The 113,071-nt window shown below is 48.0% G+C and carries 118 protein-coding genes, 2 tRNA genes, 1 other RNA gene and 2 riboswitches (1 of these 123 cut by a window edge); of the genes, 97 read left to right on the top strand and 24 right to left on the bottom strand.

Annotation, left to right across the window (positions count from 1 at the left end):
• The 6 genes from BLV22_RS15205 to BLV22_RS13135 form a co-directional block, all read left to right on the top strand.
• On the top strand, positions 1-100 hold a 100-nt coding region (locus BLV22_RS15205; protein WP_245724111.1), incomplete at its 5' end, for a hypothetical protein.
• Between the two features lie 157 nt (positions 101-257).
• Entirely contained in the window at positions 258-731 is a 474-nt protein-coding gene (locus tag BLV22_RS13115; RefSeq protein WP_091616269.1) for an NUDIX hydrolase, read from the top strand.
• A 16-nt stretch (positions 732-747) separates the two neighbouring features.
• On the top strand, positions 748-1,632 hold the full coding sequence (rapZ, locus tag BLV22_RS13120) for an RNase adapter RapZ (RefSeq protein WP_091616272.1): 885 nt from the start codon (positions 748-750) through the stop codon (positions 1,630-1,632).
• Between the two features lie 2 nt (positions 1,633-1,634).
• The gene (locus BLV22_RS13125) at positions 1,635-2,579 is read left to right on the top strand and encodes a gluconeogenesis factor YvcK family protein (protein WP_281241115.1); all 945 of its coding nucleotides are present in this window, start codon (positions 1,635-1,637) and stop codon (positions 2,577-2,579) included.
• Positions 2,580-2,599: 20 nt separating this feature from the next.
• On the top strand, positions 2,600-3,562 hold the full coding sequence (whiA, locus tag BLV22_RS13130; RefSeq protein WP_091616277.1) for a DNA-binding protein WhiA: 963 nt from the start codon (positions 2,600-2,602) through the stop codon (positions 3,560-3,562).
• A gap of 171 nt (positions 3,563-3,733) precedes the next feature.
• Entirely contained in the window at positions 3,734-3,991 is a 258-nt protein-coding gene (locus tag BLV22_RS13135; protein WP_022793881.1) for an HPr family phosphocarrier protein, read from the top strand.
• A 47-nt stretch (positions 3,992-4,038) separates the two neighbouring features.
• Here BLV22_RS13135 and clpP read toward each other — a convergent pair whose 3' ends face one another.
• Complete coding sequence (gene clpP, locus BLV22_RS13140) at positions 4,039-4,617, bottom strand: ATP-dependent Clp endopeptidase proteolytic subunit ClpP (protein WP_022793882.1); 579 nt, start codon at positions 4,615-4,617, stop codon at positions 4,039-4,041.
• Positions 4,618-4,985: 368 nt separating this feature from the next.
• Here clpP and rpoN point away from each other — a divergent pair, with 368 nt between their 5' ends.
• The 27 genes from rpoN to BLV22_RS13275 all read left to right on the top strand — a co-directional run bounded on the left by rpoN (position 4,986) and on the right by BLV22_RS13275 (position 30,427).
• The gene (rpoN, locus tag BLV22_RS13145) at positions 4,986-6,317 is read left to right on the top strand and encodes an RNA polymerase factor sigma-54 (protein ID WP_091616280.1); all 1,332 of its coding nucleotides are present in this window, start codon (positions 4,986-4,988) and stop codon (positions 6,315-6,317) included.
• A gap of 288 nt (positions 6,318-6,605) precedes the next feature.
• Entirely contained in the window at positions 6,606-7,652 is a 1,047-nt protein-coding gene (locus tag BLV22_RS13150) for a sugar-binding transcriptional regulator (protein WP_091616282.1), read from the top strand.
• A gap of 73 nt (positions 7,653-7,725) precedes the next feature.
• Positions 7,726-8,733 (top strand): type I glyceraldehyde-3-phosphate dehydrogenase, encoded by a 1,008-nt coding sequence (gene gap, locus BLV22_RS13155; protein WP_091616285.1) that lies wholly within the window; start codon positions 7,726-7,728, stop codon positions 8,731-8,733.
• A 219-nt stretch (positions 8,734-8,952) separates the two neighbouring features.
• Positions 8,953-10,143 carry a phosphoglycerate kinase gene (locus BLV22_RS13160; protein WP_091616288.1) on the top strand — a complete coding sequence of 397 codons (1,191 nt, stop codon included), beginning with the start codon at positions 8,953-8,955 and terminating at the stop codon, positions 10,141-10,143.
• Positions 10,144-10,179: 36 nt separating this feature from the next.
• Complete coding sequence (gene tpiA / locus BLV22_RS13165) at positions 10,180-10,938, top strand: triose-phosphate isomerase (RefSeq protein ID WP_091616292.1); 759 nt, start codon at positions 10,180-10,182, stop codon at positions 10,936-10,938.
• Entirely contained in the window at positions 10,935-12,467 is a 1,533-nt protein-coding gene (gene gpmI / locus BLV22_RS13170; RefSeq protein ID WP_091616295.1) for a 2,3-bisphosphoglycerate-independent phosphoglycerate mutase, read from the top strand. The genes tpiA and gpmI overlap by 4 nt, the downstream gene beginning before the upstream one ends.
• A gap of 23 nt (positions 12,468-12,490) precedes the next feature.
• Positions 12,491-13,774: a phosphopyruvate hydratase gene (gene eno / locus BLV22_RS13175; RefSeq protein WP_091616299.1), complete on the top strand. Its 1,284-nt coding sequence runs from the start codon at positions 12,491-12,493 to the stop codon at positions 13,772-13,774.
• 163 nt (positions 13,775-13,937) lie between these two features.
• Positions 13,938-14,168, top strand: coding sequence for a preprotein translocase subunit SecG (gene secG / locus BLV22_RS13180; protein ID WP_022793890.1), 231 nt, complete (start codon positions 13,938-13,940; stop codon positions 14,166-14,168).
• Between the two features lie 169 nt (positions 14,169-14,337).
• Positions 14,338-15,084, top strand: coding sequence for an alpha/beta hydrolase (locus tag BLV22_RS13185; protein WP_091616301.1), 747 nt, complete (start codon positions 14,338-14,340; stop codon positions 15,082-15,084).
• A gap of 30 nt (positions 15,085-15,114) precedes the next feature.
• A complete protein-coding gene (locus BLV22_RS13190) occupies positions 15,115-15,867 on the top strand; it encodes an alpha/beta hydrolase (protein WP_281241117.1) in 753 nt (250 codons plus the stop codon).
• 50 nt (positions 15,868-15,917) lie between these two features.
• Positions 15,918-18,248, top strand: coding sequence for a ribonuclease R (rnr, locus tag BLV22_RS13195; RefSeq protein ID WP_091616305.1), 2,331 nt, complete (start codon positions 15,918-15,920; stop codon positions 18,246-18,248).
• Positions 18,249-18,328: 80 nt separating this feature from the next.
• Positions 18,329-18,808, top strand: a complete 480-nt coding sequence (gene smpB, locus BLV22_RS13200; protein WP_091616658.1) for an SsrA-binding protein SmpB — start codon at positions 18,329-18,331, stop codon at positions 18,806-18,808.
• Positions 18,809-18,885: 77 nt separating this feature from the next.
• Positions 18,886-19,248, top strand: a transfer-messenger RNA (tmRNA) gene (gene ssrA / locus BLV22_RS13205).
• Positions 19,249-19,473: 225 nt separating this feature from the next.
• The gene (gene zupT / locus BLV22_RS13210) at positions 19,474-20,283 is read left to right on the top strand and encodes a zinc transporter ZupT (protein WP_091616308.1); all 810 of its coding nucleotides are present in this window, start codon (positions 19,474-19,476) and stop codon (positions 20,281-20,283) included.
• A gap of 91 nt (positions 20,284-20,374) precedes the next feature.
• Positions 20,375-20,450: transfer RNA gene (locus BLV22_RS13215), tRNA-Thr, on the top strand.
• Positions 20,451-20,620: 170 nt separating this feature from the next.
• Positions 20,621-20,830: a hypothetical protein gene (locus tag BLV22_RS13220; RefSeq protein ID WP_091616311.1), complete on the top strand. Its 210-nt coding sequence runs from the start codon at positions 20,621-20,623 to the stop codon at positions 20,828-20,830.
• Positions 20,827-21,018 (top strand): hypothetical protein, encoded by a 192-nt coding sequence (locus BLV22_RS13225; protein WP_091616313.1) that lies wholly within the window; start codon positions 20,827-20,829, stop codon positions 21,016-21,018. The genes BLV22_RS13220 and BLV22_RS13225 overlap by 4 nt, the downstream gene beginning before the upstream one ends.
• Before the next feature lie 34 nt (positions 21,019-21,052).
• Positions 21,053-21,550, top strand: a complete 498-nt coding sequence (locus BLV22_RS13230) for a DUF1648 domain-containing protein (RefSeq protein WP_091616316.1) — start codon at positions 21,053-21,055, stop codon at positions 21,548-21,550.
• Positions 21,551-21,586: 36 nt separating this feature from the next.
• Positions 21,587-22,297, top strand: coding sequence for a response regulator transcription factor (locus BLV22_RS13235; protein WP_091616319.1), 711 nt, complete (start codon positions 21,587-21,589; stop codon positions 22,295-22,297).
• Positions 22,294-23,646 (top strand): sensor histidine kinase, encoded by a 1,353-nt coding sequence (locus BLV22_RS13240; RefSeq protein ID WP_091616322.1) that lies wholly within the window; start codon positions 22,294-22,296, stop codon positions 23,644-23,646. The genes BLV22_RS13235 and BLV22_RS13240 overlap by 4 nt, the downstream gene beginning before the upstream one ends.
• 70 nt (positions 23,647-23,716) lie before the next feature.
• Positions 23,717-24,418 (top strand): PepSY domain-containing protein, encoded by a 702-nt coding sequence (locus BLV22_RS13245; protein ID WP_091616325.1) that lies wholly within the window; start codon positions 23,717-23,719, stop codon positions 24,416-24,418.
• 162 nt (positions 24,419-24,580) lie between these two features.
• Positions 24,581-25,180: a PepSY domain-containing protein gene (locus BLV22_RS13250; protein ID WP_091616328.1), complete on the top strand. Its 600-nt coding sequence runs from the start codon at positions 24,581-24,583 to the stop codon at positions 25,178-25,180.
• Positions 25,181-25,227: 47 nt separating this feature from the next.
• Positions 25,228-25,845 (top strand): redoxin domain-containing protein, encoded by a 618-nt coding sequence (locus BLV22_RS13255; protein ID WP_091616330.1) that lies wholly within the window; start codon positions 25,228-25,230, stop codon positions 25,843-25,845.
• A gap of 418 nt (positions 25,846-26,263) precedes the next feature.
• Positions 26,264-26,659, top strand: a complete 396-nt coding sequence (gene nrdI, locus BLV22_RS13260; RefSeq protein WP_079475518.1) for a class Ib ribonucleoside-diphosphate reductase assembly flavoprotein NrdI — start codon at positions 26,264-26,266, stop codon at positions 26,657-26,659.
• A gap of 4 nt (positions 26,660-26,663) precedes the next feature.
• Positions 26,664-28,718 (top strand): class 1b ribonucleoside-diphosphate reductase subunit alpha, encoded by a 2,055-nt coding sequence (gene nrdE, locus BLV22_RS13265; RefSeq protein WP_091616660.1) that lies wholly within the window; start codon positions 26,664-26,666, stop codon positions 28,716-28,718.
• Positions 28,719-28,736: 18 nt separating this feature from the next.
• Positions 28,737-29,708: a class 1b ribonucleoside-diphosphate reductase subunit beta gene (gene nrdF / locus BLV22_RS13270; RefSeq protein ID WP_091616332.1), complete on the top strand. Its 972-nt coding sequence runs from the start codon at positions 28,737-28,739 to the stop codon at positions 29,706-29,708.
• A 95-nt stretch (positions 29,709-29,803) separates the two neighbouring features.
• Positions 29,804-30,427, top strand: coding sequence for a hypothetical protein (locus tag BLV22_RS13275; protein ID WP_091616334.1), 624 nt, complete (start codon positions 29,804-29,806; stop codon positions 30,425-30,427).
• A 40-nt stretch (positions 30,428-30,467) separates the two neighbouring features.
• On the opposite strand, the gene BLV22_RS13280 is transcribed toward BLV22_RS13275, so the two are convergent.
• Together BLV22_RS13280 and BLV22_RS13285 are read right to left on the bottom strand one after the other, a co-directional pair.
• Positions 30,468-30,818, bottom strand: a complete 351-nt coding sequence (locus BLV22_RS13280; protein WP_022793909.1) for a carboxymuconolactone decarboxylase family protein — start codon at positions 30,816-30,818, stop codon at positions 30,468-30,470.
• Between the two features lie 113 nt (positions 30,819-30,931).
• Positions 30,932-31,258, bottom strand: coding sequence for a thioredoxin family protein (locus tag BLV22_RS13285; protein WP_091616337.1), 327 nt, complete (start codon positions 31,256-31,258; stop codon positions 30,932-30,934).
• A gap of 162 nt (positions 31,259-31,420) precedes the next feature.
• Between BLV22_RS13285 and BLV22_RS13290 the strand changes: the two genes are divergently transcribed.
• Positions 31,421-31,831 carry a hypothetical protein gene (locus BLV22_RS13290; RefSeq protein WP_091616340.1) on the top strand — a complete coding sequence of 137 codons (411 nt, stop codon included), beginning with the start codon at positions 31,421-31,423 and terminating at the stop codon, positions 31,829-31,831.
• A gap of 284 nt (positions 31,832-32,115) precedes the next feature.
• Here the strand turns inward: BLV22_RS13290 and BLV22_RS13295 are convergent, their stop codons facing one another.
• From BLV22_RS13295 to ilvD, 3 genes are all read right to left on the bottom strand, one after another.
• Positions 32,116-32,520, bottom strand: coding sequence for a disulfide oxidoreductase (locus BLV22_RS13295; protein ID WP_091616343.1), 405 nt, complete (start codon positions 32,518-32,520; stop codon positions 32,116-32,118).
• Between the two features lie 5 nt (positions 32,521-32,525).
• Positions 32,526-33,212 carry a DsbA family protein gene (locus BLV22_RS13300; protein WP_091616345.1) on the bottom strand — a complete coding sequence of 229 codons (687 nt, stop codon included), beginning with the start codon at positions 33,210-33,212 and terminating at the stop codon, positions 32,526-32,528.
• 145 nt (positions 33,213-33,357) lie between these two features.
• Positions 33,358-35,052, bottom strand: a complete 1,695-nt coding sequence (gene ilvD, locus BLV22_RS13305) for a dihydroxy-acid dehydratase (RefSeq protein ID WP_091616348.1) — start codon at positions 35,050-35,052, stop codon at positions 33,358-33,360.
• Between the two features lie 302 nt (positions 35,053-35,354).
• On the opposite strand from ilvD, the gene BLV22_RS13310 reads away from it, so the two are divergent.
• A complete protein-coding gene (locus BLV22_RS13310) occupies positions 35,355-35,555 on the top strand; it encodes a hypothetical protein (RefSeq protein WP_091616351.1) in 201 nt (66 codons plus the stop codon).
• A gap of 62 nt (positions 35,556-35,617) precedes the next feature.
• On the opposite strand, the gene thpD (BLV22_RS13315) is transcribed toward BLV22_RS13310, so the two are convergent.
• Positions 35,618-36,556, bottom strand: a complete 939-nt coding sequence (gene thpD / locus BLV22_RS13315) for an ectoine hydroxylase (protein WP_091616352.1) — start codon at positions 36,554-36,556, stop codon at positions 35,618-35,620.
• A gap of 461 nt (positions 36,557-37,017) precedes the next feature.
• Here thpD (BLV22_RS13315) and BLV22_RS13320 point away from each other — a divergent pair, with 461 nt between their 5' ends.
• The 18 genes from BLV22_RS13320 (at position 37,018) to BLV22_RS13405 (ending at position 53,656) form a co-directional block, all read left to right on the top strand.
• Complete coding sequence (locus BLV22_RS13320) at positions 37,018-37,377, top strand: arsenate reductase family protein (protein WP_091616354.1); 360 nt, start codon at positions 37,018-37,020, stop codon at positions 37,375-37,377.
• Between the two features lie 30 nt (positions 37,378-37,407).
• A complete protein-coding gene (gene gcvH / locus BLV22_RS13325) occupies positions 37,408-37,791 on the top strand; it encodes a glycine cleavage system protein GcvH (RefSeq protein ID WP_079475537.1) in 384 nt (127 codons plus the stop codon).
• A gap of 166 nt (positions 37,792-37,957) precedes the next feature.
• A riboswitch (SAM riboswitch) is annotated at positions 37,958-38,063 on the top strand.
• 154 nt (positions 38,064-38,217) lie between these two features.
• On the top strand, positions 38,218-39,237 hold the full coding sequence (locus BLV22_RS13330) for a methionine ABC transporter ATP-binding protein (RefSeq protein WP_091616356.1): 1,020 nt from the start codon (positions 38,218-38,220) through the stop codon (positions 39,235-39,237).
• Positions 39,238-39,244: 7 nt separating this feature from the next.
• The gene (locus BLV22_RS13335; protein WP_091616662.1) at positions 39,245-39,898 is read left to right on the top strand and encodes a methionine ABC transporter permease; all 654 of its coding nucleotides are present in this window, start codon (positions 39,245-39,247) and stop codon (positions 39,896-39,898) included.
• A 26-nt stretch (positions 39,899-39,924) separates the two neighbouring features.
• The gene (locus tag BLV22_RS13340; protein WP_091616357.1) at positions 39,925-40,758 is read left to right on the top strand and encodes a MetQ/NlpA family ABC transporter substrate-binding protein; all 834 of its coding nucleotides are present in this window, start codon (positions 39,925-39,927) and stop codon (positions 40,756-40,758) included.
• Between the two features lie 403 nt (positions 40,759-41,161).
• Complete coding sequence (gene sufC / locus BLV22_RS13345) at positions 41,162-41,950, top strand: Fe-S cluster assembly ATPase SufC (protein WP_091616359.1); 789 nt, start codon at positions 41,162-41,164, stop codon at positions 41,948-41,950.
• 25 nt (positions 41,951-41,975) lie between these two features.
• Complete coding sequence (gene sufD, locus BLV22_RS13350) at positions 41,976-43,286, top strand: Fe-S cluster assembly protein SufD (protein WP_091616360.1); 1,311 nt, start codon at positions 41,976-41,978, stop codon at positions 43,284-43,286.
• Entirely contained in the window at positions 43,286-44,509 is a 1,224-nt protein-coding gene (locus tag BLV22_RS13355) for a cysteine desulfurase (RefSeq protein ID WP_091616363.1), read from the top strand. The genes sufD and BLV22_RS13355 overlap by 1 nt, the downstream gene beginning before the upstream one ends.
• A complete protein-coding gene (gene sufU / locus BLV22_RS13360) occupies positions 44,496-44,942 on the top strand; it encodes a Fe-S cluster assembly sulfur transfer protein SufU (RefSeq protein ID WP_091616365.1) in 447 nt (148 codons plus the stop codon). The genes BLV22_RS13355 and sufU overlap by 14 nt, the downstream gene beginning before the upstream one ends.
• Before the next feature lie 69 nt (positions 44,943-45,011).
• Complete coding sequence (gene sufB / locus BLV22_RS13365) at positions 45,012-46,412, top strand: Fe-S cluster assembly protein SufB (protein ID WP_091616367.1); 1,401 nt, start codon at positions 45,012-45,014, stop codon at positions 46,410-46,412.
• 122 nt (positions 46,413-46,534) lie between these two features.
• A complete protein-coding gene (locus tag BLV22_RS13370; RefSeq protein WP_091616664.1) occupies positions 46,535-47,404 on the top strand; it encodes a DUF72 domain-containing protein in 870 nt (289 codons plus the stop codon).
• A 75-nt stretch (positions 47,405-47,479) separates the two neighbouring features.
• Positions 47,480-48,883: a bifunctional metallophosphatase/5'-nucleotidase gene (locus BLV22_RS13375; RefSeq protein WP_091616369.1), complete on the top strand. Its 1,404-nt coding sequence runs from the start codon at positions 47,480-47,482 to the stop codon at positions 48,881-48,883.
• 97 nt (positions 48,884-48,980) lie between these two features.
• Positions 48,981-49,775, top strand: coding sequence for a thymidylate synthase (locus BLV22_RS13380; protein WP_091616372.1), 795 nt, complete (start codon positions 48,981-48,983; stop codon positions 49,773-49,775).
• A complete protein-coding gene (locus tag BLV22_RS13385; RefSeq protein ID WP_091616374.1) occupies positions 49,772-50,263 on the top strand; it encodes a dihydrofolate reductase in 492 nt (163 codons plus the stop codon). Before BLV22_RS13380 ends, BLV22_RS13385 begins: the two co-directional genes overlap by 4 nt.
• 224 nt (positions 50,264-50,487) lie before the next feature.
• Complete coding sequence (locus BLV22_RS13390; protein ID WP_091616377.1) at positions 50,488-51,999, top strand: sodium-dependent transporter; 1,512 nt, start codon at positions 50,488-50,490, stop codon at positions 51,997-51,999.
• 1 nt (position 52,000) lies between these two features.
• Positions 52,001-52,105 carry a methionine/alanine import family NSS transporter small subunit gene (locus BLV22_RS13395; protein ID WP_022793941.1) on the top strand — a complete coding sequence of 35 codons (105 nt, stop codon included), beginning with the start codon at positions 52,001-52,003 and terminating at the stop codon, positions 52,103-52,105.
• Positions 52,106-52,320: 215 nt separating this feature from the next.
• Positions 52,321-53,244, top strand: coding sequence for a lipoyl synthase (gene lipA, locus BLV22_RS13400; protein WP_281241118.1), 924 nt, complete (start codon positions 52,321-52,323; stop codon positions 53,242-53,244).
• Between the two features lie 40 nt (positions 53,245-53,284).
• Positions 53,285-53,656: a YutD family protein gene (locus BLV22_RS13405; protein WP_091616383.1), complete on the top strand. Its 372-nt coding sequence runs from the start codon at positions 53,285-53,287 to the stop codon at positions 53,654-53,656.
• A gap of 26 nt (positions 53,657-53,682) precedes the next feature.
• Here BLV22_RS13405 and glpX read toward each other — a convergent pair whose 3' ends face one another.
• Positions 53,683-54,654, bottom strand: coding sequence for a class II fructose-bisphosphatase (gene glpX, locus BLV22_RS13410; protein WP_091616385.1), 972 nt, complete (start codon positions 54,652-54,654; stop codon positions 53,683-53,685).
• 156 nt (positions 54,655-54,810) lie between these two features.
• Here glpX and BLV22_RS13415 point away from each other — a divergent pair, with 156 nt between their 5' ends.
• The 5 genes from BLV22_RS13415 to thrB all read left to right on the top strand — a co-directional run bounded on the left by BLV22_RS13415 (position 54,811) and on the right by thrB (position 59,489).
• Positions 54,811-55,269, top strand: a complete 459-nt coding sequence (locus tag BLV22_RS13415) for a DUF86 domain-containing protein (protein ID WP_091616388.1) — start codon at positions 54,811-54,813, stop codon at positions 55,267-55,269.
• Positions 55,270-55,284: 15 nt separating this feature from the next.
• Complete coding sequence (locus BLV22_RS13420) at positions 55,285-56,055, top strand: TIGR01457 family HAD-type hydrolase (protein ID WP_091616391.1); 771 nt, start codon at positions 55,285-55,287, stop codon at positions 56,053-56,055.
• 142 nt (positions 56,056-56,197) lie between these two features.
• Positions 56,198-57,499, top strand: a complete 1,302-nt coding sequence (locus tag BLV22_RS13425) for a homoserine dehydrogenase (RefSeq protein ID WP_091616394.1) — start codon at positions 56,198-56,200, stop codon at positions 57,497-57,499.
• Entirely contained in the window at positions 57,500-58,567 is a 1,068-nt protein-coding gene (thrC, locus tag BLV22_RS13430) for a threonine synthase (RefSeq protein WP_091616396.1), read from the top strand.
• Positions 58,560-59,489, top strand: a complete 930-nt coding sequence (thrB, locus tag BLV22_RS13435) for a homoserine kinase (protein ID WP_245724105.1) — start codon at positions 58,560-58,562, stop codon at positions 59,487-59,489. The genes thrC and thrB overlap by 8 nt, the downstream gene beginning before the upstream one ends.
• A gap of 70 nt (positions 59,490-59,559) precedes the next feature.
• Here thrB and BLV22_RS13440 read toward each other — a convergent pair whose 3' ends face one another.
• Positions 59,560-59,802, bottom strand: coding sequence for a NifU family protein (locus BLV22_RS13440; RefSeq protein ID WP_022793950.1), 243 nt, complete (start codon positions 59,800-59,802; stop codon positions 59,560-59,562).
• Positions 59,803-59,986: 184 nt separating this feature from the next.
• Between BLV22_RS13440 and BLV22_RS13445 the strand changes: the two genes are divergently transcribed.
• Positions 59,987-60,313, top strand: coding sequence for a DUF1462 family protein (locus BLV22_RS13445; protein WP_091616666.1), 327 nt, complete (start codon positions 59,987-59,989; stop codon positions 60,311-60,313).
• Between the two features lie 66 nt (positions 60,314-60,379).
• Here the strand turns inward: BLV22_RS13445 and BLV22_RS13450 are convergent, their stop codons facing one another.
• Together BLV22_RS13450 and BLV22_RS13455 are read right to left on the bottom strand one after the other, a co-directional pair.
• The gene (locus tag BLV22_RS13450) at positions 60,380-61,849 is read right to left on the bottom strand and encodes an alkaline phosphatase (RefSeq protein WP_245724106.1); all 1,470 of its coding nucleotides are present in this window, start codon (positions 61,847-61,849) and stop codon (positions 60,380-60,382) included.
• A gap of 241 nt (positions 61,850-62,090) precedes the next feature.
• Entirely contained in the window at positions 62,091-63,740 is a 1,650-nt protein-coding gene (locus BLV22_RS13455) for an FAD-dependent oxidoreductase (RefSeq protein WP_091616402.1), read from the bottom strand.
• Positions 63,741-63,989: 249 nt separating this feature from the next.
• On the opposite strand from BLV22_RS13455, the gene BLV22_RS13460 reads away from it, so the two are divergent.
• From BLV22_RS13460 to dapF, 3 genes are all read left to right on the top strand, one after another.
• Positions 63,990-64,226, top strand: a complete 237-nt coding sequence (locus BLV22_RS13460; protein ID WP_022794141.1) for a YuzB family protein — start codon at positions 63,990-63,992, stop codon at positions 64,224-64,226.
• A 66-nt stretch (positions 64,227-64,292) separates the two neighbouring features.
• Positions 64,293-64,547, top strand: a complete 255-nt coding sequence (locus tag BLV22_RS13465; protein WP_091616404.1) for a hypothetical protein — start codon at positions 64,293-64,295, stop codon at positions 64,545-64,547.
• A complete protein-coding gene (dapF, locus tag BLV22_RS13470) occupies positions 64,544-65,401 on the top strand; it encodes a diaminopimelate epimerase (RefSeq protein WP_091616407.1) in 858 nt (285 codons plus the stop codon). The genes BLV22_RS13465 and dapF overlap by 4 nt, the downstream gene beginning before the upstream one ends.
• Before the next feature lie 37 nt (positions 65,402-65,438).
• Here the strand turns inward: dapF and mqnE are convergent, their stop codons facing one another.
• Positions 65,439-66,536, bottom strand: a complete 1,098-nt coding sequence (gene mqnE / locus BLV22_RS13475; protein WP_091616410.1) for an aminofutalosine synthase MqnE — start codon at positions 66,534-66,536, stop codon at positions 65,439-65,441.
• A 223-nt stretch (positions 66,537-66,759) separates the two neighbouring features.
• A complete protein-coding gene (locus BLV22_RS13480; RefSeq protein ID WP_245724112.1) occupies positions 66,760-68,385 on the bottom strand; it encodes an aryl-sulfate sulfotransferase in 1,626 nt (541 codons plus the stop codon).
• Positions 68,386-68,565: 180 nt separating this feature from the next.
• Between BLV22_RS13480 and BLV22_RS13485 the strand changes: the two genes are divergently transcribed.
• Together BLV22_RS13485 and BLV22_RS13490 are read left to right on the top strand one after the other, a co-directional pair.
• On the top strand, positions 68,566-68,919 hold the full coding sequence (locus BLV22_RS13485; protein WP_022794136.1) for a HesB/IscA family protein: 354 nt from the start codon (positions 68,566-68,568) through the stop codon (positions 68,917-68,919).
• Positions 68,920-69,025: 106 nt separating this feature from the next.
• The gene (locus tag BLV22_RS13490; RefSeq protein WP_091616415.1) at positions 69,026-69,496 is read left to right on the top strand and encodes a hypothetical protein; all 471 of its coding nucleotides are present in this window, start codon (positions 69,026-69,028) and stop codon (positions 69,494-69,496) included.
• 36 nt (positions 69,497-69,532) lie between these two features.
• Here the strand turns inward: BLV22_RS13490 and BLV22_RS13495 are convergent, their stop codons facing one another.
• Complete coding sequence (locus BLV22_RS13495) at positions 69,533-70,522, bottom strand: NAD(P)/FAD-dependent oxidoreductase (protein ID WP_091616418.1); 990 nt, start codon at positions 70,520-70,522, stop codon at positions 69,533-69,535.
• A 387-nt stretch (positions 70,523-70,909) separates the two neighbouring features.
• Between BLV22_RS13495 and BLV22_RS13500 the strand changes: the two genes are divergently transcribed.
• Complete coding sequence (locus tag BLV22_RS13500; RefSeq protein ID WP_245724107.1) at positions 70,910-72,112, top strand: NAD(P)/FAD-dependent oxidoreductase; 1,203 nt, start codon at positions 70,910-70,912, stop codon at positions 72,110-72,112.
• 89 nt (positions 72,113-72,201) lie between these two features.
• Here BLV22_RS13500 and BLV22_RS13505 read toward each other — a convergent pair whose 3' ends face one another.
• On the bottom strand, positions 72,202-72,681 hold the full coding sequence (locus tag BLV22_RS13505; protein WP_091616423.1) for a divergent PAP2 family protein: 480 nt from the start codon (positions 72,679-72,681) through the stop codon (positions 72,202-72,204).
• A gap of 451 nt (positions 72,682-73,132) precedes the next feature.
• On the opposite strand from BLV22_RS13505, the gene BLV22_RS13510 reads away from it, so the two are divergent.
• From BLV22_RS13510 to BLV22_RS13525, 4 genes are all read left to right on the top strand, one after another.
• Complete coding sequence (locus BLV22_RS13510; RefSeq protein ID WP_091616425.1) at positions 73,133-73,675, top strand: TRAP transporter small permease; 543 nt, start codon at positions 73,133-73,135, stop codon at positions 73,673-73,675.
• 27 nt (positions 73,676-73,702) lie between these two features.
• A complete protein-coding gene (locus BLV22_RS13515) occupies positions 73,703-74,977 on the top strand; it encodes a TRAP transporter large permease (protein ID WP_091616427.1) in 1,275 nt (424 codons plus the stop codon).
• 89 nt (positions 74,978-75,066) lie between these two features.
• A complete protein-coding gene (gene dctP / locus BLV22_RS13520; RefSeq protein WP_091616670.1) occupies positions 75,067-76,143 on the top strand; it encodes a TRAP transporter substrate-binding protein DctP in 1,077 nt (358 codons plus the stop codon).
• A gap of 125 nt (positions 76,144-76,268) precedes the next feature.
• Positions 76,269-76,745, top strand: coding sequence for an S-ribosylhomocysteine lyase (locus BLV22_RS13525; RefSeq protein WP_091616430.1), 477 nt, complete (start codon positions 76,269-76,271; stop codon positions 76,743-76,745).
• Positions 76,746-76,857: 112 nt separating this feature from the next.
• Here BLV22_RS13525 and BLV22_RS13530 read toward each other — a convergent pair whose 3' ends face one another.
• Positions 76,858-77,481, bottom strand: coding sequence for a cysteine hydrolase family protein (locus BLV22_RS13530; RefSeq protein ID WP_091616432.1), 624 nt, complete (start codon positions 77,479-77,481; stop codon positions 76,858-76,860).
• Positions 77,482-77,759: 278 nt separating this feature from the next.
• Here BLV22_RS13530 and BLV22_RS13535 point away from each other — a divergent pair, with 278 nt between their 5' ends.
• The 3 genes from BLV22_RS13535 (at position 77,760) to BLV22_RS13545 (ending at position 80,957) form a co-directional block, all read left to right on the top strand.
• On the top strand, positions 77,760-78,203 hold the full coding sequence (locus BLV22_RS13535; protein WP_051143862.1) for an Lrp/AsnC family transcriptional regulator: 444 nt from the start codon (positions 77,760-77,762) through the stop codon (positions 78,201-78,203).
• Positions 78,200-79,378: an aminotransferase gene (locus tag BLV22_RS13540; RefSeq protein WP_091616435.1), complete on the top strand. Its 1,179-nt coding sequence runs from the start codon at positions 78,200-78,202 to the stop codon at positions 79,376-79,378. Before BLV22_RS13535 ends, BLV22_RS13540 begins: the two co-directional genes overlap by 4 nt.
• Before the next feature lie 145 nt (positions 79,379-79,523).
• A complete protein-coding gene (locus tag BLV22_RS13545; protein WP_091616438.1) occupies positions 79,524-80,957 on the top strand; it encodes a DUF2254 domain-containing protein in 1,434 nt (477 codons plus the stop codon).
• A 26-nt stretch (positions 80,958-80,983) separates the two neighbouring features.
• Here the strand turns inward: BLV22_RS13545 and BLV22_RS13550 are convergent, their stop codons facing one another.
• Positions 80,984-82,336, bottom strand: a complete 1,353-nt coding sequence (locus tag BLV22_RS13550) for a sodium-dependent transporter (protein WP_091616440.1) — start codon at positions 82,334-82,336, stop codon at positions 80,984-80,986.
• A gap of 150 nt (positions 82,337-82,486) precedes the next feature.
• Here BLV22_RS13550 and yugI point away from each other — a divergent pair, with 150 nt between their 5' ends.
• The 11 genes from yugI to BLV22_RS13610 all read left to right on the top strand — a co-directional run bounded on the left by yugI (position 82,487) and on the right by BLV22_RS13610 (position 91,027).
• Positions 82,487-82,918, top strand: coding sequence for a S1 domain-containing post-transcriptional regulator GSP13 (gene yugI, locus BLV22_RS13555; RefSeq protein WP_079475578.1), 432 nt, complete (start codon positions 82,487-82,489; stop codon positions 82,916-82,918).
• Between the two features lie 167 nt (positions 82,919-83,085).
• Positions 83,086-84,444, top strand: coding sequence for a glucose-6-phosphate isomerase (locus BLV22_RS13560; protein ID WP_091616443.1), 1,359 nt, complete (start codon positions 83,086-83,088; stop codon positions 84,442-84,444).
• A 134-nt stretch (positions 84,445-84,578) separates the two neighbouring features.
• Positions 84,579-84,654: transfer RNA gene (locus tag BLV22_RS13565), tRNA-Ala, on the top strand.
• A 584-nt stretch (positions 84,655-85,238) separates the two neighbouring features.
• On the top strand, positions 85,239-86,051 hold the full coding sequence (locus BLV22_RS13570) for an SGNH/GDSL hydrolase family protein (protein WP_091616445.1): 813 nt from the start codon (positions 85,239-85,241) through the stop codon (positions 86,049-86,051).
• A 751-nt stretch (positions 86,052-86,802) separates the two neighbouring features.
• The gene (locus BLV22_RS13580) at positions 86,803-87,420 is read left to right on the top strand and encodes a hypothetical protein (protein WP_091616451.1); all 618 of its coding nucleotides are present in this window, start codon (positions 86,803-86,805) and stop codon (positions 87,418-87,420) included.
• A gap of 46 nt (positions 87,421-87,466) precedes the next feature.
• Complete coding sequence (locus BLV22_RS13585) at positions 87,467-87,880, top strand: DUF3942 family protein (protein ID WP_091616453.1); 414 nt, start codon at positions 87,467-87,469, stop codon at positions 87,878-87,880.
• 184 nt (positions 87,881-88,064) lie between these two features.
• The gene (gene panB / locus BLV22_RS13590) at positions 88,065-88,907 is read left to right on the top strand and encodes a 3-methyl-2-oxobutanoate hydroxymethyltransferase (protein ID WP_091616456.1); all 843 of its coding nucleotides are present in this window, start codon (positions 88,065-88,067) and stop codon (positions 88,905-88,907) included.
• Positions 88,904-89,773 carry a pantoate--beta-alanine ligase gene (gene panC / locus BLV22_RS13595; protein WP_091616459.1) on the top strand — a complete coding sequence of 290 codons (870 nt, stop codon included), beginning with the start codon at positions 88,904-88,906 and terminating at the stop codon, positions 89,771-89,773. The genes panB and panC overlap by 4 nt, the downstream gene beginning before the upstream one ends.
• Positions 89,773-90,159: an aspartate 1-decarboxylase gene (panD, locus tag BLV22_RS13600; RefSeq protein WP_091616462.1), complete on the top strand. Its 387-nt coding sequence runs from the start codon at positions 89,773-89,775 to the stop codon at positions 90,157-90,159. Before panC ends, panD begins: the two co-directional genes overlap by 1 nt.
• Positions 90,160-90,174: 15 nt before the next feature.
• Positions 90,175-90,405: an aminoglycoside 6-adenylyltransferase gene (locus BLV22_RS13605; protein ID WP_176967781.1), complete on the top strand. Its 231-nt coding sequence runs from the start codon at positions 90,175-90,177 to the stop codon at positions 90,403-90,405.
• The gene (locus tag BLV22_RS13610) at positions 90,371-91,027 is read left to right on the top strand and encodes an aminoglycoside 6-adenylyltransferase (RefSeq protein WP_176967782.1); all 657 of its coding nucleotides are present in this window, start codon (positions 90,371-90,373) and stop codon (positions 91,025-91,027) included. The genes BLV22_RS13605 and BLV22_RS13610 overlap by 35 nt, the downstream gene beginning before the upstream one ends.
• A 167-nt stretch (positions 91,028-91,194) precedes the next feature.
• Here the strand turns inward: BLV22_RS13610 and BLV22_RS13615 are convergent, their stop codons facing one another.
• Entirely contained in the window at positions 91,195-91,737 is a 543-nt protein-coding gene (locus tag BLV22_RS13615; RefSeq protein WP_091616470.1) for a dihydrofolate reductase family protein, read from the bottom strand.
• Between the two features lie 83 nt (positions 91,738-91,820).
• On the opposite strand from BLV22_RS13615, the gene BLV22_RS13620 reads away from it, so the two are divergent.
• The 4 genes from BLV22_RS13620 (at position 91,821) to ytkD (ending at position 94,877) form a co-directional block, all read left to right on the top strand.
• Positions 91,821-92,585 carry a C40 family peptidase gene (locus tag BLV22_RS13620; RefSeq protein WP_091616472.1) on the top strand — a complete coding sequence of 255 codons (765 nt, stop codon included), beginning with the start codon at positions 91,821-91,823 and terminating at the stop codon, positions 92,583-92,585.
• An 89-nt stretch (positions 92,586-92,674) separates the two neighbouring features.
• On the top strand, positions 92,675-93,862 hold the full coding sequence (locus tag BLV22_RS13625; protein WP_245724108.1) for a MalY/PatB family protein: 1,188 nt from the start codon (positions 92,675-92,677) through the stop codon (positions 93,860-93,862).
• On the top strand, positions 93,859-94,329 hold the full coding sequence (locus BLV22_RS13630; protein WP_091616476.1) for a YwpF family protein: 471 nt from the start codon (positions 93,859-93,861) through the stop codon (positions 94,327-94,329). Before BLV22_RS13625 ends, BLV22_RS13630 begins: the two co-directional genes overlap by 4 nt.
• A 56-nt stretch (positions 94,330-94,385) precedes the next feature.
• The gene (ytkD, locus tag BLV22_RS13635) at positions 94,386-94,877 is read left to right on the top strand and encodes an RNA deprotection pyrophosphohydrolase (protein WP_091616478.1); all 492 of its coding nucleotides are present in this window, start codon (positions 94,386-94,388) and stop codon (positions 94,875-94,877) included.
• An 82-nt stretch (positions 94,878-94,959) separates the two neighbouring features.
• Here ytkD and pckA read toward each other — a convergent pair whose 3' ends face one another.
• Positions 94,960-96,543, bottom strand: a complete 1,584-nt coding sequence (gene pckA / locus BLV22_RS13640) for a phosphoenolpyruvate carboxykinase (ATP) (RefSeq protein WP_091616480.1) — start codon at positions 96,541-96,543, stop codon at positions 94,960-94,962.
• Between the two features lie 179 nt (positions 96,544-96,722).
• Between pckA and BLV22_RS13645 the strand changes: the two genes are divergently transcribed.
• Positions 96,723-97,118, top strand: coding sequence for a thiol-disulfide oxidoreductase DCC family protein (locus BLV22_RS13645; protein WP_091616482.1), 396 nt, complete (start codon positions 96,723-96,725; stop codon positions 97,116-97,118).
• Positions 97,119-97,165: 47 nt separating this feature from the next.
• A riboswitch (SAM riboswitch) is annotated at positions 97,166-97,273 on the top strand.
• A 151-nt stretch (positions 97,274-97,424) separates the two neighbouring features.
• Positions 97,425-98,639: a methionine adenosyltransferase gene (gene metK / locus BLV22_RS13650; protein ID WP_091616484.1), complete on the top strand. Its 1,215-nt coding sequence runs from the start codon at positions 97,425-97,427 to the stop codon at positions 98,637-98,639.
• Between the two features lie 54 nt (positions 98,640-98,693).
• Here the strand turns inward: metK and putP are convergent, their stop codons facing one another.
• Positions 98,694-100,175, bottom strand: a complete 1,482-nt coding sequence (gene putP / locus BLV22_RS13655; RefSeq protein WP_425433814.1) for a sodium/proline symporter PutP — start codon at positions 100,173-100,175, stop codon at positions 98,694-98,696.
• A 364-nt stretch (positions 100,176-100,539) separates the two neighbouring features.
• Here putP and BLV22_RS13660 point away from each other — a divergent pair, with 364 nt between their 5' ends.
• The 5 genes from BLV22_RS13660 to BLV22_RS15110 all read left to right on the top strand — a co-directional run bounded on the left by BLV22_RS13660 (position 100,540) and on the right by BLV22_RS15110 (position 106,242).
• Positions 100,540-101,943, top strand: a complete 1,404-nt coding sequence (locus BLV22_RS13660; protein WP_091616486.1) for a sigma-54 interaction domain-containing protein — start codon at positions 100,540-100,542, stop codon at positions 101,941-101,943.
• Positions 101,944-102,092: 149 nt separating this feature from the next.
• Positions 102,093-103,001: a proline dehydrogenase family protein gene (locus tag BLV22_RS13665; RefSeq protein WP_091616489.1), complete on the top strand. Its 909-nt coding sequence runs from the start codon at positions 102,093-102,095 to the stop codon at positions 102,999-103,001.
• Positions 103,002-103,152: 151 nt separating this feature from the next.
• Positions 103,153-104,082, top strand: a complete 930-nt coding sequence (locus BLV22_RS13670; RefSeq protein WP_342706679.1) for a DMT family transporter — start codon at positions 103,153-103,155, stop codon at positions 104,080-104,082.
• Between the two features lie 100 nt (positions 104,083-104,182).
• Positions 104,183-106,003, top strand: a complete 1,821-nt coding sequence (locus BLV22_RS13675; protein ID WP_091616493.1) for a UbiD family decarboxylase — start codon at positions 104,183-104,185, stop codon at positions 106,001-106,003.
• A gap of 86 nt (positions 106,004-106,089) precedes the next feature.
• Positions 106,090-106,242 carry a hypothetical protein gene (locus BLV22_RS15110; RefSeq protein ID WP_176967783.1) on the top strand — a complete coding sequence of 51 codons (153 nt, stop codon included), beginning with the start codon at positions 106,090-106,092 and terminating at the stop codon, positions 106,240-106,242.
• Between the two features lie 60 nt (positions 106,243-106,302).
• Here BLV22_RS15110 and BLV22_RS15310 read toward each other — a convergent pair whose 3' ends face one another.
• Entirely contained in the window at positions 106,303-106,827 is a 525-nt protein-coding gene (locus BLV22_RS15310) for a thiol-disulfide oxidoreductase DCC family protein (RefSeq protein WP_143030988.1), read from the bottom strand.
• Positions 106,828-106,987: 160 nt separating this feature from the next.
• Between BLV22_RS15310 and BLV22_RS13685 the strand changes: the two genes are divergently transcribed.
• Entirely contained in the window at positions 106,988-107,440 is a 453-nt protein-coding gene (locus BLV22_RS13685; RefSeq protein WP_176967785.1) for a universal stress protein, read from the top strand.
• Between the two features lie 187 nt (positions 107,441-107,627).
• The gene (locus tag BLV22_RS13690) at positions 107,628-109,010 is read left to right on the top strand and encodes a DUF2254 domain-containing protein (protein WP_176967786.1); all 1,383 of its coding nucleotides are present in this window, start codon (positions 107,628-107,630) and stop codon (positions 109,008-109,010) included.
• Positions 109,011-109,123: 113 nt separating this feature from the next.
• Here BLV22_RS13690 and thpD (BLV22_RS13695) read toward each other — a convergent pair whose 3' ends face one another.
• Complete coding sequence (gene thpD, locus BLV22_RS13695; protein ID WP_091616501.1) at positions 109,124-110,059, bottom strand: ectoine hydroxylase; 936 nt, start codon at positions 110,057-110,059, stop codon at positions 109,124-109,126.
• Between the two features lie 406 nt (positions 110,060-110,465).
• Positions 110,466-110,900: a universal stress protein gene (locus BLV22_RS13700; protein WP_091616503.1), complete on the bottom strand. Its 435-nt coding sequence runs from the start codon at positions 110,898-110,900 to the stop codon at positions 110,466-110,468.
• A 394-nt stretch (positions 110,901-111,294) separates the two neighbouring features.
• Between BLV22_RS13700 and BLV22_RS13705 the strand changes: the two genes are divergently transcribed.
• Positions 111,295-112,872 carry a BCCT family transporter gene (locus BLV22_RS13705; RefSeq protein WP_091616504.1) on the top strand — a complete coding sequence of 526 codons (1,578 nt, stop codon included), beginning with the start codon at positions 111,295-111,297 and terminating at the stop codon, positions 112,870-112,872.
• 51 nt (positions 112,873-112,923) lie between these two features.
• On the opposite strand, the gene BLV22_RS13710 is transcribed toward BLV22_RS13705, so the two are convergent.
• Positions 112,924-113,071: the end of an MBL fold metallo-hydrolase gene (locus tag BLV22_RS13710; protein WP_091616506.1), read on the bottom strand. It continues 578 nt past the right edge of the window; the window shows 148 of its 726 coding nt (coding positions 579-726); its start codon lies off the right edge, out of view — the gene reads right to left on this strand; its stop codon occupies positions 112,924-112,926.

Consider the following 113,071-nt stretch of genomic DNA (forward strand, 5'->3'; position numbering starts at 1 on the left):
GTTCCTGCGCCAGATCGTGACGGCGACCGGCGACGGCTCGCTCGCGGCGCAGACGGCGCAGCAGTATGTGGAAGAACTGAAAAACGCGGTCGAAGCGTAGGCGCTCCGGCTGAAACGACGAGGCACAGGCGCAGAAAATCATTTCTGCGCCGTTTTTTTAGTGCAGGGAATAGAAAACATAGCATACTTTCTTTTGTAAATTGTCTGAACCATCGAAGGATAGTATACTGGAAAAAGGTATATGTGAGGTGGTACACATGCAACGGGTGACAAATTGTTTTTTACAGCAGAACGATCAACTGCTTATGCTCAAGAAACCAAGCTACGATTGGTGGAATGCCCCGGGCGGAAAAATGGAACCGGGGGAGTCGGTATATGATTCAGTCCGGCGGGAGTTCCGTGAAGAAACGGGCCTTGCGCTTGAACGCCCGCATCTGCGGGGTGTTTTTACATTTATCACGATGGAGGACGGCCTTACGGCGAATGAGTGGATGATGTTTACATTTGAAGCTTTTGGTTCCGAGGGCAGGCTGCTTAATGAGTCTCCGGAAGGCATCCTTGAATGGAAGGAAAAGCAGAAAGTGTCATCTCTTCCTATGGCCGAAGGCGACAAAGCCATTGTAGAGCATATTTTGAGTAATAAAGGAACGGTGTATGGTACGTTCCGCTATACGAAAGACCGCCGGCTTTTAGACAGCCGGTTCGAGCAGTCAACGTCATACTATACGTAAAAGAGGGATGCGGATTATGGAACAAGAGCGGAAATCGATTCAGGTTGAAATCATTACAGGGATGTCGGGGGCCGGAAAGACGGTGGCCATCCAGTGCTTTGAGGATCTGGGCTATTACTGTGTAGACAATCTGCCTCCTTCATTGATCCCGACATTTATCGATTTAATTGAAACGACTGAAAATAAAACCGATAAAGTAGCTTTCGTAGTGGATCTCCGGACAAGGGAGTTTTTTGACCATCTGTTTGCTTCAATAGACCAGTTGGATCAGCGCCGGGAGCTGTCGACACATATTTTGTTTTTGGATGCAGGAGATCAGGTGCTTGTGAGCCGTTATAAAGAAACACGGCGGTCGCATCCGCTTGCAAGCGAGGATACGCCGCTTGAAGGCATTCAGCTTGAACGGGAGATGCTGCAGGAACTAAAAGGCCGGGCACGCCATATTATTGATACAAGCAGCCTGAAACCGAGAGAATTGAGAGAGCGTATATTAACTGATTACGCTGAAAAAAATCAGTCGGTTTTTAATGTGAATGTGATGTCTTTCGGATTTAAGTATGGGATGCCGATCGATGCGGATTTGGTTTTTGACGTTCGTTTTCTGCCCAACCCTCACTACGTGGAACATTTGGAGCCCAAAACCGGTCTCGAAGAAGAAGTGTCTTCGTACGTGTTAAAATGGACGGATACAAAGGAATTTATTAATAAACTGGTGGATATGCTTGAATTTATGCTTCCGCTGTATAAGCAGGAAGGTAAGTCACAGCTTGTGGTTGCGATTGGATGTACAGGAGGCAAGCACCGTTCCGTGACGCTTGCTGAATATATTGCTTCTTACTTTTCAGGGAAATATGAGACGAATGCCAATCACCGGGACATTGAGGAAGGAAGGAAAAAATAGACGTGGAGGACCAGAAGGTTGTAGTGATGGGCGGTGGCACAGGTATAGGCGTTCTGCTCCGGGGGCTGAAGCAGTTCCCGGCAGACATTACGGCAATTGTGACTGTCGCAGACGACGGAGGAAGCTCCGGGCGCTTACGGAAAGAGTTTAATATTCCACCGCCCGGAGACGTAAGAAACGTACTGGTAGCGCTTGCGGAAGTCGAGCCTTTAATTGAAGAATTGTTCCAGCACCGCTTCACGAGCGGGGAGGGGCTGACCGGCCATTCCCTGGGGAATTTGCTGGTGGCAGGCATGACCTCCATAACCGGGGACTTTGCTAAAGGAATTACAGAGCTTAGTACCGTGTTAAACGTACGTGGAAAGGTTCTTCCGGCCTCTAACCGGAGCATTGAGCTGTTTGCAAAAATGAAGGACGGCTCCACGGTCTACGGGGAGTCCCTGATCCCAAAAGCCGGCAAGCAGATTGACCAGGTGTTTATCCACCCGCCGGATGCTGAAGCGCTTCCGGAAACCGTGCGCGCCATTGAACAGGCGGATGTCATTGTCATTGGTCCCGGGAGCCTGTTTACAAGCATCATGCCGAATTTGATCGTTCCCGGCATCCGGGATGCCATCAATCGTTCAGAGGCACGCAAAGTATATATTTGCAATGTGATGACGCAGCCGGGGGAAACAGACGGTTTTACGGCAGCCGACCATCTGCATGCCATTGAAAAGCATACAGGGGGCGCTTTTGTGGATACTGTACTTGTGCATAATGGAGAGATCCCTGCTCCGGTGCTTGCAAACTATGAAAAACAGCAGGCATTTCCCGTGAGATGTGATTATGAAAGATTAGAACAGATTGGGTGCCGGGTAGTAAAAGATACATTTATGCACTATGACGGCCTTGTTCTTCGTCATAATGCCAAAAAAGTATCTGAAGCCCTGCTGGCCCGTGATTGACAGAAAGGCGGTGAAGATGAATGTCTTCATTTGCGGCTATAACAAAAAAAGAATTAACTCAGATTGAAGTGGATGATACAAGCGCCAAAGCGGAACTGGCAGCATTAATCAGGATGAACGGCTCAATTTCATTTGGCAACGGCCAGCTGATTTTAGACGTTTCAACTGAAAATGCTGCCATCGCACGACGTATCTATTCGTTAATCAAGCGTATCTATAAGGATATGGTGATTGAACTGCTTGTGCGAAAAAAGATGCGTTTAAAAAAGAATAATGTCTATGTAGTCCGGATGGCCGAAGAAACGAAAGAGATGCTGAGCGATCTTTCCATTATGGAAAACGGCTACCAGTTTAACCGGTCGATTGCGAGTGATGTGATTCCAAACACGGACAGCCGCCGGGCATACTTGCGCGGAGCTTTTTTAGCCGGGGGATCGGTCAATCATCCGGAAACCTCTTCGTATCATCTCGAAATCTATTCGATGTATGAAGAGCACAATCGGGCGCTCCGGGAGCTGATGGAAACGTTCGGGCTCACATCCAAAAGCCTTGAACGGAAAAAGGGTTACATTCTTTATATTAAAGAAAGCGAAAAAATTACCGAGTTTTTAAACATCATCGGTGCCCACCAGGCTCTGCTTTATTTTGAGGATGTACGGATTATGAAAGACATGCGGAACTCGGTGAACCGCCTGGTGAACTGCGAAACAGCGAATTTAAACAAAACCGTTGGAGCCGCACTGCGGCAGGTGGAAAACATTCAGCTTGTCCAGGCAGAAGTCGGGCTCGAAAACCTTCCCGAAAAAATCAGGGAAATGGCAATTCTGCGTGTCCAGCACCAGGACGTCACGCTGAAGGAGCTCGGGGAAATGGTGCCAAGCGGAAAGGTGAGTAAATCCGGCGTAAACCACCGGCTGCGCAAGATTGATCAGATCGCGGAGCGCATTCAGGCCGGAAAACCGCCGATTCCCGAAAAAATTTAACCGCCGAAAGCAGGCGCCTGTGGCAGCAGAGGCTTCTTCTGTTCCTGCAGGCGCCATATTACAGCAGCCATTAAAGCGCTTGCTTAAAAAACGTTCCAAGTTAAATTACGTTATGTGTACATGAAAAGTGGGTACCGGGTGAAGACAGATAGAGAAAGGAAGATAATAACTATGGTCGAAAAAACAGTGGAAGTAAATTTGCGTACAGGGCTTCAGGCCCGGCCGGCAGCGTTGTTCGTACAGGAGGCGAACCGGTTTCATTCCAATATTTTTCTTGAAAAGGACAATAAAAAGGTGAATGCCAAAAGTATTATGGGTGTGATGAGCCTCGCTGTGCGCACCGGAGCCTCTGTAAAGCTTTTAGCTGAAGGGGCGGATGAAGAGGAAGCCGCCGAATCATTGACAGAGTTTATGAAAAAAGAAATGTGAACATAAAAAAATCAGGGCGGCGCCATGCCGTCCTGATTTTTTGCATTTTACTGTCCCATAACCTGATCTACAAGACCGTATTCTTTTGCCTGTTCCGCACTCATGAAGTTATCACGGTCCGTGTCGCGCTCGATGACTTCAAGCGGCTGACCACTGCGGTCTGCAAGAATCTGATTGAGTTTTTCACGCATTTTGATGATGCGGCGGGCGTGAATTTCAATGTCAGCAGCCTGTCCCTGTGTGCCGCCGAGTGGCTGGTGGATCATTACTTCACTGTTTGGAAGGGCATAACGTTTGCCTTCCTGGCCGGCTGTGAGAAGAAAAGCACCCATTGATGCTGCCATGCCGACGCAGATCGTAGAAACCTGTGGTTTAATGTGCTGCATTGTGTCGTAAATAGCCATGCCGGCTGTAATGGAGCCGCCCGGGCTGTTGATATAAAGAGAAATATCCTTCTCCGGATCGTCGGCTTCAAGGAAAAGAAGCTGTGCTACGATCGAGTTGGCCACATTGTCATCGATGCCTGAGCCAAGCATAATGATGCGGTCCTTCAACAAACGGGAATAAATGTCGTATGCGCGTTCGCCCCGGTTGGTTTGTTCAATAACTGTTGGTATCAAGTTCATGAAAAGCGTCCTCCTTTAATGAAATGTATGCCTACATTCATGGTAGTTGTATGGAAAATATTTTTCCTTCCGCGTTGCTGTTATTATCATAACTCTTTGGTCAATTAAGGTCAAATAAAAAGTCTGACCCGATTCCATATAGCTACACGTCAACTTCCATTCCCTTTATTTTCACAAACATAAACGTTCCGTGCAAATGTTTCACTTCCTTATAAATCTTAATTTAGGTGAAAAATGATCTGACAAACAAATAGAAAGGGCAAGTCTATTTTTATATGATGACAATAACAGAACAAGAAAAAGGGATCGATTCATGGAAGAAAAATATGATATGATGTAAGAAAGCGTTTTCAAAAAAGGAGGTGGGGATGATGGGTTTGGGGCTTGAATTGCAGCAGAAGCAAGAAATGAGTTTAGTGATGACACAGGAACTAAAGCAGGCAATTGCCCTGTTGAAGCTTTCCTCCCAGGAATTATCCGACTATCTGCAGGAAGAAGCAATGGAAAACCCCTTAATGGATTTAACACTCCCTTCTATTACCGATGGGGCGTCGCTTTCTGCCTCCCGTGCTGCTGCTCCTGTCTATAATCCGGCCTCTGCGGTCGAACAGCCGGACTGGCGTGAGCCGGCGGGGGAAACTCTCGAAGAGTCGCTGCGGGAGCAGATTGCCTGCGGCCGTTATAAAGGAAATACCCGGGATATACTCTTGTTTTTAGCCGGAAGCGTTGACGAGCGTGGATACTTAGAGGACATCGAACAGGAGATGGACCAAAAATTCCAGCTGGGCAAAGAAGAAAGCGGGCAGTATATTTCGATGCTACAGCAACTCGAACCGGCAGGAGTCGGGGCCAGGAATTTAAAAGAATGTCTTCTTCTGCAGCTCGAACGCTGCCTGGATACAGATCCATATATTGATCAGGTGGTAGCCGAAGACCTCGAAGCGCTGGGAGCGAAAAAATGGCGCTACCTGCAGCAGAAGTATCAGCTCACTAAAGAGCAGCTGCAGGAAATCTATACATGTCTCCAAAAGCTTTCCCCGCATCCGGGTGATGCATACCAGCAGGAAAAAACAATTTCCGTATCTCCGGATGTCCAAGTAGAGGAGATCGACGGAGAATGGGTTGTTACCATTTTGAATGACCGGCTTCCTGAGCTGCAGATGAATGAAAAATACTGGCGTCTTTTGCAGCAGGATACCGATGAAGAAGCAAGGCAGTATGCCATGGAAAAATATAAGCAGTTTCTATGGATTGTTAAAAGCGTCGAACAGCGCCAGCAGACGCTGCAAAAAGTATCGGAAGTGATCGTCAAAGCGCAGAGCGAATACCTAAAACACGGTGAAGAAAAGCTTCGTCCCCTGACACTCCGGGAAGTGGCTGAACAGGCGGATATGCATGAGTCCACCGTTTCAAGAACGACGAGCCGGAAGTATATGCAGACGCCCCACGGTCTCGTAGAACTGAAGCATTTCTTCTCCTCGAAAATTACCCGGCCGGATGAAGATGCTTCAAGCACCGGAGTGAAAGCCATGATGAAAAAACTGATTAAAGAAGAAAATAAAGAGAAGCCTCTTTCGGACCAAAAGCTTGCTGATCTGCTGCAGCAGGAGCAGCAGTGTACGATTTCAAGGCGGGCGGTGGCAAAATACAGAACAGAGCTTCGAATCCCGTCTTCTTCCCAGCGGAAACAACCGTTGTAGAAAAAATCCTCCTTGCAGCAAAAGGGGGATTTTTTATGCATGAAATAAGTGGAATGCGGGTATTAATAAACCATAAGACAGTATGAAAATCGTAGTGAACATTTGCGTTGATTTTCCAAATATAGATTGCTACAATGTAATTGTGAACAAAGCGTTCATTTTTTTATTAAATGAGCGGGACAAAAAATGTCTCTGCGGGACTTCGAACGTCCCGGTCGGAGCAGTGAAGATCAATGATGAGGAGTGGCTTGAAATAAGCTGCTGCCGCAGGTTCGGTGGTGTAGCCGTATGTTACGTGACGTATTGGAGATGCAGCGGAAACTGCAGCCTGATGTACTCGAAACATTAGGGAAAAGGTACCGCATTTTGCAATACATCCGCCTGATGCAGCCGATTGGAAGAAGAACCCTTGCCACTCAGCTATCCACCTCAGAGCGGGTTCTGCGCAGTGAAACAGATTTTTTGAAGCAGCAGGGACTTATCCTGATTCAAAGTGCAGGGATGCTTTTAACAGAAGAAGGAAATAAACTGCTCGAAGGGCTCGAACATACAGTCAAATATGCTTTCGGGCTCGAGGAATTAGAGCGGAAGCTGTCGGGTTATTTATCCGTTCCGAAGGTTATCGTCGTCTCAGGAGACAGCGATGAGCTTCCGGTAGTGAAAAAAGAACTCGGCCGGGCAACGGTGCAGCAGATGAAAAATCGAGTCAGCCCCGGTGATGTGATTGCGGTAGCCGGAGGCACGACACTTGCTTCAGCTGCTGATATGATGGTGCCTGACGCAAAGTGGAACAATACCATCTTCGTGCCGGCCCGCGGTGGTCTCGGTGAGAAGGTGGAGATCCAGGCCAACACCATCAGCTCTGCGATGGCAATGAAAGCCCAGGCTTCGTACCGGCTGCTTCATGTGCCTGACCAGCTGAGCGAGGATACAAGGCGGTCGCTCATGCAGGAGCCCGGAGTACAGGAAGTGCTTGCTCTGTTAAAGTCGGCATCTCTTGTCGTTCACGGCATAGGGGAAGCAAAAACGATGGCCGGGCGGCGGACAACGAGCGCTTCCCTGCGCAGCAGGCTCGAGGAAGAGTCGGCCGTGGCAGAGTCGTTTGGCTATTATGTGAATCAGGACGGAAAAGTGGTGCACCGGGAAAACACGGTGGGCCTGCAGTGGGACGAGCTCCGGCCGGATCAGACCGTGATCACAGTAGCCGGAGGCTCAAGTAAGGCAAAGGCGATTGACGCTTATATGCGCTACCGCCCGAGCAGCATTTTGATCACCGATGAGGGTGCAGCCAAAGCTATTCTGAATCAAAGCGATGCACCGGAGGCAACTGAGTAACAGGCAGAACACCTGCCGCATTATGCTGCAGTAGCTTTCACAATTATTTATATTCCAAGGAGGAAAAATTATTATGGCAACAAAAATTGGTATTAACGGTTTTGGACGTATTGGACGTAACGTTTATCGTGCAGCTTTAAACAACCCGGATGTTGAAGTAGTAGCAGTAAACGACCTTACAGACACTGATACGCTTGCACATCTTTTAAAATACGACACGGTTCACGGCACGCTTGACGCAGAAATCCAGGCAAGCGGCGACAACCTTACAATCAACGGCCACAAACTGACCGTTTTCTCTGAAAAAGATCCAGCGAAAATCGACTGGAAAGGCGTAGACGCTGAAATCGTTGTTGAATCCACAGGTATCTTTACGCAGCGCGATCAGGCAGCAAAACACCTTGAAGGCGGCGCGAAAAACGTTATCATTTCCGCACCGGCTAAAGGCGTAGACGCAACATTTGTTGTCGGTGTTAACGAAGGCGAATTCAAGCCGGACGAGCACAAAGTCGTTTCCAACGCATCCTGCACAACCAACTGCCTGGCTCCGGTAGCTAAAGTACTGGACGAAAAATTCGGCATCAAACGCGGCCTGATGAACACAGTCCACTCCTACACGAGTGACCAGCAGATCCAGGACGGCCCGCACAAGGACCTTCGCCGTGCGCGCGCTGGTGCTGAAAATATCATCCCGACAACTACAGGCGCCGCTCAGGCAGTAGCCCTCGTGCTTCCACAGCTTGACGGAAAGCTTACCGGCGGTGCGATGCGTGTTCCTACTCCAAACGTTTCCCTTGTGGACTTCGTGGCAGAGCTCGACAAAGATGTAACAGTAGACGAACTGAACAACGCATTGAAAGAAGCTTCTGAGTCTGACGAACTCAAAGGCATTCTTGGATACAGCGAAGAGCCGCTCGTATCGAAGGACTACAACGGAAGCGCCTATTCTTCCACAGTAGACGCCCTTTCAACACTCGTTATGCAGGACAACATGGTTAAAGTAATCGCTTGGTACGACAACGAATTCGGTTATTCCAGCCGTGTTGTGGACCTCGCAGCAAGCTTTGGCAAAAAACTGTAAATCATTTTTAATGCTTGGGAAAGGGAGGAGAATATTATTTCTTCCTCCCTTTTTTGAGTCTGTATGGGCCCGTACCCGGCCCGTCAAAAATCCGGTATTTCCGTTCAGCCTTCGCATTAATAAAAATAGACGTTCCAGTTTTTTCTGCGGCGGGTAAAGAACGGGAGTGCAGATTTTTGTTATGATAGATGAGGAAGATAATTTAAGGGAGGTTTGGCAATGGCGTTAAATAAGAAAACCATCCGCGATTTAGATTTGAAAGGTAAAACCGTTTTCTGCCGCGTTGATTTCAACGTACCAATGAAAGGCGAAAGCATTACGGATGACGCACGGATTCGTGCTGCTGTACCAACAATTCAATACTTATCCGAACAGGGAGCGCGCGTCATTCTCGGCAGCCACCTCGGACGCCCGAAAGGGGAAGCCGTGGAAGAGCTTCGTCTCGGTCCGGCAGCAGCCCGTCTTGGCGAAATTATGAATGTCGATGTAAAAAAGGTCGATGAAGTATACGGTGAAGAAGCCAAGAAGGCAGCGGCATCCCTCCAGGACGGAGAAATCATGCTTCTTGAAAACCTGCGCTTTGAAGCAGGCGAAGAGAAAAATGATGAAACTCTGGCAAAAAACATAGCATCCCTTGCAGACATTTACGTGAACGATGCATTCGGGGCGGCACACCGGGCCCACGCGTCCACCGAAGGAGTGGCGCACCACCTTCCTTCCGCAGCCGGCCTGTTGATGGAAAAAGAGCTCGATGTGCTCGGCCAGGCACTTGAGGATCCGGACCGTCCATTCACGGCAATTGTCGGGGGAGCAAAAGTAAAAGATAAAATCGGCGTTATCGATAACCTCCTCGATATCGTGGATAACCTCATTATCGGCGGAGGCCTTGCCTACACGTTTGTCAAAGCGCAGGGATATGAAATCGGCCAGTCCATGCTTGAAGAAGACAAGCTTGATATGGCGAGAGAGTTCATGCAGAAGGCTAAAGACAAAGGCGTAAACTTTTATATGCCAAAAGATGTTATTGTTTCCGATGACTTCAGCGATGATGCGAACACGCAGACAGTAAACATCGACAGCATTCCATCCGATTGGGAAGCTTTGGATATTGGACCGGAAACGAGAAAAGAATACGCGAACGTCATTAAAGATTCGAAGCTTGTTATCTGGAACGGGCCGGTCGGTGTATTTGAATTTGCTACGTTTGAAAAAGGTACGCGCGCAATTGCTGAGGCAATGGCTGAAGCTCCTGGCACGTACACAGTCATTGGTGGCGGCGACTCTGCAGCAGCAGTGGAAAAATTCGGCCTTGCAGACAAAATGAGCCATATGTCCACCGGAGGCGGGGCATCGCTTGAATTTATCGAAGGAAAAGTTCTGCCGGGCGTGGCAGCACTGGATGATAAATAAGCAGTATATTTACTATAATCTTAGCGGGGTGAAACAATGAGAAAACCAATCATAGCAGGCAACTGGAAGATGAATAAGCTTCACGGCGAGGCAGTAGCTTTTATCGAAGAAGTAGCAGGCAAAGTACCGAACGCAGAAGACGTGGAAACGGTAGTGTGTGCACCGGCTCTGTTTCTGAAGGATATGAATGAGGCGGCAGCATCGAGTGATGTGCAAATCGGTGCCCAGAATATGCACCAGGAAGACAGCGGTGCGTTCACCGGCGAAATCAGCCCGGCAGCGCTCGCAGACCTAAACATTCCTTACGTCATTATCGGCCACTCCGAGCGCCGCGAAATGTTTAACGAAACCGATGAAACGGTCAATCAAAAAGTGAAAGCAGCCCTAAACCACGGATTAACACCGATCATGTGCTGCGGCGAATCACTTGAACAGAAAGAAAACGACTCCACGGAAGCAGTCGTGCGCGAGCAGATTGAAAAAGGCTTTGCCGGACTCAGTGCAGAAGACGCTGCAAAGGTGGTTGTCGCTTACGAGCCGATCTGGGCAATTGGTACAGGCAAATCATCCACTGCAGAGGATGCGGATGAAACATGCGGTTCGGTAAGAAAAGCACTTGCCGATCAGTACGATCAGGACACGGCAGACAAAGTACGCATCCAATACGGCGGCAGTGTAAAACCGGAAAACATTGAAACGTACATGGCGAAAGAACACATCGACGGTGCACTTGTCGGCGGTGCTAGCCTGAAGCCGGATGCCTTCCTGGAGCTTGCAGAGGCGGGAAAAAAATGAGCAGTCAGCCAGTAGCACTTATTATCCTGGACGGGTACGCCTGCCGGGAAGAAACCAAAGGGAACGCGGTAGCGAAGGCAAGCACGCCAAACTTTGACCGCTATTGGAACCAGTATCCCCATGAAACACTGACGGCTTTCGGTGAAGCAGTAGGTCTGCCTGAAGGACAGATGGGCAATTCGGAAGTCGGCCATATGAATATCGGGGCCGGCCGGGTTGTGTATCAAAGCCTTTCCTTAATCAATAAAGGCATCAAAGAGGGAACGTTTAAAAACAATCAGGCGTTTGCTCATGCCGTAGATCACGTGAAAGAAAACGACAGCGCTCTTCATTTATTCGGCCTGCTGTCTGACGGCGGGGTCCACAGCCATATCAATCACTTAAAAGCACTGCTCGACATGGCAAACGAAAAAGAAATCGAGCGTGTGTATGTTCATGCCTTTTTGGATGGCCGTGACGTGGGCCAGCGTTCCGCTAAACAGTACGTATCCGAAGTGGAAGACTATATGAAAGAAATCGGTACCGGCGATATTGCAACGGTTCAGGGCCGGTATTACGCCATGGACCGCGATAACCGCTGGGAACGTGTGGATAAATCCTACCGGGCTATTACGTACGGGGAAGGACCTTCCTACGAAACAGCTGAAGAAGTGGTAGACGCTTCATACGAAGAAGAAGTATGGGATGAATTTGTGCTTCCGTCGGTTATTACTAAAGACGGGGAAGCGGTCGGGCGGCTGCAGGACAACGATGCAGTGATTTTCTTCAACTTCCGTCCGGACCGGGCTATCCAGCTTTCACAGGTATTTACGCAGGATGGTTTCAACGGTTTGGACCGTGGAGACAAATTCCCATCCAATCTGAAATTTGTCAGCATGACGCAGTACAGTGACTCGGTGAACGCTGAAATCGCCTATCCTCCGCAGGACCTGGTCAATACAATGGGAGAAATCGTTTCAGATGCCGGGCTGCACCAGCTTCGCATTGCGGAAACGGAAAAGTACCCGCACGTGACCTTTTTCTTCAGCGGTGGACGTGAGGAAGAGTTTAAGGGTGAAACACGGGTGCTGATCGATTCGCCGAAGGTTGCCACATACGATCTGCAGCCGGAAATGAGCGTATATGAAGTGACCGAGGCGCTTGAAAGCGAGATCCAGTCTGAAAAGCATGATTTCATCGTGCTGAACTTTGCGAATCCGGACATGGTGGGGCACTCCGGTGACCTTGATGCCACGGTTAAAGCAATTGAAGCAGTGGATGAATGTCTCGGACGGGTTGTGGACCTGCTGCACGATAAAGGCGGACGTGCCATCATCACGGCAGACCACGGAAACTCCGATGAAGTAACGACACCGGACGATAAACCGATGACAGCTCATACAACCAACCCGGTACCGGTCATTGTTACAGGCGATGAAAATGCGAAGCTTCGCAAGGGCGGCGTGCTCGCTGATCTGTGTCCGACAGCCGTAGAGTTGCTTCAAATAGAAAAACCAAAAGAAATGACGGGTCAGTCCCTCATTCAATAACCATTCAGAGGAGTGAATCATCAATGAGTTTAATTGCAGATATTTACGCACGCGAAGTACTCGATTCCCGCGGGAATCCGACGGTAGAAGTAGAAGTATTTACAGAAACAGGCGCTTTCGGACGCGCTCTCGTTCCAAGCGGCGCTTCCACCGGTGAATACGAAGCGGTAGAGCTTCGTGACGGCGGCGACCGCTTCATGGGTAAAGGTGTCACTAAAGCAGTCGACAACGTGAATGAAACCATCGCAGAAGAAATCATCGGATTCGACGTCACTGATCAAACAGGCATCGATCAGGCGATGATCGAACTCGACGGCACAGACAACAAAGGCAGCTTCGGCGCCAATGCCATTCTCGGTGTTTCGATGGCGGTAGCGCGCGCAGCAGCTGACGAGCTCGGCATTACGCTGTATGAATACCTCGGCGGCTTTAACGCGAAAACTCTGCCTGTTCCAATGATGAACATCCTGAACGGCGGCGAGCACGCAGACAACAACGTCGACTTCCAGGAATTCATGATTATGCCAGTCGGAGCCAGCAACTTCCTTGAAGCTGTCCGTATGGGTGCAGAAATCTTCCACAATCTGAAAAAGGTACTTGGAAGCAAGGGCTATAACACTGGTGTCGGCGACGAAGGCGGCTTCGCCCCGAACCTCGGCTCGAATGAAGAAGCGCTTCAAACGATCATTGAAGCTATCGAAAAAGCAGGCTACAAGCCGGGCGAAGAAATTATGCTCGCCATGGACTCTGCTGCTTCTGAAATGTACGAAGACGGAAAATATCACCTTAAAGGTGAAGGCGTTGTGAAAACCGCAGACGAAATGATCGAATTTTACCAGGATATGGTGTCGAAATATCCAATCGTATCCATTGAAGATGGTCTGGACGAAAACGACTGGGAAGGCTTCAAAAAGCTTACGGATGCTCTTGGCGACAAAGTCCAGCTCGTGGGCGACGACTTGTTCGTGACAAACACCAACAAGCTGAAAGAAGGCATTGAAAAAGGCATTGGTAACTCCATTCTGATCAAAGTGAACCAGATTGGTACACTGACTGAAACCTTTGATGCTATTGAAATGGCGAAGCGTGCCGGTTACACAGCCGTTATTTCCCACCGTTCCGGGGAAACGGAGGACACGACTATCGCAGATATCGCAGTAGCGACCAACGCCGGACAGATTAAAACAGGCGCTCCATCCCGTACGGATCGTGTGGCTAAATACAACCAGCTTCTGCGCATCAACGATGAACTGGCGGAAACCGCTGTTTATCTGGGCAAAGACGCTTTTTATAACCTGAACAAATAAGTGCTTTTCGACCGCGGCCCGGGATACGGGCTGCGGTTTTTACAATTGAATAAAACACCGTTATCATAGGTTTCATGCCCCGCGCTGCCGCCTGTGCTTGCACTGCACGTTTTGGTGTGTTACATTAATACAAGCGTAATTGGAACGTGGAGGTGTACGGGTGATGATAACGGCGTTGTACGTTGCATTAATAGTCGTTGCGGTCATGCTTATTGCAATTATTTTATTGCAGTCGGGCCGAAGCAGCGGTTTGGCAGGAGCAATATCCGGCGGAGCCGAACAAATGGTTGGCAAACAGAAAGCGAGAGGCATCGAAGCCTTTCTGATTCAGTTTACAGTAGTTCTGGCTGTGTTGTTTTTTGTTCTTACCATACTCATCGCCTATTTTGTCTGACAGACAGTATAGGAAGCTATCTCAGCAGCGGACGGTTCCATCGTTCGCTGTTTTTTATGTTACCGGCTGATGTTTGCTTTTCCTGTATTTAGTGAATCAAACAAGCAGGTGGAAGTTTAACGTTTTAGCGGCCAGGCCAGAGATAAATCAAAGACAGGGGAGCAGGAGCATGAAGACAGCAGCCGAAAACCAGACAATTGGATGTTTGTGTCTGCATGGATTTACAGGCTCTCCGTGGGAGGTCGAACCGATTGCTGCAGTGCTCCGGGCATGCACAGACTGGATAGTGGAAACACCGGTGCTTCCAGGTCATGCTGATGGAAGCTTCAGTATTCAAAACCGTGTTTCGTATGTCACATGGATTCACGCTGCTGACCGCGCAGCGAAGAAACTGGCGGCTGCATGCAGCACTTTGTATGTAATTGGATTTTCGATGGGAGGCCTGCTTGCCTGCTATGTGGCAGCCCGTTACCAGGTGGAACGGCTCGTGCTTATTGGTATGCCGATGGAATATATCAACCCCGGTCAGTTTTTGAAGGACACGCTGCTCGTCGTGGGCGGACGGGCCAGAGGATCGCTGCACCCCTGGTACGGTGTGGCCGCAGAAAAATTAAAAACCCCCGGCTGGGCGCTTCGGGAGTTTCAGCAGGCAGCGCATGTGCTGCGTCCGTTTGTCGGAAAAGTCTCCTGTCCGGTGTTTATCGGCCAGGGTGAAAAAGACGGTCTGGTACCGGTCCGGAGCGCTGTGCGTATATATAAAACGGTAAAAAGCCCGGTGAAGCAGTTTGTGCTTTACAAAAATGGCAAGCACTTTCTTTTTCACGGTCCGCACCGGCACGAAGCCGTGAACGATGTGCGGTTATTTTTAACTTCAACACAAATAAATTCTGAGAACCTTATGCGAACGATCGATTAAATAGAAAAGAAGACAGATAGGAGACGATGAATCATGCGTGTAGTACCCCCTAAATCATTTACCTTTGAAGGCGGGAATCGTGCAGTTCTACTGCTGCACGGATTCACAGGCTCATCTGCGGATGTCCGGATGATGGGACGTTTTTTGGAAAAGAAAGGTTATACTGTCCATGCGCCGGTGTACAAAGGCCACGGTGTTCCCCCGGAAGAGCTGATGGAAACGGACTACCACGACTGGTGGGAGGATGTAAAAGCAGGAATTGAGGAATTAAAGGAAAGAGGCTTTGACCAGATTGCGGTCGGAGGCCTCTCTCTCGGCGGGCTGATGGCTCTGCGGGTGGCGCATCATTACGACGTGCTTGGTGTTATTCCGATGAGCGCCCCAATGACGACGTTCAACAACGCAGATAAATTGTATGGAGACGTCATCAATTACGCAAAAGAATTTAAACGCCTGGAAGGAAAAGACCAGGATCAGATTGATAAAGAAATTATGGAATTCCGCCAGCTGCCGACGGACACCTTGCACTCGGTCAACCGGCTGATCCGGGAAGTGGCGGAAGGCCTGGATATGGTTCACGTTCCGGCGATGATTGTGCAGGGTGAAAAAGATGATATGATTGCAGAAGACAGCGCAAATATCATTTATGAAGAAATCTCTTCGGAGGATAAACAGATTAAGTGGTATCCGGACTCCCCGCACGTTATCACCCTCGGGAACGACCGCGATGAGCTGAACGAAGATGTTTATCAGTTTTTAGACGGATTAAATTGGTCAAAATAAAAAAAAGAGCTTAAAGCTCAAAACGTTTATCACAACAACATTGAAAGGAGATGAAAACGTTGAACCAGGAAATAAAACAGACACTGCTGAATTACCTGAAAAACGATTCTGCGGGCCCTGCAACCATTGAGGAGATCCAGGAAACGCTTCAGGCGGATTCGGCAGAAGATATTAAGCGCCTCATGAAGACGCTAAACGAAATGGAGGACAGCGGAGACGTTGTCCGGACGAGAAGCAACCGCTACGGCATATCGGAGAAAATGAATCTGATGCGCGGACGCGTGCAGAGCCATGCCAAAGGATTTGCCTTTATTATTCCGGAGGAAAAGGAACGAGACGACATCTTTGTGCCGGCCGGTGAAATTAATGGAGCCATGAACAAAGACACCGTACTCGTTCGTATCTCGGACTCGAGCCAGGGCAGTAAAACCGAAGGCACGATTATCCGCATCATCGAACGCGGTATTGAAAAAGTCGTCGGTACGTACCAGCGCTATGGTAATTACGGGTTTGTCGCAGCGGATGATAAGCATATCCGCGATGATATTTATATTCCGCAGGACGCAGAAAACGGAGCAGTGGACGGCCATAAGGTTGTCGTAGAGCTGACTAAATATCCGGATGCGGCTTCAGGAGCTGAAGGGAAGGTCGTCAATATCATCGGGCATAAAAATGACCCGGGCGTGGATATTCTGTCGATTATTCATAAGCACGGCCTTCCGGGAGATTTTCCGGAGGAAGCTGTGGAACAGGCCCAGAAGACGCCGGACGTGATTGATGAAAGTGAAATTAAACAGCGCCGGGATCTGCGCGATGAAACCATTGTGACCATCGACGGAGCGGACGCAAAGGATCTTGATGACGCCGTTACGGTGACAAAATACAATAACGGCAATTATAAGCTCGGCGTTCATATTGCAGACGTCAGCTATTACGTGGACGAAGGAACCCCTATTGACGTGGAGGCCGGAGAACGTGCCACGAGCGTATATTTGGTGGACCGGGTAATCCCTATGATTCCACACCGTTTGTCAAACGGCATCTGCAGCCTGAACCCGCAGGTGGACAGGCTGACGCTCTCGTGTGAAATGGAAGTAACGCCGGAGGGCGAAGTCGTCAATCATGAGATCTTTGAAAGTGTGATCCGCACAGCCGCCCGTATGACGTACAATGACGTTCGTCTGATTCTTGAAGAAAACAATCAGGCGAAGCGGGAGGAATACAGCGGGCTCGTTCCAATGTTTGAACGCATGGAAGAGCTTGCAGCCATTCTCCGCGGAAAGCGGTTTGGAAGAGGCGCCATTGATTTTGATTTCAAGGAAGCGCAGGTGCTCGTGGATGAAACGACTGCTCCGACAGACGTAGTGCTGCGTGAGCGCTCGGTCGCTGAAAAGTTGATTGAAGAATTTATGCTGGCCGCCAATGAAACGGTAGCCGAACACTTCCATTGGATGAAGGTGCCGTTTGTCTACCGGATTCACGAAGACCCGGCTGAAGACAAGCTGCAGTCGTTCGTGGAATTTGTCACAAACTTTGGCTATTCAGTCAAAGGGACGGCAAATACGGTTCATCCCCGTGCGCTTCAGGAAGTGCTTGACGCTGTCAAAGGAGAACCGGAACAGGCAGTAATCAGTACAGTGATGCTGCGCTCGATGCAGCAGGCAAAGTATGATCCTGAAAACGCCGGCCACTTCGGCCTGGCTGCGGACTTCTACACCCACTTCACGTCGCCGATCCGCCGGTATCCGGACCTGGTTGTCCACCGTTTGATCCGTACGTATCTCGTAAACAAACGGATGGACGACAAGACGCAGCAGAAATGGAAAAATGAGCTGCCGGAAATCACTCAGCATTCTTCAGAGATGGAGCGCCGGGCCATTGATGCCGAGCGTGAAGTTGACAGTATGAAGAAAGCTCAGTATATGAAGGATAAAATCGGGGAAGAGTTTACCGGTTTTGTAAGCGGAGCGGCGAACTTCGGCCTGTTTGTGGAGCTTGAAAACACCATTGAAGGTATGGTGCATATCAGCTATCTGACGGATGATTATTACCACTATGATCCGAAGCAGTACGCGCTGATAGGCGAGCGTACCGCGAACATGTACCGCATCGGTGATCAGGTGGAAGTGCGTGTTCTGAATGTAAATCTTGACGAAGCGGCGATTGACTTTGAAATTGTGGGCATGAAACGGCCGGCAAAAGCACGGCGCAAAGAGTCCGCAAAAGTTATTCAGGGCGACAAAGGCAAGCGTCCCGGCCGAAAAGAAGGCCAGGGAGAAAAGAAAGACGGCAATAAAAAAGACGGCGGACGTAAAAAAGGTAAATCCGGTAACAAAAAGCCGTTTTACTCAAAAGTTTCAAAAAACAATAAAAAGAAATAATACGATCGTGGAGAGCCCGGGGCAATAGGCTGCATCCGGGCTCCTATGGTAAAATAAAGACAGAAGGCAGGTGAATGGAGATGGCAGTAAAAACGGAAAACCGTGTGCTGGCTCAAAATCGAAAGGCCCGCCATGACTATACCATCGAAGACACCTTCGAAGCCGGTATTGAACTGCGGGGTACAGAGATAAAGTCGATCCGGGCCGGCAGGATGAACCTGAAGGACAGCTTCGGGAAAATCGATAATAACGAGCTGTTTCTGCATAATGCCCATATCAGCCCGTATGAACAGGGAAATCAGTTCAACCACGAGCCCCTGCGTACGAGAAAGCTTCTGCTGCACCGCCGGGAGATTAATAAACTTATTGGTAAAAGCATGCAGTCCGGGTACTCCATTATTCCATTGAAGGTTTATATTAAAAACGGTAAAGCGAAGGTGTTAATCGGTCTTGCCAAAGGTAAGAAAAAATACGACAAGCGCCAGGCGCTCAAGGAACAGGATGCCAAGCGCGAAATGGACAAAGCAATCAACCGGAGCATGAAAGGCATGAGCGACTAGATTGACACGCTCCGGGCATTTCGTTATAATATAGTATGTCGCTCATAAACCTATGAGCACATGCTTATCCTTCACATGGGGACGTTACGGCTTCGACAGGGATAGGTTGAGCTTTAGCTGCGAGCCGAGAGGCAGCTCGTAAAAATGCCACGCCAATAATAACTGGCAAAAACAACGAAAACCTCGCAGTAGCAGCGTAACAACTGCTTTTTGCGGATCCCGCATTCCATCGCCCGCGTGGAATGATTTGGGGTCTCACTCTTAGTGGGCTACGCAGTTCGCCCTCCGTCTGAGGGCGACTGAAGAGACTAATCAGACTAGCCGTACAAAAGCCTGTTGCTAGGCTGACGTACTGGTGAATGATAATATAGCGACTACGCTCGTAGATGCTAAAGTGGCAATATCTCTGGACGTGGGTTCGAATCCCACCGTCTCCACCATACATACAGGAGACAACAGGTGCTTACGGCTTATCAGCCGTGAGCACCTTTTTTCGTTTGCTGCGCCGGGAAACCCTGACTGGCTTTTTGTCTTTACCGTACTGGAGATAGCTGGATGTTTCCCGCCGGGAGAAGTTTTGCATTGACACAACAATTGAAGAATGGTTAAAATGTTGCATGAGGGAAAGAATCGTGAAGCTAATCAGATTACAAAGGGGGCAGCGTATGGAACCAAACGTCATTTATGCATTTTTGTTAACACTTGGAGCCGGGCTTGCCACAGGCATCGGTAGTATACTGGCTTTTTTCACTTCTACGACAAATACCCGGTTTTTGGCTTTTTCGCTCGGCTTCTCCGGAGGCGTGATGATTTACGTCTCCATGGTGGAGATATTTTTTAAGGCACAGGAGTCGCTGGTCGGGGCGCTCGGAGAAGTCGGCGGACAGTGGGTGACCGTTGGGGGATTTTTTGGAGGGATGATTTTTATTGCCGCCATTGACCGGCTTGTCCCCCAAAAAGGAAATCCGCATGAAGTAAAGCGGGTGGAAGATATGCATATGTCAAAGGAAGAGCTTGAACGCCAGGGCCTTATGAAAATGGGGACCTTCACAGCTCTTGCCATTGCTATACATAACTTTCCTGAAGGGATCGCTACATTCACCTCTGCACTGAACGACCCGGGCCTTGGGCTTGCGATCGCTCTTGCCATCGCGATACACAATATTCCTGAAGGGGTAGCCGTTTCGGTGCCGATTTATTTTGCGACCGGAAGCAAACGTAAAGCATTCCGGCTTTCGTTTTTATCAGGATTATCAGAGCCGGCCGGGGCTATTCTGGCTTTTCTTCTGCTCATGCCGTTTTTGACCGATACATTGTTTGGCATCATTTTCGCCGCTGTGGCTGGTATTATGGTATTCATTTCTCTGGATGAACTGCTGCCGGCGGCAAAAAAATATGATGAAACCCATGTATCGATCTACGGCGTAGTGAGTGGTATGGCCGTAATGGCGCTGAGTCTGCTGCTGTTTATTTAAGCAGATGAAAAACAGGGGCCGCCGGCCTCTGCTTTTTTTTGATTGACACACTTTTTTTCTTTTTGTATATTATTATTTGCCTTAAACGTTCGCTAGTGTAGCTCAGCTGGTAGAGCAGTTGCCTCGTAAGCATCAGGTCGCAGGTTCAAGTCCTGTCACTAGCACCATTCATATCATTACAGCGCCCATACAGATGGGTGCTTTTTTTGTTTTAAACCGGCCTAAAAAGAGAAAAGACCAATGAGGAAATATTTTAGCCTATTTTTAATGAAAAGATGGGCAACAACAAAAGAAAATGATACGTTGATAGAAGATAAAGTCGAAAGGGAGGGGTAGTTTGAGATCCCCGGTGCTGTTTACGTTTAATATAATATTTTTGTTCTTGGCTGCGGCGGCAGCCGGTTTTTTTCTATGGCTTGGCGACACATTTTACGTCATAGTCGCAGCAATTGGCATGCTGAGTGCTCTGCTTGGTGTATACCAGACAGGCCGAAAAAAGCCAGGCAGTAAAAAGAAATCAAAAGAAAAATCAGGAGGAGAATCATGAATACAAATGCAGCCGTGAAATTCTTTTATTGGTTCGAAGGGTTTATAGTGGTGCTCAGTCTTATTCTCGGCGTTTTTTTCATCGTCTCCGGAGAATGGCTGTGGAGTATCGTAATGGTCATTATTGCGATGTCCTGTATCGTTACGCTCGTAATGATATCAAAAGCGTTAAAGCAGCAGCAGTGGTGAAGCTGGAATAAAGAATAGTAGGAGGCAGACCGTTATGCCGACGTTTGCAAGAACAGCATTAATTGTAGGAGGTGTGGCTTCAATAGGAATGCTTGCGATTGTGCTTTTCTATTGGACACGTCTTCCCTACATTGTGCCCCAGTTTTTCGACGCCACCGGAGACCCAAACGAATATGCTGCAAAGTATTATTTATTTGTCCCGCCGCTGGCGCTGATCGCTATCTGGATCGGGGCATATTTTTCTCTCCGCTACCCGGGATGGTTCCGTCTGCCGGTACGAATGAATGAGCATCAAATAGAAGTGTTTAAGCGTGAAGGGCAGATTCTTATTTCCGTGCTCCTCGTGGAACTGTCGCTCGGATTTGTCTATGTTCAGTGGCAGACCGTTCGTACGGCCCTGAATGAAAGCGAAGGGCTCGGGTGGTTTTTCCCTTCGTTTTTCCTTATTTGTTTAATTGGAACTGCTGTTTATTTTACATGGAGAACAATCACTTTGTGGGGCAAAGCTTCAAACCGACGTTCTTCATCATAATAGACTGCCATCCGGCAGCGTATTGAGGGATGCTTAATGGAACAGGCACGTATACTGATTGTTGAAGATGAAGAAAAAATTGCGCGGGTGCTTGAGCTTGAACTCATCTATGAAAATTATTATGTCCAGAAGGCTTCCGACGGTCTCGAAGGGTTCGCTATGTATCAGGCGGAGCCGTGGGATCTAATCATTCTCGATATTATGCTTCCGGGAATCAGCGGAATCGAACTGCTGCGCCGGATACGAAGCCAGAATACAAAAACGGCGGTCCTGCTTGTTACCGCTAAAGATTCTGTGGAGGATAAAGTTTCCGGACTCGATCTCGGGGCCAATGATTACATTACAAAGCCGTTCCAAATCGAAGAACTGCTAGCCCGAGTCCGTTCGTCGCTACGCTTTCAGACGGAAGCAGCTTTAAAAACCGAAGCAGAAGCAGAAGAAGAGCAGTGGCTGTCAGCGGGCGATGTGCGGCTGAATGAGTCGGCCAGGGAAGTGTATGCCGGCGGGGAACCGGTGGAGCTCACCCGTAGAGAGTTTGACCTGCTTTACTATCTTTTGAAAAACAAAAAGCAGGTGCTTTCCCGCGACCAGATTTTAGAGCAGGTATGGGGCTTTGATTACATTGGGGAAACCAACGTGGTGGACGTCTATATTCGTTATTTGCGTAATAAAATCGATAAACCGTTTGGCACCGCGCATATCCAGACTGTGCGCGGCATTGGCTACGTGGTGAAGGACTTCTCATGAAGCTTGGAAATAAGATTCATTTATATACATCGGTGCTCGTATTTGTGCTCGTCGTTCTTTTAGTGCTTGCTATTTACTTTTCCTTTTCCCGCATGATGATCGGAAGTGAAGTAGAACAGACTGTAGAAGAAGCAAGACAGACAGCGTCCACGTTTAACGAATCCGCGGATAATTTTTCGGTCGAACAGCTGCTTCGGGCATATACTCCGACTGAAGGGATGGCCAGAATTGTACTGCAGGATGAATCTGAAGCAGCGACGGTAACTTCTCCGGAAGAGGGAAGCTTAACGGATGAGTCCGTTCAATATTATTCCGAAGAATATGAACGGGTGGTGGAATATGACGGAGAGCGGTACGCATTCGTATCGGTACCGGTCATATGGACAGATGGGCAGGTGGCAAACATTCAGATTACCGACAGCCTCCGTCCTACAGAAGAAAATCTGGCGGTGCTCCGGATAATATTAATAGTAGCCACTATTGTGGCTGTCATCCCGGTATTTCTTTCGGCCCGTTTACTTAGCACGGTGATCCTGCGTCCAATCGCAGCACTGTCCGCGACTATGCGGGATATTCAGACTAGCGGCAGGTTCAAGCGAATTTCCACATCGTCGAAGTCCAGAGATGAAATCGAACAGCTTGGGGAGACGTTTAATGAAATGATTGAGCGTCTCGAAGAAAATTATCATAAACAGGAGCAGTTTGTATCAAACGCGTCGCATGAATTAAAAACGCCGTTGACCGTTATTGAATCATACGCCAGTCTGCTCCAGAGAAGAGGCGCCTCCCGGCCGGAAATTATCGAGGAATCGGTGGAAGCCATTCATTCCGAGGCGGTGAGGATGAGGGAGCTGACCCAGCAGCTTCTGCTGCTTGCCCGTCAGAGTGAAAAAGAAAATCTTCATATTTCAGAAGTGGACCTGGAGGCAGTGGCAGCAGATGCTGTGGAAAACTACCGCGGCAGCTACCACCGGGAGATCGAATTGAGCGGGAAGCCGGCAATCGTTCAGACCGACCCTGACAAAGTGAAGCAGCTTTTGTATATCCTGCTTGATAATGCCCGGAAATACAGCAGCGACGTCATTGATGTAAAAATCGATACGACAGAGACAGAATCGGTCATCGCTGTAATTGATCGCGGCATCGGTATTCCGGAAAAGGACCTTGAACGTGTTTTTGAACGCTTTTACCGGGTTGATGAATCGAGAACGCGGACAAGCGGGGGCTACGGGCTCGGCTTGTCGCTTGCTAAAGATATTACTGAAGCTCTCGGTGCACGCATCACAATTGAAAGCACGTACGGCCAGGGCACTGCCGTCCGGTTAATTTTTCCTGTAACCAGTGAATAACCTCTCTTTCTCATCAATTTCTCAGAATAAAAGGATACAATCATAACAACAGGGAGAGAGGGGGCCTGCGTTGAAAAATTTCATCTTTCTGTGTATGCTGCTGATCGTCATCATAGCGGCAGCTCTTGGAGTATGGCGGTTTTCTCCGTATTTCACCCCGGAAATGTCTTCAGAGGAAATTGAACAGGCTGTGCAGGAACAGTATCAGGGGGACATCACGCGTGTGGAAAAACAAAACGGCACCTACGAGGTGATGACGGAGCTTGACCGGGGAACGTACCAGTTGCAGGTGGATGCTGAAGACGGAGCGGTCACGGGCGTGACGCGGGTAGCCGGCAATAGCACAAATGATACAGAAGCTTTAACAGAAGAGGAAGCACGCGCCCGGGCAGAAGAAGAAACCGGGTTTTCCATTGAAGAAATCGGCCGGGAAACACGGGAAGGTACGGCCGTGTACGTAGTGGAATTTGCAGAAGACGAAGCGCTGGAAGAAATGACTATCGATGCCAGGTCAGGAGATGTTTTAGAGGAAAAAGAACAGGAAGACAGCGGTGACCGCGAAGAAAGACGCCAGACAGTGCTTAGCGAACAAGAAGCTGCAGCTGTGGCGCAGGAAGAAGTGAACGGGGAAGTGGATGATGTTGATTTTGAAACGTCAGACGCCGGGGAGCCCTTTTACTACGTGGAGCTTGAACAAAATGATGACGACGAAGCTACGGTTCAGGTGCACGGCATCACCGGAGAAATATTGTCAGTCACCTGGGATGATTAAACGGCAGAAGCTGCCTGGATGATTCCGGGTGGCTTTTTTTGTTTCTTTGCTTTTTATATGCCGTTCATGTATTTCTCATTAATTTCTCATTTCCTTATAGGAATATTCTCATGTCGGGCCTTTATAGTAAAGATGTAACAACAAATAAAGGGGGAAATGACCATGAAAGGGAAAGTGCTTGCAAGCAGTCTGGCGGGTGTCACGGCGCTTGGTGCAGTTATTGGTGCAGGAGCCTACACGACCATGAATGGGGGCGTGGAGGCAGAAACCTCTTCAAACAAAGCTTCAGAAGAAACAGCCGCAGAAAGTAACGAAAACAACGGCAGCTCTGGTGAGGAAAAAATTACTGCCGATGAAGCCGTGCTGATTGCTGAGGAAGAAACAGGCGGCAAAGCGGTGGAACTGGAGCTTGATATGAAAGAACAGAAGTACGAGGTAGAGCTTGAAGGCGAACAGGAATACGATGTTGAAGTAGGCGCGTTCTCCGGGAATTTAACCGAATGGGAAACCGACGATGATAAAGATGATGAAGAGGCGCTGATCCAGGACGGGGACAGCGTTAGTTTAGAAGATGTTGTGGGCTCGGGGATGGGTGATGTGTCCGGAGAGCTGAACGAATGGGAGCTCGACCGTGAAGAGAACGGATACGACCTGTCGGTGGAAACGAATGAACAGGAAGGCGATTTCTTCATAAATGATGCAGAAGGTACGATCGCTTCCAGGGATATTGAAGACGATGATGAAGATAATGACGACGATTAAAAACTAAGAAAAGCAGACGATTGGGAGCCGAAAGGAGTCTTGCAGGGATGGCACTACTGAGGGAAAAGGTGCTGAATTCACAGCTGCACCGGGCAAAAAACATCTTATGGAACGAATGGCATCAGGAGAAAAGGCCGGGAGCCTGCCCAGGGCTTAGAATAGGCGAAAAAGCACCGGCATTCTCACTTCCCGGCATGGACGGAGAGAACGTTACGTTAAATCAGCTGCTCCTTCAGGGGCCGGTAGTGCTTCTGTTCTGCTTTGGCGGCTGGATACATGCGGAAGCAGAACGGCTGCGAAGCTACCAGGAGGCCTCCCCGCTGCTGCGGCAGATGGGTGCCCAGGTAGTAGTAGCTGCCAGTGAGCAGCTACCCGCGCTTCAGGAAGAACTGAAGCATACGTCTTTTACAGGAAAAGTGCTTGCAGATACAAATGCTGTGGCAGCCTCCTGGTATAATGCGTGCATCTCCTGCCGGGACTATCTGCTTCAGGACGTCCCGGAGGTTAAAGCAGCCCTGCGCAATACCGGATATCACTCGTATTGCCCCGCAGACGTAACATATGTCATCGACCAGGACGGTACCGTGGCAGTTTCTGTCTGGGAAGCCGCCCGTCCGGATCCCTACTGGATCGTCAACGAGCTTATTCAATTGAAAGAAAGATAAAACCCCGCCTGAAAAGGTGATGAAATATGGAGAAGCAGCCGGTGTAAGCGCGGGCTGTTTTTGTTTGGGGTCACGCTGAAAGTATCAAGAATTTACCGAAAATTATCCCCCCGTAAATAGAGTGCTGAAATAAATGTATGTCTGTATGTAGTAGTGCAGACGCTGCCGGCTTTTATAAACGACTAGATATAGAAGCAGGTCTTACTTACTGAATTTTTTTCTGTCAGAAAATGTGCACAATTCCAGGGGTAGAATAGCGGAGTATAAGGAAGTATAGCAGAGGTTTTAATTGTCAAGAGGATGAAACGAAAAATATCTATATCATGTATGTTGAAAAAGAAGATTACACCATATATAGTAGTGGTATAAGAATGATGTACACACGTTCGTACATTTTAGAAATTAAGGAGGGGATTCGATGATACCGATCATTTTTGATTCTATGACGGGCAACGTGAAGCGTTTTGCGGAAAAAATCCCGTTTGACCGGGTGTACAGTCTGAATGAAGCGGAACAAATCGATGAACCATTTATCCTTATCACCTATACGAAGGGCTTTGGGAATATTCCAGAGTCCACAGAGGCATTTCTCGAAGATCATGCAGAGCAGCTTCTTGCTGTGGCATCGAGCGGAAACAAAGTATGGGGAGACAATTTTGCCAAAAGCGCCAATCAGATTGCAGTTAACTACAACGTTCCTATACTCCATAAATTCGAACTGAGCGGAACAAAAAACGATGTGTCCATTTTCGCAGAGGAGGCGATGAAAGTTGCAACAAACACAAACCACCGACTGGATCCAGTTAAACAATGAAATCATGTTTCAAAAGGATGGGTCCTTTCAATTTGAAAAAGACAAAGAAGCCGTTTATCAATACTTCATCCAATACGTCAATCAGCACACTGTTTTCTTTCACGATCTGAGAGAAAAGCTCAACTACCTGCTCGAAAATGACTTTTATGAAAAAGAATTCCTCGAGGCGTATTCATTTGAAGAAATTGAGCGCGTCTACAACCTGTGTTATGAAAAGAAATTCCGTTTTCCGTCATTCATGAGCGCGTTTAAATTTTACAATGATTATGCGTTAAAAACCAATGATCAGAAAATGATCCTTGAGCGCTTTGAAGACCGGGTGGCTGTGGTGGCCCTTTATTTCGGCAATGGAAACGCAGAGAAAGCCGAGCAGTTTGCGGAAATGATGATGAGCCAGGATTATCAGCCGAGCACCCCGACGTTCCTGAATGCCGGCAGAAAACGGCGCGGAGAATTAGTCAGCTGCTTCCTGCTTGAAGTAAACGACTCTTTAAATGATATCTCCCGGGCTGTTGATATTTCCATGCAGCTGTCCAAGGTAGGCGGCGGTGTATCGCTGAACTTATCGAAGCTTAGGGCGAAAGGCGAAGCCATTAAAGATGTGGAAAACGCGACAAAAGGCGTCGTCGGCGTAATGAAGCTGCTCGACAACGCGTTTCGTTATGCAGACCAGATGGGGCAGCGCCAGGGCTCCGGGGCGGCGTATTTAAACATTTTCCACCGGGATATTCACGACTTCCTGGATTCAAAGAAAATTTCAGCCGATGAAGATGTGCGTGTTAAAACGTTATCGATCGGGGTTGTGATTCCGGATAAATTCGTTGAACTTGCCCGTCAGGATAAAGACATGTACCTGTTCTATCCGCATACGGTTTACCGGGCCTACGGCGAACATCTCGATGAAATGGATATGAGCGAAATGTACGACAAGCTCGTCGAGGACGACCGCGTGAAAAAAGACAAAGTCAACGCCCGCCGCATGCTTGAAAAGCTGGCGATTCTCCGGTCGGAATCCGGGTATCCGTACTTGATGTTCCAGGATAACGTTAACCGGGCGCATGCGCTGAATAATGTGTCCAAAGTGAAATTTTCCAATCTTTGCTCTGAAGTACTTCAGGCGTCTGAGGTATCAAGCTATACAGATTATGGTGAGGAAGATGAAGTCGGACTCGATATTTCCTGCAACCTCGGTTCGTTGAACATTGCCAATGTTATGAAGCACAAAACGATCAAGGATACAGTGAAGCTCGCCACCGATTCTCTGACCCACGTAGCAACGCATACCAATATTACGAATGCTCCGGCTGTGCGCCGCGGCAACCAGATGATGAAATCGATCGGTCTCGGAGCGATGAACCTGCACGGCTTTCTGGCCCAGAACCATATTGCCTACGAAAGCGAGGAAGCACGGGAATTCGCTGATTTCTTCTTTATGGCTGTGAACTTCTATTCCATCCAGCGTTCGATGGAGCTTGCAAAAGAGACAGGAGAAACGTTCTACGGCTTTGAAGGATCCAGCTATGCTGACGGCTCCTACTTTGATAAATATCTGAACCGTTCCTACCTTCCGTCCTCGGCTAAAATTGCAGACCTGTTTGAAGGCATGGCTATACCGGATGCCGAAGACTGGAAAGAGCTGATGGAGCAGGTGCAGACGCACGGATTGTTCCACAGCTACCGCCTGGCGATTGCGCCGACCGGCTCCATTTCCTACGTACAGTCGGCAACTGCTTCTGTTATGCCGATCATGGAGCGCATTGAAGAACGGACGTACGGAAACTCGAAAACGTATTACCCAATGCCTGGCCTCGCGCCGGATAATTGGTTCTACTACAAAGCGGCGTATGACATGGACATGTTCAACGTTGTGGATATGATCGCATCTATCCAGGAACACATCGATCAGGGCATCAGCTTTACGCTGTTTGTACGTGACACCATCACCACAAGAGATCTGAACCGAATTGATCTCTATGCCCATCATAAAGGTATCAAGACGATTTATTATGCGCGGACAAAAGACACAGGACAGGACGACTGCCTCTCCTGCGTCGTGTAAAGAAAGGAGCACCATCCCATGAATCAAATATTTGACGCAGCCGACTGGTCAAAACAAGAAGACGACTTTACGCAGATGTTTTACAGCCAGAACGTAAAACAGTTTTGGCTTCCAGAGGAAATATCACTCAACGGGGATCTGCTCACCTGGAAATATTTATCTGATGAGGAAAAAGACACGTATATGAAAGTGCTCGCCGGTTTGACCCTGCTCGATACAGAGCAGGGAAATGTCGGCATGCCAAAGGTTGCTGAGCAGGTGGAAGGCCACCAGCGCAAAGCAGTATTAAACTTTATGGCAATGATGGAAAACGCCGTGCACGCGAAATCCTATTCGAACATTTTCATGACACTTGCTTCTACAGAAGTGATTAATGAGCTGTTTGAATGGGTGAAGGAAAACCCGCACCTGCAGAAAAAAGCTACCCGTATTGTAGAGCAGTACAATAAAATTGAGGACGGGGACGAAATTTCCCTGTACAAAGCCATGGTAGCTTCTGTTTACCTTGAGAGCTTTCTGTTCTACAGCGGCTTTTATTATCCGCTTTATTTCTACGGTCAGGGCAAGCTCATGCAGAGCGGGGAGATCATTAATCTGATTATCCGCGACGAAGCGATCCACGGCGTATACGTCGGTCTTCTGGCACAGGAAATTTACAAGCGTCAGACACCGGAAAAGCAGGAAGAGCTGCGGGAATTTGCCCACGACCTGCTCATGGAGCTGTATGACAATGAACTTCTTTACACCGAGCAGCTTTATGATCCGGTAGGATTGACCTCTGATGTGAAAAAGTTCCTTCGGTACAATGCGAACAAAGCATTGATGAACTTAGGTCTGGATGCGTATTTTGAAGAGGAAGAAATTAACCCGATTGTATTAAACGGCATGGATACGAAAACAAAATCCCATGATTTCTTCTCAATGAAAGGAAACGGCTACAAAAAAGCAACGGTGGAGCCGGTCCGGGACGAAGATTTCATTTTCGATTAATAAAAAGCCGGGCCTGCGCCTGGCTTTTTTAATGTGTATTTAAAAAAGTTTCGCTATAATAAAGTACAGACGAACATCACAAAGAGGTGAACAATATGGGTAAAATGGATGAAATGATTGTAGTAGCACCAAGAGAGCAGGTATTTGCACGCGAAGCCCGGACATTTCACGGGGTGCAGGACGAGCAGGTCCAAATTCAGGAAATTATCGGAACGATTGCGGATACATATACGGAAAAAAGAAGGGGAGATGCCGAAGAAGATCCTTCCTGGAAACAGCCGATTCCCTATGTGGTTATCCGCAGGGGAGAAGAATTATTCGCATACGAACGACTTGCAGGCGGAGGAGAAGGAAGGCTGCATAACAAATTGTCCCTCGGATTTGGAGGGCATATGAATGCTGAATCAGGCGTCTCGACATTTCAGGAGCTGCTGCATACAAATGCCGACCGTGAGCTTGAAGAGGAACTGTATATTTCTTCACTGGAAGGCGCAGAGATGCAGGCGTTGGGACTGATTAATGATGACAATAACGCTGTCGGTGAAGTACATCTCGGCATTTTGTATACTTTTATCCTTCCGGAGCACGTGGACGTGCATGTGAAGGAAACGGAGCAGATTCGCGGCTTCTGGACGAGCGTGGATGAGCTTTCCCGGCCGGAGACCTATGAACGGCTCGAGACATGGTCTCAATTTGTTGTAGATATCCTGGATAAATAAACGAGAAGCTGTTTCCTTTACCCGGAAACAGCTTCTTATTTTACTTATCGTTTAACTGCTGGAGGGCATCCAGACCTATCGTTACTGCCTCACTCATGGATTCGCCGCCGCCAAAGGCTGCTGCTACGCCCATATATTCTTTGATTTCATCCTCCGAGCATCCATGATGGAGACACTGGTCCATATGATAAACAATGCACGTAGTATCGCCCTGATGAACGCCAATAGCCAGTGCTGTCAGATGCTTCTGAGCGGTCGAAACCTCTCCGCTTTCAAAGGCACTCGACGTAAAGCGATTGTAATTTTTTGCGATTTCCTGATATGATTCACTGAACTGCTCTATGCCGCGGCGGTATTCGCTTAATATTTCTTTGGCATCAATAACTGCCATAATGTTCACTCCTTTTTAGTATGCTGAAGGGAACATTCCCGGTTCTGACATTTTCAAACAAAGTATGGCTGCCCATGAAGATTAAAAATCTGCCGGAATCCGGCAGATTTTCTTTAGTAATATTTGGAGAAAAAGTCACTTACCTGACCCGGGGTTTTAGCGTCGGCGCTGTGCAGGTGGCCGATTTTTTCCCCATTCTGGAATACAAGAATACTCGGTATTCCCATTACTTCCTGTTCGCTTGTAATGTCTGGAAGCTGTTCGGTGTCAATTTTATGAAATGGAACGCTGTCAAAGCGGTTCAGTACATCGTCTATAAACATATCGAGTCTCCGGCAGTCCGGACACCATCCCGCTGAAAATTCTACTGCCACCGGTGCTTCTGTTTGTATTGTCTCTTCAAAAGAGTCTTTGGATTCAATGCGATTATTCGTAGTCATTACTCATTCGCTCCTTTCTTACTGTTCTCTATTGTAACAAAGGCATAATGATGTGCAAAAAAATGATAAGAATAATGTTTCAACTGGAAATACCTGTTAGAATAAACATACACATACTTAGAAGAAACTTATTCATTTTTTGCGGGAGGAGGGGGCTGTGTAATGCGGCTTTTCAACAATATAACAGCAGGTGCAGCGGCAGGGGTGCTGCTGCTTGCATCTGCCTGTGGAAGCGATGCAGAAGGAGCAGAACAATGGATCACGGAGCTTGAAAGCAATGGACTCTCTATGCAGGAGACAGAAGAAAACCCTGCGGCCCCGGTATCAATGAATCATGGAAGCGAGATGTGGGAGGAAGACAGCACGAATACAAAAGTATCGGTTTATGAATTCGATTCCCGGGATGCGGCTGTACAGGCAGAAGAACAGTTTCAGCAGGAAGTGACTGAAAACGGGGGATGGGAAAATATTTCCTACCGCACGGCCGTTTCAGGATCAATGTTTTTATGCGCCTACAATGAAGATTCCTACGCTTTTTCAGCATTCATGGATAAAGTATCACTTCCGTCTTAACAAGAATACGAAACGCCGGTGCTGCCTTTTTGAACTGATCCCCGTCAAGTAGACAATGAAAATAAGTAAAGATCTTAAGCGGCTTGATTCCGGTGATCTATGAATGCCTCAGCGATCACAAAAATCATCCACACTCTCCGTCCGTTGGTGAAAGGCGTGAATCACCGCTATTTTCTGCTCGTTCGTATATCTAGGTAAGACATAATAAATATTCCCCTCTAAGCAGCACAGATGATTTATTTCATCTTTCTGCTTAAAGGGGAGCATATCATGAGGGCATGTGACTATTTTTTGCGTACAGCGATAAAGAAAAGAGCGATGGAAATAATCAAAAATGCAGTGAAGGAAAGAAGAGGGATAGTAATAAACCCAAACCATTGCGCTGATTGATCGGAACAGGAAACCGCACCGGTGCATTCCGTGGCCTGCTGCAGCACCGGAAGCTTTTGGTACAGGTAATGGTAGCCTGCAAGCAGCATGCCGGGAACAGCAAGAGGGAGTGCATACCATATGACCTGCCGCTCCCCGCGGAAGACAGCCACGCCTAAAATAACTGCGAGCGGGTACATAAGAATGCGCTGATACCAGCAAAGCTCGCACGGCGTATAGCCTAAAATTTCGCTGAACGCTAAGCTGCCGAGCGTAGCGGTAATGGCCATCAGCCAGGCCGCACTTAACCAACGATCCATAGGCGTTACTCCCCTGCCTCTTCTTCAATCATATCGAGCAGTTCCTGATAGCTGTCACCTTCAAACAATTCTCCGTTCACAAATACGGAAGGGGTGCTGTTGACTCCAAGATCCTCTGCCATGGAACGGTCATTCTCCACGTTTTCTTCATAGGCGCCGTTTTCAAAAGCCTCGACCACTGTCGTTACTTCCTCCTCGGAAGCTGTCGTCTGCAGCAGTTCCGTTAAACGTTCCTGATTAAAGTAATCGCCGCCTTCGTTCTGCGGCTGGTTGGCGAAAAGGGTATCATGAAAGCTCCAGAAGGCTTCGTCCCCGAGTTCGCCGTAAACGTCTTCACTGAATTCTGCCGCTGTGGTGGAATCTTCACTTAAAAATGGGTAATGAACGTAATGGAAAGCGGCATCGCCGGATTCGATAAACTGGGATTCGATTTCAGGAACGACCGATTCATGAAAATCTTTACACGCGGGGCATTTATAGTCCCCAAATTCAACAACTGTGACCGGGGCATCCTCGTCCCCTTTAAGCGGCTGGCCGCTTGTATCAATACTTTCTCCATTGCCACCGCCGGAATCATTACTGCTGCCGCCGCTGAAATTTCCGACAAGAATGATAGCGAGCAAAATCACAGCTATAACGGCTACAATGGCTGCGAATGTACGGCCGGAACTCGGCCTTGGTTTTTTGGACATGGGAAACTCCTTTCGTGCCTGTACTATGTATCAAACGTAGCGATCAGTACCTTCATAATTTACCATAAATTGCTGGAAACTCAAGAGCCCGCAAAAAACTGCTGAAAAGAAAGAGAACTGCCTAAAAAGGCAGCTCCCGTAGAATTTATAAATCTGCGTCTGTAACGGCTCCTTTAGCACTTGAAGAAACTAGTTTAGCGTATTTGGCAAGAGCTCCGCGTTTTTCCGGAAGATCCGGTGCCTGCCAGGCATTCCGGCGTTTTTCAAACTCTTCATCGGAAATGTGGAGGTTGATCTCCTGCGTGTCGCTGTCAATGGAGAGGGTGTCCCCGTTCTCAAGCAGGCCGATCGGGCCGCCAACGCTTGCCTCAGGTGCTACGTGACCGATAACGAAACCGTGCGAGCCGCCGGAAAAACGTCCGTCGGTCATAAGAGCTACTTTACCGCCGAGTCCGCGGCCGACGATCATGGAAGTAACAGACAGCATCTCCGGCATGCCCGGACCGCCCTGTGGGCCGACGTAACGGATGACAAGCACGTCTCCTTCGACGATGTCCCCGTCCATGATGGCTTTTGTTGCTGATTCTTCGCTGTTAAAGACCTTTACCGTGCCTTCGAACCGGCTGATTTTCTGGCCGGACAGCTTGATAACAGAGCCTTCCGGAGCGACGTTTCCTTTTAATACAACGAGAGGACCGGTCTTTTTAAACGGTTCAGCCACAGGGCGGATGATTTCCTGCCCCTCTTTCAGGGAAGGCACAGCCTCAAGGTTTTCCGCAAGCGTCTTACTCGTTACCGTAAGACAGTCACCGTGCAGCAGTCCTTCCTCGTGGAGAAGCTTCATGACTGCCGGCACGCCGCCGATTTCATAGAGATCCTGCATGACGTATTTGCCGCTCGGTTTCAGGTCGGCAATATGAGGCACATTCTGGCGGACACGTTCAAAATCGTCATAAGACAGGTCGACGTCTGCCGAGTGGGCAATCGCAAGAAGGTGTAAAAACGCGTTGGTGGAACCACCGAGTGCCATGACAACCGTAATGGCATTTTCAAATGCTTTTTTCGTCATAATATCTTTTGGAAGAATGTTATTTTCAAGCAGCTCGATGGTTAATTCTCCGGCCTGCCTGCATTCGGTTTCTTTGTATTCGTAAATCGCAGGCGTGGAGGAAGAACCGGGAATGCTCATGCCAAGCGCTTCTACGGCAGCAGCCATCGTGTTGGCTGTGTACATGCCGCCACATGCACCCGCACCCGGGCAAGCGTTGCACTCCACCTGATGAAGCTCTTCGTCACTGATCTGGCCGGTCTGGTGCTGGCCGACAGCCTCGAAGGACGAAACAATATCAATGTCTTTGCCGTTTAGTTTACCTGGCTGAATAGTGCCGCCGTAAACGTATACGGAGGGAATATTCATGCGGGCCAGAGAAATGACGCAGCCCGGCGTTGTTTTATCACAGCCGCCGATCGCGACGACCCCGTCGAGACGCTCTGCATTGGTGACGGTCTCGATCGAGTCTGCAATAATTTCACGGCTTGGAAGGGAGTAATGCATGCCTTCATGTCCCATAGCGATTCCGTCAGATACGGTAATCGTGTTGAAAATAAGCGGCGCGCCCCCATTGGTGGATGCTCCCTGCTTTGCGTGGCGTGCAAGATTGTCGATATGTACGTTACACGGAGTAACCTCGCTCCACGTACTTGCAATGCCGATCATCGGTTTTTTAAAGTCGTCGTCTGTAAAGCCGACGGCACGAAGCATGGCCCGGTTTGGGGCCCGGTTGGCTCCCTCGCTGATGGCTTTACTGCGGTTTCGTAAATCTTTTTCTGTTTTTCCCATCGCTATGACCCTCTCTCATGAAGTTTCGTCGCAGACAATGTGCATGACGATTCGCGTGCTCTATACGCAGCACGGGTAATTTTCTCTGCATATACAAATGTCTATCTAACAAGGACTATTCACTATCATACTAGGAATAGATGATTGTTTCAACGTAACAGCGGCAGTGAATAAAAGTTATTTCTGACAAATGAAAAAATTAGTGTGGAAGATAACTTTACAGAGAGATGGGAAAGAATGGAGAAGTTTATTATGATATAGATAACCTATCTCTACTCAGGAGAAAAAATGGAGGGATAACGATGAAGGAACCAATTATATGGGCTGTGGCGATGTTGGTTGCGTTTCTCGCTCTGTTTTTAACGGGGACTCTGCAGCTGCAGGGGCTCGAAAGTGTTATTATTCAAATGATTGGTTTCAGCGGCATGGTATTTGCGATTTTGTACAGTGTACTACTGACACAGAAATCAAATGATGAAAAGGATCAGGCATTCAAACGGTGAGTGAAGACCGACATTATAATGAAAAAAGCATCCGGGTAGAAAAACCGGATGCTTTTTGTGTCTTATTTTGCAGAAGTGGAAGTTCTGTGTGAAAGACGATCCGAACTTGGCTGGATAGCGGAGGTGTCCTGGCGGTTGGCCAGAAATTCCGGGCGCGGCTCCTGGCCGCTGAACGGATCCACGAGCTTGTTTTCCACCGAGTTGAAGACGAAGAAGACGTTGCTGCGCGGGTACGGCGAGATGTTGCCGGCCGAACCGTGCATCGTGTTGCAGTCAAAGAAGAGCACCGAGCCCGCCGGGCCGGTCGCGCGGTCAATCTGGCCGCCGGCCTGCTCCGTGAGCCATTCCATGCTTTCGTTGTCCGGCACGCCGGTCTCCTGCTTTTTGAGCGACTGCTTGAAGTTGTCCTCCGGCGTGGTGCCCGGGCAGGACACGTACCATTTCTGCGAGCCGGGGATCAGCATGAGCGGGCCGTTGAACTCGTAGTTGTCCGTGAGGATGATCGAGCAGCTGAGCGCCCGCATGTCCGGCATGCCGTCCTCCATGTGCCAGGTTTCAAAATCCGAATGCCAGTAGAACTCCTTACCTTTAAAGCCTGGCTTAAAGTTTATCCGGGACTGCATCATGTAGACCTGGCTGCCGAGAATCTGCTGGGCGGCTTTGACAATGCGTTCGTTTTTGGCGAGCATTTCAAAGAACCCGCTGTCCTTATGGATTTCAAAGACGGAGCGGACTTCGTTGCTGTTCGGCTCCTTGATCACGTCGGGCGCGTCGCGCTCTTCGTTGCGCTTCATCGTTTCGCTGAGTTCGCGCTTCATCATCTCAACTTCCTCATCGGTAAACAGCTTCTGGAGCATGAGGTAGCCGTTCTCGTCGTAAAAGTCCAGTTCCTTCTGCTGCAACGGGCCATCATAGCCGGCGCTTCCGTGTACTACCGGATCCTTCCGGTCCATGATTTCCTTATGATCGCCTTGTCTGGATGGATATTTATCGACTGCCATTGTTCCAAATACCTCCTTTATATTTTAACCAAGGATTAAATCCTCAGTCAGTCAGACACATTCCCGGGTTAAAAAGGAATAAACATTGGAAACGAAAAATTTCAAATAATTAAATAAACTGGAAAAGTTCTAACCCGGATATGATGCGTACTGGACTCATATTAAAAAAAATTTAATTTTTTTAAGCGTTAACATAACCTCTGAATCACTTAGTATATATTTAAATACTTCCTTTGTTGCCGGGAGATTTGGCGTTGGCTTTCACCTTTTAGGAAGGATCGGAGGTGGAACATTGAAGCATCACTACAGATATGAACTGCTCCCTTTGCTTTTGAATGCATCCGTACGCCTGAGCAGGTATTAACGGCTTCTTCCGGCGGTTAAAAGCAAAATGTAACTTTCCAACCTGGAGGGTTTCCGCTACAATAAGAGGAAAGAATGCGTGTGGAGGAGGCCTGGCAGTGGCACTTACTTTTTACGGGTATCCCCCGTGCGGTACATGCCGTAAAGCAAAAAAGTGGCTGGAAGCAGAGAACATTTCTTTTGAGGAGCATCATATTGTGGAAGATCCGCCCTCAAAGGAAGAATTGAAAGCATGGAAAGAGCAGGAAGGTCTTGAGTGGAAGCATTTCTTTAACACAAGTGGGAAGAAGTACAGGGAAATGGATCTGAAAACCCGGCTGCCGGAAGCATCTGAAGAAGAGATTCTGGAATGGCTCGCTTCTGACGGAATGCTTTTAAAAAGGCCTATTGTGACAGACGGCGAGAGTGTTACCCTTGGGTTTAAGGAACCAGTTTTTGAGGAAAAGTGGAAAGCGTAATAGTATTCATTTGAAGGAGGATGATTGTGTATGAGTGTACCAGACGAGCTTTTGTATTCAGAAGAACACGAATGGGTTAAAAAAGAAGACGGACGTCTTCGTGTCGGTGTCACGGATTTTGCCCAGTCCGAGCTTGGCGATATTGTGTTCGTAGAGCTTCCGGAAGTCGGGGATGAACTCGAGGCCGGCGAGCCATTTGGAAGTGTAGAGTCTGTTAAAACGGTATCAGAGCTTTATGCCCCGGTTACAGGAAAGGTCGTAGAAATTAACGAAGACCTGGATGATTCTCCTGAGTTCGTCAACGAATCTCCATATGAAAAAGCCTGGATGATCGTTGTAGAACCCTCCAATGAAAGTGAATTGGATGATCTGATGTCACCAGCCCAGTATTCGGACATGGTAAGTGACGATTAATACTGAGTTACATAGGAGCTGTCCTTCTGCAGGACAGCTTCTTTTTGTAAGCAGCTTTAATATGGCTGTTTTCAGCCCTGTCAGGGAGGGAAACTAAAGGTTGACGCTTCTGGGTAAAGGTGCTATTATCAATAGCATCGTCAAATATGAACGGATAATCATCGTTCACTTATCAAGAGAGGTGGAGGGGCTGGCCCTGTGAAACCCGGCAACCAGTCTGCATAAGCAGACATGGTGCCAATTCCTGCAGGCAAACGTCTGCAAGATGAGTGGAAAGGATCCTTTAAAACCTTTCTGCTCGTGTGCAGAAGGGTTTTTTATTTATGAGCCGACAGGGAAAAGAATTGCCGGACTCATGACGATTTAAAACATACTATTTACATCGTTTTAATAAAGATAAAGAAAAGCGATGAAGGAGAGAGCGGTATGATCCAATTAAAAGGTTTATCCAAGGCCTTTCAGACAAAAACACAAACCGTCACCGCCGTAGACAACGTCAGCATTTCTATTGATGAAGGAGAAATTTTCGGCATTATCGGCTACAGCGGCGCCGGCAAAAGTACGCTTGTGAGGCTGTTAAATAAGCTCGAAACCGCAACAAGCGGTGAAGTAACCATTGAAGGGGAAAGCATTACTTCCTTGAAAGGGCAGTCCCTGCGCAGTGCGCGTCAGGAAATAGGCATGGTATTTCAGCACTTTAATCTGCTGTGGTCCCGGACGGTAGCAGAAAACATTGCATTTCCGCTCGAAATCGCAAAACAGTCAAAGCAGGAACGAAGCAAAAGGGTGCAGGAACTGGTGAACCTCGTCGGTCTTGAAGGCCGGGAGGACTCCTATCCTTCTCAGCTGAGCGGCGGCCAGAAGCAGAGGGTGGGCATTGCGAGAGCACTTGCCAATAACCCAAAGGTGCTGCTTTGCGATGAAGCGACATCGGCGCTGGATCCGAAAACAACAGATTCTATTCTTGCTCTGCTTACAGATATTAATAAAAAACTGGGGCTGACGATTGTGCTGATCACGCACGAAATGCACGTGATCCGTAAAATCTGCCACCGGGTGGCGGTAATGGAAAGTGGCAGAGTCGTTGAAGAAGGACCGGTGCTGCAAGTGTTCCGGAACCCGAGGGAGCATATGACTAAAGAATTTGTCCGTCAGATTACGGAGCCGGAGGAGGATGCCTCGGAAATCGTATTTAATGAAGAAGAAACCGGGGTGGTTGTCCAGCTGAAGTTTTTGGAAAACAAGGCCGAGCAGCCGTTCATTTCCAAAGTCATCCGCCAGTTTGATGTGGATGTGAACATTATTCAGGGGAAAATTTCCCAGACGCAGCGCGGCAGTTACGGCTCCCTTTTCATCCGCATCAAAGGCAGCAGTGAAGAAATCGACAAAGCGCTGGCCTACCTCCGCGAAGAAGAAATAGAAGCAGAGGTGATGGAGCGTGCTTAACACCTGGATGGAAGAAATCAATTGGGAAAACATGTGGGTCGCTACGTGGGAAACCCTCTTTATGAGCCTGATTGCGGTAGCAGCCACCTTTTTACTCGGTACGATACTAGGGGTTCTGCTGTATTTAACAGACAAAGGAAACATGTGGGAAAACAAGCCGGTGCACACGGTAACGGCAGCTGTCGTTAATATTTTCCGCTCTATTCCATTTATTATCCTGATCATTCTGCTTATTCCGTTTACCACCTTTCTGCTTGGCACGATGCTTGGGCCAAGCGCAGCACTGCCGGCGCTGATTATCGGTGCAGCTCCATTCTACGCCCGCCTGGTGGAAATTGGGCTTAGAGAAGTGGACAAGGGTGTTATTGAAGCCTCGCAGGCGATGGGAGCGAGTCAGTGGCAGATTATTCAAAAAGTACTTCTGCCTGAAGCGCTGCCGTCCTTAATTTCCGGCATCACCGTGACCGGTATTACGCTGGTGAGTTACACCGCCATGGCTGGTGTTGTAGGAGGCGGCGGTCTCGGGAACCTTGCGTACCAGGAAGGGTTCCAGCGCAGCAACAATGAAGTGGTATTTGTTGCTACGGTCCTGATTCTTGTCATTGTCTTCATTCTGCAGTGGATTGGTGATGTTTGGACAAGACAGATAGATAAACGATAAATATTATATTAATGGGGGAATTTTTCATGAAAAAAACACTACTCGGCGTTTCATTACTTTCCACGGCAGTGCTTGCAGCCTGCGGCTCTGATTCAGAATCCGGCAGTGGCTCCGGGGAAGAAACAGAGACACTTACTGTAGGTGCCACAAGTGTGCCGCACGCAGAAATTCTGGAGTTTGCCGAAGACCAGCTGGCAGAAGAAAATGTGGAGCTTGAAATCGAAACGTTCAATGACTATATTGTTCCAAACGAATCACTTGCTTCTGAAGAAATTGATGCGAACTATTTTCAGCATATTCCGTACCTTGAAGACCAGATGGAAGAGAACGATAACTTTGACTTCGTCAATATGGGCGGCATTCACATCGAGCCAATCGGTGTTTATTCCCAGGAGTATGACAGCCTTGACGCCCTTCCGGACGGAGCTGAAATAATTATGAGCAACTCGGTTGCAGACCACGGCCGGATTTTGCAGATGCTCGAGCAGGAAGGCGTGCTCACGCTTGAAGAAGGCGCCGGCGTTGAAGCAACAGTGGATGATATTGCCGAAAATCCGAAAAACCTGCAGTTCCAGGCGGACATTGACGCGGCTACACTTCCGCAGGTGTACAATAACGGCGAAGGGGATGCAGTATTCATCAACTCCAATTATGCAATTGATGCAGATTTGAGCCCTCAGGAAGACGCCATTGCGCTTGAAAGTCCGGAGGATAATCCGTATGTTAATGTGGTAGCAGCCCGGGCAGAGGATGAAGACAATGAAACAATTCAGACGCTTGTAGATGTGCTGCAGTCGGATGAAACCCAGGAATTTATTGAAGAAGAATATGACGGAGCCGTCATTCCTGCAGAGCAGTAATAGCGGTCAGGCCGGACTCTTTGACTGAGTCCGGCTTTTTATATCAGAGAAAAACAGAAGAGAATCTTCATTGAAAGAGTTTTTCCTTTTTTACTTCTCAGTGAGGTTTGGTATACTGTAAGAGTGAATGAAGAAAAGCATTGAATAGGGAGGGTCGTTCCTGCAAATGGTTTGTATAGGCACCCTCCTTTTTGTATGAACGCTTTTATTGAGAATGAAGTGATCGTATTCTCATTTATTTCCCGTGTGATCTTTTGCCATATAGTAGCAAAAAAATGAAATATATCGGGATGGAAAGCGAGTTTGCTTGAAGTCAGTTTACATTTGTTATAAAATAATAATTATAATAAATAGAGAAAAAACAGCGGTTTCCGCTTGATTCCAAAATATGGAGGTATGCAAAATGGCAACGCCGAACTTGAAAATTGAGAATTTGCACGTAGAAATTGAAGGTACTGAAATCATTAAAGGTTTCGATCTGGAAATGAACGGCGGAGAAATTCACGCAATCATGGGACCAAACGGAACAGGTAAATCCACCCTCGCTTCTGCAGTGATGGGTCACCCGAAGTATGAAATCACTAAAGGGACTATCACTCTTGATGGAGAAGACGTTCTCGACATGGAAGTTGACGAGCGTGCAAGAGCAGGCCTCTTCCTCGCCATGCAGTATCCTAGTGAAGTGAGCGGTGTAACAAACTCTGACTTCATGCGTTCGGCCATTAACGCTAAGCGCGGAGAAGGAAACGAAATCCAGCTGATGAAATTTATCCGCCAGATGGACGAAAAAATGAACATGCTTGAAATTGACGAATCGTTCTCCCAGCGTTACTTAAACGAAGGGTTCTCCGGCGGTGAGAAAAAGCGTAATGAAATTCTTCAGCTTCTCATGATGGAACCAAAAATCGCTATCCTGGACGAAATCGACTCCGGTCTTGATATCGACGCGCTCAAAGTCGTTTCCAAAGGCGTAAATGACATGAAAAGCCCGGACTTTGGCGCCTTAATCATCACTCACTATCAGCGTCTCTTAAACTACATTACTCCGGATAAAGTACACGTCATGATGCAGGGGCGCATCGTTAAATCCGGCGGCGCCGAACTAGCTCAGCGTCTCGAAAGCGAAGGCTATGAGTGGATTAAGGAAGAACTCGGCATTGAAAACGAACGCGTTGGGGAACCACAGGAATAATTTTAACAGCAGGGGAGGCGAAATAATGTCTATAGATACTACTTGGAAATATGACGAGAAATACGTTGAAGATTTCTCGGCTAAACAGAACGAACCAAAGTGGCTGAAGGACCAGCGGCTAAGCGCCAGCCGTTTAGCAGAAAAGCTGGAAATGCCGAAGCCGGAAAAAACAAATATTAAAACATGGAACTTTACCGAATTTGAACACGAAGGCACTCCGAAGGAAACTTTTTCTTCGTCTGAGGAACTGCACGAACAGGTGCAGGGACTTATCGATAAAAACGCTGCACAGCAGAATCTTCTCGTGCAAAGAGACGGCCAGACCGTTTTTTATGAAACAAACAGCACGCTTGAAGAACAGGGCGTTATTTTCACAGATATCGCAACAGCGGCTATTGAGCACGGCGATCTGCTTGAGCGTTATTTCATGGGCAACGCCGTACAGGTGGATGAGCATCGCTTTACAGCACTTAACGTGGCGCTCATGAACGGAGGTACATTCATCTACGTTCCGAAAAACGTAAAGGTGGAAGCCCCGCTTCAAACAATCTACTGGCTCGAACAGGCTGATATGGGACTGTTCAACCACGTGGTCATTGTAGCCGAAGCGAACAGCGAAGTGACGTACCTTGAAAACTACGTTTCTTATGATACAGAAACGCCTTCCGTGGTTAATGCGATTGCAGAAGTTTATGCAGAAGAAGGCGCGAACGTTTCCTTCGGCGGCGTGGACCACTTAGAGAAGGCGACCACGGTTTACACCAACCGTCGCGGCTACGCGCTCAAAGATGCAAGCATCGACTGGGCACTCGGCCAGATGAATGAAGGCAATACAGTATCGGACAATACGACTGCGCTTGTAGGCGATGGTTCGACTTCTGACAAAAAATCTGTGGCTATCGGACGCGGAGAGCAGAGCCAGAACTTCTGGGCCCATATTATCCAGTTTGGTAAAAATACGGACGGCCAGATTTTGACTCACGGCGTTATGAAAGACAAAGCTTCCGCTATCTTTAACGGCGTTAACAAAATTGAACACGGGGCAACAAAAGCCAACGGGGAACAAACCGAGCGTGTACTCATGCTCAGCGAACGTGCCCGCGGCGACGCGAACCCGATTCTTCTTATTGATGAGGACGACGTTACAGCCGGTCACGCAGCTTCTGTAGGCCGTGTGGATCCGGTTCAGCTTTACTATATGATGAGCCGCGGTATTCCGCAGACAGAAGCAGAACGCCTTATTATTCACGGCTTCCTTGCTCCAGTAGTAGACGCGCTGCCAATTCAAGCTGTGAAAGATCGTCTGACGGAGGTTATTGAAAGGAAAGTATACTAATGGATGTAAAAGCCATTCGTGAACAGTTTCCTATACTGCAGCAGGAAGTAAACGGAAGTCCGCTTGTCTATCTTGACTCGGCGGCAACTTCCCAAAAACCGCTGCAGGTCATTGAAGCGGTCAGTGATTATTACCGCCGCTATAATTCAAATGTCCACCGCGGTGTGCATACGCTTGGAAGCATGGCAACGGACGAGTACGAAGGAGCACGGGAAAAAGTCCGCTCCTTCATCAACGCCCCTTCCTCACAGCAGATCATTTTCAACCGCGGCACGACAATCGGTATCAACACGGTAGCTTCAAGCTACGGGGATGCTCATCTGCAGGAAGGCGATGAAATCGTCCTGACAGAAAAAGAGCACCATTCCAATATTATTCCGTGGCAGCAGGCAGCTAAACGTAACGGAGCCCAGCTACGCTATGTGGAGCTCGAAGCAGACGGAACGGTAACGGCAGAAAATGTACGCAAGGCCGTTTCCGAAAAAACAAAAATTGTTGCGGTCAGCCACGTGTCAAACGTACTTGGCACGGTTGATCCCATTAAAGATATCGCCGCTATCGCCCATGAACACGGAGCGGTCATCGTCGTCGACGGTGCCCAGAGTGTGCCACACATGACGGTGGACGTGCAGGATCTGGATGTGGATTTTTACGCCTTTTCCGGCCATAAAATGGGCGGTCCGACTGGGATCGGAGTTCTCTATGGCAGAAAATCTCTCCTGGAAAATATGGAGCCGGTGGAATTTGGCGGCGAAATGATTGACTTTGTAGGGCTCTATGATTCAACATGGAAGGAAACCCCGTGGAAGTTTGAAGGGGGCACACCGATCATTGCTGGTGCTATTGGTTTAGGGGCAGCAATTGATTTCCTGAAAGAGATAGGCCTGGATAACATTGCTGCTCATGAGAAAGAGCTCGGTCAATACGCGCTGAAGCAGTTATCGGCGGTGGACGGCCTGGATATATACGGACCGAAGGAACGCACTGGCATTGTGACATTCAATGTGCAGGACGTGCATCCGCATGATGTTGCCACCGTGCTCGACGCGGAAGGCATTGCGGTACGCGCCGGTCATCACTGTGCCCAGCCGTTAATGAAGTGGCTTGATGTAGCTTCTACCGCCCGTGCCAGTTTTTATCTTTATAACTCCACAGAAGATATTGATGCTTTGGCAGAGGGGTTAATAAGAGTAAAGGAGTATTTCGGTGATGTCTTCGCATAATTTAGATACACTTTACCGCCAGGTCATCATGGATCACTATAAAAATCCGAGAAACAAGGGTGACCTGGAGGAAGAAACACTTCATGTCAACATGAACAATCCAACATGCGGCGACCGCATCCAGCTTCAGCTGAAAGTGGAAGAGGAAAAAATCGCCGATGCAAGATTTGTTGGGGAAGGCTGCTCCATCAGCTTGTCCTCCGCTTCGATGATGACAGAGGCTGTCAAAGGCCATACTGTCGAAGAAGCACTGGATATGGCGCAGATGTTTTCGCAGTTGATGCAGGGCGAAGAGATCGACGATACGAAATACGACCTTGGCGATATCGAAGCTCTGCAGGGCGTGACGAAGTTTCCTGCCCGTATTAAATGCGCGACACTTGCGTGGAAAGCCATGGAAAAAGGTTTAGTGGAAGAAGAAAACCGTTCATAATACAGTAACGTGCTTGAAACGCAGCGGGAATGACATTATTTATTCCCGACTCTAAGGAGGTATTTTCATATGGCAAAACAAATGCCGGAAATTGGTGAAGACTATCAGTATGGTTTTCATGACAAAGACGTTTCTATTTTCCGTTCTGGTAAAGGCCTCACAGACGAAATTGTAAAAGAAATTTCTAAAATTAAAGAAGAGCCGCAGTGGATGCTTGACTTCCGTCTGAAGTCCCTGGAAATCTTCTATAAAAAACCAATGCCGCAATGGGGCGGCGATCTCTCCGGACTGGACTTTGACGCTATTACGTATTACGTAAAACCGTCCGAGCGTTCTGAAAAATCGTGGGACGAAGTACCGGAAGAAATTAAAAACACGTTCGACAAGCTTGGTATTCCGGAAGCGGAACAAAAGTATCTGGCAGGTGTATCTGCACAGTACGAATCCGAAGTTGTATATCACAACATGGAAAAAGAGCTTGAAGATCAGGGTATCGTGTTTAAAGACACAGATACAGCAGTGAAAGAAAACGAAGAATTGTTCCGTGAGCACTTTGCGAAAGTTATTCCGCCGTCTGACAACAAATTCTCGGCGCTGAACTCCGCAGTATGGTCCGGTGGTTCCTTTATCTATGTACCAAAAGGTGCAAAAGTAGAAACACCGCTTCAGGCTTATTTCCGGATTAATTCGGAAAACATGGGACAGTTTGAGCGTACGCTGATCATTGCAGACGAAGGCAGCTCCGTGCATTATGTGGAAGGGTGTACCGCACCAGTTTACTCCACGGATTCCCTGCACAGTGCCGTTGTTGAAATCATCGTGAAAAAAGATGCGTACTGCCGTTATACAACGATCCAAAACTGGGCGCCAAACGTTTACAACCTCGTTACAAAACGGGCAGTTGCCGACGAAGGTGCCACGATGGAATGGGTTGACGGTAACATCGGCTCCAAATTGACGATGAAGTATCCATCGATTATTATGCGCGGTGAAGGTGCGAAAGGTACCGTTCTTTCCATCGCTATCGCTGGACGCGGTCAGCACCAGGATGCAGGCGCAAAAGTAATGCACCTGGCTCCGAACTGTTCTTCCACCATCGTTTCGAAATCCATTTCGAAACAGGGCGGCAAAGTAACGTACCGCGGTATTGCGAACTTTGGACGCAAGTCCGACGGTTCCAAGTCGAAAATCGAATGTGATACGTTGATTATGGATAACGAATCCACTTCGGATACGATTCCATACAACGAAATTTATAACAACAACATTGCTCTTGAACACGAAGCGACGGTATCAAAAGTATCAGAAGAGCAGCTCTTCTATCTGATGAGCCGCGGCGTTGGTGAACAGGAAGCAACTGAAATGATCGTTATGGGCTTCATTGAGCCGTTCACAAAAGAACTGCCAATGGAATATGCCGTAGAAATGAACCGTTTGATCAGCTTTGAAATGGAAGGCTCGATCGGTTAATTTCCCTGCCCTGTACGAAAAATAGGAACTGTCCTTTAAAGAGCTGTTACTGCTCTAAAAAGGGCAGTTTTTTTGTTTTATTTTAAAGAAGAACGTGAAAAGAAAAGAGAGGTGAATAAATGATGATATACGTTGGTTTAACTGGCTGGGGGGACCACGACTCCCTTTATCCAAAAGGATTAAAGCAGACTGACAAGCTGAAAGAATACAGTAAATATTTTCCCACGGTAGAAGTGGATTCTTCCTTCTACGCTATTCAGCCGAAGAAAAATATTGATAAATGGCTGCGGGAGACGCCGGATTCGTTTCAATTTATTATGAAGGCCTATCAGGAAATGACCGGACACCAGCGCGGCCCGAGTAAATATGAATCAAAAAAGGAAATGTTCGAGCAGTACGCCCTGTCGGTGCGCCCAATGAAAGAAGCAGGCAAATTAGCGATGGTGCTGTGCCAGTTTCCACCCTGGTTTGAATGCAACAGGGAAAATGTGGACTATCTCCGCTACTTAAGAGATCAGCTGCAGGAATTCCCCTGCGCCCTTGAGTTCCGCCATGAATCATGGTTCCACCCGAGCTTCCGGGAAAAAACGCTTGAATTCATGAAAAATGAAGACTGGATCCATTCCGTGGTGGATGAGCCACAGATTGAAGGCGGATCGGTGCCGATTGTGGAGGAGGCCACCACGTCCTCCAAAACGTTAATTCGTCTGCACGGGCGTGACAAGAATGCGTGGCTGAAGCCGGCACGGGGCCAGGAGTGGCGGAAGGTGCGCTACCGCTATAACTATTCCGATGCAGAGCTTCAGGAATGGCAGGGACGGGCGGAAAGGCTGCAGAAACAAAGCAGCGACGTGTACATGATTTTTAATAACAATTCCGAGCGTCACGCGGCTCCGAATGCACGCCGGCTGCTGGAGCTTTCCGGTATTGAATACGAAGGGCTTACTCCAAAACAAACTTCGCTCTTTGATGACGAGACCCGTGATTCGTAGTAAGATAAAAGAAGATGAAATGCACTCGTTCTGCACCTCAGCAGGCGGAGACGAGCACAAAGGCGGTGAAACCTGTTGTCCTCCAGTTTTTCTGTTTACCTGTACCACACAAACGACATTCACAGTGATTTGGATCAATGGACACGCACAGCAGCATATTTAAAAGAACGGGAAAAATTCCGGCAGGAGCGGGGGGAGTCAGTTCTTCTTCTGGATCTCGGGGACCATACTGACCGGGTGCACGCCGTCACAGAAGCCACAAGGGGAAAAGGTAATGTGGAGCTTATGAATGAAGCGGGCATTCAATATGCGGCGGTTGGAAACAATGAAGGCATCACGTTTGCAAAAGAAGAGCTGAACCATATGTACGATGAAGCCGGATTTCAGGTGCTTCTGGCCAACTTGTTTGATACAGACGGCCGCCGTCCCGGGTGGGCGGAGCCATACAGTATCCATACGACAAAAGAAGGGATACGGATCGGCCTGCTCGGCGTAACCGTTCCTTTTTACCCGTTTTATGAAGGACTGGACTGGAAGATCACAGAACCGGAGCATGTAATAGAAACATTTCTGCCCGAGCTCAGGGAACAGTCGGACGTGATGGTTTTAATGTCGCATCTGGGCTATCCACAGGATTTGGAGCTCGCTGCCTCCTATGATTTTGATGTTATTCTGGGAGCACACACCCACCACCTGCTTGAAGAGCCGGAATGGGTGGATAATACATTGATCACGCAGTGCGGCAAATTCGGTACGCACGCAGGGGAGCTTGAGCTCCAGTTTGAAGGGGAGGAACAGCGCCTCTCGGGCATTGTTGGCCGAACGGTGGATATGCGCCGGCTAAAGCCTTCCCCAATCACTGAAAGGCTTCTGGGGGCGCTTGAGGACGAAGCAGATAAAGACATGAATGAAGTGGTGACAGAAATTGCAGAGCCATTATCTGTGTCATGGACCCAGGATTCTCCATTTGCCTCGCTTCTTGCCGATGGGTTGCGGGAGTGGTGCAAAACGGAGATATCCATGTTGAATTCAGGACTGCTGCTTCATTCGCTGCCCGCAGGACCGGTGACGAAAAAGGATATTCACCGCCTGTGTCCCCACCCGATTAACCCATGCGTAGTGGCGGTGAAAGGGCACGTGCTTGAAGAAGTAGTGAAGAAAGCTTTTACAGAGGAAATGATCCGCCTGCCGCTGAAAGGATTTGGCTTCCGCGGGGAGATGCTTGGCCACATGGTATTCAGCGGCATGCAGATAGAAGCGGATTACGAATACGGAGAGTGGACGGTGCAGAGTATCCGGATCGGATACGAATTGCTTGATCACGCAGAAACGTATGAGCTGGCCACGCTTGATATGTTTACGCTCGGTCCGTTATACACCGGCTTGTCCAACGCAGAGTCGAAACAATACTATATGCCGGAAATGATGCGGGACATTCTGGCCGATGTGCTGGTGAAGCAGTATACGGCCGGGTCCTGACCATCCGCCTGCAGATGGAAAGCCTTCAGCTTGTTGTTAAGCTTGAAGGTGCTTCTGTCATACGGCAATTGAAGTACAAACATAGGGAGGAACAAACGTGAAACAATACTTAGATCTCTGCCGTCATGTACTCGAAAATGGCGGAAAAAAAGATGACAGAACCGGCACTGGAACAATCAGCACCTTTGGGTGGCAGATGCGCTTTGACCTGCAGCAGGGCTTCCCGGTGATCACCACAAAAAAGCTGCATCTGCGTTCCATTATTCACGAGCTCCTTTGGTTTTTACAGGGAGAGACGAACATTGCCTACCTGAAAGAAAATAAAGTGAAAATCTGGGACTCCTGGGCAGACGAAGAAGGCAATTTAGGGCCAATCTACGGGAAGCAGTGGCGGTCTTGGGAAGGAGCAGGAGGAAAAACGGTAGACCAGATTTCCGACGTGGTGGAAGCGATCAAAACGAATCCGGACTCAAGAAGACTGATCGTCAGCGCCTGGAACGCAGCAGAAATCGAAGATATGGCGCTTGCGCCGTGCCACTGCCTGTTCCAGTTCTATGTCCAGGACGGAAAGTTGTCGTGCCAGCTGTACCAGCGGAGCGCAGATATTTTTCTCGGCGTGCCGTTTAACATTGCTTCGTATGCCCTTTTAACGCAAATGATCGCGCACGTATGTGACCTTGAGCCTGGAGAGTTTATTCATACATTTGGAGACGCTCATATTTATAACAACCATGTGGAACAAATCAAAACTCAGCTTGAGCGCGAGCCGCGAAGCCTTCCGGAAATGAAAATCACCCGGAATGTGGATTCCATTTTTGATTTTACCATTGATGATTTTTCGCTCGAAGGGTACGACCCGCATCCCCATATCAAAGGAGAGGTGTCTGTATGATCGCATTTGTAGCTGCAGTCGCAAACGACCGGGTAATCGGATATAAAAATGACCTCCCCTGGCATCTCCCTGCTGATTTGAAGCATTTTCAACAGGTAACAAAGCACGGGACTGTTATTATGGGAAGGAAAACGTTTGAATCGATGAACGGGCCGCTCCCGTCACGCACCAATATTGTTATTACAGGTAATACGGACTGGTCGCACGAAGGGGCGCAGGTGGTGAACGATATTGAAGAAATCCGCCGGCTTGCCGGAGAAGAAAAGCTGTATTACGTTATCGGAGGCAGCGGCGTTTTTACAGAACTGCTGCCGGACGCTTCTTATATGTATCTGACCCATATTGACGCCGATGTTCCGGGAGATACGTATTTTCCGGAATGGAATGAATCCGAATGGGAGATTGCTGAAAAGGAAGAAGGACCCGTGGATGAAAAAAACAAGCATCCACACCGCTACGTAACGTACAAACGAAAAAATAATATTTAAAATCATTAAATGTCCTGTTGCAGTCCTTGAATTGCGGCAGGCTGTTTTTATTTACTTACAAAAAATGAAACTAATGGGTGGATGGAAAAAAACGTTTATAAAAAACTTTTCCGTCGTGTACTTTGACAAGGCAAAGAAAGATAAATATAATGAATTATCAGACAAAAGTTGTGCATCAGCAGATGTTCACATAGTCATGTAACAGATAAAAAGGAGGAAGCTTCATGGCTGCAAGAGAACAGTGGGGTACACGTGCGGGTTTTATTATGGCAGCAGTCGGATCTGCGATCGGGCTCGGAAATATTTGGCGCTTTCCGGCTACGGCGTTTGAAAACGGCGGCGGCGCGTTTTTTGTCCCATATTTATTTGCGCTGCTGACAGCAGGTATTCCGCTTTTGATTATGGAATTTACCATGGGTCATAAATACCGGAGCGCAGCACCAAGAACGTATTCAAAAATGAACAAAAATGTGGAGTGGATCGGCTGGTGGGCCGTGGCGGTAGCATTTGTTATTTCTACATATTATCCTGTGATCATCGCCTGGTCGCTGTCCTACACAGTTTTTTCTTTCAATTTAAGCTGGGGGGCCGACACCGAAGCGTTTTTGTTTAACGACTATCTGCAGCTGGCAGATCCCGGGCAGTTCGGCGGCATGACGATCGGAGTGCTTATTCCGTTAATCCTCGTCTGGGCGATCGCGCTTGGTATATTATTTAAAGGGGTGCAGCGCGGTATTGAACTGGCGAACCGGATTTTTATTCCGACGCTGGTCGTCATCTTCCTTATTATCTGCATCCGCGCGGTCACTCTTCCGGGAGCGGCAGAAGGGCTTCAGGCTTTCTTTGAACCGGATTTTGGGGCACTCACCCAGGGAGGTGTCTGGGTCGCCGCATACGGCCAGATTTTCTTTAGTTTATCAATCGCTTTTGCGATTATGATCACCTATTCCAGTTATCTGCCGAAAAAATCAGACATTACAAACAATGCCTTTATTACTGGCTTTAGTAACTCCAGCTTTGAGCTGCTGGCCGGGATTGGCGTCTTTTCAGCTCTCGGGTTCATGGCCCAGCAGCTGGACGTGGGAGTAGAAGAAGTGGTAGCCGGCGGTGTCGGACTTGCGTTTGTTGTCTTTCCGCAGATCATCAGTGAATTTCCTGCGCTCAGCGGCCTGTTTGGTGTTCTTTTCTTCCTGTCGCTCGCCCTGGCCGGATTATCATCACTTATTTCTATTTCCGAAACGTACATTAAAGGCCTGCAGGAAAAATTCGGCTGGACGCGCGGGAAAGCAGTCGGTATCGGTGGCGGTGCAGCGGCACTGTGCTCCCTGATATTTGCTACCCGTGGCGGCCTGAACTTCCTTGACGCAGCCGATTACTTTATCAATCAGTTCGGCGTGGCTCTGCTTGGCCTGGTGGAAGTAGTATTGATTGCCTGGGTGCTCCGCAAGCTGCCGGAATTTCAACAGCACGCCAACGCAATTTCTGATATCCGCCTTGGCGGCTGGTGGAAAGTATGTCTTGGTGTCATTACGCCAATTGTGCTTGGTTATATGATGATTGATTTATTCCTGCAAAATATTCTAAAGCAGTTTGATACCGAAAATGGGAATTACGCTGGGTATACAGACGGATTTATTTTCGCCAGCGGATGGGCTGTGGCCCTGGCTGCTTTAGCGGCAGGTATTATTATGTCCCTCATACGCTGGAAAGGCTTATCCAAAGAGGAGGCTGAGTAAATTGACAGCCGGAGCAATTATAACAATGGTCGTAGGAATGGTTATTATATGGGGCGGTCTTGTGGCAAGTCTTTTAAATGCAAAAAAAGCCTCGAAACAAAAATAAAATGAAGCAGCCCGGGAGCAGGCAGCCGGGCTGCTTTTTGTTTGCTGTCTTTTGATTGTTCCCGGCTGCTGACGGATTTGTGGGTGGTATAGAAGGACGTCTATGAATTGTCTGAACCTGTGGAACGTGTTAAAGTATAGAGGAAAACAGTAAAAACTGGCCAGTCTAATCAAACATATACTACAGATAGAGCGCAAACAGGCATTTTATTATTCATAACTGGGAGTGAGAGCATCATGGCAAAAACGGAAGAATACATCCGCAAGCCGGAATGGCTGAAAATAAAACTAAACACCAACGAGTCCTACAAAGGGCTGAAAAAAATGATGCGGGAGAAAAATCTTCACACGGTATGTGAAGAAGCCAGATGCCCGAACATCCACGAGTGCTGGGCAGTCAGAAAGACGGCTACATTCATGATCCTCGGTGACACCTGTACGCGCGGCTGTCGTTTCTGCGCTGTTAAAACCGGTCTTCCAAACGAACTGGACTGGGGCGAGCCTGAACGTGTCGCGGATTCCGTTGAACAAATGGGGCTGAAGCATGTCGTTATTACAGCCGTAGCAAGAGATGACCTTAAAGATGGCGGCTCGGAAGTATTTGCCGAAACGATCCGTGCCGTCCGCCGGAAAAATCCGGTTACGACAATCGAAGTGCTGCCATCAGACATGTCCGGTACCCCGGAAAACCTGGACATTTTAATGGAAGCAAGGCCGAACATTCTGAACCACAATATTGAAACAGTGGAACGGTTGACGCCGCGGGTGCGCGCCCGGGCAAAATATCGTCGTTCCCTTGATTTCCTTCAGTATTCCAAAGAGCTTCATCCGGATATTCCAACCAAATCGAGCCTGATGGTCGGTCTCGGAGAAACAAAAGAGGAAATCATTCAGGCTATGGATGATCTGCGGGCACACGACGTTGATATCATGACGATCGGGCAGTATCTGCAGCCGACGAAAAAGCATTTAAAAGTACAAAGATATTATACGCCGGAGGAATTTGCGGAGCTGAAAGAAATTGCAATGACAAAAGGATTCAGTCACTGTGAATCCGGTCCTCTTGTCCGTTCTTCCTACCATGCTGACGAGCAGGTGAACGAAGCACAGGTACAAATGGAAGCAAGCAAGTATCAATAAATTAGAGACCGTCCCTGGAAAAACCAGTTCCTCTTTTCGGATGCTGGTTTTTCTTTTGGAAGGGCCGGCCTCTGCAAAGGAGGGGAGCTCATTGATTCGAGTTCAGGGACAGCGTTATGAACTGCTCGAAGATTTTCGGGATGGCTGGAGTGAAGAAGCGTTTAAAGAACGTTACAGCGAAGTGCTGAACAAGTATGACTATGTCGTTGGGGACTGGGGGCATGAGCAGCTCCGCATGCGCGGCTTTTTTGAAAACGACCGCAAAAAAGTCCCCCACGATTTTAAAATCGGTACCCTTGAAGATTACTTGCTGGAGTACTGTAATTTTGGCTGTGCCTATTTTGTATTAAAAAAGGTCCGTCAGGAGCAAAAGGAAGAAAACGAGGAAGAAGCAGAAGAATCCGTAACGTAAAAACCCCCGGCGCCGGGGGTTTTTGTTTATTCTTCAGCAAGAAGGTGAGGTTTGTAGTCAAGGTGATGCTGGGCTTTAATGTAGCGGACAGTACGGGTTTTGGCTCGCATGACGATGGAGTCTGTTTCGGCAAGATCCCCTCCAAGAAAACGGACTCCGTCAAGCAGTTCACCGCTTGAAACGCCGGTCGCTGCGAAGATAGCATCGTCGCCTTTAACGAGATCAGACAATTGAAGCACCTTGCTCGTGTCCGTAATTCCCATGACTCTGCAGCGCTCTTCCTCTTCGGCATCTGAGGGTACAAGGCGGGCCTGCATATCCCCGCCGAGTGCTTTAATAGCGGCAGCTGAGATGACGCCTTCCGGAGCTCCACCGGTGCCAAGGAATAAATCAATGCCGGTGCGCGGAAGCGCAGCTGCGATGGAAGCTCCTACATCCCCGTCGCCAAACAGCTTCACCCGCGCCCCTTTGGCCCGGACACGGTCGATGAGCTGCTGATGACGCTCGCGGTCCTGGATAATAACCGTTACGTCCCGGACCCGTTTGTTGCTTGTTTTAGCAATCGTATCGATGGTAGTCTCGATCGGGTCATCCAGGCGGACGTTCCCCGCAGCTTTCGGCCCGACCGCGATTTTTTCCATATACATGTCCGGTGCATGAAGCAGTGTGCCGCGGTCCCCGATGGCAATGACAGCGACAGCGTTGGCCCGGCCGCTCGCAACGATATTTGTTCCTTCGAGCGGGTCAACAGCGATATCAACCTCAGGCCCTTCCCCGTCTCCCACTTCTTCTCCGATATATAGCATGGGTGCTTCGTCGAGTTCCCCTTCCCCGATAACGACCGTTCCGCGGCAGTGCACAGAGTCAAACATGGACCTCATCGAAGTCGTAGCAGCATCATCCGCTTCTATTTTTCTTCCGCGTCCAAGCCACTGGGCCGAAGAAACGGCAGCAGCCTCTGTGACACGTACAATTTCAAGCGCCAATTCTCTATCCATAAATAGATTTCATCCTTTCCTGTAAGAAAATGCATATGTAAAGTCTGCAAAATGCTTAACCATCGTACCATATTTATGGGCCGTCTTCAGCGGCGGTTTTATCTGCAGAAGCGGTTAGATATGCTACCATGGAGAATGAGAAAAGGAGGCAGAGAAATGTATTTTGTAGACCGAAAACAAATTGAAGACCGCCTGCAGTATATGGAGCAGCTCGGGCGTATATATAAGCAGGTCCGGGAGGAAAGCACAGCAGGCACGCAGCTGGCGCTCGAAAGGCTCGCGCACGGATGGATTGAAGCGCTGATAGACGTCGGCAATCAGATGATTGATGGTTTTATTATGAGGGATCCGGGCAGCTATGAAGATATTCTCGATATTCTTGAAGACGAACGGGTGCTCGAATCTGAAGTGATCAGCCGACTGAAACCGCTGGTGGCATTCCGGAAAAAGCTCGTGCAGGAATTTACTGCTATTGAATCTGCCGAAATCAAACAGGTGCTTGAGGAAGCGGAGCCCGCTGTGGAGAAGGTAAGCCCGTCGGTAAGAAATTATCTTGAGGAGGAGCTCGGGCCGGTATCTGCCTTCCTGCCCGAGGAGAAGGATACACAGGAATAAAGGAGGCGAACGGCCATGAAAAAGTATAAAGCATATTTAATTGATCTGGACGGGACTATGTACCGGGGCAGCGAACCAATCCCGGAAGCTGTGCGGTTTGTGAATCAGCTTCACGATAAAGGTATCCCGCATTTGTATATGACCAACAACTCCACCTCAGCCCCAAAAACAGTGGCTGAACGACTGGCGGGCATGGGAGTGAAGTGCGTGGCAGACCAGGTGATGACAACGTCGCTTGCAACAGCCAGATACTTACATGAGCAGGCGCCTTCTGCCAGAGTGTATGTAGTTGGGGAGCAGGGGCTTCAGGAAGCGTTGGAGGATTACGGCTTCCGTCTTACGGAAACCAATCCTGATGCTGTCGTAATGGGGCTCGACCGCAGCATTACATACGATAAACTGAGCAAGGCGACGGTAGCGGTACGAAACGGCGCCATGTTCATATCCACTAATGAAGATGCCGCTGTCCCCACCGAGCAGGGCTTTCATCCTGGCAACGGGGCGCTCACTTCAGTCGTTACGACAGCCGCACAGCAAAATCCGGTCTTTATCGGCAAGCCACAGCCTATTATGGTGGACATGGCGATGCAGGCGCTCGGCCTGTCCAAAGATGAGGTGGCGTTAATCGGGGACAATTATGATACCGATATTCTCGCCGGGGTGCGGGCAGGAATAGATACCATTCATGTGAACACAGGAGTTACAAGCAGGGAAGCGGCAGCGGGTAAAGAGATTCCTCCGGCCTATCAGGTGGAAACACTGGCAGAATGGGCTGATTATCTATAGCTTTTTTTGCTGTAATGGTTGCGAGTTGAAAATAATATCGTTATAATGTCCTTTATAGAAAGACATTTGTTTACCTAAAATAAACATTATATAAATAAAGAACGTAATAAAGGTTTTAGAGGGAGTTAGGAGTGTAGCAGGAATGGAAAAAATCGCCGTAGGTATGCTTGGATTTGGAACGGTTGGAGCCGGTGTGGCTCAACTGCTTGAAGAGCATAAACAAGAGCTTCAGCACCAGGTGGGTGCTGATGTGTTTTTAAAAAAAGCACTGGTTCGTGATTTGGAAAAACCAAGGACCGGTCAGGTGAGTTTGCGGGAAGATCAGCTGACGCTGGAGGCAGATGACGTGCTCCGCGACCCTGAGATTCACACGGTTATTGAAGTGATGGGGAGTGTGGACCAGGCAAGAAAGTATATTACCCAGGCACTGCAGCAGGGCAAAAGCGTTGTTACTGCAAATAAAGACTTGATGGCCCTCCACGGGGCAGAGCTGTTAAAAATCGCGGCAGACAACCACAGCGATCTGTTTTATGAAGCGAGCGTAGCCGGGGGAATACCGGTACTGCGGGGCCTTACGGAAGGACTTGCTTCCGACCGGATTACAAAAATGATGGGTATCGTGAACGGCACGACCAACTACGTGCTGACGAAAATGAGCCAGGACGACCGTCCTTACCAGGAAGTCCTGCTTGAAGCGCAGGAGCTTGGATTTGCAGAAAGCGATCCTACCGCAGATGTCGAAGGTCTGGATGCTGCCAGAAAAGTAGCTATTCTGGCGAACCTCGGCTTTTCCATGAATGTGGAGCTTTCGGACGTTACCGTTGAAGGCATTACGTCCATTACAACAGATGACCTTGCCTACTGCCGGCAGATGGGCTATACGTTAAAGCTGATCGGCCTGGCTGAACGGAAAAACGGGAAGGTGGAGCTTGCTGTGCAGCCGATGATGCTGCCAAACGACCACCCGCTGTCCTCGGTGCAAAACGAATACAACGCTGTGTACATTTACGGTGAAGCGGTGGGAGAGACGATGTTTTACGGTCCGGGAGCTGGAGCGCTTCCAACTGCAACAGCGGTTGTTTCGGATCTTGTCACTTCTGTACGCAATATGCGCCTTGGCGTCAGCGGCCAGCATGTCGGAGAGCCGCTGAATGAAAAGCATATCAAACCGGATAACGAAGTATTTTCGAAATACTTTCTCCGCCTGCACGTAAAAGACGCCACCGGTACTTTCGCAGCCCTCACCTCGATTTTCGCTGAAGAGGATGTAAGCTTTGAACGCCTCGTGCAATGGCCAGTGGAAGGAATGGTGAATACCGCAGAAATTGTCATTATTACGCATACAACATCACTCGATGTATACAAGCGGCTTCAAAAGGCGTTAAACAGTCTTGATGTTGTGATAGATATTAAAAGCAGCTACCGTGTAGAGGGAGGAAGCTAAATGAGTGCTTGGCAGGGACTTTTAAAGCAGTACAAAGATTTTTTACCAGTAACAGAAAACACGCCGGCGCTTTCCCTGAATGAAGGTAATACGCCGTTAATACCACTTGAACGCCTGTCGGAAGAGTGGGGCGTGAACATTCACGTGAAGACAGAAGGTACCAACCCGACGGGCTCGTTTAAAGACCGGGGAATGGTGATGGCGGTAGCGAAAGCGAAAGAAGAGGGAAGTAAAGCTATTATCTGTGCTTCCACAGGAAATACCTCTGCAGCGGCAGCTGCCTATGGTACGAGAGCCGGCCTCCGCACGATCGTTGTAATTCCGGAAGGGAAAATTGCGCTCGGGAAGCTGGCTCAAGCCGTTATGTACGGAGCCGAAGTGTTTGAAATCCAGGGCAACTTTGATAACGCGCTCGAAATCGTCCGGAGCATCAGTGAAAAAGAACCGATCACGCTCGTGAATTCTGTGAACCCTTATCGTATTGAAGGCCAGAAAACGGCTGCGTATGAAGTGTGTGAAGCGCTCGGAAAAGCACCGGATGCCCTCTGCATCCCGGTGGGGAATGCCGGAAACATCACGGCTTACTGGAAAGGATTTAAAGAGTACCATGAGCAGCACCAGACCGGCCTGCCGAACATGCTTGGCTTTGAAGCAGAAGGGGCAGCCGCCATCGTACGCGGTGAAGTCGTCAAAGATCCGGAAACGATCGCTACGGCTATACGCATCGGTAATCCGGCAAGCTGGGATAAAGCCATCCGGGTGACAGAAGAGTCAGACGGCCGCATTGATATGGTCACAGACGATGAGATTGTTGAAGCTTATCAGCTGCTTGCCAAAACAGAAGGCGTTTTTGCAGAACCAGCTTCCTGTGCTTCACTGGCGGGACTGAAAAAACAGATCGACAGCGGAAAAATCAAAAAAGGTTCTTCGGTCGTCTGCGTCCTCACTGGAAACGGACTAAAAGACCCGAGTACAGCGATTGATAAAGTGACGGTGAAACCAACGGTTATTCCAAATAATGAAGAAGCGTTTATGGAGCATATCAAGGGAGGAGTCGTTCGTGGCTGATAAAAGATTGTCGATCACTGTGCCGGCCAGTTCAGCGAATTTAGGACCAGGGTTTGATTCTGTAGGAGTAGCAGTCAACCGCTATCTTACGCTTTACATCGACCGGGCGGAGGAGTGGGAATTTTTCTCGAATTCATCCGAGCTCAGCAGCCTGCCAAGCAAAGAAGATAATCTTGTTTATCAGGCGGCGACAGCTTACGCAGCTGAATACGATGTGGAACTGTCCCCCTGCCGCGTGGAAATGGTAAGTGATATCCCGCTCGCAAGAGGACTTGGGAGCAGTGCTTCGGCAATTATTGCCGGTATTGAACTGGCAGACGAAATGGCCGGGCTGCACCGGTCGAAGGAAGAAAAAATGCAGTTTGCAAGCGGATGGGAAGGGCACCCGGACAACGTTGGGCCCTCGCTGTATGGCGGCCTGATCGTCGGGGCCTACGGAGAGGAAAAAACACATGTGATGCACTGCGGGGTCCCGGATGTGGATCTCGTGCTTGCCATTCCGGACAATGAGCTTCTGACTAAAGAAGCGAGGGGAGCACTTCCTTCCGAACTTCCTTACGCAACAGCTATTCACGGAAGCGCCGTAAGTAACGTGCTGGTTGCGGCTATTATAAAAGAAGACTGGAAAATGGCCGGTGAAATGATGGTGCGGGATGTTTTTCACCATCCGTACCGAGCGGATATGGTCCCCGGCCTCGAGGAAATGCTCAGCGGCATCCGCCAGTACGGGGCCTACGGGGCTGCGTTAAGCGGCGCCGGCCCGACCATTCTCTGCTTCGTACCAAGCGGCAAAGGCGAAGAGGTGAAACGGGCGATTCAGGAAGACTATCCGGATTTCCGGGTAGAAACAGCCAAACCGGCTCCCTTTGGCTCAAGCGTACACTATGTTAATCAGCCGGCAGGGGTATCAAGCTCGGTTTGAAATAGAAATAAAAGCATATAAAAAAGCTCAGGGCATTTAACACCCTGAGCTTTTTTGCGGTTACAGTCTATTAAAATACCTGCTCGAGTTCTTTAACTCCCGGTACTTCTTCTAAAAGAGCGCGTTCGATACCGGCTTTCAGTGTAATCGTAGAGGAAGGGCATGAGCCGCATGCTCCCATCAGGCGGACCATAACGATGCCGTCTTCAATATCTACAAGTTCAACGTCGCCTCCGTCGCGAAGCAGGAAGGGACGGAGCTTTTCAAGAACCTCCTGAACCTGTGCATGCATATCTTCTGTCGTTTGTGGCATGTTGATCTCTCCTTTCAATACTTTTATTATAAACCGTAGGGCTGTTATGTTCAAATGTCATCACGTATATATGCATTCTACTATGAACAGGTGCTGTTTGACAATCATTATCAACCGGGCAGGAGAAATAGTGAAGAAAGCACAGATATAGTATGATAAAGAAAAAGGGGGCAGGTGTGTGATCATGATAAAAGTGTATGGAGCAGAAAAAAAGTGTCCGAGCTGCGTGAATCTTCCATCAAGCCGGGAAACGGCAGAGTGGCTCGAAGCTGCAGTGCAAAGAAAGTATCCGGATAATCCCCCCAGTGTAGAACATATTGATATTGAAGACTCGACGTCGGCTTCTGATGCTGTGGCGGAAAAAGTCCGGCAGGAAGAATACTTTTATCCGCTCGTAACAGTGAACGGAATAGTAGTGGCAGAAGGCAATCCACGACTCAAAGCTGTTTACAGGGAAATTGATAAGACGCAATCGCCGGCCGCGGGAACGACAGAAGCACCAAAGGAATAAAAAGAGGCCGGGCGGAAGTTGATTCTCCGTCCGGCTTTTTTCAACTGCTGATAGATTCAGCGCCGCTTAATTGTTACCGTGTCCGCGGTCGTTTTCTTTGCCGTGCCCAGTTTGTTCAGCGGAAGCTTCCTCGATCAGCCCTTTAATGTCGGTATTGTCCATGTAGCCGGTGAAATTTTCACTGCCGGCCCCGGTGGCAAAGAGAGGAACCATTTCTCCTGTATGGCCGCCGGTATCGCTTTCTGCACGTATTTCTGTATCAAGGGCTCCGACGTCATAGTGGTCAGCAATAATGGAACCAATTTCCCAGCCTACCTGGTACTCAGGATATACTTCCCCTTCCTCATCTTCGATATTTGCACGGAATGCTTCTAATTCTTCGTCTGTAATGTCAATATCTGCATATTCCGAGAACACCTGCTGAATGCTTTCCTCAGTGTATTGATCAGAGTCCTCCCGGGTTTCAAGCTGCTGGGCCATATACTCCGGGGACACTTCAATGTCTTTCAGTCCATCCACATCCATGGTTTCTGTTGCGGACATGCCAAGTGTTTCATGGTCGGAAAGCACAACAACGAGCGTGTCATTCCGGTCTTCTGCCCAGGTAACGACCTGTTCAACCGTTTGGTCAAATTCGATCATTTCCTGCCATACGCCGGTGGCGTCAGCCGCATGGGCAGCGTGGTCAATACGGGCGCCTTCGACCATCATAAAGAAGCCGTCATCATCCTGTGAAAGCACGTCCAGTCCGGACTCAGTCATAGCCTGCAGGGATGGCTCCTCGCTGTCAACGTCGTCTTTATCGGTTTTATAGTTCATGTAGGAATCATTAAACAGGCCGAGCAGCTTGTCCGGAGTTCCGGCTTCCTCCAGCTCTTCTTCAGTAGTCGCGTATTCATAGCCGCTTTCCTGGAAATCATCCACGAGCCTGTCTTCGCTCGCGTCCTCGTCAGCTCCGAAAAATTCACCGCCGCCCCCAAGCAGGACATCATATTCCTCCTCGTACTGCTGTTCGGCAATGTCCTCTTCGCTTCCTCTGTCAGCTACGCTTGCAGTAAATGAAGCCGGAGTGGCGTCTGTGACCGTGTTATTGGAAATAACGCCGACTTTTTTTCCGTCGTCCTGGTACTGATCCAGAATGCTGTCTACTTCGTTGCCGTCTTCGTCGACACCGATGCTTCCGTTATTTGTTTTCGTGCCGGTAGCGATGGCTGTACCGGCAGCGGCTGAATCAGTTACGTTGTTATCAGCAGAATATGTGCTGGTCATGCCTGTATGTTCAAGCGATTCCATGAACAGTTCGCCTTCCTTGCCGTATTCAAGCATAGAAGCGATTTCCATCTGCCCCATTCCCATGCCGTCCCCAACCATTACGATGACGTTTTCCGGCACATCTTCCTTGGCATTTTTACTGCTGTTTTCAATTCCGTTTTCACTGGCGTTATCATTAGCTGAGCCACTTGCGTGAAGAAGGCTCCCTGAGCTGATAACCATTCCTGCGAGAACGCCGACCGTTAACTTTTTTGAAAAATACATGCTGACCCTCCCATAATGATTCATAACTTTTGATATTTTTTGAAATTTTAGTTAATAATAAATGGGCCGGAAGCAACCGTCAACAACAATATATTTTTTCAGGCCAAATATCACTTTAATTTTCTAATTTTTTCATATTATGGATGTTTATTTACTTAGGACTATTAATTAGTTTTTGCAAACATAAAAAGATCTGCCTCATGGGCAGATCCTCTGGTGGAACATGAAATTATTTTGGCTATTAAACGCCGGAATGGTTTTTGTACATCCAGAGCACGCCGCTTTTTAACAGACGGGCGACGCGGCCGGTAACTGCTGCTTTGGCAGTGCCGCCCATCACCCCGAAGCCGTGCTTTTTGCCTAACGACCCGAGGGTGCCCTTGAGTTTGATTTCAGGCATCGTTTCCGGAAGCGGTTCGTTCTTCCATTGTTTTTTCATAATTGTGGCGATCTGTTCTGCCTGTCCCTCGGCAAGCTGGGCGCTTGGAGCGTGCGGCAGACTGGCACAGTCCCCGACGATAAAAATATTTTTATCGTTTGTTAGATGATGGTGGGGGGTTAAAATTATGCGTCCTTTCCGGTCTTTTTCCGTATCCAGGTCACGGATGATTTTATTTGGCTGGATACCTGCAGTCCAAATGATTGCTTCAGACTGGATCCAGTCTTCGTGGTTGTACAGGCCTTCTGCTGTCACAGTAGTGATGTCGGAATTGCTGATGACTTCAACGTCGTGCTTTTCAAACCAGTTCTGTACATAGTTACTAAGCCGTTTCGGGAACATAGGAAGAATGGTTTCCCCGCGGTCAAACAGACGTATGTGAAGATCTGAGCGGCTCTCCCGCAGTTCACTGGCCAGTTCTACGCCGCTGAGTCCGGCGCCTACGATGCTGACAGCGGATTTTGGCGGTAGATTGCTGATAGCTTCGTATGTTCGGCGTGTTGCTTCCATACTTTGAATACTGTAGGAATGCTCTTCTGCACCGGGAACCCCGTGAAAGTTGTCGACCGAGCCAAGACCGGCAATGAGCTTGTCATATGGAAGCGAAGAAGAATCAGACATAACCACCAGCTGATTTTCCATGTCGATATGGTCGACCGTGCCAAAATGAATTTTTAAACGGGAATGGTCGGGAAACGGAACACGCACGTCGTGGTCCGACTCGGTGCCGGCAGCAAGCGCGTAGTATTCCGTTTTCATACAGTGGTACGGAAGTTTATCCACTAATGTAATATCAACATCCTGGGGAAGGTCGCTGCCGAGCACGCGCTGAAGAAAACGCATCCCCCCGTAGCCTCCGCCTAATACGATAATTTTTTCCATTGTTTCTTGTCCCCCTTTGAGTAGCATGCTGTCTATGCCCGCGTGGACCAGCTGCATAAAATGATGAAGTAGTTCTTCGCGGTCGGTTTCAGCTCCGATGGATAGCTGATAGTAAAAATAGCTGTTGATGATATGTGCCCATCGATTCGAAGAAATGGAAGGGTCTATTTCCTGCTGGCGGACACCGCTCTCAAGGAGCTGTTCCCACGTGCGAAGCAAAGCACTGTCATGCTCGACCACATGGCGCCAAATGTGCCTGGTCAGGGAAGGGTTCAGGTGAAAGTCCCCCAGGAAATATCCGGCATAGGCACGAATACGGGAAGGAAGTGTCATGCGCTGAATTTTATACGTCTGCATGTATTCCTGCACCCTGAGCAGCCGGTCTTCTGCGAGTGCACGCATGATCGACTCTTTCGTAGGGAAGTAATTGAAAAAAGTCCCTTTGGCGACTTCGGCTGAAGCCGTGATTTCCTGTACAGTCGTCTGCTCAAAGCCCTTTTCCTGGAATAAATGCACAGCAGCCTGCAGAATGCGGGAACGTGTCTGCTCTCGTTTTTCCGTTCGTTTCATGGAATGCCCCCTCTGCGCAGCTGAAAGCATTTGCAAAAATAAAAAGTTACAATAGAGAGAACAATTCGGTGGTGCAGCCAGTAAAAATGACTGCGGTCAATTTTGATTATAGAGAGGTACAGCTGCTTTGGCAACCAATTTTAAAAATATCAAACAATTTTGTGAACGGGGCATTCAAACGAATTGGTTGACGCAGCGGCCACAGACGACTAATATAAACTCGTATAACCCGGGAAGAGGTGATGAAAGGTGAGGCCAATTATTGAGTTTTGCATGAGTAATTTGGCGAACGGCTCTCACGGGGCAATGGAAGAACTTGAAAAAGATCCGAATCTGGATGTTATTGAAGATATATGCTTAGGCTACTGCGGCCGTTGCTCTATGAATATGTACGCGCTTGTGAACGGGGAGCCGGTAGAAGGGGAAGATGAAAAAGATCTTCTTGCCAATATTTATACTCATCTCGAAGAAAACCCAATGTTTTAATGCAAAAGCGTCTTTCTGCAGAAGGGAAGACGCTTTTTTTCTCAACGTTTAAAGAGGGGGCAAAGAATGGATATCATTCCTTTTGAAAATACATGGCCGTATGACAAAATAGGTGAAGATATTTATATTAATGAATGTCCGTACTGCGGAACTAGAAATATATTAACAGCGATGAAAGTAAAAGATTTAGAATGGGCAAAAGAGGAAATAAAAACATATATCAATATGCCGTGCTGTCATAAACGCATGCATATTGTATTTGCAGATGAAGATTACTTATGGACGACAGAGCCGCTGAGACGAAGGGAGAGAAAGGCATGAAATTTACAAAAATGCACGGGCTTGGCAACAGCTACATTTATGTCGATGTATTTGAAGAAACACTCGAAGAGCATGAGCTGCCGAGGCTTGCCCGTCAGGTAGCCGATAAAAATAAAGGAATCGGTTCAGATGGCCTGATTTTGATTGGGCCGTCGACCCATGAAGACGTGAAGATGCAGGTGTTCAACGCTGATGGATCGGAAGCGAAAAACTGCGGAAACGGACTGCGCTGCACAGCTAAGTATGCGTATGAGCATGGTTACGTTAACAAAGAGCGTTTTACGATCGAAACGCTCGGAGGAACGATGAAAGCGACTGTTCACCCGGACAATACCGGCCAGACCGTCAGCCTGGTGACCGTCGACATGGGTGCTCCGGAATTTGACTGGGGCCGGGTGCCCGTCAAAGAGCAGGGAGAGGGAGAGCTCTCCCTTGAAGCTGCAGGCCGTTCCTGGCAGCTGATGCCTGTATCCATGGGCAATCCGCATGGAGTCATTTTCGTGGATGACACAGAACAGGCGCCGGTGGAAACGGCCGGGGCGGAGCTTGAAACACACGAAGCTTTTCCGGAAGGGGCCAACATTGAGTTCGTGCATATGCGCCGCAGCGATGTGATGGATTTTAGAGTATGGGAACGCGGCTCCGGTGTTACCCAGGCATGCGGAACAGGCGCTTGTGCGGCGGTGGCAGCCGCAGTGGCAGCCGGAAAGAGTGAAAAAGACAAAGAGGTGACTGTGCATCTTCCCGGAGGTGATCTGTATATTACGTGGCAGTCATCAGGGAATATACTGATGACGGGAAATGCTGAGGTTATCTGCACTGGGGACTATGAAACAAGAAGAGCCTCAATATAAAGAAAAAGAGAGCGGGCGCCCGCTCTCTTTTTTACGTTTAATAGGATTTAACAATGTTATAGAAGGTATCCCGTTCCACCGGGGTTTTGCCTGCTGTTTTAATCAGGTGGATCAATTCTTTGCGGGTGATTCCCTGGGACGTCAGCGCGCCGACAGAGTGGGAGATTCGTTCCTCAATCAGGGTGCCGTGAATATCGTCGGAGCCAAATGTGAGTGCCATCTGGGTCAGCTGGGCGCCGATATTAATCCAGTACGCTTTAATGTGATCAAAGTTATCAAGCATAAGTCGTGAAATCGCTACGGTCCGCAGGTCATCAAACGCGGAGGTGCGCTGGTGCAGGCCGGCATCGAGCTTGCGCGGCTGCATGGCGAGCGGGATAAAGACCATGAATCCATTGGTTTTGTCCTGCAGCGCACGAACACGATCCATATGAATGAGTCGTTCTTCCTTCGATTCAATCGACCCGTACAGCATCGTCGCGTGTGTACGCATGCCAAGGTCATGGGCGAGTTCGTGAGCTTCGAGCCATTCAAATGTCGTCGCCTTGTCCGGACTCATTTTCGCGCGGTAATTCTCTGTAAGAATTTCAGCACCGCCGCCTGGAAGCGTATCGAGTCCTGCCTTTTGCAGCTCTATGAGGACTTCGCGCATGCTGAGCCCTGCGTGACGGGCAAAAAATTCGATTTCAGCTCCTGTGTAGGCTTTAACTTTTGCCTGTGGGTAATGCTTTTTCAACACACGGACGGTGTTTAAATAATACTCAAACGGAACGTCCGTGTTGTGACCGCCAACGATGTGAAATTCCCGGATATTGTCATTCCAGCGTTTCTCTACGTATTCAAGCAGTTCTTCTTCATGCATCGTATACGCGTTTTCCTGGCCGGGCTTGCGTTTAAATCCGCAAAACGAGCAGCTGGCTTCGCATACGTTGGTCGGGTTGATGTACATATTTTCGATAAAATAAACGTTATCCCCGTTTTTTCTTTCGTTCACCTCATTTGCCAACTGGGCCACGGTTAACAGGTCTGCTGTTTCATAGAGGTAGAGGCCGTCTTCAATGGATAACCGTTCTCCTTCTCGGACTTTGTCGGCAATGCGCTGCATGTCGGCGTCGCGATTCAAGGTGATCGCCATATTAATCCTTCCTTTCCGATGTACAAGAAATACTGTGAAGTTAAAGCTCAGCGGTTCTGCAGGCAGCTTCCGTACCGCCGTGCAACACCTTATCTGCTGTATAGGTATATAAAAGGTATGCTGCCAGGGAAAGACATCATGCTAACAAGAATTTCCGGGGCTCAATTTCTTATTATACATCGTGCTATTACGGAAGGAAAGTAACAACGCCCAAAGCAGTTCTTCAATCGGAAGAAGCGGCTGCAGGGGAGGCTGAAGAGTAATTCCAAGCTTCCGGATAAAGCGGCATCCGCTCCGCCCGGTAAACCACCCGGCCGTCGCCCTCCCCGATGCCGGAAAGCTCGAGTTCGTAAACTACTTCATCTGTGGTGCCGGCAGTTTCAACGACAGTGGCCTGGTAGCCGTCCTTCACCTTCTGGTAGCCGGAGGTGAGCAGGCGGTTTTCGGTTTCGTACATATAATCAGCATCGCTGACCACGTTGGAGAAAAAATCTTTCCCGCGTTCTTCGCCGTAATCCCAGACGGTTTCCACGGTGCCTTCCTCTTCATTGATACGGTATTGAATGCCCTGGCTGAAATCCTGGCTGATGGATTCATCGCCGCGGGTGACTGCCCTGTTGTTGTCAAACAGGAGAACATCTTTTGTCTCCGGGTTGTCATCCTGATCTGGAAGAATCATCGGAGCATGCTGGGCGCCGGGATATTTCAAATTACCATTTTTGGGCTCGAGCACTTTTTCAGCCATGTCCGCATTCCAACCTTCCGGGGCTCCAAGAATCCAGTTAATATTCATCCCGGGATACGTTAAGCTGAGCACAGCACTCTGATGACGGCTGGATATAAGAATGCTTTCATTTTCTTTGTCATACCAAATAGCGTTTAGGTGCATCCAGTCGCCGTCGCTTTCGTTCGGTCCGGAATATTCTTCGTACGTTTCAGAAGGGAAGATGTCTTTTAAATCAAGCGATTCCACCGTCTCGCCGGTATCGCGGTCGATTTCCACCATAGTATCCTCTACGTAGGCATTGCTGTTATCGTGCACGGTAACTAACAGGTTATTGTTGGGCAGTTCGATGGCGTCGTGGTGAATGACGTTAGTGTCCTCGTAGCTGGGCAGGTTAATCTTGTACTGATGCTGAACCTTTCCGAGCATGTCCGTCTCAAACAGATATTCATTGCGATTATCCTCAGACTGCGATGCCCCGAGCAGCAGATTTCCATTGGAGAGCCGTTTAAACACAAACCCCCCGGTCCGGGAAGAGTACCAGCGGATATCTCCCTGTTCATCCACTCCATAGAATTTGGATTTACCAGGGGTTAAAAAAGTAATTCCGGGCTCCATTTCTGCCGGAGAGCTTTTTATCACTTCTCTATCATGAGCGAAGGCGGGAGTGTCGTTAGTTTCAATGGAAACGCTCTGCTCCTGAACGTTTCCCTGACGGTCCTCGGCTTCTATAGTAACTTCGTTGTCCGTATCAGGGTGAAGGCCGAGAACAGGCACCTCATGCTCCTGGTTAAAGGCAGAGTATGTATGTGTAATGTCCTGGGCGCCTCCGCGGCTGGCAACAGTCACAGTGATGCGGCTTGGATTTTCTGTGCGGAATTTTGTCAAAGCAGTCAGTGGAGCCTCGCCGTAAGGGTCCTGGATGACCATCGGATCGTCAAACGTGTAGTTTCCATCCATATATTCCTGCTGCCACTCCTTCTCCATTTCTTCCTGTGTTTCGATCAAATCGTTTTCGCTGTTTGTGGTGGAAGCACTTTGAAAAATGGAAAAAGAAACGGTCTGGCTAGTGTTCTCCGCAATAATGATCCATCCAGCAGCAAATGCGAGGATTACAAAAGTCATTATTTTCAAAAAAAACCTCCCTGCTTTGAATTATAAGAACTTTCTTACAAGTATAAGCAAAATGAAAGTATTTGCACACAAAAACACCCGCCTGAAAAAACAAAAGGGGAATATTTGAAGAACGGAGGATTAGGGTCTATAATATAAATGAGCCTCAGATACACAAAGGAGGAAACACTAATGTTAGTATTATCGGATGCAGCAGCACAGCGCGTGCTCGACATGATTGAAGAAGAAGGCGACAGTTCACTATATATGCGTGTAGGTGTAAAGGGCGGCGGATGCACCGGCTTATCCTACGGCATGGGTTTTGATTCTATAGTAGAAGAAACCGATCAAGTGCTTGAAATCAAAGGTGTACCAATCGTTGTAGACAGTGAGAGTGCTCCTGTTCTGGATGGCGTAAACATCGATTTCAAAGAAAACATGATGGGCGGCGGATTTACAATCGACAACCCGAACGCCATCGCTTCCTGCGGCTGTGGTGCATCGTTCAAGACCGCAACCAAAGAAGGCACACCGGAAAAGTGCTAGAAAAATAGCGTTAGAAAAAGCAGCTGTCAGTGTACAGCTGCTTTTTTTATGTTGTACTGGTCAATAATAGACACAATTTGTAAAATGTGAAGACAGGGGGGAAGTTATGAAAAAACGAACGATCTTTACAGGAACGGTTGGTATACTTATGCTCACAGGCTGTGGGAGCAGCTTATCAGACGACGAGCAGCAATACATAGACGAAGTGGACGAAAGTGCCACAGAGATTCAGCAGCTGGACACGAAGCTTACAGAAGCCGTAAACGCTGTGGAAAATGAAGAGGAAGGTGCAGCCGAAGAGCTGCAAAACATGCAGGAAGAGATTTTCGTAACAGCATTTGATAACGTCGAAGCCATCAGCGTACCGGAGGGCGAAGACATGCAGGCAGTGTATAAAGCCCATACCTCTTATGCAAACGAGTATGTTTATATTGCAGAAGTCTTGATGAGTACAGAAAATCTGCAGCAGTCAATTGGAGAAAACATCAACCCGGTACTCGAGCGGGCGGAGGACGAGCAGAGCAGCTTTGCTGATACAGTAGAAGAAGAAACCGGGGAAGAAATCAGCTTTGAATAGCAAAAAAAACGATCCCGAATACGGATCGTTTTTTTATTAAAACATATGGGAGCTGTGTCCTGGCTGGACTTTTGCCTTTGGATTAATATAATTCATCGCATTGTTCACTGCTGTAGGAGCTTCCCCGAAGCCGGTAGCAATTAATTTTACTTTGCCGTCGTAGGAAGTAACATCTCCTGCCGCGTATACGCCCGGGATGTTCGTTTCCATTTTCGTGTTTACAATGATGGAATTTTTATGAATATCCAGTCCCCATTCTTTAATAGGGCCGAGTGACGAAACGAAGCCGTAATTGACGATCAGGGAATCAACATCGACCACCTGTTCAGCAGTGCCTTTTACTTCTTCAAAAACGACCTGCTGAATACGTTCGCCGTCTCCGAGAACATCTTTAACCTGAAACGGTGTGAGAATATCCACATTCGACTGGTTAAGCTGTTCGACACTGTGCTCGTGGGCGCGGAATTTATCCCGGCGGTGGGCAAGGGTGACATCCGCAATGGGATCAAGCATGTTTGCCCAGTCCACAGCCGAATCGCCGCCGCCGAGAATCGTTACTTTTTCACCGGCAAATGCCTGAAGGTCGTTAACGAAATAATGAAGGTTGGATTCTTCGTATGGTTCCATGCCGTCAATTTGAAGCTTCCTTGGCTGAAAGGCGCCTACACCGGCAGTGATAATGATAGTGCGGGTATAATGGACTCCTTTATCCGTGTGAAGCTCGATAAGATCATCTTCGTTGCGGATAACATTTTCTACGCTTTGTTCAAGCACTACTTCCGGATTGAACGGGTTCATCTGTTCAATTAAATTATCTACAAGCTCCTGGGCACGGACTTTCGGGAACCCTGCAACGTCATATATAAACTTTTCGGGGTAAAGAGCAGCAAGTTGGCCCCCAAGCTGTGGCATGCTTTCAATAATTTTAACTTTAGCCTGGCGCATCCCTCCGTAAAACGCGGTGAATAAACCGGTAGGGCCGCCGCCAATAATGGTCACATCATATATATCTGACTCTAATACCATTAAGGTACACCTCCGTGAATCTTTTCAAATTTCAATCCATTATAATACTGATTGAGAAAAATAGAAACCAATTGAGAAATTGTTTCAAGAGTTACATTGTAACATAAGCAAAATCAGTGCCAAGGGTATTTCCCTCCCGCATTTAGGAAGAAGGGATGAAAAAAGGTGAAAATCGGGAAAAAGGTTGAAATATTATGGCAAAACCCATAATATTAAGTACGGGGTTTGTGTCTATTTTTTTACAAAAAGCAACGTATTAAAAGCAGAAAACGAAGCGGACTTTTCTTTTTTATTAAAGAAAAGGCGGTTTGGTATAGTTGTGTACGTGAAATAAATCACATACATGAGCTGCTTTTAACAAAAATCTAAAAGATGGAAGTGATTGACATGGCAGGAAAAACAAATATTGTTGTTTTAGGCGCTGGCTATGCTGGTCTCGTTTCCGCTTCAAAGCTCGCAAAAGAAGTAGGAACAGACAATGCAAACATTACGCTGGTCAGCAAGCACGATTATCATTACCAGACAACCTGGCTGCATGAGCCGGCTGCAGGAACGCTTCACCATGACCGCACCCGCATTAAAGTCAGTAAAATTCTTGATTTGAATAAAATTAACTTCGTGCAGGACGAAGCGACCAAAGTCGTTACAGAAGAAAAGAAAGTAACGCTTGCTTCCGGCGGCGAACTGCAGTACGACTATATTATCGTAGGCGTTGGGGCTATCTCTGAAACGTTCGGCATCGAAGGCGTTTATGAAAACTCCTATCACCGCTGGACCGTGGACGGTGCCCGCCAGATGAAAGACCGCATTGAATATATGTTTGCGCGCTATCACAGTGACGAAGCAAAAGAAGAAGACCTGACGTTCGTTGTAGCAGGCGCCGGCTTTACCGGTATGGAATTTATGGGCGAGCTGAGTGAACGCGTACCTAAGCTTTGCAAAGAGTACGATGTACCGCGCAATAAAGTGAAAATGTACGTCATCGAAGCGATGCCGACAGCACTTCCAGGCTTCGATCCGGAGCTTGTGGAGTACGCAATGAATTTACTCGAAAACCGCGGGGTGGAATTCAAACTGGATTCACCGATTAAAGCAGTGACGGAAAACAGTGTAGAGCTGAACACTGGTGAATCCGTAAAAACATCGACAGTCATCTGGGCAACTGGTGTCCGTGGCAATCCGCTTATCGAAGAGTCCGGATTTGAAAACAACCGTGCCCGTGTGAAAGTTGATGACGATCTGCGTGCTCCCGGCCATGAACGCGAATTTATTATCGGTGACTGTTCCTTGATCATCAATACAGAAATCGACCGTCCGTTCCCGCCGACAGCTCAAATCGCTCTCCAACAGGGCGAAACAGCTGCCGATAACATCAAAGCATTGATGGAAGGACGTCCAACAGAAGCATTTGTAGCTGATATTAAAGGTACAGTGGCTTCTCTTGGTGGAAAAGAAGCGATTGGCGTTGTAGGTTCGAAAAAGCTTTACGGCCGTCCCGCCTACTTTATGAAAAAAGTGATCGAAAATCGTGCATTATGGGTTCTCGGCGGCTTTGGCTTCCTGCTTCGCAAAGGACAAAGCCCGTTCTAAAATGAATAAAGGATAAACACAGCAGAAGCCCCCGGCATAGTTTGCCGGGGGCTTCTTTCGTATGAGGAAGTATACAAACTAAGAGCTGGTTACACAATGAAAATAGCATGAGCAGCGAACGTTATACCCACACCGAAGATAGCGCCGAAAATAACTTCAATCGGCTGGTGGCCGAGCAGTTCTTTGAGTTCCTGACGTTTTTCAGGCTCGCGTTTTTGCTGCCAGGACCGGGCTTCGGTCACGAGGCGGTTAAAGTCGTTAACCAGCTGATTCAATACGGTGGCATGATAGCCCGCGTGCCTCCGGACGCCGGTAGCATCAAACATTACAATAACGCCGAAAACGATGCAGATGGCAAAAAGATTCGAATCAAAGCCCTGCTCAATACCAATAGCTGTAGAAAGAGATGTGACAGCTGCGGAGTGGGAGCTTGGCATGCCGCCGGTACTTGTGATGAGTGAAGCATCCCAGGTTTTGGCAGCAATGAAACCAAGAGGTATTTTAATCGCCTGTGCTAATAAGATAGAAGATAATGCCACTAAGAGTGGGAAGTTCTGCAGTAATTCCATTCACGAACGTCCTTTCTGAATTTTGGCAGTTAGTAAGGATAAGGAACAGCCCACATTATGATAAATATAAGTACAGGCAACAATATTTTATCACATGGTATCAGGTTCGTCGTGACGTAGCTTGAAGAAAGCAGGAAAGAAATAGATAAGGAATGCTTTCCTTAAAATCGGGTTCCAATCTGAAAAAATGCCTTCTCGGTAGATTTTAGGGCTAAAGAAGCTGTCAGGACGAATTACTAAGGATTAGGTGCTAGTATATATAAGAAAATAAAGATAGAATATACCTAAACTGTTTGCAAGAAAAGTATATGTTAAGTATACTTACATTAACTTATTATAAGAAAGTTTCATTCATACATAAAATAACGCAGAACACATGTCTGCACCTGAACCAAATCATAGCAAATATTTTTTTAATATTGAAAAAAATGCAGAAATGGGTGTTTGAAAATTGAAAATATTAAAGTGGCTTGACTTAGGTCTCAAACGCACTGAAGAGGCGGTTCTGTCGCTTGCGATCATTACAATAACGGTCATGGTGGCAGGCAACACTATCAGCAGGAACCTGGGTCTTGGCGGGTGGGCGTTCGCAGAAGAAATCAGCCAGATTGCGATTTACATGGCGACATTTCTCGGGCTCGGCTATGTCGCCAGGCAGGGCCGGCATATCAGCATGACGGCATTGTTTGACAATGTACCGTATAAATTCCGGAAAACGCTGGCGCTCATTATTCCGTTCGTTACAGCTTTTGTTCTGTTTACTCTGGCGTATTATTCCTATGACTACGTGCTCTCCTCGCAAAACAGGGTCACCGACTATCTCCGGATTTCCTACGTATGGATGGTAGTGTGGGCACCCATTGGCTTTTTGCTCGGTGGCATTCAGTTTTTACGAAACTTCTGGGTGAACGTGAAAAATAAAGATGTATATATCGCAGCGGAACGAAAAGACTACGATACAGAGCAGGATGCAAAAGAATCCAACCAACTATAAAATTTCGGAGAATGAGAGGAACCAATTATGCTTTTTACATTACTTGCGATAATGGTCATCTTTTTAGCACTCGGTTTCCCCATGATGGTTCCATTAATTTTGGCTCCGCTGGTGATAGTGCTGTTTTTCTTTGATGCCGTTGATCCATTCATCATGCTGCAGCAGATGCTTGAAGGGATATCAAGCTACGTGCTTTTGGCGGTCCCCATGTTTATCTTTGCAGCAGACATTATGTCACAGGGCCACACATCAAAGCGGCTGCTTGATTTTATTGGCGCTTTTGTCGGCCATCTCCGCGGCGGTTATGCAATTACCACAGCTGCCGCCTGCACCATCTTCGGTTCGATTTCCGGATCTACCCAGGCTACAGTGGTAGCGATCGGCGGACCGATGAGACAGAGGCTGTTAAAGGTAGGGTACAAAGATTCCACGGCGATTGCTTTTATCATTAACGCAAGCGACGTCGCACTCTTAATACCACCGAGTATAGGAATGATCATGTATTCCTTAATTTCCGGTACGTCCCTTGGGGATATGTTTATTGCGGGTATCGGCCCGGGGCTTCTCGTATTTGTCTTTTTTACTCTTTATGCCTACATACACGCAAAAATTTACAGCATCCCGCTCGCAGCTAAAATTCCCTGGAAAGAGCGCGGGAAAATGACCTTTGATGCAATCTTTCCTCTATTATTTCCAGTCATTATTATCGGGGGAATTTACTCCGGCCTTTTCACTCCAACAGAAGCAGCGGCAATGGCTGTTGTGTACGCCTTTGTATTGGAGGTTATTGTCTACCGTACAGTTAAGCTGAAGCAGATGTTCAGCATTGCTTTATCTTCAGGGCTCGTAACGTCGGCCGTTTTTATGCTTGTAGCCGGCGGTCAGGTATTTGCATGGGTCATTCAGTTTGCCCGTATTCCGCAAATGATTACAGACACCTTTCTTGGAGGGGACCCGGGGCCGATTTATGTTTTGATTATTGTATCCATTTTCTTCTTTATCGGCTGTATGTTTGTGGACCCGATTGTAGTTATTCTCATTTTGACTCCAATTTTCTATCCGGCAGCGATTCAGGCAGGGGTGGACCCGGTTCATTTAGGGGTGGTTATTACCTTCCAGGCAGCGCTTGGCTCCGCCACTCCACCGTTCGGGGTGGATATATTCACCGCGAGCGCAGTTTTTAATCGATCGTACCTTGATACGATCCGCGGAACGCCTCCGTTTATTGTAATGATGCTCGTTATTGCAGTTCTGCTTATTTCGTTTGAGCCTATTTCAACGTTTTTACTTCCTGATAATTAACAGGAGGCTGGATGAGGAAGGGGGATGCGAATGGCCTCCTCTCTGACAGCCGGATCATTCGTGTTATTACTTATAAGGGGGAATTATACATGAAAAAGAAAAAGCTTGGTTTGTTGACAGGAACGACCCTCTCTGCGGCAGCAGTGCTCGCAGCCTGCGGCGGTGGCGGTGGCGGCGATGAAAGCGGCGGGGGCGGCGACGGTGAAGAGACATACGAATGGACCTTTGTGACAGAGGAAAATGAAGGCCAGGTGCAGTATGAATATGCGCAGGAATTTGCGAGCCGGATGGACGAAAAGACAGACGGTCAGGTGACGATCGAGCCGGTGGAGTTCGGTGGACTCGGCAGTGAAGTGGACCAGGTGGAGCAGCTCCAGCAGGGGGCGGTTGAAATGGCTGTGGTCTCCCCGGGCTTCACGGGAACAATGGTAGAGGAAGGCCAGGTTTTCTCTCTGCAGTTTCTGCTCCCAAATGATCAGGAAGATGTGCAGCAGGTATTGAATGAAAGTGAAGCGTTAAACGATACATTAGCTGCTAATTATGAAGAAAATGATATTATGCCGCTTTCCTTCTGGAGCGAAGGAGCAATGCAGTGGACTGGTAACAAAGCTATTGAGTCCCCGGATGATTTCAATGGGTTTCAAATGAGAACCCAGAACTCACCGCTTCTTCAGCAGACGTACCGTGAATACGGTGCAGATCCCCAGGTTCTGAGCGCCGGTGAGCTTTACACCTCTCTTGATAATGGTACAGTGGACGGCCAGGAGAACCCATTGTTCTTTATCGAAGCTTCATCTTATGACGAAGTACAGAGTCACTTGATGATTTCTAACCAAAACTCATACGTAGCGATGACGACAGTGAATCCGCAGTTCTATAATGAGCTTCCGGACGATCTGAAAGAAACATTTGACGAGACTGTAACGGAAATGCAGGACTGGGTATACGATGAGCAGGTCGAGCAGAACGAACAGGCCCGCGAGACGATGACCAGTGAATCCGATATTGAACAGGTGGAATTGAGTGAAGACCAGCGCGCTGAGTTCCGGGAAGTAACCCTTCCAATGCGTGATTACTACGTCGAGGAAGTCGGCGGTGACGCAGAAGAAATTCTGACGACGCTTGAAGGCGAAATTGAAGAGATCACCGGTGAATCAGTCGAATAGCAAGTTTTTACAGCCCCGGCCAAAAGATGCCGGGGTTTTTTTGGCCGTAATTGTTTAATTTGGAATTACGCGCGGGAAACGATACAATAGGCAGAAGAAAATAATAAAGGAGTGAACGTAACGATATGGCAAAAGTAGAAAGCTTTGAACTCGATCATACGAAAGTAGTTGCTCCGTACGTCCGCCAGGCAGGCGTGCAGAAGGTGGGAAGCGACGGTATCGTCACTAAATTCGATATTCGTTTCTGCCAGCCGAATAAGGATAACCTCGAGCCGCCGACGATTCATACGATGGAGCATTTGCTTGCATTAAATATTCGTGAATATGCTGAAGACTATGACCATTTTGAAGTCATTGATCTTTCGCCGATGGGCTGTCAGACAGGCTTTTATCTGATTATGAACGGGGAGCCGGCGGTAAGTGAGATCATCGATATTCTTGAGAAAACGATGAAAGACGGCGTAGAAGTTACCGAAGTGCCTGCAGCAACCGAACTGCAGTGCGGCCAGGCGAAGCTTCATGATCTTGAAGGTGCCAGGCAGGTATTCCGCAACTGGCTCAACCAGGACAAAGCTTCACTCGAGCGCGTATTTGAAGCATAATTATTAAGCATCCTTCCGGCTGTTCCGGGAGGATGCTTTTATTAGTTTTCAGTGTGTTATAAATGTCAGTATGTAAAAAAAAGCTTCCGGCTGCCCGGAAGCTTTTACGTATTTATGAAGAATGGGAAGGCTGTGGAAGCTCCTGGGCTTCCTGCATGATTTTCTCGAGATCGTATTCTGTACTGTCTCTAGTATCGGCACCAAGTACCTTATTCATCAAATTAATTGCTTCTTCGTTGGCCTGCATACTGTTCGATGCGGTGCAGTCCTGCGGGACCATTAATTTATATCCGCGCATATAAGCATCATTTACTGTAAAGTGAACGCACATGTTCCCGGCGACGCCGGCGAATATAATTGTCGTGACCCCCAGGTAGTTCAGCAGGATCTCCAACGGAGTAGCAAAAAAACCGGAAAACTGAGGTTTGAGTATATAATAGTCATCGTCATCGGGAAGGATTTTCTCTACTATCGGTTTGCCTGGTACCCCGTCACGTCTGCAGTATTCTACGAGATCAGGGAAATTACTCTGCCAGCGTCCGTAATTATCGTTTACGTAAATAACAGGTATATCTTTTTCTTTCGCCTGTTTTTTCAGATTTTTAACATTTTCAGCTGCATCAAGAGCATGAGGGAGTAAATCGTCACTGTCCGGAAAATCTAAATCATTGATCATATCTAGAACTACAAAAGCCACACTGGACTGTTGATTTACATGGGGTTTTTCTGTTGCCATCTTATCGCCTCCATTTTTACTGTTTCCTTTTTTGAATAAATTTTAAAAGGGTTTTTTGTAATCGGCAGCGAATCGATTTGAAAATTTTCGCGGAAAGCTTGATAATGTTTTATATACCATCCAAAAAATATTGTAAAAAAGAGGGACATGTCGTTTGGTGTCCTCTCTTAGTGTACAATAGTACACAGGAGATGTAATTTTGAAGAGAGAGAAAGGGGCTGCCATTCTTGAACGAAAAAGAGTTGGAGATTCTGCACTTATTGGAGCAGAACGCCAGAATGGATATTAAAACAATTGCCAAGCTAATAGATCAAACAGAAGAAGAAGTGGAAATGATGCTGAAAAAACTAGAGGAAAACAAAGTGATCGTCACATACGCTACTGTTGTGGACTGGAGCAAAGTCAACAACCATGACGGTGTGACGGCAATGATTGATGTAAAAGTCACTCCGCAGCGGGGAGTCGGGTTTGATGAAGTAGCGGAACGAATTCATCGTTTCCCGGAAGTCAAAGCTCTGTATTTGGTGTCTGGGACGTATGATCTTCAGGTGGTCATCGAAGGAAAAACGATGTCTGAAATCGCTTCGTTTGTTTCCGGGAAGCTGTCGGCGCTTGATTCGGTTATCTCCACGACGACGCATTTCCGCCTGAAAACGTACAAACACGACGGAGTAGTGTTCGGCGATGACGATGAAGATCACAGAATGATGGTCTCGCCATGAATACTTCCTCCACGCAGCAGCACAGACTGTCAGAAACGGTGCAGCAGTTAAAGCCTTCAGGCATACGCCGGTTTTTTGATTTAGCTTCTACGATGGATAACGTCATTTCCCTAGGGGTGGGGGAACCGGATTTTGTTACACCGTGGAACGTGCGGGAAGCGAGCATTGTATCGATGGAGAGAGGATTTACCTCCTATACGGCGAATGCCGGCTTGATTGAGCTTCGAAGAGCCGTTTCATATTATCTGGAGAACTCTTTTGGCGTCTCGTATCATCCGGAATCGGATATTGTGATTACGGTGGGAGCAAGTGAAGGCATTGATGCAGCTTTTCGGGCGATTATTAATCCGGGGGATGAAGTGATTGTCGCAGAGCCCTGCTTTGTCTCCTACGCACCGATTATTACTATGGCCGGGGGAGTGCCGGTACCGCTTGAAACGACAAAAAAACACGACTTTAAAATCAATGCAGGAGACCTTGAAGGCCTTATCACTTCAAAAACGAAGGCGGTGCTTCTTTCATACCCGAACAACCCGACCGGAGCCCACATGTCAAAAGAGGAGCTCGAGCCGGTCGTAAAGGTAATTAAGGACTATGACCTGCTGGCTGTATCGGATGAAATTTACGCCGAACTCAGCTACGATTATGAGCATGCAAGCCTTCCGGCGTTTCCGGGGATGCTCGAGCGCACAATTTTGATCTCCGGCTTTTCAAAAGCCTTTGCGATGACAGGCTGGAGGGTAGGATACGTGTGCGGTCCGAAAGATATTATGGCTGCAGTACTCAAAATTCACCAGTATACGATGATGTGTGCGTCCACCTCCGCCCAGTTCGGAGCACTTGAAGCATTGAAAAACGGACGTGCGGATGTGGAGAAAATGGTAGCAAGCTACCGGCAGCGTCGCAATTATTTAGTGAAGACGTTTGCGGAGATGGGACTCGAATGCCACACGCCGCTCGGCGCTTTTTATGCGTTTCCTTCGATTGAAAAGCTCGGCATGGATGCCGAGACATTTGCCGAGACGTTTCTGACAGAGGAGCAGGTGGCTGTCGTGCCGGGGACAGTCTTTGGTTCAGGAGGAGAAGGACACGTCCGCTGCTCGTATGCTACTTCGCTGGAGTCGCTTGTAGAGGCAATGGAGCGGTTCAAACGCTTCATGGACCGTCACCGATAAAATAGCACGGACCGGCAGGTTTTCTCTGCCGGTTTTTTCATGTAAGGTTACATTGTACTGACTTCAGTTTAAAACATAAACAGAAGGGAAATCGGTAGAGGGATTTACATACGTATTTCTGGTTCGTATAGAGAGGGTGAATTTATTGAAAAATGCTATTCGACGCATGCTGCCCAAGAAAATCCGGCAGCTGATGAGCATGTCTTACCGCCAGCAGTGGTATGAAATACGCTCGAGCTTATGGGTGCTTCCAGCTATTTATATTATGCTAGCGGCCGTCCTTTCCGTTGTAGCTTATTGGGCGGAGTTTGGCCTGCAGCCGGCATTCAACTCGCTGCCGGTATTTTCCACGGAATACAGCCTGGCGCAGACGATGTACAGCACGATGCTCTCCGGAGTACTTACCTTGAACGCTTTTACATTTAACTCGATTCTCGTAGTGCTTACGAGCTTCTCGGGCCAGTTTACTCCAAGGGTGCTTTTTAACTTTATTGCTGACCGAAAAACCCAGCACTCGATCGGGATCTTTAATTTATGTTTCTTTTTCCTGCTGTTTGTATTCTTCTTCCTTGATTCAAGCATGAGTGAATACGTGATTTTCCCTATCTCCGGCGTGGTAGTGACTTCTATTTCTGTCATTAATTTTATTTTGTTTATCAATCATGCTACGAGATGGATGCAGGTATCAAGCATTACAACTTCCATGAAAGAAGAATCGCAGCTGCGTATTTTGAATACGCTCGTGTACGACCTTGAGCCGTACCGTCCGGATGATCCGAATCGGGTTTTCCGGGAGAAAACAAATGGCGAGGCCCATGTAGTAGCCAGTGAACGAACCGGCTTTCTGCAGGTGGTGGATTTTGGCAAGCTGATACGCGAAGCCAGAAAAGACGGGATCGTTATTCAAATGGAGCGTCGTGTCGGGGATTTTGTAATGGAAGGGATTACGTTATTTAAATACTGGAAAACGGACAGCAGCGCGGACATGCCGATCAATGAACAGAAATTCCGCCAGTTTTTGTACCTGGGACACAGCAAAACGGAAGTGCAGGATTTGGAATTCGGTATTCGGAAATTGACCGAAATTGCGATCAAGTCGATTGGAAACGATGAACCCATGACCGCCCAGGACGCTATTTACCAGTTAACGGACCTGCTGTTTTCGATTTCTAAAGTTACAAAATTCACCCCGTATTTAACAGACGAAGATGAAACGCTTCGTTTGATTATGCTGGATGAAGAATTCTCTTTTTATGTATACTCCGCCTTCAGTCATATCGCCTCGTACTCTGAGAATGACCCGGTTGTTACCAACAGCCTGCTTGAGGCACTGGTGATTTTATCAAAAGCGTTAAACACGAAAGATAAAAACTGCTGCTGGCATTACGGGAAAGTAATTGCACGCGGATTTACCGGCCAGTTTAAATATGATTACGACCAGGTGAAATTTGTGAACAATATTGAAGCTCTTGCAGAAAACTCGGAGGACAAGGAACCGTTTCAGAGCTTTGTGCGCGATTTCATTGACCGAGGCGTTATTCAGGAAAAACATATTCCGGCACGTCAGTATAAAGATTAAAAAAAGCAGCCCGCGGGCTGCTTTTTTTAGGATCCTGTGAATAATCCGATAAGAGAGTTAATGAATACGATAATAATTGCTACTGGAGCGATGTAGCGAATGACGGTAAACCACATGAGGAATACACCATTTCCCATAGCGGATCCCCTCATTACTTCATCCCGCAGGTCTGCTTTCTTAATTTTTAATGGAAGAAACAGAGATACGATCAGTGCCCCGAGGGGAAGAAGGAAGTTACTTGTCAGAATGTCAATGGAATCAAAGAAAGTGTTGCCAAAAATAAGCCAGTCAGATAGCAGCCCGTACGACAGGTTCGATGGAATGCCGAGGATGAAAATCAGAATACCGACAACCCAGGCTGTGCGTCCGCGGCTGTCCGGGCGCTTGTAAGACACGGAGGAAACGATAATCTCGAGCAGTGAAAATGCCGAAGTTAATGTTGCGAACACAAGCAGGAGCATAAACAGCGTAAAGAACAGTGAACCAAGTGCAAGCTGCTCAAACACGGCCGGCAGTACAATGAAAATCAAATTAGGGCCGGCGTCCGGCGGTATATCAAAAGCGAACACTCCCGGGAAAATAGCAAGCCCGGAAAGCAGCGAAATAATAATCGTCAATACGACAATGGAAAACGCTGAGTTGATCAGGCTTTTTTCTTTCGGAAGGTAGGAGCTGTATGTAGCCATTACAGAGTTACCGAGGCTGAGCGAGAAAAACGCCTGGCCGAGTGCGAATAAAATCGTGGTGCCTGTGACTGCACTGAAATCCGGCTGCAAAAAGAAAGCAATACCCTCACCGGCGCCTTCAAGGGTAAGCGAACGGATTACAATCACAATAAATAGAATAAACAGTGTGGGCATCATCCAGTTGGTCGTCCGTTCGATACCTTTACGCACGCCCCCCTGTACGACAAGAATCGTAATCAGCATGAAGGCAAGATGGGCGATGCCTACTTCCCAGGGATTGGAAATAATCGAGCCAAACAGGGCTCCGTAATCTGTCCCTTCACTTGCAAGACCTCCAAGGCTCCGGACAAAGTAAATAATAATCCATCCGCCGACAACGGAATAAAAAGATAAAATTAAAATAGCACAGATCATGCCTATGATACCGTTAAAAAACCAGGGAGTATTTGGAGCAATAGTTTTATAGGCGGGGACCGGTGGCTTCTGGGTACGGCGCCCGACCACAAATTCGGCTATTAATAAAGCGGTCCCGAGAATGAGCGTAAAAGCAACAAAAATCAGAAAAAAAGCTCCGCCGCCGCTTGTTCCTGCGACATATGGGAGACGCCAGACAGCGCCCAGGCCAATGGCGGAGCCGGCTGCTGCTAATACGAACCCAAGCCTCGTTCCCCACTGCTCGCGTGGTTGGCTCATAGTAGGTTCCTCCTTAAAATTAATTTATTCCTTTAAAGTACCGAACATGCGGGACTTTTGTCAAGAAGAGGCCGTGAGTTTATCGATTGCCGAATACCGAAAATAATGCTATAATTTGAAAGTTAATAAAAAGTTATAGGAGTTGTTTGAATGTCAGTACAGCAATATGAAGTAGGCGCAATCGTCGAGGGGAAAGTAACGGGGATTAAACCATTCGGCGCGTTCGTTGCGCTCGACGGAAATAAACAAGGATTGGTTCACATTTCTGAAATTGCCCACGGCTACGTGAAAGATATTAACGAAGCACTGTCAGTAGGCGATGAAGTTAAAGTGAAAATCAAATCCGTCGATCAGGAATCAGGAAAGATTTCTCTTTCTATCCGGGATACCCTTCCGGCACCGGAAAAAAGCGAAAGCCGTCCGCAGAGCCAGGCACCGCGTCAAAGCAAAAGCAGCGGCCGTCCAGCCCAGCAGAGTAATAACGATACCCAGGGGTTTAATACTCTTGAAGATAAATTAAAAGACTGGCTGAAGCAATCCAATGAAATTCAGGCAGATCTGAATAAACGGGTACGGAAATAAGCATTCCTGCTTTAAAACCGTCGCTTTCGAGCGGCGGTTTTTTTATACAGTTGAAACGGGTACAGGTACTTGAAGAACGTTTTGCGGGTGCCCCGGTTTTTCTTTATAATAGAGAAGGGCTATAGAGGCGGAGAAAGTAAAACATATTTTAGGGAGGCAGTAATAATATGGCAAAGCAAATTGAAGTGAACAGCAAAAATATTTCTCAGGAAATATCAGAGCATGAGATCGAGCAGCTGCAGCCGATGGTGGAAACGGCGCATCGCATGATTCATGAAAAAACCGGTGCCGGTTCGGAATATCTCGGATGGGTTGATCTTCCGGATACATACGACAAAGAGGAATTTTCACGGATTCGACAGGCGGCGGAAAAAATTAAAAAGGATTCAGACGTGCTGATCGTGATCGGTATTGGGGGGTCCTACCTCGGTGCGAAAGCGGCCATTGACAGCTTGAGCCATTCGTTCCGCAACCAGCTCGACGGCTCTAAGCGGAACGGCCCGGAAATTTATTTCGCCGGCCATCAGATCAGTCAGCGCTATATGCATGACCTTCTTGAAATGGTGGAAGGCAAGGACGTTTCAGTGAACGTCATTTCAAAGTCCGGTACTACAACAGAACCGGCTCTGGCGTTCCGGGTGTTCCGGGACTGGCTCGAGAACAAATACGGGGCAGAGGAAGCGGCTTCAAGAATATACGCTACGACGGACAAAAGCAAAGGTGCTTTAAAAACGCTGGCTGATGAAAAGGGCTATGAAACATTTGTCGTCCCGGATGACGTCGGCGGCCGTTATTCCGTTCTTACAGCTGTAGGCCTCCTTCCGATTGCAGCGGCAGGCCTGGATGTGGAAAAAATGATGGACGGGGCAGCTGCCGCCATGGAAGCGGGCAAGCTTCAGAGCGTAAAGGAAAATTCGGCCTATCGTTACGCTGCTATCCGCTACGCCGCGTATCAGAAGGGTAAAGCCATTGAACTGCTGGTGAACTATGAGCCGCACATGCACTTTGTGTCTGAATGGTGGAAGCAGCTGTACGGGGAAAGCGAAGGCAAAGACGGCAAAGGATTGTTCCCGGCTGCAGTCGATTTTTCCACGGATTTGCATTCGATGGGGCAGTATATCCAGGAAGGCCGGCGTCATTTGCTCGAAACAGTGCTTCATATTCAGGACGCAGGGAGCGCTCTGGAGTTGAAAAACACCGATGATGACCTGGACGGCTTAAATTATCTCTCTGGGGAAACGATGGGCTTCGTCAACGAAAAGGCGTTTGAAGGAACGCTTCTCGCACATACTGACGGCGGCGTGCCAAATATTATTATTGATATTCCGGAATGGAATGAATACTATTTCGGATACCTTGTTTATTTCTTTGAAAAAGCGTGTGCTGTGAGTGGTTATATGCTCGGCGTCAATCCATTTGACCAGCCGGGCGTGGAGGCGTATAAAAAGAACATGTTTGCGCTTCTCGGCAAACCGGGATTTGAAGAACGACAGACAGCGCTTGAAACGCGCCTGAATGAAGAGTAAGCAGAAAATCGGCCTGCCCGCCGGCAGGCCGTCTTTTTTACAGAGTTACATAAAAACATAAAAAAGGACTTGTCAGACAGAGACAGACAAGGTACAATATTTTTTGTCGGCTGATATTTTACCGGCAAAAATATGGGGCCTTAGCTCAGCCGGGAGAGCGCTTGGCTGGCAGCCAAGAGGTCAGCGGTTCGATCCCGCTAGGCTCCACCATACATACTATGCCAACGACACCGATTTGAGGATTACTTCTCACATCGGTGTCGTTTTGTATTAGCGTACAAAAGTATATGTGCTTTTTTTAGTTAAAAAACTTGCCGTTTAAAACCAGGTGAGGTATTATATATTCATTCCAAGATACATACCACGCCAACGACGCCGGTTTGAGGGACTCTCCTCGGCCCGGCGTCGTTCTTTGTTTCGACAGTAGGTGTGTAGGCTGACAGTGACGGCCTATTTATAGTAGAGATTTTCGTTGGATAACGGAATTGAGGCATGGCATTTTTCACACGGCTGTTCGTTTCCGGAAACATTGGAGTCGGCGCTTAACGTTTCAGGCGGCATTTGAATGGAGGCCGTGTTTTCGTGTCCACATTCCGGGCATTTCACCATTAACATTGATATATTCACCTCACTTTTTATAATGGTTTTCCCGTCCGTCTGAGGGTTATAACTGCTATTGTAAGAAAAAGGTGATAAATGAGAAGAACTGATTCTTTGGACCTTGTGGGAGGCCGCTGGGGTGTATTATGCTATGAGCAATTCTCTATCGAAAATGACAAAAGGAGTTATAATAGATGAGAAAAAGGTTTATACTTCTGCTCACAGCAGTTGCAGCTGGAGGTTTTTGGATAATGGTTTCCTCCAACGGGCCTTTCCAGGGAAACAATGAAAGAACTAAAATACCGGAAGAGGACCTTTCAGAACTGGAAGAGATGAACATTTATTCATTTCTGCAGCACCGCCTGGATACATATCATGTGTCTACTGTAGAAGTGTTTGGATCAAGTGTAGCTGCCGGCACCGGCTCGGATCGTTACAGCGAATCATGGGCCGGCCGGCTGGGGGAGAAACTGCATGGCATTACGGATGACACGCAGCACGTAGAGCTGAACAATTATGGAGTAAACGGCTATTCTTCGGAGGATATGCTTGAGCGGGGAGTGATCGATGCCGAGCTTTCTGAAGAAGCGGATCTTGTGATTATTGAGACAGGGATATTAAACGATTTTTACCGGGGTATTCCGGCCGCTCAAAGTATTGATAATATCCATCAGTTGCTTCGGGCAGTGAAAACGAAAGCGCCTGACGCCGTAGTATTGGTGATGAATCCTAATCCGGCGATTACCTATGAAAACACGGAGCCGGAGATGGATGCCGAATACCAGCAGTTTGCAGATCAGCTCACAGAAGAATTTGAGCGCGTTGAAGGAGTCTTGTTTATAGATGCCTCTGTGCCTTTTCACGAGAAAGCAGAGAACGCCCGGCAGATGGAAAAGTACATTGGGGACGGCATTCACCCAAACAGCAAAGGCTACCGGCTCTGGTATGAGCACATGGATGCGTATTTTGAGCAGACACCCGTTCAGCAGGCAGAAGATTCCCGTTAAATGATCGATGAACTGTTTTAAATAGAGAACGCGCTGCGCAAGCAGGGCGTTTTTTTGTAGGCCTTCCTCTAAAACTGTTTACAAATGCAATTAGTAGATTATATGGGGAAAGGCGGTGTTTGGATAATGACGGTGGCAAGCAAAAACGAAAAACCAGTCTGGAAGCAGCGGTGCTGCTCATATTTTTGCCTAAACAAAGAGATAAAAGTGCAGTAAGAGACGGGCAGCTGACAGGGTATTGCATGAATTCTCCCGCCCGTATTTAGGAGATTTTCCGGGTGCGTATAACTAGTAGGTATGTGAAGGAAGTACTGTTTTAGGAAGAATGAGAAAAAACAACTCGCGGCCGCTGGATATTAGGTAAGATAAAGGTACACACCCAACAAAAGAAAAGCATAGCCAGAAGAAACAGGAAGGGGGTTTCCATGAGTTACACTGCGCACGAACTAGTTTTTAGCCAGGCCTTTAACTGCTGGAGCCGTATTTCGTACTTGTATCAGTGTGAACCGAAGATAGTAACCGTATCGATTTTCCCCTCAGCCGGCAGAAGAAGTACTCAGCTTAACGCCGATATGCTGAGCATTGAAGAGTTTTGGAAGATTTGCTACGAAAAATTTAAAGCTGATTTTTTGGAAAAATAAAAGCCGTGGCTTATAAAAATTAAAAATAACGGCGCTTCCGCAAGACGTTTGTCCGTGCGCTCAGAGGGTAATTACCAATAGGTACAAGGAATGTTAGAAGAGGTGAAAGTATGACTGCCGGACTATTATTAAGCGCTGTTCCACCTAAAGGGAATCCTTTTGTGATGATTGCTACGGATTCAAAAGGGGCCAGCCTCGAGGGCGGACCGGCGGATGAAAAGGCGCAGAAGGTATTTGATGCCGGAAATGCGCTGCTGGCTGTGAGTGGTGTGGCAACAGATGCCCACCGCTCCAGGCTTGTAGAGATTCTCGAATCACATAAAGCACAGCCAATTGATAAAAAAATGCAGCTGGTATATGACGAAAGCCTGTCCGTAAAAAAAGAACTTGGCTTAAATATGACTGCTGCGATTATGCAGTTTGACGAAAGAGGAAATCCTCAGGTGGCGTTCTGCTATGTGGGTACAGATGAAGGAGACCGACAGTTTAACCCATATACGTTCGACCGCCGGGTGCCGGAGGTTAATCACGCGTATTTTGGTGAGGATAAAGAAGGGGTCACCGAGTTCCGAAGAAAGCTGGACGAGAAGCTCGATAAAAAAACAATTACTCCGGACCACGTCCGGGAGTCCGCCGGGTGGTTTATCCGGAGGGCTGCAGAAGCGTTTCCTGAAGCGGTTAATGCGAGTGTCCAGACAAGGGTAAAGGTGTTCAGGCCCGGAATGTGAACCGGCACAGAATATATTAATACGCAATTGAAAGGGGAGAAGATCAATGAGCTTTGAAAATACATTCGCTACTAAAACACGCAAATATTTAAATATTGATGCCCAGCCCGAGCAGCAGCTGATCGATTCTACGGCGAGGGAAATCATGTATTATTTTATGGATCTTGAAGAAGAATTTAAAAATATAAACGACCGCAAGTTTCATATTGAAGCGGGCTTTCATGAAAGCTATATTAAGATCAACAAGCGAAAGCTTACTTTTGAGCTGAAGCATATTCCTTCCCACCGTATCACTATCATTCAAAAGGTGAATGGCAGTAAAGCCCATATAGATCATATCATTGCCAAGGATGATGAAGCGCGCAGTGAAGCAGACGAAACCCCTTTCAGCCGTGATTTGATCCGCCGGTATCTGATTCAGACATTTGGAGATTCTCTCGACTTAAGTAACATTTATTGATGCCCTCTTCCAGAGGGTATTTTTTATTGGGAAATTTTTTTGAATAAACGAAGTCGCGGCGGTTGAATAAATGCCAGGGGCGTCAGATAATATATATGTGTAAATACAAGTCGGCTCAAGCATACGTACCGGCGAAAATATCAGATAATTCTTTATCTTTTGAGTGAAGCAGGAGGAGAGAGAGATGAAAAGCACGGCGGTATTTAAACAGATGAAAGGCCGGCAGGAACCGATTACGATGATCACAGCGTATGACGCTCCGGGGGGGAAGGCCGCGGAAAAAGCTGGAATGGATATAATACTTGTGGGTGATTCTGCGGGGATGGTCGTGCACGGCTACGATTCCACGATTCCAGTAACGCTTGACGATATGGTGATGCATGCACGTGCGGTACGCCGGGGAGCCCCGGGCACATTTATCGTAGTGGATCTGCCCTTTTTAACCTATCATTCCTCTATAGAGAGTACGTTTACAGCAGTGAGGCGTCTTATGCAGGAAGGTGGTGCCCAGGCAGTTAAGCTCGAAGGGGGAGATGAAGCTACAACGGAGACTATCGCCCGGTTAACGGCTTCCGGCGTACCGGTCACAGGGCATATCGGCCTTACTCCTCAGTCCGTTGGGGTGCTTGGAGGCTACAAAGTACAGGGGAAAACAAAAGAAGCGGCACAGCGGTTGATGGAAGAAGCGCAGGGACTTGAACAGGCCGGGGCTTTTGCGCTTGTGCTTGAATGCGTTCCCGGTGAGCTCGCTGCCCGTATTGCAATGCATCTTTCGATTCCAGTTATTGGTATAGGTGCCGGTGCCGGCATTGACGGCCAGGTGTTGGTTTTTCACGACGCTGTCGGATGGGGGGACAACTTTGTCCCTTCCTTTGCCAAACAGTATACTAACGTCCAGACACAGATTGATGAAGCTCTTGAGAACTACGTAAGTGATGTGAAAGCGAGAGCCTTTCCAGAGGACAGGCATACTTTTTCCATGGACGCCTCTGTACTGAACGATCTTGGCAGAGGAGCATCTTCATGAAAGTATTTACTGCAATTCAAGAAATTCGCACGCATATCTGTGAGAGAAAACAGCAGGGAGAAATGGTTGGATTTGTGCCGACAATGGGAGCACTGCACGAAGGACATTTTTCATTAATGGCACAGGCTTTGAAAGAAAACGACGCAGTGGTGGTGAGCATTTTTGTCAATCCTCTGCAGTTTGGTCCGGATGAAGATTACGAGGCGTATCCGCGTACGCTTGATGCGGATCTTGAAAAAGCCGAAGCCCGGGGCGTTGATATAGTGTTTGCGCCTTCAGCAGCAGAGATGTACCCTGAAGAGATGCAGACAGGGGTGCACGTACATGAAGGAACTGATGTACTCTGCGGTAAAAGCCGGCCGGGACATTTTGACGGAGTGGCGACAGTGGTGCTGAAGCTGCTGCAGATTGTTCAGCCGGCGCGGGCCTACTTTGGGCAGAAGGATGCACAGCAGGCCGCTGTACTAACGAATATGGCCCGTGATTTTAATCTTCCCGCAGAAATTGTTACCGGCCCGACGGTACGGGAACCTGATGGTCTGGCGCTGAGCTCCCGCAATGTGAATTTAACCAGCGTAGAACGCCGGGAAGCCGTCTGGCTGTACGAAGGATTAAAGCAGGGAGCGTTATGGATAGAAGAAGGATCTTACGGACCCGGGGACATTTTGAAGAAAGCAAAGCATACAGTAGAAGCTAACATTTCCGGAACGATTGATTATATGGATATTTTAACTTATCCCGGTCTCAAACCTGTTAAGGAATGGAACGGGCAGGTAATTATTGCAGGAGCGGTGCAGTTTTCGGGAGCGAGACTCATCGATAATATCATTGTTTCTCCTGGCCAAAAAGAAAGGGTGGGTCGCTGATGTACCGTACGATGATGAAATCAAAGCTTCACCGGGCCATAGTTACAGAAGCGGATTTGAACTATGTGGGAAGCATTACCATTGACCGCGATCTGATGGAAGCGGTGGATCTTTGGGAAAACGAAAAAGTGCAGGTGGTCAATAATACGAACGGGGCCCGTCTGGAAACGTACGTGATTGAAGGCCCCCGGGGCAGCGGAGTGATTTGCTTAAACGGTGCAGCCGCGAGGATGGCACAGCCGGGGGATGTGGTCATAATTATTGCATATGCGTTGATGGAAAATGAAACGGCCCGGGAGTTCAAACCGGCGGTGGCTGTACTTGACAGCCATAATCAAATCCAGCAAATGCTGTCTTACGAGCCCGCTTCGACGACATTGGATTAAAAGGAGATGCCGCCTGTGCGCACGCCTGAAGCTATTATGACGCTGATAATGGAGACTGCCAGGGGTGATGAACGGGTGCGTGCCGCGGCTCTAAGCGGCTCCCGTGCAGCTGCCGTAAATAGCAGTCCTGATATTTTCAGCGATTTTGATATTATTTATTTTGTGGAAAACATGGAACAGATGATTCAGGACCGGAGCTGGCTTAAAGTGTTTGGCCCCCCCTTTGATTGTGCAGACGCCGAATGAAATGAATTTATACCGGGAACCGTCGGGGGAGTCATTTGCTTTTCTGATGCTTTTTCAGGATGGCAATCGCATTGATTTAACCTTAAAGCCTGCGGAAAGCAGGTATCTGCACTGGAAGCAGGACGGTTTGACCCGCTGTTTGCTGGATAAAGATAATCCTGTTTCTGATTTTCCTGCTCCCACAGATACAGACTACAAAACAAAGATGCCGGAAGAGGACTTCTTTCACCAATGCTGTAATGAGTTTTGGTGGGTGGCGGTATACGTGGTCAAAGGCTGGAGTCGGAAGGAAATGCTCTACGCCCAGGCCCACCTGGATATTATACGCCGCATGCTGATACAAATGCTGCAGTGGAAGGTTGTACTCGAAAAAAGAACCTCAGTAAATTTCGGCCAGGAGGCGAAGTGTCTGGAAAAACAACTGGGGGATAAGAGCAATAAAGAACTGGCAGCTACTTATGCAGCGGGCTCTTACGAAAGCATTTGGGCCTCGTTACAGACAGCGATATTTATGTTTGAACGGGAATCTGCTTCTGTTGCGGGCCAATGCGGATTTGCGTTGAATAAACAGGAGGGGGCACGGGTGTGGCAATATATTAAAAAGGTCGGACACGTGCAGTAAAATAAAAAAAGGCTCCTGCAGGAAGCAGGAGCAAAATGAAATATGGGATAAGAGCAACAGATTGGACGAATGCTACTCTATATGTTTATTATTACCTAAAGAGTAAAAAAAGTACACACTTTTCAGAAAAAATAATGCTTTTACCTACAGATAAAAATGAGTCTAAACTACTGAATGGATAGATCTCCAGCCCGTTTATAGTGGAGCTGGGCCAATTCTCCCCACTGTTTCACTTTGTGGAGGTGAAGCCGTTTTGGCTGGCCGGACCGTTGCTTAAACAACGGGATGCCGCTTCCTAAAAGATCGGGAGTGAGGGTAATAATGTATTCATCAATCAGTTCTTCATTAAGCAGAGGGTCGATAATATCTGCTCCTCCAACAATCCATATACCACTTCCAGGGTCCAGCCGTTTGTTTTGAAGCCACTCTGCGACGTCACCCTTTACAAAAGAGACTTGCCCGCCGCTTTCCAGGCGGCTGGTGGAAAAAACATAGCAGTCTTTGTCGCTGTACGGAAAGGCATCTGTTAAGACGAGCACGTGTTCATAGGTTTTTCTCCCCATTACAACGGTGTCCACCCGCCGGTACATTTCATCGTAGCCGTTATCACCTTCGCCTCCGGCTTTCATCAGCCAGTCAATATTCCCTTCTTCATCAGCGATATAGCCGTCAAGGCTGGCGGCTATAAACAGAATTACCGGCTTCATCATGACCACTCCCCTCTGCTAGTACGTTCATTTTAGCATGTTAAAGAAAGAATAATCGGAACAATTACACGGGAAGGAGGTAAAATATGAACAAAAACTGGGTGTGGGTAAGTGTTGCTGCGGCAATGATCATAGCAGGGGGTGCTGGCTACTGGGCGGATCGGCACGTTTTAATCACAAATGTCGATGGCAATGACAAAGCCTGGTACATCGAAGGCGGAAAAGCGGAGGAAGAGCTCTACCTGCGTCCGGAAGTGGCGGCATCTTTATACGGAGCGGAACTGGAAAAAGAAGGCCCGGCCGTGCGTTTATCGGTGAACGGTGCTTCGTGGGAGGGAGAGCTTGAACAGAGTCCGGCATGGTTCAACTGGAACGGAGAGGCTTATATTCCTGCAAGAGAAGCCGCCGAAGAACTGGCATTCGAAGAAGAAGAGACCGGGAACCGCTACACAGCCCAGCTGTGGAGCCCTGCACAGGAAAGAATCGCCAGAGTGATCGAAAAAGGCGAAGAATTTACAGGTATTCCGTACAAATGGGGGGCATCTGAAACTACGACCGAGTATTTCGACTGCTCCTCCTTTACGCAGCGTATGTACGCTGAAGAAAACGTGGATCTTCCAAGGGTATCAGAGGATCAGGCGCAGGAAGGACGGGATGTTGCTGAAGAAGACTGGAAGCGTGGAGATCTGATTTTCTTCGATACGACTGGAGACGGCAGTATTAATCATGTAAGTATGTATATATCTGATGAGACACTGTTTCACGCCACAGAATCCGACGGTGTCGGCTATACTGATTTTTCGGATTACTGGAAGGACTCTGTAGTGGAGACAAAACGGTTCATTGTTTAAAAACCGTTTGGATTCGTCTTCCTAAAAAGAAAGTGATAAAATAAAAACGGAATAGACATGGGAAGATGAAACGAGGAGGCTTTTTAAGCATGGATTTTAACAAGGTATTAGATCGGAAAAATACAAACTCAATGAAGTGGGACTTTGCCGCCGAGCGCTACGGCTCTTCGGAGCTCTGGCCGATGTGGGTCGCGGATATGGATTTTCAGGCGCCGCAGCCTGTGCTTGATGCAATGCAGGAGGTACTTGACCACGGAATTTTCGGCTATCACCGGCGTCCGGAATCATTGAAGGACGCGACGACCGAATGGATTCGCACGCGCCATAGCTGGAATGTAAGCAATGAGCAGCTCGTCTTTACCCCGGGCGTGGTGCCGGCGATCAGTCATCTGATTCAGACATTTACGGAAAAGGGCGAAGGCGTTATTCTGCAGACCCCGGTCTACTACCCGTTCTATATGTTAGTGAATAATAATGAACGAACGCTGTATAAGAACCCGCTGAAAGAAACAGACGAAGGGTTTACTATCGATGTGGAAAACCTTGAAGAACAGATGAAAGCCGGCGCGAAAATGCTGTTATTGTGCAGCCCTCATAACCCTATCGGCCGGGTGTGGACCGAAGAGGAGCTGCAGCAGATCGCCGCTCTGGCAGAAAAATACAACGTGCTGGTAGTATCCGATGAAATTCACGCAGACCTTATTCTCTCCGGGGTGCATGTGCCGTTTTCGAAGGCGGCGGAGGGCTATGATGTTGAAACCATCACCTGCATGGCTCCGAGCAAAACCTTTAATCTTGCAGCCCTGCAGCTGTCCTACGTTGTTTTTGAGAAAAAAGCTTCACAAAAAGCATACGAAGCCCATCTGCAGCGCAATTTCGTTGGAATCGACAACCCGTTTGCCACAGTCGCTGCGGAAGCCGCCTACCGGCACGGGACGGAGTGGCTGGAAGAGCTGCTCGTTCATCTGCGGGAAAATGTTGATTACTTAAAGGATCAACTGGAGTCGGCAATCCCGGAAGCCCATGTTATTAAGCCGGAAGGGACGTACCTTGTCTGGATCGATCTCCGGGATCTTGGCATGGACAAAAAAGAACTGGAAGAATGGCTGCGCCAAGAAGCAGGGGTAGCTCTGAGTGACGGGCATATCTTTGGAGATGAAGGCGCTGGTTTTGTCCGTATCAACGTCGCCTGCCCCCGCACGCATATCGATGAGGGTGTACGCCGCTTAAAAGAGGCATATGAACGCACCATTCAGGCTGCCGGCCGTAAATCATGAAGACATTCCGTCTTGTCCGCCTCAGCTTATTTCAAAAAGACGGTGACGCGATTGAAACGCATGAGATAAAAATGAAAGAGGGCCTCATTATTAACCGGGAAGAGCCTGATAGATCCTGGCTGCTTGATGCGGTCATACCTACAGAGTATGAAGACATCATTCATGAGTGGGAAAGACACGAAGAGGAAATGCTGATGGAAGCGGTCATCACTCATCCCGACAATGCCCCGGCGCTTTTGAGGGGAGTCGTGAAAAAAACCACAAGACTTGAGCATTCACTTGGCGTGTTAATCCAGGCATATATGGCTGGAAAAGATGAAAATATCACTGAATTGATATTGAAAGAGCTGATTACCGAAGGATATGAAGGTGATCAGCTTATGGAAGAGTTTCACGAGCGAAAAAACGATCAGCGCTCCTGGTCTAAGGCAATGGCTGCAAGATTATACAGCCGCCAGGAAAAATAATTTCCCCGGAGAGATGAGAGAAGTGGAGTGATACGTATGTGTGAGGATCTGAGCATATGACAACCTGCTACAAATTCCGGGATTACTACAATAACGAAGTGGAACTGGCTTTAAACGGAACTCCATTTTCAGACAAGCCGGGGCATGTATGGGTTATATGCTTATACGCCGGCAGGTGGCTGCTCACTCGTCATTCCCAGCGAGGGCTGGAGTTTCCGGGGGGGAAAATTGAAGAGGATGAAGCCCCCGAAGAAGCAGCTGTACGGGAGGTCGATGAGGAAACCGGCGGCAGGATTGAAGTGATACGCTCTCTCGGCCAGTACAAAGTGGCCGGCCGGAGTGAGGATGTAATAAAAAATATATACATCGCAGTGGTGGATTCACTGGTGCCTCATGAGGATTATATGGAAACGGACGGCCCGGTGCTGATAGAAACACTTCCAAGTAATATTCGTGATCATCCCGCCTACAGCTTTATTATGAAAGACGAAGTGCTTCCCCGTTCTGTGAAATATGCGGAGGAGGCAGGGTATATTACATTAAAATGAAAGGAACCGGAGCCTGTTCATACGCAGGCTCCGGTTCCTTTTTTTAGCATTGAATATTCCTGGCGTTGATGAAAAATAACAACTACAACTGAGTTGGTCCGGCGTCTGCGATAGAGGCAGGCACATCGTCAAACCGCTTGAAATTTTCTGCGAACTTGCGGGCAAGCATGCGGGCCTGAACCTCGTAGTCGACGGCTTCTGTCCACATTTTCTTCGGCTGGAGCATATCTTCCGGAACGCCGGGGCAGGACTCAGGAATATGCAGTCCGAAAATAGGATCCTCGACCGTGGCTGTATCGGTAAGTTCTCCGTTGAGAGCTGCCTGCACCATAGCACGGGTGTATGAAAGATCCATGCGGCTGCCGACTCCGTACCCGCCGCCGCTCCAGCCGGTATTCACCAGAAAAACAGGCACATTGTGTTCATCGATTTTTTCTCCGAGCATTTCTGCATAGACAGAAGCCCGCTGTGGAAGAAAAGGCGCCCCAAAGCAGGTGGAGAAAGTTGCTTCTGGAGAAGTGACGCCTCTTTCCGTGCCGGCGAGCTTGCTTGTGTAGCCGCTGAGGAAATGGTACATGGCCTGCTCCTTCGTCAGTCTGCTGATTGGCGGAAGAACGCCGAACGCATCTGCGGTTAAAAAGATGATCGCCGAGGGATGACCGGCTGTGCCGGAGGGAACAATCCCGTCGACATGTTCAATCGGATAAGCCGCTCTCGTGTTTTCCGTAATCTGAGTATCAGTGTAGTCAACTTTTCCGTTGGCATCGTCTATGCCTACATTTTCGAGCACAGCGCCAAAACGGATAGCATTCCAGATCTGTGGTTCTTTCTGTTTGGAAAGGTTCGAGCATTTTGCGTAGCATCCGCCTTCGATATTAAAAATGCCGTTTTCGGACCATCCGTGTTCATCGTCACCGACCAAAAGTCGGGAAGGGTCTGCGGAAAGGGTTGTTTTCCCGGTGCCGGAGAGACCGAAAAATAGAGCGCTTGCGCCTTCACTGCCGATGTTTGCCGAGCAGTGCATTGGAAGTACGTTTTGTTCAGGAAGCAGGTAGTTCATGACAGAAAAGATTGATTTTTTCATTTCCCCGGCGTATTCTGTGCCGCCAATTAAAATCGTGCGCTGTGCAAAGCTGATGACGATAAATGTTTCCGATGAGGTACCGTCTGTCTCCGGATCTGCTTTGCATTCCGGTGCAGCTATAAGCGTGAAGGGGGGAGCAGAGGGTGTTTCTCTTCCGTCAGGGCGGATAAACAGCTGACGGGCGAACAATTGATGCCAGGCGTAGGAGGTGATGACCCGGACAGGAAGCTGGTAGTTGGGATCGGCTCCGGCCAGAGCGTCGCTTGCGAAAACCTCATTCTGACTGTTCAAATGCGCCGTCACTTTGTTATAAAGCCGTTCAAACGCTTCTTCGGACATTGGTTGATTTACATTTCCCCAGTCAATAGAAGGAGAACTGTCGGGCTCATCGACAATATATTTATCTTTTGGCGACCGGCCGGTGTATTTGCCTGTTTTCACAGCAAGAGCACCTTCTGCTGTAAGTGCTCCCTCCTGCAGAGCCAGCGAGCGCTTCACCAGCGCAGGGACCGAGAGATTCCATTGGACGTGCGCTGCATTCAATAGATTTGTTTCAGGTTTGGAAGCGAACGTCGGCTTCATAAACAATCACTCCTTTAATGATGGGGAAGTTGGATTTATTCATCATAAATGATGGATATAATATAAAATAGTGTAACACATTTAATTTAATAGTACATACTCATTCGTTAAAAAAGTTCATGAATATTTTTGGTACTGAGGGGGAAAAGATGTAAGAAAGCAACGAAAGGGGCACAATTATGGGACAACAACCGGAATTTATTGTATTTTATGACAGCGACTGTCCGTTATGCACCAGGTTCCATACTTATCTTTCAGCGATAGATAAAAAGAACAGGGTGAATTGGAAGCCTATATATGATGAGGATTTATTTGAAAAGTACCCGATGCTCAAAGGAGAGCCGCTTGAAGAACAGATGCACAGTGTAGAGGATAATACGTACGTGTACGCTGGCTATTTTACGGTAAAAAAATTATGTTATACTATTCCGGCTTTGAAGCCGCTGAAGGCAGTATTTTTACTGCCGGGAGTAGAGACGCTTGGCCGCAAGCTGTATCACACTGTTTCGGTGAACCGGTATCAGTGGTTTCATTTCCTTTGCGATGATAAAACATGCCAGCGGGGAGGGCACTAGGTTTGACATCAAATAGGGTTTGCGTTAAGATTTTGTACGAACGGATACTCTTATCCTGAGCAGGTGGAGGGACAGTCCCTGAGAAGCCCAGCAACCATCCGGAAACGGAAAGGTGCTAACCTGGAGAGGCAGACAGATGCCTTGAAAGATAAGAGGCGAAAAAGCTGAACTGACAGCCCCTTTTCCCTCAATTTTTTGGGACAAGGGGTTTTTCTTGTACACAACGGCCTACTGCCGTTTTCTTTTCGTCTACCCCGAGAATGGGAGAGTACACCCGTAGCAGGCAGTTAAAAAGGAGGCAGCAGCGTGTCTACAATTGGACGACGTTTATTTACGTCGGAATCTGTGACAGAAGGGCACCCGGACAAGGTGTGTGATCAGATTTCCGACGCGATTTTGGATGAAATTTTAAAGGATGATCCGAATGCCCGGGTGGCAGCGGAAACAGTAGTGAACACTGGTCTCGTATTGGTGGCAGGAGAAATATCGACATCTACATACGTGGATATTCCTAAAATTGCCCGGGAAACTTTGAAAGACATTGGTTATACACGTGCAAAATACGGCTTTGATTACGAAACGTGCTCGGTTTTGACGTCTATCGATGAACAGTCGGCTGACATTGCCCAGGGCGTTGACGAGGCGCTTGAGACCCGTGAAGGTTCGATGACTGAAGATGAATTGGAATCGATCGGAGCGGGGGACCAGGGCTTGATGTTTGGGTATGCAGATAACGAAACCGATGAACTCATGCCTCTGCCGATCTCGCTTGCGCACAAGCTGGCACGCCAGTTAACGAAAGTGCGGAAAGACGGCAATCTTTCGTATCTGCGTCCGGATGGAAAGACGCAGGTTACCGTGGAATACGGAGATGACGGGAAGCCGCTCCGGGTGGAAACGATCGTTATTTCCACCCAGCATTCAGATGACGTAACGCTTGCTCAAATTGAAGAGGATATGCACAAATACGTTATCGAACCGGTAGTACCGGCAGAGCTTCTCGACGCTAAAACCAACTATTTCATAAACCCGACCGGCCGCTTTGTCATTGGCGGGCCGCAGGGAGACGCCGGGCTTACAGGAAGAAAAATCATTGTCGATACGTACGGTGGCTATGCCCGTCACGGCGGTGGTGCGTTTTCCGGTAAAGACCCGACAAAAGTCGACCGTTCCGCATCATATGCAGCCCGGTATGTAGCGAAAAATATTATTGCAGCAGGCCTTGCAGATAAATGCGAAGTTCAGCTTGCGTACGCGATCGGAGTAGCTCAGCCGGTCTCCATTTCGATCGCCACGTTTGGTACGGGGAAAGTATCAGAAGAGGTGCTCGTAAAGCTTGCCAATGAAAACTTTGACCTCCGTCCGGCAGGCATCATCAAAATGCTTGATCTCCGCCGGCCGATTTACAGACAGACAGCTGCTTACGGTCACTTCGGCCGTCATGACGTTGATCTGCCATGGGAACGCACGGACAAAGCAGCGGCACTTCAAGAACAGGCATTCACCGAAAATCAGCACTAAACAGACTAATACCCGCTCCTGTTTATATCAGGAAGCGGGTATTTTTTATCTAGCTCAGTTTTTCTCCGTGTACGTGCCGACAGAGTCAAATTCTGTTTTAATTTTTTCAGAAGGTTTCGGTCCAAGCAGGCTGACCACGATAATGATCAGAACATTTATAAAGAAGCCGGGCACAATTTCATAGAGATCAAACAACCCTCCGGTAAGCTGAACCCAGATAATTACGGTTGTTCCGCCGGCGATCATTCCGGCAAGTACACCCCACATGCTCGTCCGGCGCCAGAATAGGGAGAAAAGCATCGCAGGCCCAAACACCGCGCCGAATCCGGCCCACGCGTAGCTCACGAGTTCAAGCACCGTGCTCCCCGGGTTGGAGGCGAGCAGCAGGGCGACGAGGGCGATGACGATAACGCCAATCCGGCCGACCCAAACGAGCTCGCGGTCAGAAGCTTTGGGGCGGAGCATCCCTTTGTAAAAGTCTTCCGCAAGGGCACTTGAGGATACAAGCAGCTGGGAATCCACCGTGCTCATAATAGCAGCAAGAATCGCTGCGAGAAGAACCCCGGAAACCCACGGGTTAAACAGTACCTGGGTAAACAGAATAAAGACCGTTTCCTGGTTCCCTTCGCCGAGCTGGGCGTTACCTGAAAAGTAAGCAATACCAATAAATCCCGTGAAAATAGCGCCGAGAAGAGAAATAACCATCCAGCTCATGCCTACAAACCGGGCCACCGGAATTTCTTTTTCGGAACGTATCGCCATAAACCTGGTAATAATATGCGGCTGGCCAAAGTAGCCGAGCCCCCAGGCGAGCAGGGAAACAACAGAAATAACGCTCACATTCGTAAAGGCACTTAACGCATCCGGATTAATGGAGGCGACGGTCTGGACAGAATTTCCCCATCCGCCAATTTCTATAACGGCAGCGATTGGAACAGCCACGAGGGCAAGAAACATCAGAATACCCTGGATAAAGTCAGTCCAGCTGACAGCCATAAATCCGCCGAGGAACGTATAGGTAATAATAACAGCACCGCCGATCCAAAGGGCCGCCTGATAGGAAAGGCCGAAGGAACTGACAAACAGGGTAGCGCCTCCGACCAGTCCGGAGGAGGTATAAAAAGTGAAGAAAATAAGTATAAATAATGCCGAAACAATACGCAGTGCTTTTGTTTTATCGTGGAAGCGGTTTTCAAGAAAGTCGGGTATCGTAATCGAATCGTTGGCGATGATTGTATACCTGCGCAGTCTTCTCGCCTGAAACTGCCAGTTCAAATAAGCTCCAATGGTGAGGCCGATAGGCAGCCATATTTCACTCATTCCGCCCAGATACATGGCTCCGGGGAGGCCGAGCAGAAGCCAGCTGCTCATGTCAGATGCTCCGGCACTGAGTGCGGCTACGGGTCCGTTTAATTTTCGTCCGCCTAAAACGTAATCCGAGAGGTTATTGGTCAGCTTGTAGAATAAAAAACCAATGCTAAGCATAACAACAAGGTAAACGATAAAAGTCACAATTGTTGGTACGGAAATATCCATTTAGGTGGTCTCCTTTTTTGATTTAACATAACTGATTGCTGCTAAAACTACAGTAAGCGGCATGGGTATTAATATCAGCAGCCATGTGAATAGTGTTATCCCTTCCATTCAGTACACCTCCCCTTGAATGTACTTTTATATGTTGCAAGAATAGTGCCAATATTCTTAACTTCAACAGGCGCTTAATAAAACCGGTGGAGACGTCCATTATAATTGAATACTTCGCTGGATAGAAGCGTAATTAGAAAATTAAGGGTTTAAAGGTGCAAAATTTTGCACTCCTAAGTTTTGGCATTTTGCGTACGTAGCCTTCGCACTTCATGATAAAATCAAATCAAGAATAAATTATAAAGAGGGTGGGTCCATGGTATATCAAGGTACGAATTCGTTATCCTATCCTGAGCTGAACGATGTATTTGATCATTTAATGGTGAAAATGGATCAGGGGATCCGTGTTATTGATACAGATGAAAACCTGATTATTTATAATGACAAAATGCGCGAAATTGAGTCCATGACGTATGAAGACTTTAATAATAAAGGTATGATGGACGTTTTTCTGTTCGAGCATGAACGGGACAGCAGACTACTCCAGGCTATTAAGCAGGGAGTGGAAACGAGAGAAAAAAAGCAGCATTATACAAACAGCCGCGGGAAAAATATTACGACTATTAATGAAATTTTTCCGATTTATTCGGGCGGCCGTATCGTGGCAGCAGCCGAGATCGCAAAGGATGTCACCCGCATGGAAAAGCTGGTTCGTGAAAACCAGAAAAAAACCGACAATGGGCTTTTCACATTTGACCAGATTATCGGGCATTCTGCTGAGATCACAGGGGTGGTGCAGAACGCAAAGCGGGCAACGAGGACGTCGTCCTCGGTATTAATCGTTGGAGAGACAGGCACAGGGAAGGAACTGTTTGCCCAGAGCATTCACAGTGAAAGCGAGCGGGCCGGACAGCCGTTTGTGTCACAGAACTGTGCCGCGCTTCCGGAAACGCTTATTGAGGGCATTCTGTTTGGCACCGTAAAAGGAGCGTTTACAGGAGCATCCGAACGGGCCGGGCTGTTTGAAAAGGCAGAAGGCGGGACGCTTCTGCTTGATGAAATTAATTCGCTGCCGGTAGCGCTGCAGGCAAAGCTTCTGCGCGTCCTGCAGGAAAAGAAGGTAACCCGTTTAGGGTCGCACAAAGAGCAGTCCATTAATGTCCGTATTATCGCCACAATGAACAAAGAGCCGGCAGAGGCTATTCAAAACAACGAGCTGCGCGAGGATCTTTTTTACCGTATTGGCGTCGTTACGTTGTACGTCCCTGCGCTCCGGGAAAGAAAAACAGATATTGAGCCGCTGGTGGAAACCTTTCTGGAAAAGTACAACCGGGTTTTTCAAATGGATGTGAACCGTATCTCCCCGGCGGTGAAAACGAGGCTGGAGTCCTATCACTGGCCGGGGAACATCCGGGAGCTTGAACACGTCATCGAAGGAGCGATGAATTTAATGCTTGATGAAGAAGTGATTGAAGAAAGTCACCTGCCGGATCACTTCCGCAAACGCACTGACCTTCTGGAAACAGGAGGGAGAGAGAGAAGCGGTTTGGACGGGACAAGCAGCCAGGAAGGAAGTTTAAAGGAACGTCTGCTTGAAATGGAATTTGCTTTAATCAAAGAAGCGCTGCACCAAAGCGGAGGCAACGTAATGCAGGCAGCCAAGGAGCTTGGAATCAGCCGGCAGAGTCTGCAGTACCGGATGAGTAAATTTCATTTATAATTTTTGCATAAAGCGCAAAATTTCTTGCGGTTTTGACGAACATGCTATTTCTTTTTGCGTATAATCCTGCGGACGCCCATGCAGTCGTGTTGGCACGTATTTTGCAACAGTGTAGGGCATAGTACTGAAAAGATCAGGAGGGTGCACCTATGACAATTTCACGTTCGTTTTTTATATTTCTTTCCCAAAATAAGACGCTGACAAAGGGCGCCAAAAAGTGGGGCATTCACCTCGGAGCTTCAAAAGTAGTGGCTGGAGAAGATATTGATGAAGCATTAACAACCATTCAATCGATGAACGAACAGGGCCTGATGGCGACTATTGACCATCTTGGGGAATTTATAACGGAAAAATCAGAGGTGGAAGAAGCCAAGCAGAAAACCATCGAGATTATTGATAGCGTCTATGCGAAAAACGTACAGTCAGAGCTGACAGTGAAGCTGACGAAGCTTGGGCTTGATATAGATACGGACTACTGCATAGAGAATATGAAGGAAATCCTCCAGGCGGCCAAGGAAAAACAAAATTTCGTAAATATCGACATGGAAGACTATTCCCGATATGAAAAGACACTGAATGTACTGAAAACGCTCCGAAAGGAATATGATAATGTAGGTACTGTCCTCCAGGGTTATTTACGGCGGGGTCTCGATGATCTCGATGGTCTCGCAGAGGTGCCTCTCCGAATCGTAAAAGGGGCTTATCAGGAAAAAGAAGAGGTTGCCTTCAAAGACAAGCATGAGGTCGACGCCAATTATTTTCTGATGATTCAAAAACATCTGCAGCAGGAAGGTTTTACCGCCATCGGCACGCATGATCACCGTATTATTAACGCGGTTAAGCTGTTTGTGGAAGACCAGGGCATCCCTTATCATACGTTCGAATTTCAAATGCTGTATGGCTTTCGAACAGAACTGCAGCTGCAGCTCGTGCAGGAAGGCTACAATGTCAGGGTCTACGTGCCATTTGGTAAAGAATGGTACGGGTATTTTATGAGAAGACTGGCAGAACGCCCGCAGAACCTTGTATCCGTGGCTAAAGGGATGATTGCGAAATAAAAAGTTCATGCAGCGCCGCTCCCGAAATGGGGCGGCGTTTTGGTTTCCAGACAGGCAGAAAACCTTGAAGCAATAGTTTAAACAGGCAGTATTTTCCGAGTATAATGGAAGTGAAACACAGCTGAAACTGGAAACAGAAAGGACGCCGATGATGCAGACAGTACAAAAACGACGGACGGCAGGCTTTTTGCTGGTGATAAGCGGAGCCTCCCTCTGGGGTATTGGAGGAACAGTATCGCAGTATATTTTTGAAATTCATCACCTGCCTGTGGAGTGGCTGGTGGCTGTCAGGCTGCTTCTTTCCGGCCTTCTCCTGTTAACTATTTCTTTAATGCTTGGAAATAAAGAAAAAGTAACCGGGATCTGGAAGCAGAAAAAGAGCGCAGGGGCAGTGGTTATATTCGGTTTATTCGGCATGCTTGCCGTTCAGTATACATATATGGCCTCCATTGAAAGCGGAAACGCAGCTGTGGCTACGCTGCTTCAATATTTGGCTCCGGTGTTCATTCTTGCGTACCTGCTTGCTGTCCGGCATACATATTGGAATATGCGGGATGCGGGCGCTGTGCTGATGGGACTTGCCGGCACGTTTCTGCTGCTGACAAATGGGGAGCTGGCCGGATTATCCGTGCCAACGGAAGCGGTAGTCTGGGGCCTTCTTTCCGGGGTCGCGCTTGCCTTCTATACTCTGTATGCAGGCCCTCTTTTAGCAGCGTGGGGGTCCATGAATGTAATCGGATGGGCGATGACGGTCGGAGGAGCAGCTGTAAGCTTTTTGCATGCCCCGTGGAACGCCGCATGGGGGAGCTGGACATGGAGCATGGCCGGGAGCGTAATTTTTGTTGTTATTTTCGGCACTATGATTGCTTTTTGGTTTTACCTGGAAAGCTTGAAATATTTAAAGCCGCAGGAAACAAGTATTTTGGGATGCCTGGAGCCGCTGGCAGCTATTTTGGCTTCGGTATGGTGGCTGCACGTTCCGTTTGGACTCTACCAGAGCGTGGGCACCTGTCTGATACTTGGAATGGTGATTTATTTGTCACTGCCGCAAAAGCAGCGGGCAAAGCCTGCACCGGCGTAAAGAATACGGGGTAAAAGGTGAATGAACACAGCCGTGAAGGAAAATATACTAAAATAAGTATAGAAAGTGAAAAACTATTTGGAAGGATGAATCGCTGCATATGTATCAGAACCTCAACGAATGCGTAGAAGATCTTGAAAAGCACGGCCATTTAGTACGAATCAAAGAAGAGGTCGATCCTTATTTGGAAATGGCTTCCGTTCATTTAAGGTTCTATGAACAGGAAGGGCCGGCCATTTTATTTGAAAATGTAAAAGGAAGTCCGTTCCAGGCTGTTTCTAATTTATTTGGCACCGTCGAACGCAGCAAATTCATTTTCCGGAAAAACTGGAAGCAGGTACAAAATGTTATTGCGATGAGAAATGATCCGGTGCAGGCGCTGAAGCATCCGCTTCGTAATATGACGAGCGGCCTGACGGCAGTAAAAGCACTTCCAAAGAAAAAGAAAGGCGGCACGGAAGATTTTCGGGAGGTAAGCATCAGCGATCTACCGATGATCCAGCACTGGCCCCGGGATGGCGGCGCCTTTCTCACTCTTCCGCAGGTGTATACCGAGGATCCGGAAAAATCGGGGCCGATGAATGCCAACCTTGGCATGTACCGGGTACAGCTTAGCGGCAATGAATTTATACAAGATGAAGAAGTGGGGCTGCATTACCAGATTCAACGGGGCATTGGTGTGCATCAGGCGAAGGCCGTAGCTAAGGGGGAGCCTTTGAAGGTTAGTATTTTTCTCGGCGGGCCTCCGGCACACACTATTTCAGCCGTGATGCCGCTTCCGGAAGGGCTGAGTGAGATGATGTTTGCTGGCATGCTGGCCGGGCGTCGTTTTCAGTACAGCTATGAAGACGGCTACTGCATTAATCATGATGCTGATTTTGTTATTACCGGTGAAATTTATCCGGAAGACACAAAGCCGGAAGGACCGTTTGGCGACCACCTGGGCTATTACAGCCTGACGCATGATTTCCCGGTCATGAAGGTTCATAAGGTGTATGCCAGAGACAAAGCTATTCTGCCGTTTACCGTAGTCGGCCGACCGCCGCAGGAGGATACATCGTTTGGCGCGGTGATTCATGAAATGACAGGGGAAGCGATCAAGCAGGAAATTACCGGTGTTAAAGAAGTTCATGCTGTAGATGCTGCAGGGGTGCACCCGCTTCTGCTGGCCATTGGCAGTGAACGGTATACGCCGTTTCAAAGCGTGAAGCAGCCGGCGGAGCTGTTAACAATTGCTAATCGTATTCTCGGAACAGGACAGTTAAGCCTGGCTAAATATTTATTTATTACAGCGGAACAGGAAAGAGAGCTCGATACGCATCAGGAGGAGGATTTTTTCACGTACATGCTTGAGCGGATTAATCTGCGCCGCGATCTTCACTTTCAGACCAAAACGACGATCGATACGCTTGATTACAGCGGCGAAGGGCTGAATGAGGGAAGCAAGGTAGTTATAGCGGCTTATGGGGACGTGAAGAGGGATCTTTGTCAACTTGTACCGGACGGCTTCCCGGCTGACAGTTCAATGCATTTGCCAAAGCTTGTGATGCCGGGCGTAATTGCGGTGGAAGCACCGGAGTTTGCCAGTTATAAACAGGCGGTTGAAGAAATAGCTGCTTTCGCTGAACGTCTCGATCAGCAATGGGATGTCAAAGAAACCCCGATGATTATTATCTGTGATGACAGCAGCTTTGTCAGTGATACGATGCGGAATTTCCTGTGGGCCGTTTTTACGCGCAGCAATCCTTCTCACGATATTCATGGCGTGAACAGCTTTTATGAAAACAAGCACTGGGGATGCGACAGTCTGATCATCGATGCCCGCATCAAGCCTCATCATGCACCGCCGCTGCTTCCGGATGAAAATGTGGAGCACCGGGTGGATGATCTTATGGAACGGATCGGCTTAAGGAAAAAATAGTCGGCTGAAAATATTAAAGTGGAACGAAAGCGTGAACAGAAAGACAACTGTTTGAAAAAGCAGAGTCATTAATCCAGAAGGGACTGATGCCTGTTATGGAAAAACGACAGCTTGGCAACAGTGACCTGCAGGTTACGCTTACGGGTGCCGATATGAAAGCAATTGATGATATTGCTTCTAAAGGTGCTGCTGCAGGTATGAGGTATCCCGAAGAAGGAATGAAAACGGTGAACAGGTAATAAAAGCAACCCAGCCCTCCGGATACACCTGGAAGGCTGGGTTTTTGTATGTTCAGGAGGCTAACTATTCTTAAAAGAGATATGCTTTAGACGGCTTTTTGAGATCACGTTATACAGCGGCACTCCAATGCGCTCAGCGTACGGGATATATAAAAGAAGAGCAGGAAGATAACTGAACGGAATAGCAAGCAGGAGCCGGCGGAAGGCATAAAAACCATGCAGCACCACTCCCCGGTCCGTGCACATGTGCAGTTCGTGCGCGGTGTTTCTTGAAGATAGGTAAGGGTAATCTTCGAGATGGAACCTGGCTTCCTGGATGGGAATCCAATGACAGCGGCGGTACAGATCGAAAAATTGAAAAATACGTACGGCTGCACGACAGGGCGGGCAGTGTTTGTCGAAAAATAAGTAATGAATAAAGCATCTGTCCTTTGAAAGAATTTCAAATACATTAATTGGTGAACGTTTAACACATATATTGTACGGGTATTTTCCCTGTAACGCCATAAAAACAAAAACGTCCGGGTGTGGCAGGGCGACAATTTCATATGCGGCGGAAATGGATGGATATAAAAGCCAGAACATAAGCCAGAAAAAGGATAATAATTCTTTTTCTGGCTTTTTATATTTTTTTAGGTGAAAAGCAGGTTCAAACGACAAAAAACAGAGCAGACACGGGCTATTTTGCGAAAGTTTAAGCAGAAGGCTGAAACAAGTAATTTAAAACAAGAAAGGAAAGATGAAATTGGCACAAATTAATCGTATACTCGTAGGAGTAGAAGCTCTCGAAGGCGCGTCCCATGATGCGTTTTATAAAGCAAAGGAATTGGCGGAGGAAAACAACGCCACGCTGATCATTGCATTTGTTATGGATAAAAACGGCTACGCTTCCCTGGAGCGTATGGACCCACATGGGTTCGGAAGATTGAAAAACCAGGCGGAATCGCGCTTGAAGGCATATAAAGAAAAGGCAGAAGAGAACGGGGTCAAAGACGTGGAAACCGTTCTCGAGGTAGGAATTCCGAAAAAGGAAATGGAAAATCTATGTGAAAAATATAATATCGACATGATTGTCGTTGGCGAGACTGGCTCCTCCAAAGTGGATCGGCTGTTTCTCGGGAATACAGCTAAAGCCATTCAGAAAAAAGCAAAATGTGACGTGAAGGTCGTATCGACCAAAGAAACAGTAAAAGAATAAACGCTGACAGCTAAAGCAGCATAACTGCTTCAGAGCCTTCTTCCCGCTCGTGCGGGGGAAGGCTCCATGTATGGGAATGCCCCGCAGCATATAATGCTGCCCGCAGATTAAAGCAATAGAAAAGGTGAACGAATTGAAATATTATTTACAGCAGCTAATGCCTAAAAAATTACGGCAGATTAAAAGTATGTCCTCAAGACAGAGGTGGTACGAACTACGTTCGAGTCTTTGGGTACTCCCGGCCATTTATATCATTCTGGCCGTGCTTTTAGCCATTGGCGCGTACTACTTGGAATTCGGGCTCGAGCCTGCTTTCGCCATGGCGCCAATCTTATCCACAGGGTATTCATTAACCCAGACAATGTACAGTACGCTGCTCTCAGGCGTACTCACGTTAAACGCTTTTACGTTTAACTCAATTCTCGTTGTTCTGACGAGCTTTTCCGGCCAGTTTACACCCCGGGTTTTGTTTAATTTTATCTCAGACCGCAGAACCCAGCATTCGATCGGTATCTTTAACTTGTGTTTCTTTTTCCTGTTGATCGGATTTTTCTTTTTGAATTCTTCGATGGATCAGTATACAGTATTTCCCGTACTCGGTGTATTAGCTACAGCCGTGTCGGTAATAAACTTCATTTTATTTATCAACCATGCAACTAAATGGATGCAGGTGCCAAGCATTACGACGAACATGAAAGAAGAATCGCAGCAGCGCATTCTCAATACACTGCTTTATGATCTCGAAGCGCACCGTGCTAAAAATAAAAACGAGGTACGCGAGCCGGAAACAGAAGGAGAGCCAACTATTGTCGCAAGTGAAACGACCGGCTTTATCCAGGTTATTGATTTTGGCAAAATCGTGAAAGAAGCAGCCAAAGACGGTATCGTGGTAAGGCTGGATCGCCGCATTGGGGATTTTGTGCTTGAAGGCATTCCCATTTTTTCTTACTGGAAGACAAGTGAAGAGCCTGATCTGCCGGTAAACGAAAAAAAGTACCGTAACCTGATGTATCTCGGGAAAAGTAAAACAGAAGTGCAGGACATCGAATTTGGGATCCGTAAATTGACCGAAATTGCGATCAAAGCGCTTGGAAATGATGAACCAATGACAGCACAGGATGCTATCTATCAGTTAACAGATCTCGTATTTTCTATTTCCAAGGTAACCCGCTTTACTTCGTATTTAACTGACGATAACGATACGCTCCGGTTGATTATGAAAGATGAACAGTTTTCTTATTATGTATACTCCGCCTTCACCTATATTGCCTCTTATGCAGAAGAAAAGCCCGGCGTAACTTTGACGCTCCTTGAAGCATTGGTCATTTTATCAAAAGCCTTGGAAACAAAGGACAAAAACTGCTGCTGGCATTACGGCAAAAGCATTGCCCGCAATTATTCCGGAAAACTTCCACAGGATTATGACCAGATCACGTTTATGAACCATTTGGAGCAGCTTTCAGGCTCGGTGAACGATAAAGGTAAATTTTACGAAATGATTGATGATTTTGTAGAAAAAGATTTACTGAAAAAGAAACTGGTAGATCGCAGAAAACAAGAACAGGGATAAAGCGAAGCCGATCCATCAGCAACAATGACTGGATCGGTCTTTTTTATGTGCTATAAAGGTTCCGAAGGAATATAAAAAACCGGGCCGCATATGCGGCCCGGTTGGGTGGAATATTACTTAAAAGATTTTGTTTCTTCTGTGAGGGATTCTGTTGTTGGTTCAATAGCGGAAGTGTCCTGGCGGTTGGCCAGAAATTCCGGGCGCGGCTCCTGGCCGCTGAACGGATCCACGAGCTTGTTTTCCACCGAGTTGAACACGAAGAAGACGTTGCTGCGCGGGTACGGCGAGATGTTGCCGGCCGAGCCGTGCATCGTGTTGCAGTCAAAGAAGAGCACCGAGCCCGCCGGGCCGGTCGCGCGGTCAATCTGGCCGCCGGCCTGCTCCGTGAGCCATTCCATGCTTTCGTTGTCCGGCACGCCGGTCTCCTGCTTTTTGAGCGACTGCTTGAAGTTGTCCTCCGGCGTGGTGCCCGGGCAGGATACGTACCATTTCTGCGAGCCGGGGATCAGCATGAGCGGGCCGTTGAACTCGTAGTTGTCCGTGAGGATGATCGAGCAGCTGAGCGCCCGCATGTCCGGCATGCCGTCCTCCATGTGCCAGGTTTCAAAATCCGAATGCCAGTAGAACTCCTTACCTTTAAAGCCTGGCTTAAAGTTTATCCGGGACTGCATCATGTAGACCTGGCTGCCGAGAATCTGCTGGGCGGCTTTGACAATGCGTTCGTTTTTGGCGAGCATTTCAAAGAACCCGCTGTCCTTATGGATTTCAAAGACGGAGCGGACTTCGTTGCTGTTCGGCTCCTTGATCACGTCGGGCGCGTCGCGCTCTTCGTTGCGCTTCATCGTTTCGCTGAGTTCGCGCTTCATCATCTCCACTTCCTCATCGGTAAACAGCTTCTGGAGCATGAGGTAGCCGTTCTCGTCGTAAAAGTCCAGTTCTTCTTTCTGCAGCGGACCGTCAAAATCGGAACCTCCGTGAACAACAGGGTCTTTCCGATCCATGATTTCCTTATGATCGCCTTGTCTGGATGGATACTTATCAATTGCCATGTTCGAGTCCTCCTAAAAAATTTTTAAAATAAAAGAATGAGTGCGGGCTGTAGAATCCCGCTTTAAAATGGATGTAGAAAAAACGATTCCTTGTGTGCACCGGCTGCTTGCCTGGTTGCATATAGAACAAAAGATAAAATAATGCACAGCGAAAACAAAAGAACAATAAGCCAGGGGAGAGGAGTAAATCGGCTTTTGAACGCAAAAAAGCCAGAAAAGAGACAGGTCTTTTCTGGCTTATGTTTTAGGCGCTATTGTCCAAACATTTCCACCATGCATATATTTTTTTCGTCCCTCAATTATGGGGAACACTTAAACTGTTCCCGCTTATAAAAGGAATAAACATAAATTTTCAAAAAAAAGCAGCGGCAATTGTTCGCCGGCTGCCTTTTAAAGCATTTAGCTTTTAAGAACGGACCACCATGACACTGCACGGTGCCGCTTTTGCAATGTGCTCGGATACACTGCCCATAAATATTTTTTCTACGGCGTTTAAGCCGGTCGCGCCGGTAATTATTAAATCTACGTGGTATTTCGGGACGATATCACGGATAATTTTCGTTTTGGGAGAGCCGTATAAAAGTTCTACGGTTACATCTGTAATGCCTGCTTCTTCTGCCTGTTTTTTATACTTTGCCAGCAGTGCGTTGGCATCTTCCTGTACTTTTTCAATAATAGAAGGAGCATAACTGCTCATCGGCTGATAGGCATTTTTATTAATCACCCTGGCAATTATAAGCTGAGCTTCCTGTGCTTTAGCAATAGGGAGAGCGGTCTCAAAAGCATATTCGGCCTGCTCGGACCCGTCGACAGCGACTAATACAACGTTCATTGTGTGCATAGAACATCCTCCTAATATAATGAATTAACAGGGGTATCCTGCCTGAAACCTAATGCTGGAAAGAAGAATAGGACAAATGCAGATCGTTTTATGCAACTCTTTGATGAATTATATTCTATGTTCATTGTACATGATATTTTTGACATTTACGACGCCAATAAATGAATAATTAGTGAAATAGTCATGAAAATTCATTGAAAATTTCTTCAAATAAGTGAATTTGTGTATTATTTGCAAAGTGATTCGGGTAAATCAAATCATAGGCCATTATACATTAGTTCTTTGATCCTAATACTATTTCAAAGAGTTTTTTGGAACTAACTGTTATTGAGAGGCCTTATATGTTAAAGTTTCGTTAATTCGTTTCCGCAAGCAAAGAGAGGAGGAAAGCATCATGAGTGAAAAAGAGAAAAAATTCAAATTTCTCAACAGTATCTTTTTCATTTCTTTTATCATCATTTTTGTATTTGCATTGTGGGGGGCAATAGCACCAAAGGCCCTGCAGGCACAGGCCGAATTTACATACGGCTTTATCGCTGATACGTTCGGCTGGTTTTATTTACTCTTTGTACTGTTTTTGATCTTATTTAACTTGTATATGGCGTTTAGTAAGTACGGGCGTGTCAGGCTCGGAGGCGACGATGCACGGCCGAAATATCCTTTTTTCACCTGGATCGCGATGCTTTTCAGCTGTGGATTTGGTGTAAGTATTGTTTTCTGGGGCGTGGCAGAACCAATGACCCACTTCCAGACACCTCCGCCCTGGACGAACGTAGAGCCGGGCACACCGGAAGCGGCAAGAGAAGCAATGTGGAACACATTTTTTAACAACGGTATTCACCAGTGGGCGTCATTTACATTTGTGGGACTTGCGATTTCCTACTTTTTATACCGGCAGGAGGAGCGGAGTCTTATCAGTGACACAATGAACGGTGTTATTGGAGACGGCACCCGCCCGCTCCGCAAAGGTTTCCGTAACGGAGTGGATATCATCGCCGTAATTGCTACAGTGATGGGGGTGGCTACCACACTTGGTCTGAGTGTTCTGCAGATCAGCGGCGGTTTGAACAGTGTGTTTGAAATTCCTGCAAGTTCCACCACCCAGTTTACTATTGTAGCTGTCATGTTTGTAGCTTTTATGGTTTCCACCATCTCTGGTCTGGACCGCGGAATAAAATATTTGAGTAATGTAAACCTCGGTCTGGCTTTGTTTTTAATGGTAGCGGTAGTGTTTATCGGACCTACCGGCTTTATTCTTGAAACCATCACAATGGGTCTTGGCGATTATGTGCAAAACTTTTTCCAGGCAAGTCTGCGTATGGAAAACTATACAGACGGCACCTGGGTGCAGGACTGGCCGATTTATTACTGGGCCTGGACGATTGCCTGGTCTCCATTTGTGGGCATGTTCGTAGCCCGTATTTCCAAAGGGCGTACGCTTCGGGAATTCGTCCTTGGTGTTATGGTTGCTCCTCCGTTTATCGGTATGATCTGGATCGGTATTTTCGGCGGGACTGCGATTAATCTGGATTTATTCCACGGCACAGATATAGCGGGAATTGTTGCGGAGGATACGACACGGGCCATGTTTGCGATGCTGGATAACATACCGCTCGGCACTCTGCTCTCAGTACTGTCGATCTGCCTGCTGTTTACATTTCTGGTAACGTCAGCAGACTCTGCAACGTTTGTGCTGGGCATGATGACCTCCAACGGGGACACGAACCCACCAATGCTTTTAAAAGTAATCTGGGGCGCTTTGATCGCCGGATTGGCTACTGTGCTGATTATCAGCGCCGGTCTTGACGGGCTGCAGACAGTTTCTCTTATCGGGGCCCTGCCGTTCTCTATTGTCCTGTTCATCTCTGCTATTTCCTTACTGAAATCCGTACGAAAGGATTACAAGGAAACGAGACTTCGGGAGGAAGAAGAGCGCCGGCAGCGGATTCGGGAGGATATTGAAAACTCTTAATTAAAGTACAAACGAAAGCACCTCCGCTAGCCGCGGAGGTGCTTTTTTCGTTCAGGATAAAATCTCCCGGATTTTTTGATTAATGTCACCGTGTACTATACCTCCGTGATAGCAAACCGCGGTAGTCATATCAAATTCGAGCAGCTTTTCGAGGGAACGGTGAGCCTGTTCCATGTCGGGCGTGACTTCTGCACGGGGA

Source organism: Marinococcus luteus, assembly GCF_900106595.1.
In the GTDB taxonomy this organism is placed as follows: Bacteria; Bacillota; Bacilli; order Bacillales; family Marinococcaceae; genus Marinococcus; species Marinococcus luteus.

What these genes read in the sequence shown, in the direction of transcription:
- BLV22_RS13525 (WP_091616430.1), top strand. Translation starts at nt 76,269, where the DNA reads ATGGCAAAAGTAGAAAGCTTTGAACTCGATCATACGAAAGTAGTTGCT.
- panB (WP_091616456.1), top strand. Translation starts at nt 88,065, where the DNA reads ATGAAAAGCACGGCGGTATTTAAACAGATGAAAGGCCGGCAGGAACCG.
- BLV22_RS13225 (WP_091616313.1), top strand. Translation starts at nt 20,827, where the DNA reads ATGAATACAAATGCAGCCGTGAAATTCTTTTATTGGTTCGAAGGGTTT.
- BLV22_RS13150 (WP_091616282.1), top strand. Translation starts at nt 6,606, where the DNA reads ATGTTACGTGACGTATTGGAGATGCAGCGGAAACTGCAGCCTGATGTA.
- BLV22_RS13240 (WP_091616322.1), top strand. Translation starts at nt 22,294, where the DNA reads ATGAAGCTTGGAAATAAGATTCATTTATATACATCGGTGCTCGTATTT.
- thrC (WP_091616396.1), top strand. Translation starts at nt 57,500, where the DNA reads ATGAGTGCTTGGCAGGGACTTTTAAAGCAGTACAAAGATTTTTTACCA.
- BLV22_RS13300 (WP_091616345.1), bottom strand. Translation starts at nt 33,212, where the DNA reads ATGTCCAAAAAACCAAGGCCGAGTTCCGGCCGTACATTCGCAGCCATT.
- BLV22_RS13665 (WP_091616489.1), top strand. Translation starts at nt 102,093, where the DNA reads ATGACAATTTCACGTTCGTTTTTTATATTTCTTTCCCAAAATAAGACG.
- ilvD (WP_091616348.1), bottom strand. Translation starts at nt 35,052, where the DNA reads ATGGGAAAAACAGAAAAAGATTTACGAAACCGCAGTAAAGCCATCAGC.
- BLV22_RS13500 (WP_245724107.1), top strand. Translation starts at nt 70,910, where the DNA reads ATGGCAGGAAAAACAAATATTGTTGTTTTAGGCGCTGGCTATGCTGGT.
- thpD (WP_091616501.1), bottom strand. Translation starts at nt 110,059, where the DNA reads ATGGCAATTGATAAGTATCCATCCAGACAAGGCGATCATAAGGAAATC.
- BLV22_RS15310 (WP_143030988.1), bottom strand. Translation starts at nt 106,827, where the DNA reads ATGTTCTGGCTTTTATATCCATCCATTTCCGCCGCATATGAAATTGTC.
- clpP (WP_022793882.1), bottom strand. Translation starts at nt 4,617, where the DNA reads ATGAACTTGATACCAACAGTTATTGAACAAACCAACCGGGGCGAACGC.
- BLV22_RS13385 (WP_091616374.1), top strand. Translation starts at nt 49,772, where the DNA reads ATGATCGCATTTGTAGCTGCAGTCGCAAACGACCGGGTAATCGGATAT.
- BLV22_RS13620 (WP_091616472.1), top strand. Translation starts at nt 91,821, where the DNA reads ATGAACAAAAACTGGGTGTGGGTAAGTGTTGCTGCGGCAATGATCATA.
- BLV22_RS13160 (WP_091616288.1), top strand. Translation starts at nt 8,953, where the DNA reads ATGGCGTTAAATAAGAAAACCATCCGCGATTTAGATTTGAAAGGTAAA.
- whiA (WP_091616277.1), top strand. Translation starts at nt 2,600, where the DNA reads ATGTCTTCATTTGCGGCTATAACAAAAAAAGAATTAACTCAGATTGAA.
- gpmI (WP_091616295.1), top strand. Translation starts at nt 10,935, where the DNA reads ATGAGCAGTCAGCCAGTAGCACTTATTATCCTGGACGGGTACGCCTGC.
- BLV22_RS13645 (WP_091616482.1), top strand. Translation starts at nt 96,723, where the DNA reads ATGGGACAACAACCGGAATTTATTGTATTTTATGACAGCGACTGTCCG.
- BLV22_RS13485 (WP_022794136.1), top strand. Translation starts at nt 68,566, where the DNA reads ATGTTAGTATTATCGGATGCAGCAGCACAGCGCGTGCTCGACATGATT.
- BLV22_RS13425 (WP_091616394.1), top strand. Translation starts at nt 56,198, where the DNA reads ATGGAAAAAATCGCCGTAGGTATGCTTGGATTTGGAACGGTTGGAGCC.
- yugI (WP_079475578.1), top strand. Translation starts at nt 82,487, where the DNA reads ATGTCAGTACAGCAATATGAAGTAGGCGCAATCGTCGAGGGGAAAGTA.
- BLV22_RS13495 (WP_091616418.1), bottom strand. Translation starts at nt 70,522, where the DNA reads ATGGTATTAGAGTCAGATATATATGATGTGACCATTATTGGCGGCGGC.
- BLV22_RS13115 (WP_091616269.1), top strand. Translation starts at nt 258, where the DNA reads ATGCAACGGGTGACAAATTGTTTTTTACAGCAGAACGATCAACTGCTT.
- rpoN (WP_091616280.1), top strand. Translation starts at nt 4,986, where the DNA reads ATGATGGGTTTGGGGCTTGAATTGCAGCAGAAGCAAGAAATGAGTTTA.
- rapZ (WP_091616272.1), top strand. Translation starts at nt 748, where the DNA reads ATGGAACAAGAGCGGAAATCGATTCAGGTTGAAATCATTACAGGGATG.
- BLV22_RS13420 (WP_091616391.1), top strand. Translation starts at nt 55,285, where the DNA reads ATGAAAAAGTATAAAGCATATTTAATTGATCTGGACGGGACTATGTAC.
- eno (WP_091616299.1), top strand. Translation starts at nt 12,491, where the DNA reads ATGAGTTTAATTGCAGATATTTACGCACGCGAAGTACTCGATTCCCGC.
- BLV22_RS13675 (WP_091616493.1), top strand. Translation starts at nt 104,183, where the DNA reads ATGTATCAGAACCTCAACGAATGCGTAGAAGATCTTGAAAAGCACGGC.
- BLV22_RS13285 (WP_091616337.1), bottom strand. Translation starts at nt 31,258, where the DNA reads ATGACTACGAATAATCGCATTGAATCCAAAGACTCTTTTGAAGAGACA.
- BLV22_RS13505 (WP_091616423.1), bottom strand. Translation starts at nt 72,681, where the DNA reads ATGGAATTACTGCAGAACTTCCCACTCTTAGTGGCATTATCTTCTATC.
- BLV22_RS13415 (WP_091616388.1), top strand. Translation starts at nt 54,811, where the DNA reads ATGTATTTTGTAGACCGAAAACAAATTGAAGACCGCCTGCAGTATATG.
- BLV22_RS13455 (WP_091616402.1), bottom strand. Translation starts at nt 63,740, where the DNA reads ATGAAACGAACGGAAAAACGAGAGCAGACACGTTCCCGCATTCTGCAG.
- BLV22_RS13585 (WP_091616453.1), top strand. Translation starts at nt 87,467, where the DNA reads ATGAGCTTTGAAAATACATTCGCTACTAAAACACGCAAATATTTAAAT.
- BLV22_RS13255 (WP_091616330.1), top strand. Translation starts at nt 25,228, where the DNA reads ATGGCACTACTGAGGGAAAAGGTGCTGAATTCACAGCTGCACCGGGCA.
- BLV22_RS13390 (WP_091616377.1), top strand. Translation starts at nt 50,488, where the DNA reads ATGGCTGCAAGAGAACAGTGGGGTACACGTGCGGGTTTTATTATGGCA.
- BLV22_RS13530 (WP_091616432.1), bottom strand. Translation starts at nt 77,481, where the DNA reads ATGGCAACAGAAAAACCCCATGTAAATCAACAGTCCAGTGTGGCTTTT.
- sufB (WP_091616367.1), top strand. Translation starts at nt 45,012, where the DNA reads ATGGCAAAACAAATGCCGGAAATTGGTGAAGACTATCAGTATGGTTTT.
- BLV22_RS13540 (WP_091616435.1), top strand. Translation starts at nt 78,200, where the DNA reads ATGAATACTTCCTCCACGCAGCAGCACAGACTGTCAGAAACGGTGCAG.
- BLV22_RS13355 (WP_091616363.1), top strand. Translation starts at nt 43,286, where the DNA reads ATGGATGTAAAAGCCATTCGTGAACAGTTTCCTATACTGCAGCAGGAA.
- smpB (WP_091616658.1), top strand. Translation starts at nt 18,329, where the DNA reads ATGGCAGTAAAAACGGAAAACCGTGTGCTGGCTCAAAATCGAAAGGCC.
- BLV22_RS13335 (WP_091616662.1), top strand. Translation starts at nt 39,245, where the DNA reads ATGGAAGAAATCAATTGGGAAAACATGTGGGTCGCTACGTGGGAAACC.
- sufD (WP_091616360.1), top strand. Translation starts at nt 41,976, where the DNA reads ATGTCTATAGATACTACTTGGAAATATGACGAGAAATACGTTGAAGAT.
- dapF (WP_091616407.1), top strand. Translation starts at nt 64,544, where the DNA reads ATGAAATTTACAAAAATGCACGGGCTTGGCAACAGCTACATTTATGTC.
- BLV22_RS15110 (WP_176967783.1), top strand. Translation starts at nt 106,090, where the DNA reads ATGCCTGTTATGGAAAAACGACAGCTTGGCAACAGTGACCTGCAGGTT.
- BLV22_RS13705 (WP_091616504.1), top strand. Translation starts at nt 111,295, where the DNA reads ATGAGTGAAAAAGAGAAAAAATTCAAATTTCTCAACAGTATCTTTTTC.
- BLV22_RS13280 (WP_022793909.1), bottom strand. Translation starts at nt 30,818, where the DNA reads ATGGCAGTTATTGATGCCAAAGAAATATTAAGCGAATACCGCCGCGGC.
- BLV22_RS13340 (WP_091616357.1), top strand. Translation starts at nt 39,925, where the DNA reads ATGAAAAAAACACTACTCGGCGTTTCATTACTTTCCACGGCAGTGCTT.
- BLV22_RS13230 (WP_091616316.1), top strand. Translation starts at nt 21,053, where the DNA reads ATGCCGACGTTTGCAAGAACAGCATTAATTGTAGGAGGTGTGGCTTCA.
- BLV22_RS13295 (WP_091616343.1), bottom strand. Translation starts at nt 32,520, where the DNA reads ATGGATCGTTGGTTAAGTGCGGCCTGGCTGATGGCCATTACCGCTACG.
- nrdF (WP_091616332.1), top strand. Translation starts at nt 28,737, where the DNA reads ATGAATCAAATATTTGACGCAGCCGACTGGTCAAAACAAGAAGACGAC.
- BLV22_RS13615 (WP_091616470.1), bottom strand. Translation starts at nt 91,737, where the DNA reads ATGATGAAGCCGGTAATTCTGTTTATAGCCGCCAGCCTTGACGGCTAT.
- pckA (WP_091616480.1), bottom strand. Translation starts at nt 96,543, where the DNA reads ATGAAGCCGACGTTCGCTTCCAAACCTGAAACAAATCTATTGAATGCA.
- putP (WP_425433814.1), bottom strand. Translation starts at nt 100,175, where the DNA reads ATGGATATTTCCGTACCAACAATTGTGACTTTTATCGTTTACCTTGTT.
- tpiA (WP_091616292.1), top strand. Translation starts at nt 10,180, where the DNA reads ATGAGAAAACCAATCATAGCAGGCAACTGGAAGATGAATAAGCTTCAC.
- BLV22_RS13515 (WP_091616427.1), top strand. Translation starts at nt 73,703, where the DNA reads ATGCTTTTTACATTACTTGCGATAATGGTCATCTTTTTAGCACTCGGT.
- mqnE (WP_091616410.1), bottom strand. Translation starts at nt 66,536, where the DNA reads ATGGCGATCACCTTGAATCGCGACGCCGACATGCAGCGCATTGCCGAC.
- BLV22_RS13405 (WP_091616383.1), top strand. Translation starts at nt 53,285, where the DNA reads ATGCTGGTTTTTCTTTTGGAAGGGCCGGCCTCTGCAAAGGAGGGGAGC.
- BLV22_RS13185 (WP_091616301.1), top strand. Translation starts at nt 14,338, where the DNA reads ATGAAGACAGCAGCCGAAAACCAGACAATTGGATGTTTGTGTCTGCAT.
- BLV22_RS13660 (WP_091616486.1), top strand. Translation starts at nt 100,540, where the DNA reads ATGGTATATCAAGGTACGAATTCGTTATCCTATCCTGAGCTGAACGAT.
- BLV22_RS13310 (WP_091616351.1), top strand. Translation starts at nt 35,355, where the DNA reads ATGAAGGAACCAATTATATGGGCTGTGGCGATGTTGGTTGCGTTTCTC.
- BLV22_RS13235 (WP_091616319.1), top strand. Translation starts at nt 21,587, where the DNA reads ATGGAACAGGCACGTATACTGATTGTTGAAGATGAAGAAAAAATTGCG.
- BLV22_RS13330 (WP_091616356.1), top strand. Translation starts at nt 38,218, where the DNA reads ATGATCCAATTAAAAGGTTTATCCAAGGCCTTTCAGACAAAAACACAA.
- dctP (WP_091616670.1), top strand. Translation starts at nt 75,067, where the DNA reads ATGAAAAAGAAAAAGCTTGGTTTGTTGACAGGAACGACCCTCTCTGCG.
- BLV22_RS13490 (WP_091616415.1), top strand. Translation starts at nt 69,026, where the DNA reads ATGAAAAAACGAACGATCTTTACAGGAACGGTTGGTATACTTATGCTC.
- BLV22_RS13445 (WP_091616666.1), top strand. Translation starts at nt 59,987, where the DNA reads ATGATAAAAGTGTATGGAGCAGAAAAAAAGTGTCCGAGCTGCGTGAAT.
- BLV22_RS13275 (WP_091616334.1), top strand. Translation starts at nt 29,804, where the DNA reads ATGGGTAAAATGGATGAAATGATTGTAGTAGCACCAAGAGAGCAGGTA.
- BLV22_RS13700 (WP_091616503.1), bottom strand. Translation starts at nt 110,900, where the DNA reads ATGCACACAATGAACGTTGTATTAGTCGCTGTCGACGGGTCCGAGCAG.
- BLV22_RS13630 (WP_091616476.1), top strand. Translation starts at nt 93,859, where the DNA reads ATGAAGACATTCCGTCTTGTCCGCCTCAGCTTATTTCAAAAAGACGGT.
- BLV22_RS13625 (WP_245724108.1), top strand. Translation starts at nt 92,675, where the DNA reads ATGGATTTTAACAAGGTATTAGATCGGAAAAATACAAACTCAATGAAG.
- nrdI (WP_079475518.1), top strand. Translation starts at nt 26,264, where the DNA reads ATGATACCGATCATTTTTGATTCTATGACGGGCAACGTGAAGCGTTTT.
- sufU (WP_091616365.1), top strand. Translation starts at nt 44,496, where the DNA reads ATGTCTTCGCATAATTTAGATACACTTTACCGCCAGGTCATCATGGAT.
- secG (WP_022793890.1), top strand. Translation starts at nt 13,938, where the DNA reads ATGATAACGGCGTTGTACGTTGCATTAATAGTCGTTGCGGTCATGCTT.
- BLV22_RS13535 (WP_051143862.1), top strand. Translation starts at nt 77,760, where the DNA reads ATGGATATTAAAACAATTGCCAAGCTAATAGATCAAACAGAAGAAGAA.
- BLV22_RS13450 (WP_245724106.1), bottom strand. Translation starts at nt 61,849, where the DNA reads ATGTATTTTTCAAAAAAGTTAACGGTCGGCGTTCTCGCAGGAATGGTT.
- panD (WP_091616462.1), top strand. Translation starts at nt 89,773, where the DNA reads ATGTACCGTACGATGATGAAATCAAAGCTTCACCGGGCCATAGTTACA.
- ytkD (WP_091616478.1), top strand. Translation starts at nt 94,386, where the DNA reads ATGACAACCTGCTACAAATTCCGGGATTACTACAATAACGAAGTGGAA.
- BLV22_RS13690 (WP_176967786.1), top strand. Translation starts at nt 107,628, where the DNA reads ATGTCCTCAAGACAGAGGTGGTACGAACTACGTTCGAGTCTTTGGGTA.
- thpD (WP_091616352.1), bottom strand. Translation starts at nt 36,556, where the DNA reads ATGGCAGTCGATAAATATCCATCCAGACAAGGCGATCATAAGGAAATC.
- BLV22_RS13250 (WP_091616328.1), top strand. Translation starts at nt 24,581, where the DNA reads ATGAAAGGGAAAGTGCTTGCAAGCAGTCTGGCGGGTGTCACGGCGCTT.
- BLV22_RS13560 (WP_091616443.1), top strand. Translation starts at nt 83,086, where the DNA reads ATGGCAAAGCAAATTGAAGTGAACAGCAAAAATATTTCTCAGGAAATA.
- nrdE (WP_091616660.1), top strand. Translation starts at nt 26,664, where the DNA reads ATGTTTCAAAAGGATGGGTCCTTTCAATTTGAAAAAGACAAAGAAGCC.
- BLV22_RS13370 (WP_091616664.1), top strand. Translation starts at nt 46,535, where the DNA reads ATGATATACGTTGGTTTAACTGGCTGGGGGGACCACGACTCCCTTTAT.
- BLV22_RS13135 (WP_022793881.1), top strand. Translation starts at nt 3,734, where the DNA reads ATGGTCGAAAAAACAGTGGAAGTAAATTTGCGTACAGGGCTTCAGGCC.
- sufC (WP_091616359.1), top strand. Translation starts at nt 41,162, where the DNA reads ATGGCAACGCCGAACTTGAAAATTGAGAATTTGCACGTAGAAATTGAA.
- BLV22_RS13670 (WP_342706679.1), top strand. Translation starts at nt 103,153, where the DNA reads ATGCAGACAGTACAAAAACGACGGACGGCAGGCTTTTTGCTGGTGATA.
- gcvH (WP_079475537.1), top strand. Translation starts at nt 37,408, where the DNA reads ATGAGTGTACCAGACGAGCTTTTGTATTCAGAAGAACACGAATGGGTT.
- panC (WP_091616459.1), top strand. Translation starts at nt 88,904, where the DNA reads ATGAAAGTATTTACTGCAATTCAAGAAATTCGCACGCATATCTGTGAG.
- gap (WP_091616285.1), top strand. Translation starts at nt 7,726, where the DNA reads ATGGCAACAAAAATTGGTATTAACGGTTTTGGACGTATTGGACGTAAC.
- zupT (WP_091616308.1), top strand. Translation starts at nt 19,474, where the DNA reads ATGGAACCAAACGTCATTTATGCATTTTTGTTAACACTTGGAGCCGGG.
- BLV22_RS13580 (WP_091616451.1), top strand. Translation starts at nt 86,803, where the DNA reads ATGACTGCCGGACTATTATTAAGCGCTGTTCCACCTAAAGGGAATCCT.
- BLV22_RS13465 (WP_091616404.1), top strand. Translation starts at nt 64,293, where the DNA reads ATGGATATCATTCCTTTTGAAAATACATGGCCGTATGACAAAATAGGT.
- BLV22_RS13290 (WP_091616340.1), top strand. Translation starts at nt 31,421, where the DNA reads ATGCGGCTTTTCAACAATATAACAGCAGGTGCAGCGGCAGGGGTGCTG.
- glpX (WP_091616385.1), bottom strand. Translation starts at nt 54,654, where the DNA reads ATGGATAGAGAATTGGCGCTTGAAATTGTACGTGTCACAGAGGCTGCT.
- BLV22_RS13550 (WP_091616440.1), bottom strand. Translation starts at nt 82,336, where the DNA reads ATGAGCCAACCACGCGAGCAGTGGGGAACGAGGCTTGGGTTCGTATTA.
- BLV22_RS13440 (WP_022793950.1), bottom strand. Translation starts at nt 59,802, where the DNA reads ATGCCACAAACGACAGAAGATATGCATGCACAGGTTCAGGAGGTTCTT.
- BLV22_RS13570 (WP_091616445.1), top strand. Translation starts at nt 85,239, where the DNA reads ATGAGAAAAAGGTTTATACTTCTGCTCACAGCAGTTGCAGCTGGAGGT.
- BLV22_RS13480 (WP_245724112.1), bottom strand. Translation starts at nt 68,385, where the DNA reads ATGACTTTTGTAATCCTCGCATTTGCTGCTGGATGGATCATTATTGCG.
- rnr (WP_091616305.1), top strand. Translation starts at nt 15,918, where the DNA reads ATGAAAACGTTGAACCAGGAAATAAAACAGACACTGCTGAATTACCTG.